Below are 97,436 nucleotides of genomic sequence, written 5' to 3'. Positions count from 1 at the left end.
TTCATCCTGAGCCAGGATCAAACTCTTCATCGTATATTTTAATATTATATAATCGATGCTCTTTCTATCGGTTCTTTTCGAATCTTGCGATTCTACTGCTCTTATTCTTTTTGCTCTAACATCTCTGTTAGAACGGCTGTCAATTCAATATGTCTACGAACGTAATTTTCTGTCTTTCGCTTATCTCTCAAAGCGGGTGCAAAACTAAAACTTCTTTTTGTTTCCTGCAAGAAAAATTTAAAGTTTTTTTTTTGAGATTTTTTCAATCCCGTTTTCTCCAATTTTCCTCCCAATCTCTCAATGAACTTTCCGTGTTTTGCGGGGTGCAAATGTAGAAAGCATTTTCAAATCTCGCAAGCTTTTTCGAATCTTTTTTTTGAAAATTTCTTTTCGTCTGATTCTCATTTCCTGCCAGTATTTCGATGAACGCCTTCGCTGTTGCGGGTGCAAAAGTAGAACCTTTTTCCAGTTAAACAAGGCTTTTTGCAAACTATTTTCAATATTTTTTATAAGTCACTGGTTATGCGTTTTTTACAAACCAAAGTTTTTTGGGCTGTTTTATAGATATTTCTGTTTTCGGGCGATTTTGTCCTACTCTGCTTTATTTTGCCGTAAAGGCACTAAGATATAAAGTTTGGTTTTCTGTGGGTATTTTTCGAATCTCGCCAAGGCGCAGAGGCACAAAGTTTCTTTTTGGCACTGGTTTTTCTTCGGGGACCATCCATCTTCTCTGTTTTTTTCTTCTGGAAACCGGTGCCCTAGCCCCGATAGAAGTGGAAATCCTTTTGTGCCGGGGTTCGGCACAAAAGATTGGAGCGGATAGCGGGATAAGCTCCTTAATAAATTCCAAAGTTCAATTTTTTAAAATCTCAAATTCCAAATACTGCCGCTAAAAGGGCTTCGACTTCGCTCAGCCTGACAATAGATCTTAAAAGCTGATTTTAGATTTACTCCGTTTTACTCTTATATATTATAGTAGAACTTTCTGCTTATATATATAACAAAAACAAACCCGACAGGTTTTAGAAACCTGTCGGGTTATGAGAATGAAATCTACTCTTATGTATAGTATACTTATATATGTATACTATCGTTTAGGCTGTCGATTGCTTCTTTGGTGATTTGAATGCTTTTTAATTTTGCCTGATGATCGAAGATTGGGCTGGTTACCATTAGTTCGTCTATTCTGGCGTAGTCAATGAACTTTTTCAAATCGGTTATTAATTGTTCTTTGTTTCCTGTGAAGGTTCCGGCCGTCATTTGATTGACATGGAAACGTTCCTGCTCGTTCATGATGTCGTCTAATGACGGAACTGGCGGTTGTAGGCCTTTGCGGTCGTTTCTAATTAGGTTCAGGAACATTTGATACAAACTTGTAGACAATAATTCTGCTTCTTCGTTTGTGTCTGCTGCAATGATATTCACACAAGCCATTGTTTTTGGTTTATCTAAATATTCTGAAGGCTGGAAATTTTCTCTATAAAATTCAAATGCCTGAATCATCAGTTTTGGCGCAAAGTGTCCAGCAAAAGCATAAGGCAATCCGTAAGCTGCTGCCAAAGCCGCGCTGTCCATGCTTGATCCTAGAATCCAGATTGGCACTTTTAGACCTTCGGCTGGAAATGCACGCACTTTTCCTGTTGCATTTTCACTTGAAAAGTACTCTTGAAGTTTGCTTACGTTTTGCGGAAAACGCTGTGCCTGCTCAAAAAAGTCTTTTCGAATTGCTTCGGCGGTTGGCTGATCTGTTCCCGGCGCTCTTCCTAAACCTAAATCGATTCGGTTTGGATAAAGAGTTTCTAGGGTTCCAAATTGTTCTGCAACTACCAAAGGAGAATGATTTGGAAGCATGATGCCGCCAGAACCTACTCGGATATTTTTGGTCTGACTTGCTACATACCCAATTAAAACCACTGTTGCCGTACTTGCAACGTGGGCCATATTGTGATGTTCTGCAAGCCAAAATCGCTTGTATCCTAAAGTATCTGCTAATTGCGCTATGTCTTTTGTTTTTTGAAATGTTTCTGTGGCATTGCTATCCTGAGTGATGATAGCGAGCTCTAATAATGAGACTGAAATTGGGTTTTTCATATAAAAAAATGCTAATATGCAAAATTAAGCCTTTTATATGGATGCCTTTTGTTTTCTAATGTTAATAGATTTATAATATTTCTAAAAATACCTAAAAGTTTCTTTTCCAATAATTAATTATTGTTTTACAATAATTAATTATACATTTGCAATATCTAACTTTTCATTATATGAAGACAACTCATATTGTATCTAGAATATTATTTTACTTTACCCGATTTTTGTCTGTGATTTATTTCTTTTTGGCCGGATATTCTGTTTTTACTTTGGTAACGGGATTGTTTTTGACTTTTAAGGACAACGGAAAGTATTTTCAGGTTTGTTATCCTTTTACTTCTCATCCTTTAATGTTAGGTGATTACAACTTGCCGTATATTCTTTTTGATTTTTTGGCTCCGCTGAGTTTATATGGACTTTTCTTTTTATTGAGCAGCAATGTTTTTAAAGTATTTTTTCAGCCTAAATTATTTACGCAAAACGGAATTTCTCATTTAAGGCGTTTCTATTTATCCAATTTATTAATTCCGGGTATTGTAATATTTGTAGCTTTCTTTTTTGTGCCACTGGATAATGAAGTTTCGCTTTTTATATTATTACACGGAATGCTGGGTGTTTTCGCTTACTTTTTAGCCGCCATTTTTAAACAAGGTTTAAACCTTCAGAACGAACAAGACTTATTTATATAACTATGCCAATAATTGTAAATGTTGATGTAATGCTTGCCAAACGCAAGATGCAGAGTAAAGAGTTGGCAGAAAAACTAGATATTACGCCTGCTAATTTATCGATTCTAAAAACTGGAAAAGCAAAAGGAATTCGGTTTGATACTCTCGAAGCTATTTGTAAAATATTGGATTGCCAGCCCGGAGATATTTTAGAATACGTGGCAGAATAGCTTTCTTTTAAATCTTATTTCACTCTTAATAAATCAGTTTTTAAAGCCGACAGGTACTCTATTGCCTAAATTTTTCAAATCATAGTTTAATTCAATCATCTAAATCAATCAAAAAATGAACAGTTTATCAATCCAAAATCTCAGCAAAACGTATGAGAACGGCACAAAAGCGATTGACCAATTATCGCTTGAAATTACAAACGGAATGTTTGGTTTGCTCGGGCCAAACGGCGCCGGAAAATCGACTTTAATGCGGACTATTACCGCTTTGCAGGAACCCACTTCGGGAAGTATTGAGTTTAACGGAATTAATATTCTGGAAAATCCAATGTTTATCAGGCAAAATCTGGGTTATCTGCCTCAGGAATTTGGCGTTTATCCTAAAATTTCTGCTTATCGCCTGCTCGATCATTTGGCGGTTTTAAAAGGAATCGTCGAAAAAAAAGAACGTCACGATCAAATTTTGTATTTATTACAGCAGACGAATTTATTACAACACAAAGACAAAGCGGTTCATTCTTTTTCTGGCGGAATGCGTCAGCGATTTGGAATTGCTCAGGCTTTATTAGGAAATCCGAAGATTATTATTGTAGATGAACCTACTGCGGGACTTGATCCGGAGGAAAGAAACCGATTTAATAATTTGCTAAGCGAAATTGGCGAAAACATTATTGTAGTTCTATCGACTCATATTGTGGAAGATGTTCGTGATTTATGTCCAAAAATGGCCATTATCTCTAACGGAAAATTGATTTTGGAAGGAAAACCAAACGAAGCAATCGATTCTTTAAAAGATAAAATCTGGATGAAAGCCATTCCGAAAACAGAACTTAAGGACTATCAATCTAATTTTAATATCATTTCGTCCAACTTAAATTCAGGGAAAATCAATATTCATGTTTTCTCCCATCAACGTCCAGATTCTGGGTTCGAATTGATATCGCCAGATTTAAGCGATGTTTATTTTAGTGTTTTAGCTCAAAATCAACTTAAAAATTAGTGTTATGCTTTCTAAATTAATTCAATTTGAATGGCATAACAACACCAGAAGCTGGACTTTTTATGCCACGTTTATTATTTATTTGGTTTTAGGATTTTTTGTGAGTGCTTTTGCGAACTTTTCTTTTTCGGGCGCTTACAAAAATAGTCCGTATGTATTGACTTATGCGATTGGTCTGATTTCGCTAATGACGATATTTTCGATTACACTTCAGGTTGCACAGAGTTTTTTAAAGGAATATGAAACGAAATTCGATTCGATTATCTTCTCCTCTCCTATTTCTAAGTTTCATTATTTAGCTCCAAAATTTATTACCGCATTTATAATCGCTGTAATTTCTTTTGGAATGTTTATCGTTGGAATGATCGTTGGACATCAAATGTCGTGGCTTTCAAAAAGCGAAATAGGTCCTTTTGAAATTATAAATTATCTCTGGCCGTATTTTGTAATTGTGATTCCGAATATTTTCCTGTGTCTTTCTATATTGACGGCTTTGGCCTGGCTTACGCGAAGTAAACTTTTCATTTATGTTGGGGGACTATTAATTTACATTTTATATATAGCGGGTTCTATTTTTTCTAATTCGCCCATCTTTGCAAATGCTTCTCCATCTTCGGCGAAAGCCATGTCTTTGGCAGCAAAAATAGATCCGTTTGGTTTGGCGGCTTTTTTAGAACAAACGAGATATTGGACTTCGATTGAAAAAAATACCGAACTGGTTTCGCTTTCGGGGAACTTTTTATTTAATCGATTGTTGTGGATTTCGGTTTCACTGCTTTTACTTTTTGTTTCGTATCGATTATTTTCCTTCCGAAAAACAAAAACTAAAAAGATAAAAACACCTAAAGTCATTTCAAAAGAAGAAAAAATCTTTTCTTCGAAAATTCCAAAAAACATCGAGTTCAAAACTTTCAGACATAATTTTGCTGTTTTTAAAAGCAATATCAAGCTTGATATCTTTTTAGTTTTAAAAGGAATTCCGTTTTTATTGATTGTTCTTTTATTTTCGGGATTGTTGGCAATCGAAATTTCGGATGAAATTGACGGGGGAATTCGATTAGCGGAAAAAATTACGGATACGGCTTTAATGATTTCCACCATAATGGATCGTCTGCCTTTTATTCTGATCTTGATTCTGCTTTTTTACAGCAGTGAATTATTAAACCGAAGTGAAAATTCGAGATTTGAAATGCTCGAAAATACCGCACCATATTCTCAGTTTGTGGTTTTATTGGCCAAACTGACGGCACTTTTTATCATTCCGTTACTCATTATCAGCATTAGTATTTTGATTGGATGCGCTTTTCAGATTGCGAATGCCAATGCTCCAATCGAAATGGGTCTTTATCTTTCCTTGTTTTATTATCTCGGATTTCCGTTGCTGCTGATTTCGATTTTGATAATCTCAATTCAGACTTTTATTAAAAATAAATACATCGGACTTTCGGTTGCTGCTTTTGTCTGCATTTTGTTTTGTACAGGAATTGGAGAACAATTGGGAATTTCGCATCCTTTACTGCGGTTTGGAAATGCTTTTAAAAGAGAATATTTTGATTTAAATGGTTTCGGAAAATACACTTTTCCGTTTCATATTTCGATGCTGTACAATTTCGGATTGGCTTTACTGCTTCTTACTTTGACTGGAATTTTATGGAAAAGAAATGCTTCAGTTGCAAAAACCTTTCGAAGAAATTCATTTAATGGCATTCAGAAAGTAACTTTCTCTTTAGGAATTATTCTTTTTATTGGTTTTGGGAGTTATCTTTTTTACAAAACCAATATCGAATATCCGTATTTGACCGAAGAAGATCAAAACAACTGGAGCGAAAAATATGAAACTCAATTTAAAAAATATACCAATCTTGCTCAGCCTACGATTGTTTCTGTAAAAAGTAAAGTTGATTTATTTCCTGAGGAAAATCGCTATGAAGTAGAAGGCACTTATGAATTGATCAATAATACTGAAAAACCTATTGATAGTTTACTCCTATATATAGATCGAAATTCAAAGTTGACTTCTGTTGAAATTCCGAATTCGAAAAACCTAAATGATATTTCGGCATTTCATCATTATTGGTATCGATTGGAAAAACCTTTGCAACCAAAGCAGAAAATGAAAATGAATTTTTCTTTTGAGTCTTCGTGGTCACCATTTAAAGGACATACTGCCTTTAATTCTATAATCGAAAATGGGTCATTTATGCGGATAAGCCGTTACTTTCCACTTTTCGGTTATCAGGAATCGAATGAAATCAGCAGTAAAAAAGAACGGGTAAAAAGACATTTGAAACCGCAGACGCCTCTTAAAAAGCTGGAAGACAAGTCGGAAATTAAATATGATTTTATTGATTATGATGCTGTAGTTTCAACTTCTAAAAATCAGACGGCGATTGGCGTTGGAGATTTAATTGGGAATTGGAGAAAAGACAACCGTAATTATTTTCATTATAAATCTAACGGTAAGATTCCGTTTCGATTTGCTTTTTCTTCTGCTGAATATGAAATTAAAAAAACGAATTATAAAGGCATTTCGATTGAAGTTTATTATGATAAAAGACATTCGAGAAATATCAAAAAACTAATTCAGGATGTAAAAAATACTTTAGATTACTGCCAGAATAATTTTGGTAAATATCCATACAAAACAATTCGTTATGCCGAAGTTTCAGCTTTCGCCGATGGATTTGCTGCGACTTCTTATCCGTCGACGGTTTTTATGAAAGAGAATTTCGGATTTTACAGTAACCTCAACAATAAGGATAAAGAAGATGTAATTAATCAATTAACGGCTCATGAATTATCGCATGAGTGGTGGGGAAATTCACAAATAAGCCCGGAACAAAAAGAAGGAAGCTGGATTTTGACTGAAACTCTGGCGCAATACACCGAACTCATGTTGTATGAAAAAGAACATGGCTTGGAAAAAGCGCTCGAAACTTTAAAAATTCATCTGGATTTATATTTGAGTAGTCGAAGTTATGATCCTGAAACGCCTTTGTATAAAACGAATTACGATACACCACATTTACCTTATGATAAAGGAATGTTGGTAATGCATCAGCTTCGGGTTTTAATTGGTGAAGAAAAAGTAAATCTGGCTTTGAAAAATTTCCTGAATCATTATAAATATCCAAATCCGTTTCCTGATTCTGAGGCTTTATTAAAAGAAATTTATGAGGTAACGAATCAAAAACTGCATCCTAAATTAGATGAAATGTTTAAGCAGATTATTACCTATTCGTCAAAAATAGAATCTGTTTCAAGTATTCAAAAAAATGGCTTTTATGAAGTTTCTTTTAAAGCTGATTCTGAAAAATTCAGAGAAAATGCAACCGGAGAACGAAAACAAATTCCAAACGATGCTTCAATAGATATTGGGATTTATGATGAAAACGGAAAATTATTTCTTTATCCTTTTGCCATCAAAAACAATAAAATTGAAGGGAAATTAAAACTCAAAACAAAACCTCAGCGAATTGTGATTGATCCGTATTTAATGAATATTGATACTTTTATAAAGGACAACGAGAAAGAGATTGATTAGAAGTTTTTCGTTGAGAATAATTTTTAAACACATAGAAACATAGTTTTTTTCTTTTACTCATAAAGAAAATCGAAAGAAACTAGTTTCTAACACATAGCTAGCTATGTGAATTTATGCAAGTGAAACGCCTTTTCTACATTCCAAAAAACTATGTTTCTATGTGTTTAAATTTTTATGAAACATTTTTATTTCAATTGAATGAAAATCTGTTTATGAGTTGATTTTCCGTCATCTTTAATTTTCAAATCTTTTTTGGATTCGATTTCAAATTTTGAAGAAGTATCTATTACTAAAGAAATATCACGATTCCTAAAAGTTCCTGGAATTTCCGGAAGTTTAATTGTAACTATTACTTCTTTATTTTTCTGCTGAAAATCGACTTTAATTCTGTCTCTTAACCAAATGTATTCGTAAACTTCCTGCCACGGCGCCATCCAGATTGAATCGTTTCCTTTTGTACCATATTTATTCGCAAGCGCTGTCATATAATATTTAAAATCGGGAAAACGCATGCTTAGGTTCCACAGATTTGTATTTCCTGTTCCGTGTGTGAAATCGTTAAACCAAACCGGTTCTGGCTGTTTTACAATTGAATCTATGGTTTTTAAATAACGATCCATTGTTTTAAAAGTGATTGTATCTTTTGAACTTTGGACAAAAGTTCGAGCAGAAATCATTTTATCTAAATCGACTTTTGAATCTACTTTAAAAACTGGTCCAACACCATAATAAGACGCTACCGAAAAATGTCCGTTATTAAGTGCCTCTTTTTCATATTCTAAATAATATTTCTCATCACCTTCTCCGCCAGGAACCACAAAATGTGACATAGTAAAATCCAGATTTTGTTTTATCGAAGTGATGTTTTCCGTCACTTCTGTAAAATAATTTGTTCCGTGTTTTGTAGCGTGATGAAAACTATGATTCAAAATATCCCAGCCAGCATTGTACATTTCTTTAATTTCAGCCCAAGAAAGATGTCCGCGATTTTCAGGCAAATAACGAATTGAACCTCCATTGATCGCTAAAGCCAATTTAAACGGAATTTTATTTCCCATTCCGTCCGAATAAAAAAGCCCTTCTGAAACTGTTCCATCTCCACCTTGATCAATTTTCCATTCGTTAATGGATGAATTACTGATTTTTCCTCCATTCAATAATGGAAAAGCGGTTAAATAAGCAGATCTGTAGCCATCGTCAAGCGTAAAACTATACGCTAAATGTTTGTTATATTTTAATGGAGAAACTACAATTTTTATTTTATCTGTCGATTTCAGTTTTATTTTGAATGAAATAGTTTTCGGTTCTGAAGAATCTTTTTCGATAATTCCTTTTGAAAAACTATTAAAGCTTCCGAAGATTACAATAACTATTATAATGAGAATTCGTTTTGACATAAATTTTAGGGATTCATTTTCGACTTAAAAGTACATTTCTTTTTCAAAAAAAATATTTTAAAACTGATTCTACTGCTTAAAATAATTTCTGTCGATTCAAAAAAGTGAACAGATTTTAAACCTAACTTTGTAGATCAAATATCAAAATTTGATTTAGCATCTCTGCAAATGACACACAAAATTTTAATTATAGACGACGAAGAAAAACTGAGAAGTCTGCTGGTTCGTATTATAAAATCGGAAGGATTTGAAGTTTTTGAAGCCAAAGATTTAAAATCAGGTTTTAAGAAACTAGAACAAACCGAAATTGATGTCGTTTTATGTGATGTAAAACTGCCTGACGGAAATGGCGTTGACTTTCTTCAAAACATAAAAGGAAGTTTTCCTTTAACAGAAGTTATTCTTTTAACTGCTTTTGGGAATATTCCAGATGGCGTTCAGGCAATGAAAAATGGTGCTTTTGATTATATCGTAAAAGGCGACGATAACGACAAAATTATTCCGCTTCTTTATAAAGCAGTTGAAAAAGTGCATTTGCAAAAAAAAGTACAACAGCTTGAAAAACGCATAAACGATAAATATTCTTTCAGTACTATTATTGGAAAATCGAAAGGAATTGAACAGGTTATTGATCTCGCACAAAAAGTAGCAAAAACAGATTCGACTGTTTTACTTACTGGCGAAACAGGAACTGGTAAAGAAGTTTTTGCACAGGCGATTCACGAAAACAGTAATCGCGTTGGCAAATCTTTCGTAGCCTTGAATTGCAGTACTTTCACAAAAGAAATTTTAGAAAGCGAACTTTTCGGTCATAAACAAGGCGCTTTTACGGGAGCTGTAAAAGATAAAAAGGGTTTTATTGAAGAAGCGAACGGCGGTACTTTATTTCTGGATGAAATTGGAGAAATGCCAATTGATCTTCAAGCCAAATTATTGCGTGTTTTAGAAACTTCAGAATATATTCCGGTTGGCGATACCACTCCTAAAAAATCAAATTTCAGATTAATTGCCGCTACAAATAGAGATTTAAAAACAGAAAGTGATGAACATCGCTTCCGTTCTGATTTGTATTTCCGTTTAAATATCTTCGAAATAAAACTGCCTTCTTTACGAGAAAGAATCAAAGATATATCGGTATTGACGCATCATTTTGTGAAACAATTTTCTGAAAAAACGAATAAAAAAACATTACATATCTCTGATGAATTTCTACAGAAATTAGAAAATTATTCCTGGCCTGGAAATATCCGCGAACTTAAAAACATCATCGAAAGATCGGTTATTTTGAGTAACGGCGATACTTTAACCTCGGATGTTCTGCCTTACGAAATGCAGCATCAAGCCGAAAATAATTCAAAACCAATGTCGGCTTTCTCGATGCAGAGTGTTGAAAAACTGCACATACAAAAGGTTTTAAATTATACTAAAGGGAATAAAGCAGAAACGGCTCGATTATTAGAAATTGGAATTGCGACTTTGTATAGAAAGCTGGAAGAATATGGGATTGAAAATTCCAAAATTTAAAAAATTCCAAATTCCAATATTAAAGGCAAATTTCAATATCAATTTTTAAAGCTTCGGAGAAGCGCAATATTTATAGATTATTTATTTCCAATGATAAAAAAAGCTCCAGCGGAGCGACACCTACAATCCAAAAATATGCCGCCCCGCTGGGGCTCTGATAAATGTGGATTCAGCATTTCTATAAATATTTAGCTCCTCCGGAGCTTGACAATAACATATCAAAACGAGAAAAGCTTATCAAAATGATAGGCTTTTTTTATGCCTAATTTTTGGCATAAAACTACATTCCTTTTATTGACAGCACTTTAGCTGTAACTCCACTTTTTCGGAACATATTTTGGCATAAGGAGGGAGAACATTAAAATTCATTCCAAATGAAAACTCAAGTTACCTCAATCTACAAACAAGCTGAACGCTTTGCCGAAATCACCAAAAAATCGATTATTTCAGGCAATATTGTGAGAGCGAAGAAATGTCTGGCTCTTGCCGAACGTTTGTTTATAACTGGAAGCATCGAAACTAAAAATGCCATTTCTAATGTGTATGTTTTTTCGGTTTCTTCTTTTATGGAAGTGCGTCACTGCAATATTTCTCATTTATTTCCGCAGACACTTAAAGCGGAATATATCAAGCAGGTTAATGCCTCTGGTGTTTAATCGTTTAAACGGTTAACTGTTTAATCGAAAATCTAAAGTCTAAAGTCTACAATCTTAAATCTAAAATCCAAAATAAATCCTATGATCACATTTCTTTTACTCGCATTGGCCGTGGTGCTATTTGCAATTTGTTTTATGTCAGTCGAATTTTTTGAAAAAATCTAAATCATGACCGCACTATTTATTATTTCAATCGCCGTTTTCGTGTATTTGATATATGTATTAATCAAACCCGAAAAATTTTAAATCATGTAAAAAAGTGAAATCCTGAATGTGAAATGTAAACGTAAATTTTATTCATCAACCCTTTTTACAAAATCATCTCTCATTTTTCACTAAAAAATATAAAAATTATGAACACAGAATTATTAGGCGTCATTGGTATTTTTCTCCTCACCATTGTTTTGGCTATTCCTTTAGGAAAATATATTGCTAAAGTTTATTTAGGAGATAAAACACTTCTTGATCCGATTTTCAATCCAATTGAAAAATTTATTTTTAAAATCAGCGGTATTAATTCGGCTGAAGAAATGAACTGGAAACAACACTTAAAAGCACTTTTAAGTATCAATATGGTTTGGTTCTTTCTTTGCTTTTTTGTCTTATTGTTTCAGGGTTCTTTACCTCTTAACCCGGATAACAATCCATCAATGACGCCGGATCTGGCATTTAATACTGCTATTTCATTTTTAGTCAATTGTAACTTACAACATTATTCAGGCGAAAGCGGGGTTTCTTACCTTTCGCAAATCGTATTAATGTTTCTTCAATTTGTTTCTGCCGGTATCGGAATGGCTGCTGCCGCTATGATTTTTACAGCAATGAAAGAAAGAACGACAGAACAATTGGGTAATTTTTATAATTATTTCATTAAAAGCTGTACTCGTATTTTATTACCCCTTTCTGCAATTGTAGCTATCGCATTAGTTTTCAGCGGTACTCCTATGACATTTGAAGGTAAAGATGCTATTACAACGCTTCAAGGCGATCATGTAGAAGTTTCTCGCGGACCCGCTGCAGCTTTTATTGCTATTAAACATATTGGTACAAACGGTGGTGGTTTTTTTGGAGCCAATTCAGCTCATCCATTAGAAAATCCAACTTATTTTACTAACCAAGTTGAACTTTGGGCGCAGATGATTATTCCGTTTGCGATGATTTTTGCTCTTGGATTTTTCCTAAACAAAAGAAAATTAGCGAATATTATTTTTGGTGTAATGACGGTTGGTTTCTTACTCTTGGTTGTTCCAACAGTTATGAGTGAAATCAACGGAAATCCTGCTATCGAAAAAATGGGAATTGCACAGGCAACCGGAGCGATGGAAGGAAAAGAAGTTCGGTTTGGTCCGGCAATTTCAGGTTTCTGGAGTATTGCTACAACGGTAATTTCTACAGGTTCTGTAAACAGTATGCACGATAGTTCTATGCCTATTTCTGGTGCGATGCAACTATTATCTATGATGGTAAATGCTTTTTACGGCGGATGCGGTGTTGGTATTCTAAACTACTATGTTTTCATTATTCTGGCTGTATTTATCTCCGGATTAATGGTTGGCCGAACTCCCGAATTTTTAGGAAAGAAAATCGAAGCGCGGGAGGTTAAAATTGCTGCTTTTATCGCTATTCTTCACCCTTTATTAATATTAGCCGGAACTGCTTTAGCCTCTTATTTTGCTGCGCATGATACTGCAATGGGTTATTGGTTTAGCGGCAATGCAACAGGCTGGTTAAACAATTCTGGCAATCACGGATTCTCAGAAATGTTATACGAATATACTTCAAGTGCTGCCAATAATGGTTCTGGTTTTGAAGGATTGGGAGATAATAATCCGTTCTGGAATATCACTACAGGAATTGTATTACTGTTAAGCCGTTTTATTCCAATAATTGGTCCATTGGCAATTGCAGGTTTACTGGCAGGTAAAAAATACATTCCAGAGAGTGCAGGAACTTTAAAAACCGACACCTCAATTTTCGGAATCATGACTTTTGCCGTAATCGCAATTATCGCTGCTTTATCATTCTTCCCAGCATTGGCTTTAGGTCCATTGGCAGAATTCTTTACTTTAAAATAATATAAAAAATGACAACTAATAAATCCACATCATTGTTTGAAAGTAAACAGGTAAAAGAAGCCTTAGCGCAGTCTTTTGTGAAGCTTAATCCAAAAATGATGATCAAAAATCCGGTAATGTTTACCGTAGAAATTGGAACAGCCATTATGTTTGCTGTCTGCATTTCAATATTAATGGGTGCAAATGATCAGGGAAGTTTTACTTATAACCTAATTGTATTTTTAATTTTACTGGCAACGCTTTTATTTGCCAATTTCGCCGAGGCAATTGCCGAAGCAAGAGGAAAAGCACAAGCCGACAGTTTAAGAAAAACAAGAGAAGAAACTCCTGCAAAACAAATTTTACCTAACGGAGAAATTAGAAACATTAGTTCTTCGGCATTAAAAAAAGACGATATTTTCGTTTGTGAAGCTGGCGATTTAATTGCTGCCGATGGAGAAATTATCGAAGGTTTGGCTACAATCGACGAAAGTGCCATTACTGGAGAAAGTGCTCCTGTTATTCGGGAAGCTGGCGGAGATAAATCTTCGGTTACCGGAGGGACAAAAGTTTTATCTGATAAAATTAAAGTAAAAGTTACTTCTGAACCCGGCGAAAGCTTTTTAGATAAAATGATTGCTTTGGTTGAAGGTGCAAGCCGTCAGAAAACACCAAACGAAATCGCCTTAACCATTTTATTAGCCGCATTTACTTTAATCTTCGTGATTGTGTGCGTTACGCTAAAACCGTTTGCCGACTATGCCAACGCACCCATCACGATTGCGGCTTTCATTGCTTTGTTTGTTTGTTTAATTCCAACTACAATTGGAGGTTTACTTTCTGCGATTGGTATTGCGGGAATGGACAGAGCGTTGCGCGCTAACGTAATTACAAAATCTGGTAAAGCGGTTGAAACTGCGGGAGATATTGATGTATTGCTTTTGGATAAAACCGGAACCATTACCATTGGAAACAGAAAAGCAACCAATTTTTATCCCACAAAAGGAATTTCTTTTGATGATTTCGTTAAATCGGCGGTTTTGAGTTCGCTTGCAGATGATACTCCAGAAGGGAAAAGTATTCTCGAGCTCGGTAAAATGTTAGATGTGAATAGTAAAATGCAGTCAGACATTTCACTTCTTACAGAAAACATCTCACACAGTATAAAATTTACTGCTGAAACCAGAACTTCTGGAGTCGTATTAAAAGACGGGACTAATATTCGAAAAGGCGCACAAGACGCTGCAAAAAACATTGCGCAGCAAGCCGGAAATTCTTTTCCTGAAGATACTGCACAACAAGTTATCACGATTTCATCGAACGGAGGAACTCCATTAGTAGTAATCAAAAACAATGAAGTTCAAGGTGTAATCGAACTTCAGGATATTATCAAAACCGGAATGAAAGAACGTTTTGAGCGCTTACGCAGAATGGGAATCAAAACGGTTATGGTTACGGGTGATAATCCGCTTACGGCTAAATTTATTGCCGAAGCTGCTGGTGTTGATGATTTTATTGCCGAAGCTAAACCTGAGGATAAAATGAACTACATTAGAAAAGAACAAGCCGAAGGACGACTAGTAGCGATGATGGGTGACGGAACAAATGATGCTCCGGCTTTGGCTCAAGCCAATGTTGGTGTTGCTATGAACAGCGGAACTCAAGCTGCAAAAGAAGCCGGAAACATGGTCGATCTTGACAATGACCCAACGAAACTAATTGAGATTGTTGAAATTGGAAAACAGCTTTTAATGACTCGAGGTACTTTAACTACTTTTTCTATTGCAAATGACGTTGCGAAATATTTTGCTATTGTTCCTGCTCTTTTTATTACTGCGATTCCTGCGTTACAAGGTTTAAATATCATGCATTTGCACAGTCCGGAAAGCGCGATTTTATCGGCTGTAATTTTCAACGCGGTTATTATTCCAATTTTGATTCCGCTTGCGCTGAAAGGGGTTGATTATCGACCAATTGGAGCAAGTGCCATCCTAAAAAGAAACCTTTTGATTTATGGTTTGGGCGGTTTGATTGTTCCTTTTATCGGTATTAAAGTTATTGATTTACTAGTAGCTCTATTCATGTAAGGTTCTAAGATGCTAAGATTCTAAGGGACTAAGGTTTTCTCTTAGAATTGCAAATACAGGAATCTTTAAAAACTCAAATTAAAAACATGACTTCGATTTGCTAAGCTTCTGAAAAAAAACTTAGAACCTTAGCAACTTAGTCCCTTAGAATCTCAAAAAAATGAAAAATCTATTTTCTATAATAAAACTTACCGTATTTACTTTGATTTTATTTGCGGTTATTTATCCTCTTGCGATTTATGGAATCGCACAAATTGCTCCAAATCAAGGAAAAGGAGAAACGATTTCGGTTAACGGAAAAGTGGTTGGTTATCAAAAAATTGGTCAGAAATTCGATAAGTCGAATTATTTCTGGGGAAGACCATCTGCTGTTGATTATAACGCGGCGGGAAGTGCTGGAAGCAACAAAGGCCCAAGCAACGCCGATTATCTTGCTTTGGTTCAAAAAAGAATTGATACGCTTTTACTGGTTCATCCTTACTTGAAAAAGTCTGAAATTCCGGCTGATATGGTTACGGCTTCAGGAAGCGGTTTAGATCCAAATATTTCTCCACAAGGCGCTTTGATTCAGGTAAAACGAATTGCTAAAGAAAGAAAACTGGATGAAACTAAAGTGAAATCTTTGGTGGAATCTAAAATTAATTCAGCTGTTGTTGGTCCTGAAACGGTTAATGTTTTGGAATTGAATGTTGCGCTGGATCAGCTTCGCTAAAACAAGGTTCTGAGGTTCTGAGTCGCTAAGGTTCTAAGGTTTTTATCCTAACAGGTTTCCAAAACCTATTAGATATTATAAACAGAGTAACCACACAGTTTGTCATCCTGAGGAACGAAGGATCACACTCGAAACTCCGTCCCTATAATCGCCAATCTTTGTCGAGCTCCTTGTGTGATCCTTCGTTCCTCAGGATAACAAAAAATGGCGAGAATTGGAATCTAAAAAACTAAACTTACAATAATACCTAACAGGTTTTGGAAACCTGTTAGGATATGAAAATATTATAATACAAAAATGCCTTTTTTACCCCAAATGCCCTAGCCCCGATAGTAGTGGAAATCCTTTTTCTGGCTTCTTTAGCCAGGAAAAGATTGAAACGGATAGCGGGATTAGCTCCTAAAAAATCTACTAATAAATAATAGAATACCACAAAAATGAAAAAAATAATACTTACTGCTCTAATCGCTTTTGGTTATAGCAATTTACATGCACAAGAAGAATCAAAAAGTCCGCTGACGTTTTCGGGATATGTAGAAACCTATTACAGCTATGATTTTGGAAAACCTGAAAATCATACTCGGCCAAGCTTTTTTTATAACTTTAATAAAAGTAATGAAGTAAACATCAATTTAGGTCTTGCAAAAGTAAATTATACCAAAGAAAATGTTCGGGGAAATTTTGCCTTAATGGCGGGAACTTATGCCGAATATAATATGTCTGCTGAACAAGGTTTGTTGAAAAATGTTTACGAGGTAAATGTGGGTGTGAAAATTTCGAAAAGCCATAATTTATGGATTGATGCAGGGATTATGCCAGCTCACATTGGTTTTGAAAGTGCCATTGGAAAAGACTGTCAAACTTTATCAAGAAGTATTCTGGCTGAGAATTCGCCTTATTATGAAGCAGGAGTCAAAATTGGTTATACCTCTGAATCAGGAGAATGGTATTTGGCGGGTATGTACTTGAATGGCTGGCAAAGAATTGAAAAAGTAGAAGGCAATCAAACACCTGCTTTTGGAACTCAAATTACTTACAAACCATCTGATAAAGTTGTTTTAAACTGGAGTACTTATGTTGGAAATGAGCAACCAGATATTGATAAAAAATGGCGTTATTTCAACAACTTTTACGGACAATTTAAAGTAACGGAAAAGACAAATATTACAGCTGGTTTTGATATTGGATCACAGCAATCGGCTAAAAATAGTAACAAATATGATACTTGGTTTTCGCCCGTTTTGATTCTGCAATACAAACCAATTGATAAGATTCAGCTTGCCGTGCGAGGTGAATATTATAGTGATGAAAAAGGTGTAATTATCGCAACTGAAACACCAAACGGGTTTAAAACTTACGGATTTTCAGCTAACTTTGATTACTTAGTTACTGATAATGTTATGTTTAGAATTGAAGCCAGAAATCTTTCAAGTAAAGACGAAATCTTCACAAATAAAGACAATCTCTCAACGGATACGAATACGTTTGTAACGACTTCGCTGGCGATTTCATTTTAGTCTAGTGAAATGTTTTTTGTAAAATGTAAGATGTACTAAACATTACGCAGGACATTTTACATTTTACAGATAACATCTTATCTCATAAAATATGGAAAACGAAAATAATAACGCACAGCACTTTCTCGATTTAATTCAGAAATCACGAAAAGGAAAGTTTAAAATCTACATTGGAATGAGCGCCGGTGTGGGCAAAACTTTTCGTATGCTTCAAGAAGCGCATTCGTTATTGAAAAACGGAATCGATGTAAAAATTGGCTACATTGAAACACACATGCGGAAGGAAACGCATGAATTACTTGCCGGTCTTCCGATTATTCCGAGGCGGACTATTTTTTATAAAGGAAAAGAACTCGAAGAACTCGACGTTCAGGCTATCATCAACCTTAGACCAGAAGTGGTTATTGTTGATGAATTGGCACATACAAACGTTGAAGGAAGCAAAAACGAAAAACGCTGGCAGGATGTTTTAGAAATTCTGGAAGCTGGAATAAATGTAATTTCAGCTGTTAATATTCAGCATATTGAGAGTTTAAACGAAGACGTAAAACGAATTACGAATATTGATGTTCAGGAACGAATTCCTGATAATGTTTTGCGTCTGGCCGATGAGGTCGTGAATATCGATTTGACTTCGGAAGATTTGATTGCGCGTTTAAAGGAAGGTAAAATTTATACGGCAGATAAAATTCCGACTGCTTTAGCGAACTTTTTTAAATCGGAACAGATTTTACAACTTCGGGAATTGGCTTTGAAAGAAGTAGCGAGTCAGGTCGTTCGAAAAGTTGAAAATGAAGTTCCGAATCTGCATGCTTTACGACATGAAAAATTGTTGGCCTGCATTAGCAGTAATGATAAAACGGCTAAAATTGTGATCAGAAAAGCAGCTCGATTGGCAAGCTATTATAACGGAAGCTGGTATGTTTTGTATGTCGAAACTCCACAGGAAAGCAGTACAAGAATTGCACTTGATAAACAAAGACATTTAATTAATAACTTTAAACTTGCCGTGCAATTAGGAGCCGAAGTTATTAAACTCGAAAATTCGAATATTGCCAATGCAATTTTGACAACCGTAGAAGAAAAACAAATTACAACTGTGTGCATCGGAAAACCGCATTTGAATTTATTTAAAGTAATTTTGTCTACAACAATTTTCAGACGTTTGCTAAACAAGCTGTCTTTATCAAATGTTGATCTTGTTATTCTGTCTTAAAAGTTTTTAAACCATATAAGTTATATAAGTTCATTTAAATTCGGGGCGTTGAAGTTTAACCGCAAAGTTCGCAAGGTTTTTACGCAAAGTTCGCTAGAATTATTTTGCTCGCAAAGACGCAAAGCTTTTAATCTAACCTTTGCGTGCTTTGCGAAACCTTAGCGCTCTTTGCGGTTAAATTTTAAGCACAGTTTTTAAATGAACTTATATAACTTATATGGTTCAAAAAAAATTAAATGTTTTATAAAATGAGAATTAAAACCAAATTGAATCTGGGTGTTGGATTGTTATTTTTAATGATTATCATTCTCTCGTTAGTGAGTGCTTATTCTGTTTTTTTGATTAAGCAAGACACCGAGAATATTCTGAAATCCAATTATAATACTTTGGAATATTCCCGAAATATGATTTTTGCCTTGGACGGAATAAAGTCGGATTCAAAAGAAACAATTCAGAGTTTTGAGGAAAATCTTGAAAAGCAGACTCAAAATATTACAGAACCAGGCGAAAAACAAGCTACTGAAAAGCTGAAAGCTAGTTTTGCCCTTTTAGACAAAAACAATGCAGATGAAGCTGTAAAAGTGCAGATCCGCCAAGACATTTTTACGATTATGAAACTGAATCTGGACGCCATAAAACAGAAAAGCGATATCGCCAAACACTCGGCTGAAACGGCTAATTTGTCGATTGCCATTGTGGGAACTTTATGCTTTCTGATTGCTTTTAATCTATTGGTTAATCTGCCTAATAATATTGCCAATCCGATTAGAGAATTAACGCAGAGTATTAAGGAAATTGCCAATAAAAACTATTCAGAACGTGTTCATTTTACAAGTCACAGCGAATTTGGAGATCTCGCGAAATCATTCAATACCATGGCGCAAAAGCTGGAAGAATATCATGACAGTAATGTTTACAAACTTCTTTTTGAAAAGAAACGGCTGGAAACGCTGATCAATAATATGAACGATCCTATTATTGGTTTGGATAACGAAGGAATTGTTTTGTTTGTAAATGATGAAGCGCTGAAAATTATCGGTCTAAAATCGGAAGATATTATTGGAAAACCTGCATCTGAATTAGCGGTTTCTAATGATTTAATTCGTTCTTTAATTCTGAAAGAAACTGAAACTCCTAAAAAACAGGCTCTCAAAATTTTTGCTCACGGAAAGGAAAGTTATTTCGAAAAAGAAATCCACAATATCACGATAACACCAACAGGCGAAGAAAAAGAAATCAATATTGGTGATGTCATTATTCTTCGAAATATTACACTTTTTAAAGAATTAGATTTTGCTAAAACGAATTTTATTGCGACCGTTTCGCACGAATTAAAAACACCAATTGCTTCTATAAAATTAAGTCTTCAATTGCTTGAAAATGCTAAAACGGGCAATATGAACGACGACCAAAAACAATTGGTTGAAAGTATAAAAGATGATAGTCAGCGTTTATTGAAAATTACAGGGGAATTACTGAATTTATCGCAATTGGAGACTGGAAATATTCAGCTAAATATTGGAAAAAGCAATCCACAGGAAATTGTGAAATATGCCGTAGAAGCTGTAAAAGTTCAGGCAGATCAAAAACAGATTCTGTTAGTTGTTGATGCCAATGAAAATCTCAAAAACGTAAAAGCAGATGCTGAAAAAACAGGCTGGGTTTTAATTAATTATTTATCGAATGCCATTAGATATTCGTCTGAAAAAAGCACGATTCTTATTAAATTAAAAGAAGAAAATAATCAAATGTTTTTTCAGGTTATTGATACTGGAAAAGGAATTGATGCAAGATATAAAGACAAAGTTTTCGATAAATATTTTCAAGTTCCTGGAAGTCAAAAATCTGGAACAGGATTGGGTTTAGCGATAAGCAAAGAATTTATTGAAGCCCAAAACGGAAGTGTTGGGGTCGAGAGTAATTTAGGATTGGGAAGCACATTTTGGTTTTCGTTGAAAGTTTAGATTTTTTTGCCACAAAGACACTAAGTCGCAAAGTTTTTTTAAGCCACAAATTGCACAGATTAAAAGGATTTTTAATGGCTTTGTATCAATTTTATTACGTCTGTCAGTCTGAGCGAAGTCGAAGACCTTTTGTACTGTAAAGCCCTTCGACTTCGCTCAGGGTGACACTCAGAATAATAAAAAATAAGCCAATCTTAATTCAATTACCTCATTTAAAACCAACAAATTAAAGTTCGCTTAAGGTTCAATTAAGCCCAAAATACCTGCGTCGAACATTCGTTAATTTTGTACAATATAACGACTAAGAAAATGTTCCACAAAACGATTTCCCTACTATTTCTATTCGGATTATTTTCTGTAAATGCGCAGCAAAACGATTCGATTACAAAAATTGACAGTACTTCACATCAGCTAAAATTCAATTATAAACAATTGATTATTCCTAGTGTATTAATTGGGTATGGTGTTATTGGACTTGAAAGCGATCAGCTGTTAAGCTTCAATTCGCAAATAAAAAAAGAAGTTACTGAAGACATTGACGAGAAAGTTACAATTGATGATTTTTCTCAGTATGCGCCTGCTGCATCGGTGTATGCGTTGAATGCTTTTGGCGTAAAAGGCAAAAACAATATGCGTGACCGCTCTGTGATATTGGTGACTTCGTATGCAATTATGGCTACAACGGTTTTAGGTTTAAAATCAATTTCACATGTAGAAAGGCCCGACGGAAGTTCAAACAACTCCTTCCCTTCCGGACATACTGCAACTGCGTTTATGGGTGCCGAATTTTTATATCAAGAATACAAAGACAAATCAATTTGGTACGGAATTGCAGGTTACGCCGTTGCAACTGGAACTGGCCTTTTCAGAATTTACAACAACCGCCATTGGCTAACAGACGTGGCTGCTGGAGCTGGAATCGGGATTTTGAGTACCAAAATTGCCTATTGGATTAATCCGTATATCACTAAAAAATTGTTCAAATCATCAGCCGAAAATAAATCTACTTCTATGATATTGCCCTTTTATAATGGACAGCAATATGGTTTGGGATTTGCGAAGGTTTTTTAATTTATAATTTGTCATAAAATGCTATTATTCTTTATTTAATATTTTAAGTTTGTTAGAAAAACAAATCAAAAATTAAATGAGTTATATAGTTGTAGACATAGAATCAGACGGACCAATTCCTGGAGATTATTCCATGATATGCTTTGGTGCTGTGCTTGTAAATGAAAAGTTAGATAAAACTTTTTATGGAAAATTAAAACCTATTTCCGATAAGTTTGATCCGCAAGCTTTAGCAATTTCAGGTTTCAACAGAGAAACAACTTTAGAATTTGATGATCCAAAAGAGGTAATGCTAAATTTTGAAGAATGGATAAAAGAAAATTCAAAAGGAAGGCCAATATTTATTAGCGATAATAATGGTTTTGACTGGATGTTCATTTGCTGGTATTTTCATCATTTTTTGAATAGAAATCCTTTTGGATATTCATCAAGAAGAATAGGTGATTTATACTGTGGTTTAGTAAATGATACTTTTGCTCAATGGAAACATCTTCGAAAAACGGAACATACGCATAATCCCGTTGATGATGCTATGGGAAATGCTGAAGCATTATTGCATATGAAAAATGAAATGCAACTGAAAATTGATTTAAAATAAACTCCAGAATTATAGATTCATTTCCATAATCGGCATGAATCTATTTTTTATGGAAGTTTCAAATTCACCGATTTTTGTAAATCCGATTTTCTGGTAAAATTGTTCGGCATTTGGTTCTGAATCTAAAATGATTTTTTGACATTTTTCATTTCGCATTCTTTCCAAAAAATCATTCATTAGAAAAAAACCAAATCCTTTTCCTATATATTCAGGTAAAATAAATAAGTTATCCAATTTTACCTGATTGTTTTCTAATTTTAAATAAGAATAATAACCAACAATCTGATTCTCATCAACCAAATTAAAAACAGGATTTGTTTTGATATAATCTATGGTGATGGTTAGATTATTACTCCATTTCTTCATTTGCTCATCCGAATATCCCCAATACGGCTTTGACTTTTTGGTGATTTCCGTTAAACAGATATGATCTTCGATTTTGGCTTTTTGGATATTCATAAAGTAGTCGGTTTAAAGTAATTTCCTATTTTCGGCAATTGCTTTTTCATATTCGATTGAATTCATTTTCTGCAAATTATCAATCAAATAATCTATTTGTGCTAAACCAATTTCTTTATATTTTTTGATATCCTCTTCGCTTAATTTAATTTCTCTTTGGACATCTGCTATTCCGCCTAAAAAGCACCAAAGAAAATATTCTTCATTAAACACTCGAAATATAAAATTCCAATCTTCAAAATACAAAATCTGTCCTTCTATAGCTGTAAAATCTAAATAATTTTCAGCATATTTAAAACCTTCAAAAGTTTTGTTTGTAATTCTAATACTGACAAAACTCTTTTTACTGATTATTTCATTAATCTCTTCAACAGTCTTATCATCAACACGATATGAAAATCGAAGTTCGTCCAGAAATTCTTCATCACTAATAAAACCAATAACTCTTAGAAACTTGTGAAATCGTTTATCCCATTCTGCAAGTGTTAATTCTGTTCTTGTTATAAAACTCACTGTGCCTGTATAAACAATAAATATCATTACTCTTAATTTCTATAGTTAATGAACCTCTAGGTATTCGAAGTATTATTCTTAATCTCTCGAACTTCACGTTTCAATTCTAAAAGCAAATCTTTCATTGCTCCGGTTTCTGTCATTTCTTGTTTTTTATCCGAACGGCCAATATTACATTCATATTCCCAAATCTCCAAAATATCAGAAGCTTTCACTTCATAATTCGGATAAAAACTGTTATCGGATTCTAAAACCAAAGAGTTCTTTTTGTTTTTATTGAGACGTTTGTACACCATTCCTTCATTTTTAGTAATCAGAATATAGGTTTTACCGTCCATCACCTCTCCTAGTTTTTCTACATAACGACCAATAATGATAGAACCGTCTTCGTGTGGAGGCATTGAATCGCCTTCAACGGGAAATCCGCGATGTTTTCCAGGTCCTAAAAACGGAAGTGTAATTTGCTGTAAACTTTCAATATATTCAGGATCAGCATATCCGTTCAAATATCCTGCTTTTGCTTTTTGAGATACAATTTCAATAAAATTTTCTCCAAAACTATCCACTTGAATGGGTAAAATAAGTCGGTTGCCTTCTAGTTTTATCAAATTTTGCACATCAATTTTACGTATATCGACAGATAATATCAAGTCAATACTCATGTGAAAATATAACGCAATCTTCTTTAAAATATCATACGGTGCTTCCGAAGTTCCATCTTCGTATTTCACGTATCTTCCTCTTGTAATACTAAGGTTTTCAGCTAATTTCTCCTGTGATATTTTATGCTTAACCCTTAACGCTCTGATGTTGTCTGAAAATAAGGACATAATAAATTTGTTATAATTTGGAACAGCAAATATACAAAAAAATGTTACCACCTGTACTAATTTTGTTTCATACAAAAACAATAAGGAAAAATGGCACGGGCAATTGTACATATGGATTTGGATACCTTTTTTGTATCCTGCGAACGACTCACCAATTCTGAACTTAATGATATTCCGCTTATTATTGGCGGAGGCGATCGTGGCGTTGTAGCTTCTTGTTCGTATGAAGCCCGCAAATTTGGTGTGCGTTCTGCAATGCCTATCGCAATGGCAATGAAACTTTGCCCGCAGGCGAAAGTCATGAAAGGAGATATGGAATTGTATTCGCGACTATCTCACGATGTTACTGAGATTCTCCAAGAAAAAGCACCTGTTTTAGAAAAAGCAAGTGTCGACGAATTTTATCTGGATATTACAGGAATGGATAAATTTCATGGAAGTTATAAATGGACAGATGAATTGGCACAAAAAGTAATTAAAGAAACTGGACTTCCGATTAGTTTTTCGTTATCGATCAACAAAACCGTTTCTAAAATCGCTACAGGCGAAGGCAAACCAGTAGGAAATCTTGAAATTCCAGAACATAAGGTACAGACTTTTTTGAATCCGCTTTCGATTCAGAAAATACCAATGGTCGGAACCGTAACTTTTCAACTCTTGTCTCGAATTGGTGTTCGTAAAATTCAAACTTTAGCCGAAATGCCTGCTGAGGTTTTACAGCAAATGATTGGAAAAAACGGCCTTGATATTTGGAAAAAAGCGAACGGAATCGATCATACACCTGTAGAACCATATAGCGAAAGAAAATCTATTTCTACAGAACATACTTTTTCTCAAGATACCATTGATATTGCGAAACTCAAAAGAGTGCTTTTGGGAATGGTCGAAAAACTAGCTTTTCAATTGCGTTCAGAACAATGGCTGACTTCAACAGTTACGGTTAAAATTCGTTACGCCAATTTTGATACCGAAACCAAACAATGTCGAGTTGTTTATACTTCTGCCGATCATGTTTTGACTAAAAATGTAATGGAACTTTTTGAAAAAGTGTATCAGCGTCGTATGCGTCTGCGCTTGATTGGTGTTCGCTTTAGCGGATTGGTGCGCGGAACCTATCAAATTGATCTTTTTGAAGATACTCAGGAAATGCTTTCACTTTATGAAGCGATGGATAAAATGAAAAGCCGTTACGGTTTTGATGCCGTAATGCGCTGTGCCGGAGCTCATTTTAAACCGAATACTAAAGACGAAATTTTAAAACGCAAGAAATAATGTATCTTAATTGTCATTCCTATCATTCCTTACGTTACGGCACGATTCCGCTAAAAGATCTTGTTGGTCTGGCTGTTTCTTGTGGCGTAAAAGCAATGGCCTTGACAGATATTAATACTGTAACTGGAATTTATGATTTTATAAGAGATTGCGAGAAAAACGAAATCAAGCCTTTGGTTGGAATGGAATTTCGCTGTCATCATCAATTCCGATATATTGGTTTAGCTAAAAATGCCAAAGGATTAGCTGAAATGAATCGTTTTTTAACTGAGTATAATTTCAGCGGAGAAACTTTACCTTTACGAGCTCCTGAATTTAAGGAGGCTTTTGTAATTTATACTTTAGAAAATGCTCCCGAAACGCTTCATAAAAATGAATTTATTGGAGTGCGTACCGAAGAAGTTTCTGGTCTTTTAACCTCTAAACATAAAAATAAAATTGCCAAAATGGTGATTTTACAGCCCGTAACTTTTAGCAGTAAAAAAGAATATAATCTGCATAAAGTACTACGTGCAGTTGATACGAATATTATTCTGTCAAAACTTACTGAAGCGGATTATTGCAAAACTTCTGATTTTATAAAACCATTGGAAGCACTTTTGCCTTTCTATGAAAAATATCCTGAAATCATTTCAAACACACAACGCATCATTGACGAATGTAATTTTCAATATGAATTTGGTGTTTCACAAAACAAAAAATTCTTTACCAAAAGCCGTGAAGAAGATATAAAAATGCTTACTGGCTTGGCGTTGGAGGGTTTTGAACGTCGTTATGGAAAAGAAAATACAATAGCAAAAGCACGTGTCGAAAAAGAACTGAAAGTTATTGACGAATTAAAATTTAGTGCCTATTTCTTAATTACTTGGGATATAATTCAATACAGCAATAGTCAAGGATTTATGCATATTGGTCGCGGAAGCGGTGCCAACAGCATAATAGCTTATTGCCTCGGAATTACTGATATCTGTCCTATAGAACTCGATTTGTATTTTGAACGTTTTTTAAATCTTAACCGGAAAACTCCACCCGATTTTGACATTGACTGGAGCTGGCAGGAACGCAATGAAATTTTAGAATATATATTCGGAAAATACGGCCGAGATCATGTTGCTTTCTGCGGAACCAATGTGGAGTTTAAATACCGTTCTATCTTCAGAGAAGTTGGAAAAGTTTTTGGTCTTCCGAAAGAAGAATTAGATGTATTGGCAAAAAATCCAGAAGAACTTCATCCTACAAATAAGATTGTGAAATTGGTTCAAGAATATGGTTTTATGATGCAGAAATATCCCAACCAGCGCAGTATGCATGCCTGTGGAATTATTATTTCTGAAGAACCAATTACCAATTACACACCTTTGGAAATGCCTCCAAAAGGTTTTCCAATTGTGCTTTTTGATATGCATATTGCCGAAGAAATTGGTTTTGACAAATTCGATATTCTAAGCCAGCGTGGTATCGGACATATTGATGATAGTGTAAAATTGATTGAAAAAAATAGAGGTATAAAAGTAGACATTCGCAATACTTCTATTTCTAAAGATGAAGCGGTTTGCAATTCTTATTTAGCAAAAGGAGACACAATTGGCTGTTTTTATATCGAAAGTCCCGCGATGCGCGGGTTATTACGCCGATTGAATTGTGATAATTATAAAATTCTGGTGGCGGCTTCATCTATTATTCGTCCTGGAGTTGCACAATCTGGAATGATGAAAGAGTATATTTTTCGTCATAATAATCCAAATCAGTTTGAATATTTTCATGAGGTTTTTAGAGAACATCTTGGCGAAACATATGGCATTATGGTGTATCAGGAAGATGTGATAAAAATTGCCCAACATTACGGCGGACTTCCCGCTCCTGATGGAGATATTCTTCGTCGTGCCATGTCAGGAAAAGGAAGATCGTTGGAAGCTTTACAAAAAGTAAAAGATAATTTCTTTGCAAGCTGCGCGCAAAAAGGGCATCCAGAAGTTTTGAGTCAGGAAATTTACCGTCAGATTGAATCTTTTGCGGGCTATTCTTTCTGCAAGGCGCACTCGGCTTCTTATGCCGTTGAGAGCTATCAGAGTTTGTACCTGAAAGTTAATTATCCTGTAGAATTTATGACAGCGGTAATCAATAACCAAGGCGGATTTTATAGAACCGAAGTTTATGTGCACGAAGCCAGAATGTCGGGCGGAACCGTTCATAATCCGTGTGTGAATAAAAGCGAATATCAAACGACTTTGTACGGAACCGATATTTATTTAGGTTTTATGCATTTGCAGAGTTTAGAATCTAAAATTGCACATTTAATAGAATCAGAAAGGGAGAAAAACGGCGATTATCTTTCTCTAGAAAATTTCATCAATCGCATTCCAATTGGAATTGAAGGCGTTAAAGTTCTCATTTTTATTGGTGCTTTTCGCTTTACAGGAAAAACAAAAAATCAGCTTTTGATTAGTGCGAGTTTGCTTTTAAACAATTTTAAACCCGAAAATCGAAATTTGATGCTTTTGCAAGAACCGGTAAAAGAATTCAAATTACCTGTTCTGGAACGTTCTGTTTTTGAAGATGCTTTTGATGAAATCGAATTGTTGAGGTTTCCTGTTTCTTGTACGGTTTTCGATCTTTTACAAACCAAACATAGAGGTGATATTATGGCAAAAGATTTAGTAAAATACCATAAAAGACAAGTTAGAATGCTTGCCTATCTCATTTCCAGAAAACATGTCCCGACCAAAAAAGGTTCGATGTATTTTGGAACTTGGATCGATCATGAAGGCACTTATTTTGATACGGCACATTTTCCAGATAGTCTTGCAAAACATCCTTTTCAGGGTGGAGGCTGTTATCTTTTGTTAGGGAATGTTGAGGTCGACTATCATTTTCCGACCATTACGATTCTCAAAATGTCCAAAATGCCTTTTATACCAGATCCACGATATATGGATGCTAAAGATCAATACAGAACACAAAATCAGATAAAGGAAGATGTTAGTTTGACGCATCGAGCGCCTTATCCGCAAGGACATGAAATTAATCTTCCGAGACACCGAATGAAGTTTTAGTGTTCAGTGTTCAGTAGAAGTATTCAGAGTATTGACCATTGAGACTGAAAACTGAGACCGAAAACTCAAAAAATAACTAAAGAACAACTTACGTTATACACAAATGAAGAAGCAAGAATATGCCATAGTCGATATTGAAACCACAGGCGGAAATGCCAGTGGAAGCCGTATTACAGAAATTGCCATTATTATTCATGACGGTACAAATGTATTGGATCGTTATGAAACACTTGTAAATCCTGAACAGGACATACCTCCTTCTATTTTTGGATTGACAGGAATTAACAACGAAATGGTAGCCAATGCGCCCATTTTTGATGATATTTCAGAGAAAGTTTTGGAAATGCTTACCGATCGTATTTTTGTTGCCCACAACGTGAACTTTGATTATTCATTCGTTCATCATCAACTGGAGCAAGCGGGTTTTAAATGGTCGGCAAAAAAGCTTTGTACAGTTCGTGCAGCTCGAAAAATCAAACCTGGATTGGGTTCTTATAGTTTAGGAAATCTGTGCAATTCTTTAAATATATCTTTAGAAAATAGACACCGTGCCGGCGGAGATGCCGATGCTACTGCTCTTTTATTTTCGCTTTTATTGGAATGGGACGATGCTGGAGAAATAGATAAAATGATCAAGAAAACAGCGCAAGATCAGCGCTTGCCACCCAATTTACCACAAGAAGATTTTAATAATTTACCTGACAAACCAGGAGTCTATTATTTTTATAATCAGGCAAAAAAAGTGATTTATGTTGGAAAAGCAATCAACTTAAAAAAGCGTGTCACTTCTCATTTTACAGGAAACAATATCAAACCGCAAAGACAGCATTTTTTAAGAGATATTCATGGAATATCTTTTGAAGTCTGCGCGACCGAACTCATGGCGCTTCTTTTAGAATGTACGGAAATCAAAAAACTTTGGCCCACTTATAATAGAGCCTTAAAACGTTTTGAAGCCAAATTTGGCATTTATCAATACGAAGCTCGAAACGGCTATAAATATTTGGCAGTTGGTAAATTGAGTAAATTTCAGACTTGTATTCATGAGTTTAATAGCCAATACGATGGCATCAATTTATTGCGAACTCTAGCCGAGCATTTTGAAATCGATCATCGTTTTTGCAAATATACAAGACCAGAAGAAGGCGAATTTTTCCAAAATAATGATACAAGAGATTTGCCAGACGTTTCATTTCATAACGAACAAGTTGACAATGCTATTGAATTTTTATTGAATAACAGACCAAGTTTTGCCATTATAGACAAAGGACGTTCTAGAGACGAAAGAAGCTGTATTTGGATCGAAAATGGTCATTTTCATGGAATGGGATACATTCCGAGAGATGTTGCCATCAACGATTCTGATGAAGTAAAAAATTATGTTACGCCTTATAAAAGCAATCAATATATTGAACAGTTAATTTTTGCTTACGCAGAAAAACATCCGAGAAAAATATTCTTTAACAAACAACTTTTCATTTCCTAAACCAATAAAAAAATAGAGCTGTAAAACTAAAATCTGAATTATGACACTATTTAGCGATACCGAATTATTTACCACAGGTTTGGAAGGAAAAAAAATATTTGACATTCCAGATTCTGAGTTAATTTTAATCGATAATTTTTTTACCAAAGAAGAATCTGATGCTTTTTACGAGAGAATACTTCGCAAAACCAAATGGAGAGAGTATGAAATGGAAATTTACGATAAAACTTATACCGTTCCGCGAATGATTTCTTGGTATGAAGATAAAGATAATCCTGGCGCAGATCCAAACGGACCAGATTGGACTTATGAATTGTTAAAAATTAGAGGCCGTGTAGAAAAAGAAACACAGCTTGATTTTAATACCGTATTATTGAATTTATACCGAGACGGAAATGATGGCGTAGGTTGGCATAGCGATAAAGAACATAATACAGGGCCAAATCCTATTATTGCTTCCGTCACTTTTGGAGAAACGAGAATGTTTAAACTTCGCCATAAATTCAGAAAAGAAATTCCGCCAATTGAGATTCCGCTTCATCATGGATCTTTTTTATTGATGGCTGGAACTACTAATAGTTTTTGGCAACATCAAGTTCCAAAAACGGCTCGCGATGTTTTGCCAAGGATCAATCTTACCTTTAGAAGAACCAATCGAAATCTTTGATTTTTATAGCATTGAATCTTTAAAAAGAAGTAATTTTTACTCAAAACAACGTAAGATATTCCTTCTTTAAAAAGTTAAAACATGCACTATATGAACCTTTTACTAGGCAAAACCTATCTTTTTTACTATTTTTGCAACCTTTTTTAAAATACAATACCGTAATGGCTTATTCGAACAATGATTTAGCGCGTTTCTTAGACGCACAGAACAAACTTTATCTTACCGCTCTTTCTGAAATCAGTAAAGGGAAAAAAGAAACACACTGGATGTGGTTCATTTTCCCGCAAATAAAAGGCTTAGGAAAAAGCGATACTGCAAATCTTTATGCCATTAATGATTTAAAAGAAGCTACAGATTATTTGGAGCATCCAATTTTGGGAAAACATTTAATTGAAATTTCAGAGTTGCTTTTGACCTTTAAAATGAAATCGGCTGATGGAATTTTGGGAGATTTAGATGCTCGAAAATTGCGTTCATGCATGACTTTGTTTTCTTTGGTTGAAAATGCAAATCCGATATTTCAGGAAATTTTGGACGCTTTCTTCTCTGGAGAAACCGATCCGCTTACTTTGTCTATTATTAATTCAACTATAAAATCTGTTGATGAACCAGTTACCATATAACTAGAGTTTTCGACGATTATTTACATTTAAAAGACACTATTTATAGTGTCTTTTTTTTGTTTGCAAACTTAGCAGTTTAGTAAAACCCAAACATAAATCATTGATTTAAAAAGAATTAATCTTAAATTGCATGATCAACCTCAAATCTAAACCAAATTATGACCGAAAAAATCAAAGCTTTACAAATTATCCATCTTGGCATTTGCGCAGGAACCATTATCGCTTATTTTATTGTGGGCGATATTTCGCTAGAAACACTACAAGTTCCTAATGTTGATTCTGCTTCCATAATATATCTTGCAATTCCTGTTCTAGCCTTTGTTTTGAGTAGTATATTATTTAAAGCGCAATTAAAACAGATTGACCCAAAGCTAAAACTTGAAGATAAATTGCCTATCTATCAAACAGCTTCAATTATGCGATGGGCAGTTTTGGAAGGCGCAGCTTTTATTATTTTATTTCTTAAACCTGATTTTATACTATTCGGATTTCTTCTCATTATTTACCTTCTTTTTCTAAGACCAACAGAAGAAAAAATTAATAACGATTTATCCAATTAGTAAACCGCGCATACCTTAAATAAAAAAGCATCTTGAAATAGATCAAGATGCTTTTTTATTTAGATAGTTTTTCAACTTCAAATAGAAAATATTATTCGCTTGGCTTTGTTAAATAGTAAACTGGAATTCCGGTTAACATAATTAATACTCCCCAGCCACAGGTTGAAAATTTTGTAATTAATAACGAAACGCAAATTGCTGATGCTACAATAATATATACCATTGGCAAAAACGGATATCCAAAAGCTTTATAAGGTCTTTCTACATCTGGCATTTTTTTTCTTAGAATAAAAATTCCGTAAATAGTCAAAATGTAAAAAATCAGTACAATGATAATTACGAAATCTAATAAATCGCCATATTTCCCTGTTAGACATAAAGCCGAAGCCCAAACACATTGCGCCCAAAGTGCCCAAGCAGGAACACTCGAACTATTTAAAACAGCTGCTTTTTTGAAAAACAAACCATCTTTTGCCATTGTATAATATACTCTTGCGCCAGCCATAATTAATCCGTTGTTGCAGGCAAAAGTCGAAATCATGATCATAATTGCGATAATCAAAGCTCCGATATTTCCAAAAATATAGTCTGAAGCCACAACTGCAACACGATCAAACTTTGCTGTTGCAATTTCGTCAAACGGAATTACAGCCAAATACATCAGATTTGTCACAACATAAAGAGAAGTAACAATAAAAGTTCCTAGAAACAAGCTAAGCCCAACATTTCGTTTCGGATTTTTAATTTCACCAGCGATAAAAGTCACACCGTTCCACGCATCGCTAGAAAACAATGATCCAACCATTGCTGCAGATATTCCAGAAATTAAAGCCGTTCCGCTAATTGGAAGCCATGAACCGCTTTCTTTGTCAAATGTTCTTGTGCTCCATCCGTCTGCCCAATTTGCATCCCAAACAGAAGCTTTCGCAGCAAGCGTTAATCCAAAAATGACTAAACCAAGAAGCGATAAAATTTTAATTATGGTTAAAACGGTTTGTAGAATTTTTCCGTTTTTCACTCCACGACTATTAATAAAAGTCAGAATGATAATGGTTAAAATCGAAACTAGCTGCGCTGCATTTAGTTTAAAAGCGCCTAATTCGTAAAGAATATTTTCATCACTTAACGGCTCATACAAATAAGCTGCAAATTTTGAAAAAGCCACTCCTACTGCCGCGATAGTTCCAGTCTGAATAACCGCAAAAAAACTCCAGCCGTATAAAAAGGCAATCAGCTTGTTATAAGCTTCTTTTAGGTAAACATATTGTCCTCCTGCTTTTGGGAACATCGCACTCAATTCGCCGTAACTAACTGCTGCGACAACAGTAATAAATCCAGACAAAAGCCAGATCAATGTAAGCCATCCCGCCGAACCCACTTGTCGGGCTATATCGGCGCTTACAATAAATATCCCGGATCCGATCATAGAGCCAACCACAAGCATGGTTCCGTCTAAGAGGCCGAGTTCTCTTTTAAAATGTTCTTGGTCGTTTTCTTGCATTTTTATTGGTTTAGGTTGGCTAAAGATATACTTTTTTTGGAAATCATAATCTTTAATTTATAAAATCTATAAATTCTTAAAAAAGATCATATTTAGCAAGATTTACCCCTAATCTTTATCAAAAATAATTTGGACGTATCCCTTCGGGTCGGGCTATTCACTGTATCTTTTATGGTGAACCCCACCATAAAAGGATGCCGTTCCTATCCCTTACGCAAACAACGACTACAAGACAAAAATCTTTTTTTATATTTGGCAGTTAAAACCAATTAATATGAACCAAAAAATAGTTTTCAGATTATTAATTTTTATTACTCTTTTCTTCATCATTTATCTATTACAGAATAACTTCAAGCAACATAAAATTCAAAAAACTAACAAAGCTATTGAGGAATTTTATACTCAATTAGACGAACGTTATATTGGTGATTATATGCAAATCCAAAGAGATTTACAGCAAATATTTTTAAATAATGAATTAACTGAGAGCCAAAAGAAAAGACTCTTATTTACTCAAGACAGCTTGAGAATAGAATTTGGAAAGTCAATTCAAAAGAAATAAGAATTGAAAGATATAGAAATGCTTATTAACAAAATTGCTCAAGATAAAATAGATTTTCATCTGGGGTTGCATATTTTGCTGGAAGAAGATTATAGTTTTAAAGAAATTTTTAATACTCTACATAATTATATTATTAATTCTATTCCAAACAAAACAGATTATAATTCAGAAGCGTATCAAAGAGCAATAAATAGTATCCCACTAAAACCAACTTTCACGCCAATTATAATCTTAAAAAGTTTCTCCACTAAAATTGCTTTCAATAAATTGGCTTCACTGCCAGAAAATGAACATAAAAAAGTAATAACCTCTTTACTTTGGATTTTTAAAATTACAGATACAGAAAGAAGAAATACAGAATGCAAAAACGGCTGTGGTCATTTTTGGCATGAATTAGAATAACTTTAAATGAGTTTTTCAATTTTAAATTGAAAAACAACAGAACAATCTTTTTTCCCTGTTTTTGAAGCGTTAGAAATTTTCCTTAATTTTAAATAAAAACAGCATCATGACTTGGGATCCAAAAAAATACAACGAATTTAAAGAAGAACGTTCTAAACCTTTTCATGATCTTACAAGTCATATTATTGACAAACCCAATCTGAAAGTTATAGACCTCGGGTGCGGAACGGGTGAACTTACCCAAAAATTATATCAAAAACTTACCAATCCATTTGTTTTGGGTATTGATAATTCTGCTGAAATGTTGGCAAAAGCTCCAACACAAGAAAATCTTGAGTTTAAAGACAAAACCATTTTAGAACAGATTGCTGACGAAACCAAATGGGATTTGATTTTTTCAAACGCCGCATTACAATGGATTGATAATCATTACGAGCTTTTCCCAAAAATTATATCGCGCATTAATTCAGGCGGACAGCTGGCTGTTCAGATGCCGCAGCAAAATGAAAATATCCTCAATAAAATACTTTTTCAATTGGTGCAGGAAGAGCCCTTTGCATCGTATCTTAAAAATTGGACACGTCCTTCACCAGTATTGACTTTAGATGAATATGCTAAAATCGTTTTCGAAAATGGCGGTACCGATTTGGTTCTGTATGAGAAAGTTTATCCAATTATTTCTACTAAAAAAGATGACTTTTTTGAGTTCATTTCGGGTTCTGCCTTAACTGTATATCAAGAAAGATTGAATGATCAGGAATTTACTGCTTTAACAACAGAGTTTAAGAAAAGAATAGATGCTTATTTTCCTTCAGTTCCTTCAATCTATGCATTTAGACGATTGATTATTTACGCTAAATTTTAAAGAGACGATTCACTGAATCCAGCCTTTAATCTTTAAACAAAAACAATTCTTGTTTTTGTTTATTTTAATGCCTCATAAATTCCTTTTTCACTTCAAAATTGAAATCAAAAGTTGCTTTTTTTCAACAATATTCCAATAAAAAAGCCCTCAAAAAAGCACAATAAATTAACTACCAAATACTTAAACAAAATTATTTAGAATGGAAATATTTTTGCTCCGTATCTATTTTTTTTCTTAAAACCATAAGATAAATTTTACTATATTTGAGATAATCATTATAAAAGCATTTACAAAGAGCGAAATATCTTAACAAGTGTTTAATGTTTAATATAGATTAATTTCCCCCAAATAATTATTTATTCATACTGACAAAAAACGCAAAAGGCACTTTTTCATTAACCTACTAATTTTAAAATTATGTCTAAACTGCAAGCTTTAAAAAACTTTCGTTTCCCAAATGTTTTCATCCTTATTTTAATCGTTTTTATTTCGTGTGCATTGCTAATCTGCATCAATTTTTTTACAATTAAAATCTTATCTGCCAATAGAGCTTATGTAAACGGGGAATCTCATTATTCGAAAGGACAAAAAGATGCATCAAGACATTTAATTACCTATTTATTCACCAAAAACCATACACAATGGAAATTGTTTCTTGAAGAATTAAAGGTGCCACAAGGAGATGGTATTGCAAGAATCACACTTTTGAAAGCTGGAGACAATAAAGTTGCTAGAAAGGGATTTTTAATTGGTCGAAATCACGAAGATGATCTAGATGATCTTATCTGGCTATTCGAAAATTTTAAAAATGTCAGCTTTTTATCTAAAGCCATAAAAGAATGGGGAGAAGGAGATAAATTAATCTTTGATTTATTTGTTATTGGCCAGCAGATTAATGCAAAAATCGAACATAATATTTTAACCTCAACAGATCAGAAAAAACACTTAAAGCAAATTAGCTCAATAAGTGACCAATTAACCATTAACCAACGCAATTTTTCTAATACCCTTGGTGAAGGAACCCGAAAAATAAAGGACTTATTGATTATTACAAACATCTTTTTCATTCTGGTTATAATCTGCAGCGTTTGCCTTTATTACTCGATAATGGTCAAAAGACTACTGATTTCGAAGAAAGAAACGGAAGTGAAAAATGAAAATCTGATTATTGTAAATCGCGAATTGGACCGATTTGTTTACAGCGCCTCTCACGACTTGAGATCTCCAATTACTTCTTTAAAAGGTCTTATCGAAATAACAGCATTGGAGGACGATGCACAACAGGTTCGAAATTATTTAGAAATGATGCACCAAAGTCTTGAAAGGCAGGATCAATTTATTAGCGACATTATTGATTATTCTAAAAACAAAAGAAAAGAAATAATCCTGGAACCAGTAAGCCTAAAAGAGTTGTGCAATGAAGCCATCCTTCAATTAATGCATATTGAAAATGCAAACAGAATTAAATTCACGCAAGAACTTTTAGTAGATCAGATTGAAAGTGACGGTCTTCGTTTAAAAATAATCATCAATAACCTACTCTCTAATGCTATAAAGTATGCAGATTGCAGCAAACAAGAAATGTTTATTACAATAAGAACCTATTTTAGCGACGGCTTAAATAAAATTGAAGTAACAGATAACGGAATTGGAATTCATGACGATCATAAAGCCAATATTTTTGACATGTATTTTGGAACAAACAAAAATAAAGGTTCAGGATTAGGCCTCTATATTGTAAAAGAAGCTGTTGAAAATATTAAAGGAGATATTTCTGTATTTTCAGAAAGCAGTGTTGGAAGTAAATTTATAGTAACAATACCAAGTTCATATGCCGTATAGATCTCAATTTATAATTATAGAAGACAATTTGATTGATCAATTTGTCACTAAAAAATTACTTAAAAAAGGGCTCGACATTAATCCTATCTACATAGCTAATAACGGACGAGAAGGAATTAATTGGATACTAAAGCATCAGCCACAAAACCCTTTGATTATTCTTTTAGACATTCAGATGCCTATTATGAATGGTTTTGAATTTTTGGAAGAATTTGACAGATTACCAGAAGATTTAAAAGAAAGAACCGAAATTTTCGTGCTTTCTTCGACTTTAGATATTGATGAAATTAAAAAAGTAAAAGAAAACAAATATGTGTCCGACTTTTGGACCAAACCTTTTAGATTAGAAATATTGAAAAATGCTTTTCTAGAAGTTTAATTCAGAACGCGATTTACTTGAGAAAAAGCTCTTGTATAATATGGTTCTTTTGTAGAAGAAATCATAACACCGCCATGAGTTGATGAATGTACAAATTTAATCTCCCCATCAACATTTTCAACAACCATACCTACATGATTTATATGACGTCTGCCATTGGTTCTAAAGAAAATTAAATCGCCTTTTTGAGCCTCCTCCGACGCTACTTTTGTTCCTATTCGAGATTGTTCTATTGAACTTCTCGGCAGTTTAATATCAAAATTTCCAAAAGTACAGAACATTAATCCTGAACAGTCGAAACCTGCTTTTGTTGTTCCGCCCGATCTATACCTGATCCCTATATTTTCAGTTGCACTTGCTATTATCTGATCAATTAATCCAGAATAATCTCCTGTCCTTACAACAGTTGAATCTTTTTTTATTTCGGGAGCAGTTCCTGCTATTTGAACAGAAGAAGTATCTATTTGCGAATTATTGTCTTGTAACGCTTTTGCAGACTGGATTGCATCTGCTTTTTCTTTCGGAACGCGAATCTTCAATAGATACCCAACAGGAACTTTTCCTTTAATTGATGGATTCTGACGTTCTAATTCTGCAACTGTAATACCATATTCCTTAGAAATTCCGTATTTTGTTTCTTTAGGCTTAACTTCTCTTATAAGCTCAACATCTGTTGAAACCACTTCTGAAGTAATTGGAGTTTCACTTGGCGAACTAATATTCGACGCTACGTTATTTGAAGGAATATTTATTTGTTGTCCTATTTTTAAGCCTTCGGTTTCCAGAGATGGATTTGCTTTCTTAAGATCATCAACAGAAACATTATATTTTTTAGAAATTCCCCACAGTGTTTCTTTTGAGGCTACTTCGTGAGTTCCAGAAGTATTAAGAGGAGTATCGTTTACTGCAATTTCTTCATTTTTTGACTTTGTCTTTGCAGTACTTTTGTTTTTATTCGGAATTAAAAGTGTTGAGTTTAGTTTTAATACCTTGGGAGCATTCGGGTTTGCATCTGCAATATCTTTTACTTTTACTCCGTATTTTTTAGCAATAACAGAAAGATTTTCTCCTTTTGAGATCTTGTGCTTAATAAAATTATCCTGCGCAAAAGCTCCAACACTGAAAAAAAACAATACTATTATTAACCGATAAACCATACTCTTTTGATAAAGTTTTTACACTTTTTTAAATTACACATTAATTTCAACTCAAAAAAAGCAAATATATTGCCTAAAAAGCGAATTTAACTTTTTAAAGTAGAAAATTTGGTATTTTTAACAATTATTTTACCTCAAATTAACAGCCTCGGCATAAAAATTGAGCCAACTTTTTGAAACGCAGTTTTTTATAAAAAGTTGCATTTTAAAAAATTTTCGAACCAAACTAAAACCTAATATTGTGAAAAAACTACTCTACATTGTCATTTTACTGCCTTTTATTACAAATGCGCAAACAATAAGCGGAATTGTTAAATCTGAAACTACCAATTTACCAATTGAAGATGCAAACATATATGCACTACGAGCTCAAATAGGAACCATAACCAATAACATTGGAGAGTTTTCTTTAAGCAAAGCAAAAGCAAACGACACACTTCAGGTATCACATATTGGCTACATCTCGACAAAAATTGCAATTGCCGATTTTAAAAAGTCAAACTTTATCATTTCACTTAAAGAAGATATCGAAACTCTTAATAATGTAGAGATCACCAATCGTCAGGCGAAATTAAAATCTAAACTTGACTTTACTAAGCTTGAATCTTTAAATAATGTTCTGTATTCTTTTGGTTCGACAGTTGTAAATGGCAAGATTTATATTGTAGGCGGTGATATCAGCGAAGAAGAGAATGTACTAAAGATTTTAAAGGAAAGAAGCATAAGCTATGACAACGATCCTAACTTCCAAAAAAAATATCTACAATTACTTCAAATGCAAGTAGCCAAAAAATTTTACAGGGAAGACTTGCTTATTTACGATCCTAAAACAGATGTATGGGAGAAATCAAATACAAAATTCAAGAGAAGAGCTTATCATAACGTAAATTGCTACAACAATACACTTTATGTTTTAGGAGGTAAAAGAATGTCTACAAACCAAAGATTTGAATATTTAGAAAACGAAATTGAAGTTTTTGACATTAATAAAAACTCGATTACCATTGACAAAACCAATCCTCAGATGGCTGCAGACTTTGCTTCTTTTGTCTATAAAGACAATATTATTGTTATGGGCGGCTCTACAAAAAAGACCGAAAAAGGAGAAAAAACTTTTACAGACAAAGTGCACATGTACAACATCACTTCTGGATTATGGTATGAGCTAGAAAAAATGCCGGTTGCCAAAGAAGTAAAAGGAGTTTTGATTGGAGATAAAATTTTTACCGTTGGAAATAATGACAACAAAAGCTTATCTGAGATTCAGAGTTTTGATTTAACAAATGAAACTTGGAAAAATGAAGCAACTTTAATTTCTCATTTAGAAAATCCAGCAATTGCTTACAATGTTGATGATATTTACCTTTTTGAAGATGGGAAGCTTTCAATCTACAATACAAAATCAAAACAGATTAAAGAATACTTTGTCGATCTTCAATTAAGAGATGCCACGATGCATTTTATAAATAACAAATTGTATATTCTTGGAGGCTATTCATTTGGTTCGTTCATGAAGATTCCTTCATCAAAAGTGTACAGTATTTCTATTGACGAATTTGACACTACCGCACCAAACCGCATTAGAATTTTGTCTCAAAATAATGTTGCTCAAAGAAACTAACTCATGATAAAAATGCTCTGCAAAAAACAGGGCATTTTTTTATGTCTTATTTTAAAAATAGAATAAACTTTGATTTTTAACTGAAAGTCTATTTTATTTCATTGGAACTCAAAAAAATTAATACTAAATTTACTTCAAATAAGCCACTATAATCCTCAGTTTTAAGAGACTTTTTAAAGAATTTAATCCAAGACAAAACTTATTTACCGTGAAAAAACTACTGTATATTATCGTTTTACTACCTTTTATTACAAATGCGCAAACAGTAAGTGGAATTGTTAAATCTCAAGCTACAAACTTACCGATAGAAGACACCAATATCTATTTATTGCGTACTCATATTGGAACTTTAACCAATGGAAAAGGAGAATTTTCATTGAATAATAAAATAAATCCAAATGACACTCTTCAGGTTTCTCATATCGGATATATCACAACAAAAATTGCGATTACAGATTTAAAAAAGTCAAATTATGTTATCTCTCTTGAAGAAGATGTTGAAACTTTAAAAAATGTAACTGTAAATGATAATAGGTGGTCTAAATTAAAATCGAAACTTAACTTCACCAAACTGTCACCTTTAGAGTACGGCATTTATTCTTTTGGCTCTGTGGTAGCAAATGGCAAAATTTATGTTGTTGGAGGTGATAATAGTGAACAATGGAATGTTTTAACTACTATAAAATCAAAAGACATTGGCGGCGGTGATCCCACTAGATTTAACGATCCTCTTTTTTTGAACAAATACCTTCAAGAGATTGGAGGCGATCAAGGTAAAGTTTTTTACAAGGGAGATCTACTTACTTATGATCCAAAAACAGATGTATGGGAGAAATCAAATCAAAAATTAAAAAAACGAGCCTACCATAGTATAAATTTTTACAATAACACACTTTATGTTTTGGGAGGAAAAAGAGGACCTCTAGGCAATAAAAAACATGAATTTCTAGATAATGAAATTGAAGTTTTTGACCTTAACACAAATCAAATTGCAATTGACAAAACAAATCCACATAAAGCCGTAAACTTTGCTTCTTTTACCTACAAGGATAACATTATTGTTATGGGCGGATCAATAAAATCAACTGTAAGAGGTGCAAAAATTTTTACAGATAAAGTACATCTGTACAATTTAACTTCTGGCCTATGGTATGAATTAGCAAAAATGCCTGTAGCCCAAGAAGTAAGCGGAGTTTTAATTGAGGACAAAATTTTTACAATTGGCAATTCCGACAATAGAAGTTTTTCTGATATTCAGAGTTTCGATTTAACAAATGAAAGCTGGAAAAAGGAAGCAACTTTACTTTGCCGACTCGAAAATCCTGCAGTTACATACAATGAAGACACTATTTATATATTTGAAGACGGAAAACTGTTTGTTTACAATACAAAATCAAAACTAATTAAAGAATTTTATATTAATCTTGAGCTAAAATGTACTGCAATGCACTTTATTAATGATAAATTATATATCATTGGAGGATACGATTTTAGCAATTACTACACATCTCCTTCGTCTAAAACATATAGCATTTCTATAGACGAATTTGAGACCACAAGACCTTACCGAATTAGAGTTCTATCACAAGATAGTTTAGCAAACAAAAACTAATCACATCAACATATTGCTGATAAAAATAAAAGCCCTCTTTTCACAGGGCTTTTATTTTATATAAAATTTAAATATTAAGCTTTTCCGGCTGCAATTAAATTTAATGCAGAACCTGCAACAAACCATCCAATTTGACCTGCGTTGTAAGTATGGTTTGCCAAGATAATATCTTTTGTACCATCTGCATGAACAAATTCTAATGTTAATGGTTTGCCCGGAGCAAATTCTGTTAAATCTAAGAAGTTAATGGTGTCATCTTCTTGGATTTTATCGTAATCTGCTTCGTTTGCAAATGTCAATCCTAAAAGACCTTGTTTTTTAAGGTTTGTTTCGTGAATACGAGCGAAAGATTTCACCAACACCGCTTTAACTCCTAAGAAACGTGGTTCCATAGCCGCATGCTCACGAGAAGAACCTTCTCCGTAGTTATGATCTCCCACTACGATAGATGGAACTCCAGCTGCTTTGTATGAACGAGCTACAGCAGGAACAGCATCATATTCGCCAGTCAATTGGTTTTTAACCGAATTTGTTTTTTGATTGTAAGCATTTACCGCTCCAATCAACATATTGTTTGAAATATTATCTAAGTGTCCACGGAAACGCAACCAAGGTCCAGCCATAGAAATGTGGTCTGTAGTACATTTTCCGAATGCTTTAATTAACAATTTAGCACCAGTAATATTTTTACCATCCCAAGCATCAAATGGAGCTAATAATTGTAAACGCTCTGAAGCTGGATTAACCACTACTTGAACACTTGAACCATCTTCCGCTGGAGCTTGAAAACCTGGATCTTCAGCATAGAAGCCTTTAGCAGGAAGTTCGTCTCCTGTTGGCTCGTCAAGCATTACCTCTTCTCCATCTTCGTTGATTAATTTATCTGTCAATGGATTGAAACTTAAATCACCTGCAATAGCCAAAGCTGTTACCAATTCTGGCGATCCTACAAAGGCCAAAGTATTTGGGTTACCATCTGCACGTTTTGAAAAGTTACGATTGAAAGAGTGCACAATGGTGTTTCTTTCTTCTTTTTCTGCTCCTTCTCTATCCCACATACCAATACATGGTCCGCAGGCATTTGCAAAAACTGTTGCCCCTATTTTATGGAAAGTATCAATAAACCCATCTCTTTCGATTGTAGAACGAACTACTTCAGAACCTGGAGTGATTGTAAACTGTGATTTTGTTTTTAAATTTTTATCAGCAACCTGTCTCGCCAATGAAGCTGCACGAGAAATATCTTCGTAAGAAGAGTTTGTGCAAGAACCTATTAGACCAACTTGAATTTGTAATGGCCAATTATTTTTAACCGCTTCTTCTTTCATTTTAGAAATTGGAGTAGCTAAATCCGGAGTAAAAGGACCATTTAAATGCGGTTCTAATGTAGATAAGTTTATTTCGATAACTTGATCAAAATATTTTTCTGGATCTGCATATACCTCTGGATCTCCAGTTAAGTAAGAAGCAATTTTATCTGCAGCATCAGCCACTTCTGCTCTATTTGTCGAACGTAAGTAACGGCTCATTGAATCATCGTAACCAAAAGTTGAAGTTGTAGCTCCAATCTCAGCTCCCATATTACAAATTGTTCCTTTACCTGTACAAGACATAGCTGTTGCACCTTCACCAAAATACTCTACAATAGCTCCAGTACCACCTTTTACAGTAAGAATCCCTGCCACTTTAAGAATAACATCTTTTGGAGCCGTCCATCCCGATAATTTACCAGTTAATTTAACTCCGATTAATTTAGGAAATTTAAGTTCCCAAGCCATTCCAGACATAACATCTACAGCATCTGCTCCACCAACACCAATTGCGACCATTCCTAAACCACCTGCATTTACAGTATGAGAATCGGTACCAATCATCATTCCGCCTGGAAATGCATAATTTTCAAGTACAACTTGGTGAATAATTCCAGCTCCTGGCTTCCAGAAACCAATTCCGTATTTATTAGAAACAGAAGATAAGAAGTCGAAAACTTCATTACTCTGTGTTTTTGCTCTTGCCAAATCGGTTACAGCATCTACTTTTGCCTGAATTAAGTGATCACAATGAACCGTTGTTGGAACTGCCACTTTAGATTTACCAGCATGCATAAATTGTAATAATGCCATTTGTGCAGTTGCATCTTGACAAGCTACGCGATCGGGTGCAAAATCAACGTAATCAATTCCTCTTCCAAACGCCTTAGTAGGATTTCCATCCCAAAGGTGATTGTATAAAATTTTCTCTGTTAAAGTAAGCGGACGACCAACAATCTCGCGCGCTTTATTAACGCGACTTGGCATGTTTTCGTACACTTTTTTAATCATTTCGATATCAAAAGCCATAGATTTTTTGTTTTTATTATTCTTTTTTGAACATGACAAGTTACAAAAAATAGAACAATTATTACTAAAAAAGCCCGAGTTTTACGACTCGGGCTTTCAATATATTATTAAATAATCTTTCGATTACATAACTAATTGTTTGTTAGAAGGTGCGAACTTAGTTAAGTTAATACCATCTACCGCTGCAGTATATTCTTCCATTGTTGGAGTTCTACCTAAGATTGTAGAAAGAACCACAACCGGAGTAGAAGAAAGTAATGATTCTCCTTTTTTACCTTCTTTATCTTCTACAACTCTTCCTTGGAATAAACGAGTAGATGTCGCCATTACTGTATCTCCTTTAGCTGCTTTTTCTTGGTTACCCATACAAAGGTTACATCCTGGACGTTCTAAGTATAACATGTTTTCGTATTCTGTACGAGCTGCACCTTTAGGAGCGTTATCGTCAAATTCGAAACCAGAGTATTTTTGTAAAACTTCCCAGTCACCTTCTGCTTTTAACTCATCAACGATGTTGTAAGTAGGAGGAGCAACTACAAGAGGAGCATTAAATTCAACTTTTCCTGTTTGTGCTTCAACATTTTTCAACATCTGAGCAAGGATTTTCATATCTCCTTTGTGAACCATACAAGAACCAATAAATCCAAGATCTACTTTTTTCTCTCCACCATAGAAAGATAATGGTCTGATAGTATCGTGAGTATAACGTTTAGAAACGTCTTTATTATTAACATCTGGGTCAGCAATCATTGGCTCTGCAATTAGATCCAAATCAACTACAACTTCAGCATAATATTTAGCATTTGCATCTGGAGTTAAAGCTGGTTTTTCGCCAGATTTAATTTCAGTGATTCTCTTATCTGCTTTGTTGATTAAACCTTGAAGAACTTGTCTATCGTTATCCATTCCTTTATCGATCATGATCTGGATTCTGCCTTTAGCAATATCCAATGATTCGATCAAAGTATCGTCTTCTGAAATACAGATCGAAGCTTTTGCTTTCATCTCTGCAGTCCAGTCTGTAAATGTAAACGCTTGGTCAGCAGTAAGAGTTCCGATGTGAACCTCAATGATTCTTCCTTGGAATACGTTCTCACCGTTGAATTGCTTAAGCATTTGAGCTTGTGTAGCGTGAACCACATCACGGAAATCCATATAACCTTTCATGTCTCCTTTGAAAGTTACTTTTACAGATTCTGGAATTGGCATAGAAGCCTCTCCCGTAGCCAATGCAAGAGCAACAGTTCCTGAGTCAGCACCAAAAGCAACACCTTTAGACATTCTCGTGTGAGAGTCACCACCGATAATGATTGCCCATTCGTCGATAGTAATATCGTTAAGCACTTTGTGGATTACGTCTGTCATTGAATGATAAACACCTTTTGGGTCACGAGCCGTGATCAAACCAAAATTGTTCATAAACTTCATTAATTTAGGAATGTTAGCCTGAGCTTTTTTATCCCAAACTGATGCAGTATGACAACCAGATTGGTAAGCACCGTCAACAATTGGAGAAATAACTGTAGCAGCCATAGACTCTAATTCTTGAGCCGTCATAAGACCTGTAGTATCTTGAGAACCTACGATGTTTACTTCTACACGAACATCAGATCCGGCGTGTAAAACTTTTCCTGGAGCAATACCTACAGCATTTTTGTTGAAGATTTTTTCAACTGCAGTTAAACCTTGTCCTTCGTTAGAAATTTCTTTAGATGGAGCAAATACTGCAGGAGCTTCGATATCCAATAATTTAGCAGCAAAAGTTTGAAGTTTTTTACCAAATACAATTGCGTACGATCCTCCAGCTCTAATGAACTCTTTTTTCTGAGGAGTAAATGATCTAGAAATATCAATTAATTCTTGATCTCCGTTGTATAATTTTTTAGTTTGAGTATTAATAGTAAGAACAGTTCCTGTAGCAACAGAATATGTTTGCTCAAGAATTGGTTCATTATTTTCGTTCAATACTGGTTTTCCGTCTGCATCTAATTTTTTAACCCAGTTTTTAAGGTCAATTCCAATACCACCAGTTACGTCAACTGTAGTAAGGAAAATTGGAGAAATACCGTTTGTACCCCCAACAATTGGAGCAATATTTACAAATGGAACATATTCACTTGCTTGTTTTCCTGTCCAAAGTGCCACGTTGTTTACACCTGACATTCTAGAAGAACCAACTCCCATTGTACCTTTTTCAGCAATTAGCATTACGCTTGCATCTGGGTGTTTTGCTTGTAATGCCTGAATTTCCTTTTGTGCTTCAGGCGTAATCATACATTTACCATGAAGTTCACGGTCTGAACGAGAGTGAGCTTGGTTTCCTGGAGAAAGTAAATCTGTAGAGATATCCCCTTCACCAGCAATATATGTAACAACTTTGATTTCTTCAGCTATTTCTGGAAGTTTAGTGAAGAATTCAGCTTTTGCATAACTTTCGATAATTTCTTTAGCGAATGCATTATCATTTTTGAACGCTTCTCTTAAACGGTCAGTATCTGCATCATAAAGGAAAACTTGAGTTTTAAGAACGTCTGCTGCTTGTTGAGCAATTGCAGTATCATTTCCTAAAGCTAGATCTAATAACACTTCAATTGAAGGTCCACCCTTCATGTGTGATAATAATTCAAAAGCAAAAGCAGGTGTAATCTCTTTTACTAAAGATTCACCTAAAATAATTTCTTTTAAAAACTTTGCTTTTTCACCTGCGGCACTTGTAGTACCAGGTAAAGTATTGTAAATAAAAAACTTAAGAGAGTCTTCGCGATTTGCGTTATCAACATCTTTAATTTGAGCAATGATTTCGCTTAATAAGTCAGCTCCATCGATTGGTTTAGGGTGTAACCCTTGATTTTTTCTTTCTTCAATTTCTTGAATGTAATCCTGATAAATATTCATAATAAAAGCGGATTTATTTTTTTGAGGCAAATTTAAGCATTAAAGACGATAATTAAAAAAAATTTAATAGAACAAGCCTTTTCAAAAATTATTATTGCTAAAAAACGATTTTCACTGCTTGTTTTTGACAAAAACTCAATTTTACATCAAAATAATAAATTATTAACATTTAAAGATCTTTTCTTTAACAAAGTCGAAATTTGATGTTAGAAAACAAGTAAGTTTTTACCCCTATTTTCAAGAAGAATCTTTCTAAATAAGCAATTATAACGTTATAGTTGAGATTTTAAACGTCTTTTGAGAAGAGTTTTTGACTTGCTAAAAACAAAAAATCCTGATAATAAATTATCAGGATTCTATTAATGTAAATTTTAAATTTTACATTAATTTTTTAATAATAACTTCTTCTGTTATACCTTCAGCATCAGCTTTATAGTTTTTAATAATTCTGTGTCTCAAGATACCTGTCGCAACAGCTTGAACATCCTCAATATCTGGTGAAAATTTCCCATTAAAAGCCGCATGCGCTTTTGCTGCTAGAATTAAGTTTTGCGAAGCTCTTGGTCCTGCTCCCCAATCTAAATAGTTTTTCACAAAATCGTTAGTTAAACTATTATCTGGACGAGTTTTGCTTACTAGAGTTACCGCATATTCTATAACATTATCTGCAACAGGAATTCTACGAATTAGGTGCTGAAAATCGATAATTTCTTGAGCCGTAAATAATGGATTAATTTCTGTTTTAACATCAGAAGTTGTTCTTTTTACAACTTGAACTTCTTCTTCAAAAGTTGGATATTCCAATTTAATAGCAAACATAAAACGGTCTAATTGCGCTTCTGGCAAAGGATAAGTTCCTTCTTGTTCAATAGGGTTTTGAGTCGCTAAAACAAAATATGGCAAATCTAATTTATGATGTTGTCCTGCAATTGTCACCGATCTTTCTTGCATTGCTTCCAGCAAAGCTGCTTGTGTTTTTGGTGGTGTTCTGTTTATCTCATCAGCCAAAATAATATTAGAAAAAATGGGCCCTTTAATGAATTTGAAATTCCTATTTTCATCTAAAATTTCGCTTCCTAAAATATCAGAAGGCATCAAATCTGGCGTAAACTGAATTCTTTTAAAATCCAGACCTAAAGCCTGAGACAAAGTATTAATCATTAAGGTTTTTGCTAAACCAGGAACTCCAATTAAAAGTGCGTGTCCTCCAGAAAATATACACAGTAAAATTTGATCTACAACGGCGTCTTGCCCTACAATGATTTTCGCTATTTCTTTTTTTAATTCATTTCTTTTTTGAACTAAATTGTGAATTGCTGTTACGTCAGACATTTATGAATGTATTTAAAATTAAAAAGAGTTAATTCTATGAATTCATAAAACTAACTCTTTTTATTTATTTATTAAAACTTATTTTTTCAACCAATTGTTTGCAAAAGAACAGTCTTTATACTCGCCGATAATTTTGATGTAAGTGTCTTTAATTTTAGCATCAAACCATTTTGCAATGGCATTAATCTGCTTTTCTTTTAATGCTAATTCTTTGATCTTAGTATAATCTTTAGCATAATCTGCAGTATGATCTTCAATTCTGTTGGTAACTGTAATTAACTTATATGTTTTTTTACCTTTATCATCAGTATTTAAAAGTGGTTGAGAAATTTCATCTCCTTTCAAATTTGAAACCTGACTGTATAAAGTCGGATCCATTTTTGTCAACTCAAATCGAGTATCTTGTGTGGTTGGATTTACCAATGTTCCTCCGTTTGCTCTAGTTTCCTTTTCATCAGATTCTGTTCTTGCCGCGTCAGCAAAAGTCAGCTCTTTATTGATGATTTTATTTCTAATATTTGTAATTCTTTCTTTTGCTTCTTTTAAAGCTGCTTCAGAAACAGTTGGAGCAATCAAAATATGACGAAGCTCTACCTCTTGCCCTTTGATTTTTTCTACCATAATAATATGGTATCCAAAAGTAGTTTCAAATGGTTGAGAGATCTCACCCGCTTGCAAACTAAATGCAACATCTTTAAATTCTTTGACAAAAGGAGTTTTTCTTGTCATTTTATAATAGCCACCGTTTGGTGCAGATCCTGGATCTTGAGAATACAACACTGCTTTTGTTGCAAAACTAGAACCTTCTAGAACGTCTTGTCGAATTGCATTTAATCTATCGATAACTTTTTGCTTGTCTTCTTTAGAAATTTTAGGCTCCACAACAATCTGCGCTACTTCCATTTCAGCTCCAAAAGTTGGCAATTCATCTTTTGGGATTTTCTTAAAGAAATTACGAACTTCTTCTGGAGTGATTTCAACATCTTTAACGATTTTATCTCTCATTTCTGATGCTAATTTTTGCTCCTTTAAGATATCAGCAAAATAAGTTTTAAACTCTTCTACCGAGCTTTTTTTATAGTATTCAACAACTTTATTGATATCTCCTACCTGTTGCGTCATGTAATTAAGACGATCTTCCATCATTCCTCTTACCTCCGCATCACTTACGATAATACTATCCTGAATTGCTTGGTGAGCATATAATTTATCTTCTAAAAGTTTACCAAGCATCTGGCATCTTGTAATATCTTTTACAGATCCGCCTTGCGCAGTAATTTCTAAAAATCCTTTATCGATATCAGAATCTAAAACGATATAATCTCCTACTGTCGCAATAATTCCGTCGATTTTCAATTTCCCACCAGAAGGAACTTCAATTGGTTTTTGGGCCACAACATCAGGAATAATTTCTTGCGCTGAGATAATTGGAGTAAAAAAAAGAAAAAAACAAATTGTTAGTGCAAACTTGTAATCAATTGTTTTTAGCTGTAATTTTTTTAATAGCATTATTTTAATTTTTATTTGAATGTAAGCCTGTTTTAGATAATCCCTCTGAAACTATGTATGTTCATCAAACATAAATAATTAAAGTATAGTTCTTTCGTAACTTATAACGAACAAAAATAACAATTCAATTACATAATCCAACTATCCGATATAGTATTAACAAAAAATTATAGGATAGTTCTCTTTCAACGTACGAAATCATTTCTTCCAATTTTTCTAATTCAATGAAAGACAGTTTCTAATTGCTTCTTAAATTTAGTTTTAAACATCAAATAAATACCTAATTATAAGCACCATAAAAAAAAGTTCTCAACACTACAACGTTTTCGTTAACCTCTATTTTATTGCAAATTAAAATTAAATCAAAAAAACTTTACTTTAGATGCGTAATTAATAATTTACAAGGTAAAAAAATAGCAATATCTGCGTTTTTAAACCTTATAATTAAACAATTATAAAGCTCACTATTTAACTTAACCACATCTATTATGAAAAAACCTATTTTAAAATTATGCCTTATTACGGCATTTAGCGCACTTCTGTATTCGTGTTCTGAAAATGAAATCAACGCATCGGACGCAAAAGCTGAAAGTCAAAAATTTAAAATCATTGATGTTACGCATCACGATGGTAAACCTTTCAGCACAGGGGTTTCAAGCAATTCTACAACAGGAAAATATGTTGATAATCCTGGCGGAGGTGTTATGATGCAAGCTTTCTACTGGGATGTTCCCGCTGGAGGAAATTGGTGGAATACAGTAAGCAGTAAAGTAACGGCTTGGGGAAATGCTGGAATTGGCTCAATTTGGCTTCCGCCTGCTTCAAAAGCGCAAAATGGAGCTTTTTCTATGGGATATGACCCAACGGATTATTTTGATTTTGGAGATTATAACCAGAATGGAACAACGGAAACAAGATTCGGATCAAAAACCGAATTAGTCAATTTAATTACAGCAGCTCACACAGAAAACATCAAGGTTTATGCGGATATTGTAATTAACCATAACAGTGGCGGACAATCTGAAGCGAATCCTTTTACTGGAACAAATACTTGGACTAATTTTAATGGAATAGCGTCTGGAAAATTCAAACGTACTTATGCTAATTTCTACAAAAACAGCTATGGCAATAATGATGAAGGCTCGTTTGGAGGATTTCCTGACTTATGCCATGCCGATCCTTATGTAAAAGACTGGTTGTGGATTAGAGCTGATGGAGTTGGTAAATACTATAAAAATACCATGAAATTTGATGGCTGGAGATTCGACTACGTAAAAGGTTTTGGTGCTTGGGTTGTAAATGCTTGGAATGCCAATGTAGGCGGATTTTCTGTTGGAGAATTATGGGATTCAAATGTAAATGTTTTAAATGACTGGGCAAACGCAGCTAATAGTTCTGTTTTTGACTTTGCTTGCTATTACAAAATGAATGATGCTTTTGATGGAAATAATCTTGCATTGCTGAATGATGATATGATGTGGAAACGTAATCCATACAAAGCGGTAACTTTTGTAACTAATCATGATACTGATGAAATTTGGAGCAAAATGCTTGCGTACTCCTATATATTAACTCACGAAGGTTATCCAACTATTTTTTATAGAGATTATGAAGAATGGCTAGATAAAAACAAATTAAACAATCTAATCTGGATCCACAACAACAAAGCAACAGGAACAACTTCTATTTTATATTCTGATAATGACGAATATGTTGCACGAAGAAATGGATACAACGGAAATCCAGGATTGGTAGTTTACATTAATAACTCTGACGTTTGGCAAGAAAGATGGATTCAGACCAATTGGGCTAATACTCAAATTAAAGATTTTACAGGAAACTCAACTTGGTACCCAACTACTCAGGCAGACAAATGGGTAAAAATACAATGTCCTCCAAAAGGATATTCAATTTGGTCAATTAATCAGTAATTTTAAAAATGACTATTTTAAGGCTGTTGCAAAACAGCCTTATTTTTTTGTTTAAAAATCCCGTTAGAAGTAAAGACTACCAAATTTAGGAACTGAATATTTTTATAAAGCCGTAATTTAATAGTACTTTTGCAACCTATTTATACGAAATATGAGCTTTTTAAAAGAAATACAACGCAGAAGAACATTTGGAATTATATCGCATCCCGATGCCGGTAAAACGACATTAACAGAGAAATTACTTTTATTTGGAGGTGCAATTCAAGAAGCAGGAGCTGTAAAGAATAACAAAATTAAAAAAGGAGCAACGAGTGACTTTATGGAAATCGAACGCCAAAGAGGTATCTCGGTTTCGACTTCTGTGCTTGCTTTTAATTATAAAGATAAAAAAATCAATATCCTTGATACTCCTGGACACAAGGATTTTGCTGAAGATACATTTAGAACTTTAACTGCCGTAGACAGCGTAATTGTTGTAATTGACGTTGCTAAAGGGGTTGAGGAACAAACAGAAAAATTAGTGGCTGTTTGTAGAATGCGTAATATTCCTATGATTGTTTTCATCAACAAATTAGATCGTGAAGGTAAAGATGCTTTCGATTTGATGGATGAAGTAGAACAAAAATTAGGTTTAAAAGTTACACCGTTAAGTTTCCCAATCGGAATGGGTTACGATTTCCAAGGAATTTATAATTTATGGGAACAAAACATTAACCTTTTCAGCGGAGACAGTCGTAAAAATATCGAGGAAACAATCGCTTTTTCTGATGTACAGAATAATCCAGAATTAGATAAAATTGTAGGTGAAAAAGCAGCGAACAAACTTCGTGAAGAATTAGAGTTAATCGATGAGGTTTATCCTAAATTTGAGCGTCAAGATTACTTGGACGGAAAAATCCAGCCAGTATTCTTTGGTTCAGCCTTAAATAATTTTGGAGTTCGTGAATTGTTAGATTGTTTCATTACAATTGCACCATCTCCAAGACCGAAAGATTCTGAGACTCGTACAGTTGAACCTACAGAGGAGAAAATGACGGGATTTGTTTTTAAAATCCACGCCAATATGGATCCAAAACACCGTGACCGTTTAGCCTTTATCAAAATTGTTTCTGGAACTTTCGAAAGAAATAAGCCTTATTACCACGTTCGTCAGAAGAAAAATTTAAAATTCTCAAGTCCAAATGCCTTTTTCGCTGAGAAAAAAGAAATTGTAGACATTTCTTATCCTGGTGATATTGTTGGTTTGCATGACACAGGAAACTTTAAAATTGGAGATACTTTAACAGAAGGTGAAATTATGAGCTTTAAAGGAATTCCAAGTTTCTCTCCAGAGCACTTTAGATATATCAACAACGCCGACCCGATGAAAGCTAAGCAATTAGAAAAAGGAGTTGATCAGTTAATGGATGAAGGTGTAGCGCAGTTGTTTACTTTAGAGATGAATAATCGTAAAGTTATCGGAACTGTTGGAGCGTTACAATATGAGGTAATTCAATATCGTTTAGAGCACGAATATGGTGCTAAATGTACTTACGAGAACTTCCCTGTTCATAAAGCGTGCTGGGTAAAACCTGATGATGCTAAAAACGAAGAATTCAAAGAATTTAAACGTATCAAACAAAAATTCCTTGCTCACGATAAATACGGGCAATTGGTATTTTTAGCCGATTCTGATTTTACAATTCAAATGACGCAGAGTAAATATCCTAGTGTAAAATTATTTTTCACATCGGAGTTTGATTAAATCTAAACTTTAAATAAATTATAAAAGGCTGTTTAAAATTTTAAACAGCCTTTTATAATTTGCATAAAAAAAGCGCTAATTCTAAAATCAGCGCTTTTTTTAAATTTGAATTAAATTAACCTTACTAAGTCATTATATTTCAAAATTCAATCTTTTTTAGGTTATACCAAATTAAGACATAACACGATTAAAAAGAAATTTAGTCGACTAAAGTAAATTAAATCAGACCAACTGCATCTTTGCTTTATTACAAAAAAAAGCCCCTTAAAAAAGGGGCTTTATAATTTATGCTTGTCCAGTTGGACCAAAATTAAGCGGAATTGGCGCTTGTTCCGTTTCTTTGATTTCGCCATGAGCTGCCTCAAATCTATGGATATTTTCACCTATTGCTTTTAATAATCTTTTAGCATGTTGTGGTGTCAAGACAATTCTTGATTTTACCTTGGCTTTAGGAATACCTGGCATAATACTCACAAAATCTAAAACAAACTCAGATGATGAGTGATTGATAATTGCAAGATTAGAATAAATTCCTTCTGCAATAGTTTCGTCCAACTCAATATTAATTTGCTCTTGTTGTTGTTTCGGATTACTCATAGTTTCCTAATTAATAAATGTATTCTTCTTTATTAGCCATCATTTCGTTGTAATCGTCTTTAGATCCTACGATAGTGTTATCGTACTCTCTCATACCAGTTCCCGCAGGAATTCTGTGTCCAACAATTACATTTTCTTTTAATCCTTCTAGATCATCTACTTTACCAGCTACTGCAGCTTCGTTAAGTACTTTCGTTGTCTCCTGGAATGAAGCCGCAGAAATGAATGATTTAGTTTGTAACGAAGCTCTTGTAATACCTTGAAGAACTGGCGTTGCAGTTGCAGTGATTACATCTCTTGCTACAACAAGATTTTTATCTGTACGTTTCAATAATGAATTTTCATCACGTAATTCACGAGGTGTAATGATCTGACCTGGTTTCAATACTGAAGAATCTCCAGCATCTTCAACCACTTTCATACCGTACAATTTATCGTTTTGAACGATGAAATCTTTAGTATGGATTAATTGGTCTTCTAAGAATAAAGTATCACCTGGATCCTGAACTCTTACTTTACGCATCATTTGACGAATAACTACCTCAAAGTGCTTATCATTAATTTTTACCCCTTGTAAACGGTAAACCTCTTGAATTTCATTTACCAAGTACTGTTGAACAGCAGCCGGACCTTGAATTCTTAAGATATCATCTGGTGTAATCGCACCATCAGACAATGGAACTCCCGCTCTTACGAAGTCATTCTCTTGTACTAAGATTTGGCTTGAAAGTTTAACTAAATACTTTTTAATCTCACCAAATTTAGATTCGATAACGATCTCACGGTTACCTCTTTTGATTTTTCCAAAAGAAACAACACCATCAATTTCAGATACAACTGCTGGGTTAGAAGGGTTACGAGCCTCAAGAAGCTCAGTAATTCTTGGTAAACCTCCCGTGATATCGCCCGCTTTAGAAGAACGACGTGGGATTTTTACTAATACTTTACCTGCTTTAATTTTCTCACCGTTTTCAACCATTAAGTGTGCACCTACTGGTAAGTTGTAAGAACGAATCAATTCACCTTCTTTACCATAAACTAATAAAGTTGGGATTAATTTTTTGTTTCTAGCTTCAGAAATTACTTTTTCTTGGAAACCAGTCTGCTCATCGATCTCAACCATGAACGATTGTCCTTGCTCTAAATCTTCGTAAGCAATCTTACCAGTAAACTCAGAAACAATTACACCGTTATATGGATCCCATTTACAGATTACAGTTCCTTTAGCTACAGTTTCTCCATCTCCAACAAAGATACTAGAACCGTAAGGAATGTTATGTGTATTTAAAACAATTCCAGTTTTCTCGTCAACTAATTTTAATTCAGTTGAACGTGAAACTACGATATCAACAGAGTTACCTTCTCCGTCTTCTCCTTTAACTGTTTTTAAATCTTCAATTTCAAGTCTACCTGCGAATCTTGTAACAATACTAGACTCTTCAGAGATACCTCCAGCAACCCCTCCAACGTGGAACGTACGAAGTGTCAACTGTGTACCTGGCTCTCCAATAGACTGAGCTGCAATAACTCCGACAGCTTCACCTCTTTGTGTCATTTTACCAGTAGCTAAGTTTCTACCGTAACATTTAGCACAAATACCTTTTAAAGCTTCACAAGTTAATGGAGATCTAACCTCTACTTTTTCAATTGGAGAAGCTTCGATAGTTCTCATAATTGCTTCAGTAATTTGCTCTCCAGATTTAACCATTACTTCATTAGTAAGAGGATTAATAACGTCTTGCAATGCAACACGTCCTAAAATTCTCTCTCCTAAAGACTCAACGATTTCCTCATTTTTCTTCAATGCAGCAACTTCAACACCTCTTAAAGTTCCACAATCTTCGATGTTTACAATAACATCTTGAGAAACGTCATGAAGCCTTCTTGTTAAGTAACCAGCATCGGCCGTTTTAAGAGCCGTATCCGCAAGACCTTTACGAGCACCGTGAGTAGAAATAAAGTACTCAAGGATCGAAAGACCTTCCTTAAAGTTAGAAAGAATCGGGTTTTCAATAATCTCACCACCACCAGCAGTAGATTTTTTAGGCTTAGCCATCAAACCACGCATACCAGTTAACTGACGAATCTGTTCCTTAGAACCCCTCGCCCCAGAGTCAAGCATCATATATACAGAGTTGAAACCTTGTTGGTCTTCTCTAATATTTTTCATTGCTAACTCTGTTAACTGAGCATTTGCTGAAGTCCATACGTCAATAACTTGGTTGTAACGCTCGTTATTTGTAATAAGACCCATGTTATAGTTAGTTGAGATACCTTCAACTTGCTCTCTAGCATCTGCAATTAACTTCGTTTTTTGTTCTGGAATTCTAATATCACCTAAAGAGAATGATAAACCTCCTCTAAATGCAAATTTATAACCCATATCTTTCATATTATCCAAGAAAGCTGCCGTTGTAGGTACATCAGTCACGCTTAAAATGTGTCCGATAATATCTCTAAGGTTTTTCTTAGTCAATACGTCGTTGATATATCCAGCTGCTTCAGGTACTACTTCGTTAAATAATACACGTCCTGCAGTTGTTTGAATAATTTGATACACTAATTCTCCAGCGTCATTAAAATCTTTTGCTCTAATTTTCACACGAGCATTCAATTCTAATCTTCCTTCGTTTAATGCAATGTTTACTTCTTCAGCAGAATAGAAAGTTAAATCCTGACCAATAATTTTGTGGTCTTCTGTAGAAATACGCTCTTTGGTCATATAGTATAGACCCAAGACCATGTCCTGAGAAGGTACAGTAATTGGAGCACCATTTGCAGGGTTCAAGATATTGTGAGAAGCCAACATTAATAATTGTGCCTCTAAAATAGCTTCTGGCCCTAATGGTAAGTGAACCGCCATCTGATCACCATCGAAATCGGCGTTGAATGCCGTACATACTAATGGGTGTAATTGAATCGCTTTTCCTTCAATTAATTTTGGCTGGAAAGCTTGAATACCAAGTCTGTGCAAAGTAGGAGCACGGTTAAGTAATACTGGGTGTCCTTTAATTACGTTTTCAAGGATATCCCAAACTACAGGCTCTTTCTTATCAATGATTTTCTTAGCAGATTTTACTGTTTTTACAATACCTCTTTCGATCAATTTACGGATAACGAATGGTTTGTATAATTCAGAAGCCATATCTTTTGGCAATCCACACTCATATAATTTTAACTCTGGACCAACGACAATTACCGAACGAGCAGAATAATCCACACGTTTTCCTAAAAGGTTTTGACGGAAACGTCCTTGCTTACCTTTTAATGAGTCAGATAATGATTTTAATGGTCTGTTAGATTCTGTTTTAACAGCAGAAGCTTTACGTGTGTTATCGAATAATGAATCTACAGATTCTTGCAACATACGTTTTTCGTTTCTTAAGATAACTTCTGGAGCTTTAATCTCCATTAATCTTTTCAAACGATTGTTACGGATGATTACACGACGATATAAATCGTTCAAATCTGAAGTTGCAAAACGACCTCCATCAAGTGGCACAAGCGGACGTAATTCTGGCGGGATAACTGGAACCACTTTCATAATCATCCATTCTGGACGGTTTTCGCGGTTTTCGTTAGACTCACGGAAAGATTCAACAACTTGTAATCTTTTTAAAGCTTCAGTTTTTCTTTGTTTAGATGTTTCGTTGTTAGCGCTGTGTCTTAATTCATAAGATAAAGCATCTAAGTCAATACGAGCTAATAAATCCATAATACACTCTGCTCCCATTTTGGCAACAAATTTATTAGGATCTAAATCATCTAAATATTGATTTTCTTGTGGAAGAGTATCTAAAATATTTAAATATTCTTCTTCAGTTAAGAAATCTAATCTTTGTAAAGATTCTCCATCTGCATTTTTAGCAATACCAGCTTGGATTACTACGTATCTTTCGTAGTAGATGATCATATCTAATTTCTTAGATGGAAGACCAAGGATATAACCAATTTTGTTTGGAAGAGAACGGAAGTACCAGATGTGAGCAATTGGCACAACAAGGTTGATGTGTCCTACTCTATCACGACGTACTTTTTTCTCAGTAACTTCAACACCACAACGGTCACAGATGATACCTTTGTAACGAATTCTTTTATACTTACCACAAGCACATTCAAAATCTTTTACTGGTCCGAAGATTCTTTCGCAGAAAAGTCCGTCACGCTCTGGTTTGTGAGTTCTATAGTTAATTGTTTCTGGCTTTAAAACCTCTCCTCTTGATTCTTTCAAGATAGATTCTGGTGAAGCCAATCCAATAGAAATTTTGTTAAATCTTTTTACTGGATTTTTTTCTTTATTGTTTCTGTTATTCATCATAGTTTTTACTATTGATTTATTTTGCAATTAAAAAATTGAATTTAGATTTATAATTTACTCTTAATAAATAAGAGTTAATCATTCAGCTACTACCTCGGGTTACTTCTCTAAACCTCAAATTCTTATTTGAAGCGCTAGTTATAAAATGCCTTGCATTGTTATAAAAAATCGGAACGGTTTACGGGTATAAATCTTTAAAAACTTCTAACATTTAGTAAACAGTCTCAGTCCCAGTTTTCAGTGCTAAACTGAATACTGAGACTGTGACTAGAAACTTTTATTTATTCTTCCAAACGAAGATCTAATCCTAGACCTTTCAATTCGTGCATTAATACATTGAATGATTCTGGTAAACCTGGTTCTGGCATAGTTTCACCCTTAACGATAGCTTCGTAAGTTTTAGCTCTACCAATAACGTCATCAGACTTAACAGTTAAGATTTCACGTAAAGTACTAGAAGCTCCATAAGCCTCAAGTGCCCAAACCTCCATCTCTCCAAAACGCTGACCTCCAAATTGAGCTTTACCTCCAAGTGGCTGTTGCGTAATCAATGAGTATGGTCCGATAGAACGTGCGTGCATCTTATCATCAACCATGTGTCCTAATTTAAGCATGTAAATTACACCCACAGTTGCTTTTTGTGCAAAACGCTCTCCTGTTCCACCATCGTAAAGATAAGTATGTCCGAAACGTGGTACATTAGCCTCATCAGTCAAAGCATTGATTTCATCTAGAGAAGCACCGTCGAAGATTGGAGTAGCAAATTTTCTACCCAAGTTCATACCAGCCCATCCAAGAACAGTCTCATAAATCTGACCAATGTTCATACGTGAAGGTACCCCAAGTGGATTCAATACAATATCTACCGGTGTTCCGTCTTCTAAGAAAGGCATATCTTCATGACGAACGATTCTTGCAACAATACCTTTGTTACCGTGACGTCCTGCCATTTTATCACCAACTTTTAACTTACGTTTTTTAGCGATATAGATTTTAGCCAATTTCAAGATTCCAGATGGTAATTCATCTCCAACTGTAATAGTGAATTTCTCTCTTCTTAAAGCTCCTTGTAAGTCGTTCAGCTTAATTTTATAGTTATGAATTAAATCATTAACCATTTTATTTGTAGCGTCATCAGCAACCCACTGACCTTTGCTTAAGTGAGCAAAATCTTCTACTGCGTAAAGCATTTTTTGAGTATATTTTTTACCTTTTGGTAAAACTTCTTCACCCAAATCATTCATTACACCTTGAGATGTTTTTCCGTTAACGATCAAGAATAATTTCTCAACTAATCTGTCTTTTAATTCAACAAATTTAGTTTCGAATTCCATTTCTAAAGCGCCTAAAGCATCTTTATCTTGAGTACGTTTACGTTTATCTTTTACGGCTCTTGCAAATAATTTTTTGTCAAGAACTACACCATGTAAAGATGGAGAAGCTTTTAATGAAGCATCTTTCACATCACCTGCTTTATCTCCGAAGATCGCACGAAGCAATTTCTCCTCTGGAGTAGGATCTGATTCTCCTTTTGGTGTAATTTTACCAATCAAAATGTCGCCAGGCTTAACCTCTGCTCCAATTCTGATCATACCGTTTTCATCTAAATCTTTAGTAGCTTCTTCAGAAACGTTAGGAATATCGTTTGTTAACTCTTCATTTCCTAACTTAGTATCTCTAACCTCTAATGAATAATCATCAACGTGGATAGATGTAAAAATATCATCACGAACTACTTTCTCAGAAATTACAATCGCATCCTCGAAGTTGTACCCTTTCCATGGCATGAACGCAACTTTTAAGTTTCTACCTAAAGCTAATTCTCCATTTTGAGTAGCATAACCTTCAGACAATACTTGTCCAGGAACAACTCTATCACCTCTTCTTACGATAGGCTTCAAGTTGATACTTGTACCTTGATTGGTTTTTCTAAATTTAATTAAGTTGTACGTTTTCTCATCAGCATCAAAACTTACCATTCTCTCGTCTTCTGTACGATCGTATTTAATAGTAATGATGTTAGCATCTACGTATTCAACAGTACCATGCCCTTCAGCATTGATTAATACTCTTGAATCTGAAGCTACCTGACGCTCTAAACCTGTACCAACAATCGGTGCTTCAGGACGGATCAAAGGAACAGCCTGACGCATCATGTTTGATCCCATCAACGCACGGTTCGCATCATCATGCTCCAAGAAAGGAATCAAAGATGCAGAAATCGAAGCGATCTGGTTAGGAGCAACGTCTGTATAATGTACTACAGATGGTTCAACAACTGGGAAGTCACCTTCCTCACGAGCAATAACATTGCTAGCTGTAATTTTACCTGTAGCGTCCATTTCAATGTTCGCCTGAGCAATCATTTTACCTTCTTCTTCTTCAGCACTTAAGTAAACTGGAGTACTTTCTAAATCAACTACACCATTAGTTACTTTACGGTATGGAGTTTCGATGAATCCCATTCCGTTTACTTTTGCATAAACACCAAGAGATGAAATCAAACCAATGTTTGGTCCCTCAGGAGTTTCAATCGGACATAAACGACCATAGTGAGTATAGTGAACGTCACGAACCTCGAAACCAGCTCTCTCTCTCGAAAGTCCACCTGGTCCAAGTGCAGAAAGTCTTCTTTTGTGTGTAATCTCAGCTAATGGATTCGTTTGGTCCATAAATTGAGATAACTGGTTAGTACCAAAGAAAGAGTTGATAACTGATGATAATGTTTTAGCATTAATCAAATCAATTGGTGTAAACACCTCGTTATCTCTAACGTTCATTCTCTCACGAATAGTTCTAGCCATACGTGCTAAACCAACACCGAATTGTTGAGACAATTGTTCTCCAACTGTTCTAACACGACGGTTTGATAAGTGATCAATATCATCAATCTCCGCTTTAGAGTTGATCAATTCAATCAAATATTTTACAATGGTAATGATATCTTCTTTGGTAAGCACTTGCTTATCCATAGGGATATCTAAAGCCAATTTTTTGTTCATTCTATAACGACCAACTTCACCTAAGTTGTAACGTTGATCAGAGAAGAATAATTTATCTATAATACCACGAGCAGTTTCCTCATCAGGCGGTTCAGCGTTACGCAACTGACGGTAAATGTGCTCTACAGCTTCTTTTTCAGAGTTTGTTGGATCTTTTTGTAACGTGTTGTGGATAATAGCATAATCTGCTTGGTTGTTATCCTCTTTGTGCAACAAAATAGATTTTACGTTAGAATCGATGATCTCTTCAACATTATCTTTGTCGATAATAGTATCACGATCAAGGATGATTTCGTTACGCTCGATAGAAACTACCTCTCCGGTATCCTCATCTACGAAATCCTCGTGCCATGTGTTCAAAACACGCGCAGCAAGTCTTCTTCCAATATATTTCTTAATTCCTGTTTTAGAAACTTTAATTTCTTCTGCTAAGTCGAAAATTTCAAGGATATCCTTATCCCTTTCGAAACCGATAGCACGGAATAAAGTTGTTACAGGTAATTTTTTCTTTCTATCGATATACGCGTACATTACGCTGTTAATATCAGTAGAGAATTCTATCCAAGAACCTTTAAAAGGAATTACTCTTGCAGAATAAAGTTTAGTTCCATTTGCGTGGAATGACTGTCCAAAGAAAACCCCTGGAGAACGGTGTAATTGAGATACTACAACACGCTCGGCACCATTAATAACAAAAGTACCACTAGGAGTCATGTAAGGAATTGTTCCAAGATAAACATCTTGTACAATAGTTTCAAAATCTTCGTGTTCTGGATCTGTACAATATAGTTTTAACCTAGCTTTTAAAGGCACACTATACGTAAGACCTCTCTCTATACATTCTTGAATTGTATAACGTGGAGGATCAACAAAATAATCTAGGAATTCCAATACAAAGTTATTTCTTGTATCTGTAATTGGGAAGTTTTCCATGAAGGTATTGTATAACCCTTCGTTGCCTCTTTCGTCAGATTTCGTTTCTAATTGAAAGAAATCTTTAAAAGATTTAACCTGAACATCTAGAAAATCTGGATAGTCAGGGATATTTTTTGTAGAGGCAAAATTCAATCTTTCAGTCTGATTTGTTATCATCAATGGACAAAATTTTGATTAAAAAAAAGTAATTTTTTTTGTGTAAGACACACTGTTTAATCTATACTTTCTTATTATAATCAATACATCTTTAAAAATAAACCGTAAAGGAAGTTCAATTTTTTTTCTTCGTATTGATCAAAAACTTTTTCGTATTTTAAACTATTTGATAATAAAACTTGATATATTTTATTATACGAAAAATGGTTTAGACCCTTGGATGGTTACATCCAAGGTCTAAACCTAGTTCTAAACTGTGTTTTGTTATTTTAACTCAACAACAGCTCCAGCTTCTTCTAATGATTTTTTAAGACCTTCAGCCTCTTCTTTAGAAACACCTTCTTTAACAGTACTTGGAGCACCATCAACTACATCTTTAGCTTCTTTAAGACCTAAACCTGTAAGTTCTTTAACTAATTTTACAACTGCTAATTTAGAAGCACCAGCTTCTTTTAGTACAACTGTAAATTCAGTTTGTGCTTCTTCAGCAGCACCTTCTCCACCACCAGCAGCAACTACTACAGCTGCAGCAGCAGGCTCGATACCATACTCGTCTTTTAATATTGTTGCTAATTCGTTAACTTCTTTAACTGTTAAGTTAACTAATTGTTCTGCGAATTGTTTCAAATCTGCCATTTTTTCTATCGTTTAAAATGATTTGTAAAAATATAATTTAATTATTGTGCGCTAATTAAGCAACAAGGAAGCAAGCTTCCCTGCTTTGATTATTATGCTTCAGTTTCTTCTTCGCTACCTGCGAATTTGTTTTGTAAAGCAGAAATAATTCTTTGAGCTGGAGATTGTAATAATCCAATAAGTTCTCCAAGTAACTCTTCTTTAGATTTAATAGTTGCTAATGCATCTAATTGGTTGTCTCCAATATATACTTCAGAATTGATGTAAGCTCCTTTTAAAACTGGTTTATCAGATTTCTTACGGAAATCTTTGATAATTTTTCCAGGTGCGTTAGCAACATCAGAAATAAAGATAGCACTGTTACCTGACAAAACTGTAGGTAAATCACCATAATCATTAGCAGAAGCTTCCATTGCTTTTGCAAGCAAAGTGTTCTTTACAACTTCTAATTTAATACCTGCTTTAAAACAAGCTCTACGTAAGTTTGAAGTTGTCTCTGCGTTTAAACCAGAAATATCAGATATGTAAATGATATTTGTACCAGCTAACTGCGCAGTTAAATTTTCAATCGCGATTGATTTTTCTTCTCTAGTCATACTAAAAATTTTTAACTACCAATTATACTGCCTTTGGGTCTAATGCGATAGCAGGACTCATAGTGCTTGTAAGGTGAATACCTTTAATGTATGTACCTTTAGCAGCAGTTGGTTTAAGTTTTATTAATGTTTGAATAATTTCGTGTGCGTTGTCAACAATCTGCTCAGCTCCAAAAGAAACTTTACCGATTCCTGCGTGTACGATACCAGTTTTATCAACTTTAAAGTCAATTTTACCAGCTTTAACCTCTGCAACAGCTTTTGCAACATCCATAGTTACAGTACCTGTTTTAGGGTTTGGCATTAAACCTCTAGGTCCTAAAATACGACCTAATGGACCTAATTTACCCATAACAGCTGGCATAGTGATGATAACATCAACATCTGTCCAACCATCTTTAATTTTTTGTAAATAGTCGTCAAGACCTACATAGTCTGCACCAGCTTCTTTAGCTTCCGCCTCTTTATCTGGAGTAACTAATGCTAATACTTTAACATCTTTACCAGTTCCATGAGGTAATGTAACTACACCTCTTACCATTTGATTCGCTTTTCTTGGATCAACACCCAAACGAACTGCGATATCAACAGACTCATCAAATTTTGCAGAAGCAACAACTTTCAATAATGCCGCAGCATCTTTTAGAGAGTATAATTTGTTCTTTTCAATTTTTGAAGCAGCCTCTTTTTGCTTTTTTGTTAATTTTGCCATTTCTTTTTCTTAATTAAAAAGGAGCATCTCCTGATACAGTTATACCCATAGATCTAGCTGTTCCAGCAACCATACTCATAGCTTTCTCAATTGTGAAAGCGTTTAAGTCTGGCATTTTGTCTTCAGCAATAGTTCTAATTTGTTCCCAAGTAACGCTAGCTACTTTTTTACGATTAGGCTCACCAGAACCAGATTTTAGCTTTGCAGCTTCCATTAACTGAACTGCTGCTGGAGGAGTCTTAACAACAAAATCAAATGATTTGTCTTTGTACACAGTGATTTGCACTGGACAAATTTTGCCAGGTTTATCCTGAGTTCTAGCATTAAATTGCTTACAAAACTCCATGATATTAACCCCAGCAGCTCCTAAAGCAGGTCCAACCGGTGGCGACGGGTTCGCAGCACCTCCCTTAACTTGTAGTTTAACTACCTTACTAATTTCTTTAGCCATTTTTAAAAAATTTATCACTGTAATCAATGGAAGCGATTACAATGGTTTATTATAGTGTAACAAAAAATTATACTTTTTCAACTTGCATAAAGCTCAATTCCAATGGTGTCTTTCTTCCGAAAATCTTAACCATTACCTCAAGTTTACGCTTTTCTTCATTGATTTTCTCAACAGATCCATTAAATCCATTGAAAGGTCCATCAATAACCTTAACTGTTTCACCAACACTAAATGGAATAGAACGAGTATCTGTATTTACAGCCAACTCATCTACTTTACCTAACATACGGTTTACTTCAGAAAGTCTTAAAGGAACAGGTTCTCCACCTTTAGTTTCTCCTAAAAACCCAATAACACTAGTAATTGACTTAATAATATGAGGGATTTCACCAACTAAGTTAGCTTCAATCATAACATATCCAGGAAAGTAAACTTTATCCTTAGATGATTTTTTCCCATCTTTTACAGTAACTACTTTTTCAGTAGGAACCAAAACCTGAGAAACATAATCCTCCATACCTAATCTCGCAATCTCAGTCTCGATATAAGCTTTCACTTTATTCTCTTGACCACTAACTGCTCTAACTACGTACCATTTTTTCACATTATTATCTGCCATCACAAAAAAATTATCCTTTTAACCAGTTAAAAAATCCAGCCAAAGCTTTTGCAAAAAATTCGTCTACTCCCCAAGTTGCCAAAGCGAATAAGATCGAAAATACAGCCACAACAATTGTCAATTTCTGTACTTCAGCCCAAGCTGGCCAAGTAACATTTGACTTTAACTCTTCGAAAGCCTCTGATAAATAATTAGTAACTTTTGTCATTTGATATATTTTTTATTGCACGGGCGGAGGGATTCGAACCCCCATCAACGGTTTTGGAGACCGCTATTCTACCCTTGAACTACGCCCGTAATTAAAGCCAGTGATTAAAAAATAATCACTGGCTTTTTTATTTATTTTATAGAATTACTCTACAATTTCAGTAACCTGACCAGCTCCAACTGTTCTACCACCTTCACGGATAGCAAAACGTAAACCTACGTTCATAGCGATTGGGCTTAATAAAGCAACATTGATTGTTAAGTTATCTCCTGGCATTACCATCTCTACTCCTTCTGGTAAAGTAATAACTCCTGTTACGTCAGTTGTACGTACGTAGAACTGTGGACGGTAGTTATTGTGGAATGGAGTGTGACGTCCACCTTCTTCTTTTTTCAAGATATAAACCTCAGCTTTGAATTTAGCGTGTGGTTTTACTGAACCTGGCTTAATAATAACCATACCTCTTTTGATATCAGCTTTATCAATACCTCTTAACAATAAACCTACGTTATCTCCAGCTTCACCTCTGTCAAGGATTTTACGGAACATCTCAACTCCTGTAATAGTAGAAGTTAATTTTTCAGCTCCCATACCAATGATTTCAACAGGATCTCCAGTGTTAGCAACTCCAGTTTCGATACGACCTGTAGCAACAGTTCCACGACCTGTAATTGTAAATACGTCCTCAACTGGCATCAAGAATGGTTTAGCAACGTCACGTACTGGCTCTTCGATCCAAGCATCAACAGCTTCCATTAATTCAATAATTTTAGGAACCCAGTTAGGATCATTGTTCAATCCACCTAAAGCAGAACCTTGAACAACAGGACCATTATCTCCATCATATTCGTAGAAAGATAATAAATCTCTAATTTCCATTTCAACAAGTTCTAATAACTCAGCATCATCAACCATATCCACTTTGTTCATGAAAACAACGATTCTTGGAATACCAACCTGACGACCTAAAAGGATGTGCTCACGAGTTTGTGGCATTGGACCATCTGTAGCAGCAACTACTAAGATAGCTCCGTCCATTTGAGCAGCACCAGTAACCATGTTTTTTACGTAATCCGCGTGACCTGGACAGTCAACGTGAGCGTAGTGACGGTTAGCAGTTTCGTACTCTACGTGTGATGTATTAATAGTAATACCTCTTTCTTTCTCCTCTGGAGCGTTATCGATTTGATCAAACGATTTTGCTTGACAGTAACCAGCATCTGACAATACTTTTGTAATTGCAGCAGTTAATGTAGTTTTTCCGTGATCTACGTGTCCAATTGTACCTATGTTTAAGTGCGGTTTGGAACGATTAAAATTCTCCTTTGCCATTTTACTTAATTTTTAATCTTAGTTATATATTAATTTTCAATTTCCTACTTACTTGAGCCAATGTCGGGATTTGAACCCGAGACCTCTTCCTTACCAAGGAAGCACTCTACCCCTGAGCTACACCGGCAGAGAGTTCTGAGTTTAGAATTCAAATTTTAAATTTCAGACTTTATTAATCTAAAACTTACAATATAAAACTCCAACTTCTTTTTAGTGGGGAGAGCAGGATTCGAACCTGCGAAGTTCACACAGCAGATTTACAGTCTGCCCTCGTTGGCCGCTTGAGTATCTCCCCATAGTTTTAAAATTCCATCATTTTAAAGAACCAATTTCAAATCGCATTTGAAATTTATTGAGCCGATAGAGGGACTCGAACCCACGACCTGCTGATTACAAATCAGCTGCTCTAGCCAGCTGAGCTACATCGGCGAATACATTAAAAAAGTCCGCTATTTCTAACGGACTGCAAATGTAGGTATTTTATCTTTTAATCAAAACATTTTTTGAAAAAAATTTCAATTAAATGTGTGCTCTAATTTTTTCCTTCCTTTTTACAAGTAAACGTTCTAGCGATTCTGCCGAAAGCTCAACAGCTTCTTCAAATGTTTTACACTGTTTTTTCACCAAAAAATCATCACCAGGAACATTAATCTTTATTTCCACCACTTTATTCTCTTTATCACTCGTTCTTTCAACTTTTAAAAAAACATCTGATGAAACCACTCGATCGTAGTATTTCTCTAGCTTACCCATTCTTTCTTGGATAAAATCGACTAATTTTCTGTCGACAGTAAAATTAACTGCATGAACATCTACCTTCATAATAAAAATTTTAGGGTTAACATTTAGAACCACTATTTATTTCTAGGATGCGCATCTTTATACACTTTTTTAAGTTCCGCCAAACTATTATGAGTATAAACCTGTGTAGACGCCAAACTAGAATGCCCTAGCAATTCTTTAACTGAATTCAAATCTGCCCCATTGTTCAATAAGTGAGTTGCAAAAGTATGACGAAGCACATGCGGACTTTTTTTCACCTTTTCTGAGACCCTACTAAAGTATGAATTTATTAAACGATAAACAAAAGATTCGCTCAATTTTAACCCTTTTTTTGAAACGAAAAAATAGTCACAATCCATCAAACTTTCCAAACTATCTCTTTCCTTCACATACGAATCGATTTGATCCGCAATAATCGGCAAAATTGGAATAATGCGCTCTTTATTTCTTTTCCCTAAAACCTTAATCGTGTTATTTGAGCGATCGACATTTTTAATCATCAAATGAATTAACTCCCCCCGACGCATTCCTGTCACATAAAACATTTCCACAATAAGCTTATCCCGAATTCCTTCAAAATCAACCGGAACCTCTATTGTAGCAAGTAAATCCTTCAGCTCTTTTTCCGAGAAAGGAACCTGAACCACTTTCGGAGTCTTTAAAGACTTATGCTTTAGCATCGGATTAACTTCTATCTGCTTCGTCTTTAAAAGAAACTTATAAAAAGCTTTTAAAGAAGCCATTTTTCTATTAACCGAAACATTAGAAATATTATGATCAACCAAAAAGACAATCCAACTTCTGACCTGACTATAATTCACCACATCAATACTTTCTTGATCAAAAGATTCTTTTACAAAAGCTTCAAAAGAAACCATATCATTCAAGTAAGCCTCAACTGTATGCAAAGAATATTTTTTCTCCAGCAAAAGATAATCCGAGAAAGCTTCTCTATTCGTTTTCATAAATCTAAAAATTAAGCATAAAAAAACCGTTAGCATCAAAATTAAAACATTTTGACCACTAACGGTAATTATTTTCTAAAAGCTGATATTAACTTTCTAAACTATCTTTCAAGCCTTGAATGTAAGCCGCTTTTTGGATTTGAGCTCTTTTGATAACAGAAGGCTTAATAAAAGCAGTACGTGCTCTTAATTGACGAACAGTTCCTGTTTTATCAAATTTTCTTTTATAGCGCTTTAATGCTCTATCGATATTTTCTCCGTCTTTAATTGGTATAATTAACATAATATAGACACCTCCTCTCGTTAAGGCTGCAAATGTATATATTAATTATGAATTATGAATTATAAATTGTGAATTATTTTTAAAAAAGAGAAAAGAGTATAGAGAAGAGATATATAGATATAATTCTTTATTCTTTATTCTTTATTCTTTATTCTTTATTCTTTATTCTTTATTCTTTATTCTTTATTCTTTATTCTTTCAACAAATTCCTAGAAATAACAACCTTTTGAATCTCAGTTGTTCCCTCTCCTATAGTACACAATTTGGAGTCTCTGTAGAATTTTTCTACCGGAAAATCTTTAGTGTAACCGTAACCGCCATGAATTTGAACTGCATCATTTGCGATTTTAACACACGCTTCTGAAGCATACATCTTTGCCATAGCTCCTGATGTTGTTACTGGTTTATGCTTTTGTTTCAAGAAAGCCGCTTTATGCAATAGTAATTCTGAAGCTTCAATTTCTGTTGCCATATCCGCCAATTTAAAAGAGATTCCCTGAAAACTACTGATTGGTTGCCCAAACTGATGTCTTTCTTTCGAATATTTCAATGCAGCTTCGTAAGCTCCTTTTGCAATTCCTAGAGACAAAGCTCCGATAGAGATTCTCCCGCCATCCAGAATTTTCATTGCCTGAACAAAACCTTCTCCAATTTCTCCTAATCTATTTTCATCTGGAACGCGACAATTATCAAAAACCAGCTCAGCGGTCTCACTGGCTCTCATTCCTAATTTATTTTCTTTTTTACCTGATGAAAAACCTTTCATTCCTTTTTCAAAAACAAAAGCTGTCATTCCTTTAGAATCTCCTTTTTCACCAGTTCGCACTACCACTACTGCAACATCTCCTGAAATAGCATGTGTAATAAAGTTTTTTGCACCGTTTACGATCCAATGATTTCCATCTTTAACAGCCGTCGTATTCATTCCTCCAGCATCAGAGCCTGTGTTATGCTCTGTTAGACCCCAGGCGCCTATAAATTCGGCCGTAGCCAATTTTGGAAGCCATTTTTTCTTTTGTTCTTCGTTTCCAAAAGTCAAAATATGATTAGTGCATAAAGAATTGTGTGCCGCGACAGATAATCCGATTGAAGGATCTACTTTTGAAATCTCTTCTATTACGGTAATATACTCGTGATAACCTAAACCTGAACCGCCATATTCTTCCGGAACCAAAACGCCCATGAAGCCCATCTCGCCAAGTTGCTTAAACAACGGAATCGGAAAAATTTGCGCTTCATCCCATTCCATTATATAAGGTCTAATATTTTTTTCTGCAAAGTCTTTTATAGACTGTGCGATCATTAGTTGTGTTTCGTTGTAATCAAAGTTCATGAGTTAGTTTCTTTTAGAACTCCAAATATAAACTAATTATTTTTGCTTTTTCAACAGGAAAATCTTTAATTTTTGACAAATCCTCAATATTATTAAAATTTCCATTCATACTTCTATAGGTTACAATTTGTTTTGCTAGTCCATATTTGAAGTATGAAAATTGAGCCAATTCTTTTAATGAAGCGTCATTTACATTTATTTTCTTCAAGCTTGAAGGAATCACAACTTTAAAATGAGCATTTAGTTCATTTATAACTTCAGGCGAAAGTCCCCAAATCTCTTTCATCTGCTCCATCGATACAAATGATCCAACGATTTCTTTCTGCTTCAAGATTCTCGAGGACAACCCTTCTCCTATCCCGTAGATTTTCATCAAATCTTCTTGCGTTGCCTCATTTATATTTATTATTTCTAACTTTTCTTTTTTCGGAAAGTTTTTTACAATGAATTCTTTTTTCTCGACACTATAGTTCTTTTTATTCTGTTTCCAATCTGGAAATTTAAACAAAGGAGAAATTTCCTTTAATAGAGAATCCGAGACTCCAGTGACAGCCTGAAACTCTTCTGCCGAGTTTACATATTTATTCTCTTTGCGAAATGCCATTAAACGATCAATCTCTTCGACAGACATTCCGAGTTTGTATCCTTTATAATCTGAAATAAAATTAGGATTAAAAAGATAGACAGTTGGTTTTACATCTTTTTCAGTTAATTTCTGTTGATCAATTTCTGACTGAAGCGCAAGCCACTCCTCTTTTTCAGAGTTTTTCGCCTCTGAAATATTGAAATCAGATAAAAAATAAAATAATTGCAGTCCTATCATAATAAGAAAAAGCATAAAAACACCTATCCGTTGCTGTTTTGTAAAATGAAAATACTGGTTTAAAGACTTAAAATTCATGATTAAAATTACTTTTGAAGAACAACTTAAGAAAAATCCTTCAAATTTATCAAGAAAATTAGTAAGAAAAGTAACTTTTAAAAAATTATCGAATCTCTTATAAAAGTCCAATTAATTTAATGAATATCAATACTTACAGAATCTTTCTTACGAGTACCGTAAAAAAAACAAAGATTTTATAACTTAAAACATGATAATTGTTTTTATTTTTTCCAAAAAACAATACATTTGGCACTTAATAACAAATAAACCAATAAAATAATATGTCAATTTGGAGAGTTAAACCTATATCAGCCTTTGAGGCCGATATGAAAAAAAGTGATTTAAAGAGAGTCCTAGGAAAATGGAGCCTTACTGCCATTGGTGTTGGTGCCATTATCGGTGGGGGAATTTTTGTACTTACAGGTACTGGGGCTTATTATCATGCAGGACCAGCATTAGCTATTTCGTTTATAATCGCAGGTATTGCTTGTGTTTTTGCAGCACTTTGCTATTCTGAATTTGCTTCCATTTTACCTGTTGAGGGATCTGCTTACGCATATGCCTACGGTACTATTGGAGAAGTTTTTGCTTGGATAATTGGATGGGGACTAATTCTCGAGTATGCAATGGGATCGATGACTGTAGCGGTTTCCTGGTCCGGATACTTTAATAAATTGCTCAAAATATTTCACATTCACCTTCCTGATTGGTTAACTACAGATCCTGCAAGCTACACAGGAGAAGGTTTTTCTATGAATCTTCCAGCTTTCTTAATCGTTCTTTTAGTTATTTCATTGCTTATTAAAGGAACAAAAAGCGCTGCTAAAGCAAACAACGCAATTGTTATTCTTAAAGTATCTGCTGTAATCTTTGTAATTATTGCTGGTCTTTTCTTTATTAATACAGCAAACTGGAGCCCGTTTATTCCTGAAGCAACTCAGATTATTGAAAAAGAAACTACGCACAATGCTTACGGAATTGGAGGTATTATCTCTGGAGCTGCAGCTATTTTCTTTGCTTATGTTGGTTTCGATGCTGTTTCTACACAAGCTGGAGAAGCTATTAATCCTAAAAAAGATGTTCCTTTTGCAATTATTGCTTCTTTATTAATTTGTACTACTTTATATATCCTTGTTTCTTTAGTACTAACAGGAATGATGAATTACCAAGACTTTAATCCACTAGGAAAATATCCTGAAGCTATCAAAGCTCCTGTTGCTTATGCATTTGATATTGCAGGACAAGGCTGGGCTGGTTCTATTATTACTGTTGCTGCAACTATTGGTTTGGTTTCAGTATTAATGGTAATGATCATGGGACAATCTAGAATTTTCCTTGGAATGTCTAAAGATGGTTTAATTCCATCTGTGTTCTCTAAAGTAAACCCAATTTCTGGAACTCCAAAAACAAACTTAATGATTCTTGGAATTATTATCGCAACTGTTGCTGCTTTTACACCGATCAACAAATTGGCTGACATGACTAGTTTTGGTACTTTGTTTGCCTTTACAATGGTTTGTATTGCTGTTTGGATTTTAAGAGTAAAACAGCCAGGATTAACTAGAACATTTAAAGTACCTGCTTTACCAATTATTGCGGTATTAGGAATTGCAATCAATTCTTATTTAATTTTTAATTTAAGTAAAGATGCACAGTTATTATCTTTTGGATGGCTTATTATTGGTATAATTGTATACTTTGGATATAGCAAGAAAAGATCTAAACTTAACAATCCTACTGAAGAATAATAAATACAACTTCATAAAAAAGCTCCAAATCTAGATTTGGAGCTTTTTTTTATAAATCAAATACCGATGTTCTTTTTGATCGAATTAAATCTTTCAACCTAATCCAGAAAGCGAGAGTCAAATAGACTCCAAACCCTAAACCCGCTGTAACAAAAGAAATGTAGATAAAAAACAATCGCACACTTGTTACGCGCATTCCGAGTTTATCTGCTAATCTTGAAGAAACATGGAAACCATATTTTTCAAAAAAAAATTTAAGTTTTAAAATTGCTGACATTTCTATATTTTAGATTTAAGACTTTAGATTTTTAGATTCCTGACTGCTCAGGATTACAAAAGTACAAATTATCTAAGTATTTTTAAGCAACTCTAATCCGATAGCACATTTTAGACAAGACTTGCGCTCGCAATATTCATTTTTAAGTTCTAATAATGTCTGACTTTCAAATGCAGTTTTTGATTGAATACCAAAGGAATTAAACTTGTCTATAATAACATTCTTCTCCGAAGCAACTTCATTCATAAAATCAATTAAATCTTCCGAAATGGATTCGCCCATAATATTCGAATAAGTAAATTGAAGCGGAATAATGGTATTTATAACCAGGAGATCTATAAATGACTTAGAAAGCGTTTTAGACTTCTTCGGGCTCTCTTTGTCAAATTGATAATGATTTTGCCAATACAAGCTTGCAGACACGCTTAGTAAACGATATACAGCATCTACTGATTTTAATTCGATAATCTTAGAAAACAAATTTTGATGTTTATGGTATAAAGCTACCAATTGAGAAAGTCTGATTGTTGGAAAATTATCGGGACGAAGTTTAAAAAACTGGAGAGGTTCTGTGTACGTCTTTTCTATTTGATACTTATGCAATAAATAAAAATAGCGAAACTTTAAATCTTTATAATACACATCTTCTTTCTCGACCTCCAATAAACCAGCAGTGCCAAAAAGGAGCGCTTCTAGATTTTCAATTTCAAAACTTTCTTTTCTGATTACTGAAAACGGAATTGCCATCGAGATTTGCAGAAAGGAATTTCCATTCGTATTTAGTCCAAAATTCTTTGCTAGAAGGCAAAATAAGACCGCTTCCCAATCTTGATTGGTTTCTTCCAATAAATGAGCAATAAATTTAGATTTACGCTCTAATCGCTCAAAAAACAATCTTTCCTGCCAGTTTTTAAAAACAAATCTGTCTATGTCTTTTAATTGCCTTTCGCAGTAAATCCAAGTCTTTGGAGAAACTAATGCCTTATAATTTTCGATTATTTCTTTTGAAACATAATCTTTAAGAACTAAAACAGGAATTTCGGTATTGTTTTCTCTAAAAATAGCGGTGTCGTTTTCCCAAACAACATGAAGAATAACATTTTTATAAGCCGGATCTTTCTCGTGATTATGCAAATACCAATCTGAAGATTTCAAATGAATCTCTACATTGCCTGCCCATTTTTGACTTCCGATTTCTATGTGAGCATTAAAAAAATCTGGCCCAGCAAGCTCTAGATAATCGCCAGTTTTAAGAATTGTTATCAATTCGCCTTGAACCGATTTTAAATTCAAAGAATCAAACTTCTTGAATTTCCAGATATAATGAAGAAAGTCTTCTTTCATTTTTAGATTTTATAGTAGAATTACAAAATCTAAAAGTAATTAATTTTTAATATTATTCTTACAAAATTAAAATTTTTAACGAAGCATATATAATTTAGCACAAGCTCTAGCATCTGACAAAGCTTCATGGTGATTCAATTGGATATTCATTTCTCGACAGCAATCACTTAATTTTGTTGGTTTTATGCCTTTTGCTTTGTAGATTTTAACCGTGCATTCCCACTTTGTGGCAATATTTAAATCGTCATAATTTAAGCCATGCAGAAGCATTGTTTTCATTAAGACATTTCGATCAAAACTTTCGTTATGTGCTACTACAACTTTATTTTTTAGCCTCTTTTCAATCTCTGGATAGATCTGAAAGAACGATTTTGCATTTATAGTATCTTTAGGATAAATTCCATGAACACGAATCGTAAAAGGATTATATTCGTTATTTGGCGGTTTAATTAAAGTCACATATTCGTCCACAATAATTCCGTTTTCGACAGTCACAATACCTACAGAGCACGGATGATATCCTGTCGCAGTTTCAAAATCTATAGCTGTAAAATTCATTTTCTAATTTTAAAAGACAAATCCATAAATCTAATTGTTTAACAACAAGATTTATGGATTATTTATATTTATAAGAGGCTTATTTTATTGCGCCAATAATATCATATTTAGTAATAATGTGATGGTGTCCGTTTCCTAAATCAACCAAAACAGCATCATTTTCTTTGCTAAAAAGCTTTGAAACCTCTTCGATCGGTGTTCCTAGTTTCACAATTGGGAAAGGTTTGCCCATTACTTCTTTAATTGGTTTTTCGGCAACATTTTTATCTGCAACATAGCTTCTAAATAAGTCTGTTTCATCAACAGAACCGACAAATCCATTGATATCAACAACTGGAATTTGCGAAATCTTATATTTACGCATACGCTCAATTGCATGCGAAACTAATTCTTCAGTACGAACAACGATTAATTCTTTATCAATATGATCTTTAATAACGTCTTCTGCCTTAGTTACGTTTTCTTCTAAGAATCCGCGCTCGCGCATCCAGTCATCGTTAAACATTTTACCTACATAACGGCTTCCAGAATCGTGAAATAACACCACAACAACATCTTCTGGTTTAAAATGTTCTTTTAGCTGCAACAGACCTTTTATACAAGCTCCTGCAGAATTTCCAACAAAAATCCCCTCTTCAAGCGCAATCTTTCTAGTGTAGACTGCAGCATCTTTATCGGTTACTTTTGTAAAACCATCAATTAGAGAAAAGTCAACATTCTTAGGCAAAATATCTTCTCCAATACCTTCTGTTATATACGAGTAGATTTCGTTCTCGTCGAAAATTCCAGTTTCGTGGTATTTCTTGAACACAGAACCATAGGTGTCAATTCCCCAGATTTTAATATTTGGATTTTGTTCTTTCAAATATTTTCCAACTCCAGAAATAGTTCCTCCTGTTCCAACTCCCACAACAAAATGTGTAATTTTTCCTTCCGTCTGTTTCCAAATTTCAGGTCCAGTTTGCTCATAATGCGCCAACGAATTTGACATGTTATCGTACTGATTGACATACCAAGAATTTGGTGTTTCTTCTGCTAAACGCTTTGAAACCGAATAATAGGAACGTGGATCTGTAGGCTCAACATCTGTAGGACAAACAACAACTTTTGCTCCAACAGCACGAAGAATATCCATTTTTTCTTTAGACTGTTTGTCTGAGATCACACAAATTAGTTTGTAGCCTTTTACAATTGCCACAAGTGCAAGTCCCATTCCCGTATTTCCTGAAGTTCCTTCAATAATAGTTCCTCCAGGTTTAAGTCGGCCATCTGCCTCTGCATCTCCAATCATTTTTACAGCCATTCTGTCTTTTACAGAATTACCCGGATTAAAGGTTTCGACTTTTGCCAATACTAACGCATCAATTTCAGCAACAATTTTGTTGAGTTTTACCAATGGTGTATTACCAATTGTTTCTAAAATATTATTTGAAAAGTCCATTTTTATTTAAGTTTATTTAGTGGTTCGAAATAAAAAAAGCCAGTTTTTATTGGAAGAAATTCCAAACCAGACCAAAACGCAGTACAAAATCACGATACGGATTATGAGGCGCTGAATAATAATTACTTTGCGAAAACAAAGCATTAAAATGTTCCGCTTTTAAATAAAAACGTGTCTGGCGTATTCTGGCATTCACAAAGAAATCGAATGTTGCAAAACCACCGATTTTCTTGTCTTGCTGTACAAAAAATTCTGCAATAACAGGATTATAATCATCTCCATAATATTTCGTTAGATAATTAAAGACAAGACCTGTTTGCATGAATAATGCTTTTTTAAAGAAATGATTCGAATAATAGAATGTATTTCTAGTTACAAAATCTGGTACATTTAAAACTAAATCTGACTGATCTACTTTTTGATACAAAAGTGTATTATCTAATGCAAAAGGTCCAAATTTGAATTCTCTACTAGCCTTTATCTCTAAATAATTAATCACATTTCCGTACTGCATTGGATTAACGATCTGTATATTAGCCGCTTTTTGTGCATCGGTCGCTACATCTGTAAAGTACAAATGATCTTTTAATACCGTATATTGAACTTGTCCTGTTAGCCACGGAGTTGTAATTTCTGCACTTAACGAATTAATTTTTTCGTTTTTAAAATCATTTGACCAATTGTACGAAATCCAACTACTTTGGTATAAGTTATAATTGTTATTAGGCAGTTTATTGATGTTGCGATATCTAAAATCAAACTTAATTTCATCGCTCATATCATAACGTAATTTAGCATCTAAATCGGAAAGCGATTCATTAGTGATTGATCTTGAATATAAAAATCGACCATTCCATTTGTTTTTCTGATATTCGTACTGAGCACCAAAATTGTTAAACTGTAAATACAAATTGTCTGGAACGGCGTTTCCAGCTGCATCAACAATAATTCTGTTATACCTATAATTAGATCTATAATCGTCAACAAAAAATATAAATTTACCTAACAGCGAATTTTCGTAAGCTGCTCCAACTTTATTATAAAGTCTTTCATATTTAGTTTGATCGTTAATATTGCTTGCCGCATACGACTCACCAAATCTTTGCACTCGACTAGTTGTTCCATCATTTGCAGTTACTGTAGAAATTACAGTTGGCTGCTTGTATTCGTAATCTTTATACTCATAATTAAATTGATGTGTAAGGTATAAATTATTACTTCCATCAGTTGGATTCACTCTAAAAGCATGATCAAAAAACAATCTTCTTCCTTTTAAGAACGATTCTGCATCGGTTAAATAAACCTGTAATCTTTGCCTGTTTTTATAGTCATCATTATCGCTTTCAAAATCAGCATCGTTTGTTATACCGCCATTTTCCTCATTCAAAATATCCTGATTTGTAAAATGTGCATTTATCGCATATCGTTTGCTAGTTGTGGCATAACTGGTTGTAATTCTTAAATTACCGGCACTAACCAATTGATTATTATAATCTCCTTCAGATCTTAAACCTTTATATGCAATCGAGAAATTAAGATTTTTAGAGACATTTAATGTGATAAAAGAATCTACATTCTGTCCTTTTTTTATTGTAGTATTAAAAAACAATTCTGTAAAAGGCGTTGCAACAGAATAATATCTAATTTGATCTGCTTGCATATAGTTAGAATGCTTTCCGCTAAAACCAATTTCAGGATACGGAGAAAAACTTGTCAAACTGTATTGAAGTGTATTTAAAGGCTGTCCGATATTAGAAAACTCCATAAGACCAAAAAGATCTTTTCTTAAATGATTTTGTCTATAAGCACTTTTAAGAGTTAGCGACGTATCTGCATAAATAGTATCATGTTCTAAAGTGACAATTTTATACTGATCTATGGTTGCAATCTTTTGTTTTTTCTTTTTTACGGTATCAGTGACACTTGAATATTCTGTATTCATATCTAAATTATTTTTAGAAGCAGTTTTTTTTTCTTGCGAAAACAATAAAGTTGGAACAACTAATAGATATAAAAAAATGAATATTCTCATTTGATGGCTTTGTATAAATTTATTTTGACAAAATTTGCTAAGCAAAGGTAATATAAAAAGGTATAAACGAAAAAACATAATATATAATATGAAGCTAGGATCGTTTTGGAATTTTGAAAACGAAAACCCCGTATACAAAAGTATACGGGGCTCTCAAAAAAAATCAAAATATTTATTATTCTTATTCCCAAACTGGGTATAATTTAATTGATATAGATTATATTCTAAAGATTAGAATTTATCCCAGAACAATTTAGTATTTAATAAATCTCCTCCAATATCAGCAGATGCTTTAATATAATTTGTTTTATTAATACTTGCTTCTACACCTGGATAAGTATATCTAACAGGAACAGTAAAAATAAGTTTGTTAATAGCTGCTTGAGGCGCTTTTAACACAGGGAAATCCAATCTTCTGTAAGATGTCCATGCTTCGTATCCTCTGTTATAAAGAGCAAACCATGCTTGAGTACCAATTTTTTCTTTATATGTTGCTCCACTCAAAGCATTGTTGTAATCTACTTTTGGGCTTGCAATATAAGCGTCAATGGCTGTAGCACTAGTTACTCCCCAGTCTGCCATAGAAGCTTTAATACCTGCATCATAGTATACTTTTGCCTGAGCAGAACCACCTGGGATTAAGCTTTTCTCGGCAGCTTCTGCTAATAAGAAATTCAACTCAGCAAAATCAAAGATAGTTCCTGGAAAAACTGGATTGTTTAATGTAGATGTAATTTGCGAATAAGCTGTGTAAACATTTGCCGAACCATAAGTACCACCAGTAAATGTTCTTCCTGCAGGAATAACTGGAGCTGGAGCAGTCAAGTTAGTAAAATATTTAGGCATCCTTGGGTCACCACCAGGAACAATAGCATCCATAGCAGAAACAAAAGGCTCAGCAGGAATAAAATCAAATCTCTGACTAGTTACCAAATCAGCATACAATGGATTTTGATTTCCTGATGTAGTTAAATAAGTCAATTTTGTATTGTCAGCATTACTAGCTAAAGCACCAGAAGCAAGAGCTGCCTGAACTTGAGTAGTTGCATAAGCTGGATCAATATCAGACATATTAACTGCCATTCTAATGATTAATGAGTTAGCAAATTTTGCCCATTTTGCATTACTTGCCGCATTACCAGAATAGATAATATCTGCAGCACCAAAGTTAGCCACTGTACTATTTGCTTTCAAAACTGCAGCAGATGCACTTAATCTTTTAATAAGATCTTGGTAAATCGTTTTTGCATCATCATAAGCTGGTAAAGGATATTTTTGAATATCAATTGCTTGTGAATAAGGAACGTTTCCAAAAGTATCTACCAATACACTATAAGCATAAGCTTCTAAAATATCGATAAGTGCTAATTTATTTTGTTTGATCGCTTCATCAGCAGGAGTTGCAGGAGTTGTTGCTGCAATCATAACTCTTGAATCATGAAAATCTGCTAAGACATCTCTGTACAAAACCAAAAAGTGCGTATCTGGAATTTTTCTGTTTGTAATGTTATACTGGCTCTCATCTGGATAAGTTGTCTCTGTCCATTGCTGTGCAAATAATCTAAAAACGTTATTATTCACACTAGTACTAACCATTTGATCGACTAATTTCTTCTCAGCATTGGTAAACAAAAATTCCGCTTTGGTTGTTGTTGGTCTTTTCGGATCAACATTCATATCTGTAATGTCCTGGCTGCACGAAACCATCATACCTACCACAGACATTAATAAAAGTACTTTTTTCATGATTTAAAATTTTAATGTTAGGTTACAACCAATATTTCTTGTTGTCGGAAGTGAACCTCCTGAATAACCTGATGATAAGTTACCTGAACTTATACCACTTTCTGGATCTGCATCTGGAAGATTTTTACTGATGATCCATAAGTTAGAACCTACTAAAGAAAGACGTAAATCATTCAAACCTGCTTTAGCTATAAATTGTTTAGGGAAACTATAAGTAATGCTTACCTCTCTTAATTTCACATAACTTGCATCGTAAACAAATGCTTTTTGTGGATTAGTATTGTAACCATAGATACTTCCAGCTACTTCAGGACTTGGTGTTCTTGTAGCATTAGGAGTTCCATCTTCATTTACTCCAGGCAAGATAACACCTCCACCATTAGCAAGTGTATTTCTTACAGGGTTTCCAAGTTCGTTGTTTCCTGCTGTAGAAGTAAATAAACCAGAGCTTTGTCCATAATATTGATCAAGAGAGAAAATATCTCCACCTTTTTGAACATCAATTAAGAAACCTAAAGAGATTTGTTTGTAAGTAAATTTGTTACGAACACCGCCAATCCAATCTGGAGTAACGTTACCAATTACATTATTAGTAGTTGCTGTTTGTAAATACACTCCGTTTTTAGTTACTTTTTGTCCGTCTGCACTGTAGATGAAATCTTTTCCAAGAATATCTCCGTAAGCATGTCCTTTAGTACCAACGATACTAACTCCTCCTTGGAACGTACCAATTGTTAAAACATCAACACCTGGTGTTAAATCTACAACTGTATTCTCATTTTTAGACCAGTTTACGTTAATATCCCATTGGAAATCATTTGTTTTTACAGGAGTTACATTGAAGATTACCTCAACACCTTTATTTTCTACAGATCCCGCGTTTACGTATCTAGAAGAGTTACCAGTTGCAGTAGAATAATCTACTGGAAAGATTTGGTCTTCACTTAAACTTTTGTAAACACTCACATCAAAACCAATTCTTCTGTCAAGGAATTGCATCTCTAAACCAAGTTCTTGAGATTTAGTTTTAACAGGGTGCAATTCTGGATTATTAGCAATGTTTGGTCTTGAATAAAGTTGGTTTGATCCAAATGGGTTGAATTTAGTAAATACATCTTGCAATGCATAAGAATCGATACTTCCTTGTGGGTTTTCAGCATAACTCGCTCTTAATTTACCGAAACTTAACCATGGAGCATTAATATGTTTTGTGAAAACATAACTTCCAGAAACAGAGAATGTATTAACATCATTGTCGTCTTGTGGCAACTGAGAGAAAGCATCATTACGTACAGTTCCTTCTAAGTAAAGGAAATCTCTAAATCCTACCGAAGCAGATGCGTAAACACTATTTACAGCTGTATTGTCTTCAACCTCGATTGGGAATGGAGAAGCATTTACTGAATTTGATAATGCATAGATTCCAGGAATAATAAGTCCTCCATCTGTAGAAGCTAATGTAGATGTACGTCTAGTTCTTAAAGCATTATAACCAACTAAACCTGTTAATGAGAAATCATCATTAAGTTTTTTATTGAAGTTTAATGTAAACTGATAGTTTTGCTCAGAGAACATACCTGTATATTTTTGGTATCCTGAACCAACAGCCAAACGGTTAATTCCAAATGTTCCAGCCAAAGATCCTACAGCTTTTCTCTCTTCACGTAGTTCTGAATAAGAATCTGTACTAATTTTTCCTGTAGCGTTTAACCAATCTGTAAATTTATAATCTAACTGACCATAACCAATGAAACGATTTCTTTCATCTGTTTGGTAGTTTTTATATCTTGTAAAATATGGGTTATCCCAATATTTAGGGCTTGTATTTCCATTAGCAGGATCTGCCATGTTCCAAGAAATATTTTGTCCTCCTGAATTTTGGAAAACTTCTTTTTGAGATTGAATATCCACGTTAGTTCCCCACCATTGACGGAATAAACCTGCAACGTTATCACCACCGTAACCAGTAGTATTTCTACCTTGCGTAGTTTGTGCTAAATAATTGGCAAAAACACTTGCAGATAATTTATCTGTTAATTTGTGGTTGAATTTAATACTTGCGTTATTTTTTCTCAATTCACTATTTGGCAAAATACCATTCTCTTTATAGTTGTTGTAGTTGATAACAAAATTGCTTTTATCTGAACCACCTTCAAAAGAGATTGAGTTATTGAATGTTTGAGCTGTTTCAAAAAATGTAATTGGACCATTTTTAGCAGCAACCCATGGAGATTTTTGTCCGTATTTTGAAGAATATGGAGTATAAGACTCCCAAGTAAGAACAGAAAGATTTGGATCAAACGCAACACCGTAAGAAGCATCATCTGTAGTACTTACTACTTGGTTGCCATTTTTATCCATAACAAAAAACGCTCCTGTTGGTCCAACTGGAATTCCATTAGGAGTTCCATCAGTCTTATAAGTTGGTCCGTAACCTTGTCCATATTTGTTTTGGTAAACAGGGAAAGTATTTTTATCAACTGAACCAACACCAAACTCACTTGAAATAGTAACTCCCATACCTTTTTGAGCTTTTCCTTTTTTAGTAGTAATCATGATTACACCATTACCAGCTTGAAACCCGTATAAAGCAGATGCTGCAGCACCTTTAAGAATATTTAATGTTTCGATATCATCTGGATTAATATCCATACCAGCGTTACCGTAATCATAAGTATTACGCGCTCCAGCTGTTTGTGATCCATTGCTTGAATTCACATTCGAGTTGTTAATTGGCATACCATCAATAACAATAAGCATTTGGTTATTTCCTGTAAGGTTTTTAACACCTCTTGAAACTACGTTTGTAGATCCTCCAAAGTTTGTATTTTTTCTAATATATACCCCTGCAGATTTACCAGAAAGATCGTTAAGGAAGTTTGCGCCAGTAGTACCACCAACTAAATCTTCTCCTTTTAATTCCTGAGTAGAATATCCAAGAGCTTTTTTCTCTCTCTTAATACCTAATGCAGTAACAACAACACTTTCTAATTCTGTAGTATTACTAGTTAATTTTACACTTAATGTTGTAGAACTAGCTGCAACTTCTTGCGTTTTCATTCCGATGTACGTAAAAACCAAGACTTCGCTTGATGTTGCTTTGATAGAGAATTTTCCATCAAAATCTGTTTGCGTTCCGCTTTTAGTTCCCTTAACTAATACACTCACACCTGGAAGAGGCATTCCTGCATTATCGGAAACTATACCCGAAACAGTTCTTTCTTGCGCAAAGGTTAGTTGCGTAATCAGCGCCACCAAAAGCACTAAGAATCCATTTAACTTTAGTTTCATTTTTAAAAATTTTGAATTAGTATGTCGCAAACATCTTAATATTTTCTTAAAAGAACAATGCAACTCACGGTCTTTCTCTAACATTTTTTTAATATTTCTTTAACATATACTTGTTAATGAATAGTTAATTAACGCAAAAACAACTCAATACATAATTTTAAGCATAAAATACTGCAATTTTTTCAATCAATAAATTAACATTTATTTAACATTTAAGATGGCGCTTTTCTTAAAAAAACAGACGAAAAAACAAAATAAAACAAAGTATAATCTTACAAGAAAGTCGATTAAATAAAACATTCTTGACTGAAAATGTTGTATTTGACAAATTTTTAATTTGCTTTTCGTTCCCAAATCGTAATAAATTGTAAATCAATTCTTCCAAGTTGCAAAAAACCGTGATTTTATCTTTTTCGAAGCCATTTTTAGAAAATCACCAATTATCCATTTCATAAAAAAAATCATAAAAATCAAGTATTTTCACGGGTTTTTAACCAATATCGCAGACTTATAGTCAATTTGAAAAATAGCGTAATTTCTAACCGTATTACTCCTTGATAGGATCACTCTAAAAAAGCAACTATAGATTGTATTCCTTTGGATCTATTTAATGCTTTTTAGAAAAAAAAGTACAATATTTGCCTTTTTAAAACCTAAAAAAATGCTCGAAAAAAATTTCTCAGGATTTGTTTTAGAAACTGGAACTGATGAAGCCGGAAGAGGATGTCTAGCTGGCCCAGTTACTGCCGCTGCCATAATTTTACCCGAAAATTTTGAAAATAAAATTCTGAATGACAGTAAGCAGCTTTCTGAAAAAACAAGAGCGCTTTTAAGACCTATTATAGAAAAAGAAGCCCTATGTTTTGCCGTTACGCATTTGTTTCCAGACGAAATTGATGAAATAAACATTTTAAATGCTTCGATGAAGGGAATGCAGGAATGTATTTTAAAACTAAAACAAGTTCCCGAATTTATTATTGTTGACGGAAACCGTTCTTTGAATGCTAAACTCGGTCTTAAAAATAATTTTGGAAAACAGTTTTCTAACGATGAAATTGCTCTTTTAAAATCGATTCCGAATCAAAGCATTATAAAAGGTGATGGGAAATACTTAAGCATTGCCGCTGCGTCTGTTTTGGCAAAAACGTATCGTGACGAATACATGGATCAAATTCACGAAGAATTTCCAATGTACAACTGGAAACAGAACAAAGGATATCCAACCAAAGAACATCGTGAAGCCATCAAAGAATTTGGAACCACAAAATATCACAGAATGAGTTTTAGGCTTTTACCCGAGCAATTAGAACTCGATTTATTTCCATAAAAAAACGACCTATTAAATAGGTCGTTTTCTTTTATTTTTTACTTTTTAAGAATTCTGCAAATGTTTTTGTATCGTAATAAAAAGGCCTAACGGCAGTAATTTTACCATCCTTCAGGTCAAAATGTTCTGAAATCGGAACCGACATTGTTTTGCCTGATTTCTTAGATCTACAGTTTATCGTAAAATAAATGATTACTTCATTTTTAGAAGCGTCACTAAAATAAACGGGTTCTTTTTCTATTTGCAAATCAAAAAACTCAGTCGATTTTGTAAACATTTTAGTCCATTCACTAAAACCAATATACGTTCCTCCATAAGGCAAACCTACAGCTTGATTATAAACGGCTCCGTCTGCAATTAAAGTTCCTAGTGCATCAAAGTCTCTTGTTTTAAAAAGACTTTCGTAATATTTTGCTATTACTTTCAAATTATCAGCTTCCAGATTTTTCAAAACATCCGCTTCAGACGGAGCTGCTCCTTTATCCCAAAAACCAATAATTTTACTTACTTGACCTTTTCCATTCAAACGCGCAAAGTCGCGGCCAGCCATGATAAGGTTATTTTTAGAATCGAAAATTTTCCATTCCCAGGTTACATAATTATCTTTTATAATTTTGGCTCCCGAAGTTAAAACGGCATCTGGGTTTTTCTTGTAAAATTCGTTGATAACATTATTAAACGCTACAGTTCCTTTTATAGAAGCCGAAGGGTCTTCAAAAGTACTATCTTCCAACCAGATTGATTTAATCATCTTTAATCTGGTATCGCTGTTTTTTTCCTGCCACACTTTTTCATAAACTGCAACTGGATATAATTTATCTTTCTTTTGGGCAAAAAGACCATTAAGCACAAAAAGGAAACAGAATAAGTAGATTTTTCTCATAAGCAATCAGTTAGAATGAAATTTAAATTTAATAGTACAAAACCAAATTTAGCATAAATAGCTAAGAGAACTACAAGAAGTATAGAATTTGCCATCCCTTCAAAATCTTAACTTTTGCGAAATGGTTTTTCCGTTTTTTGAATATAAATTTAAGAAAAAAACTGCTTTCTATTAAAAAAACATACCTGATTTACTATTCCATTCATCACTCAAAATAAAAAACCCGTTTCAAAATCGACGCTTGAAACGGGTTCCTTTTTATTGGCCATTCTTTTTTAAACAAATTCGGCTTCGAACAGCTCAGTTAAATGTTTGATGATTTTAGCTTTTACTTCTTCTTCATCTACTTTTTCTACGCCAAGTTCAACGTTTAAAGAAGTAACGCCTTTTCCTCGAATTCCGCACGGAATAATATTGTCAAAATATCCTAAGTCGACATTTACGTTTAAAGCAAATCCGTGCATGGTAACCCATCTTGAAGCGCGAACGCCCATTGCACAGATCTTACGCGCAAACGGAGTTCCTACACCAAGCCAAACTCCAGTTTCGCCTTCACTCCTGCCCGATTCTAATCCGTATTCTGCCAAAGTCAGAATTATGGATTCTTCTAATAAACGTAAGTATTTATGAATATCGGTAAAGAAGTTTTCTAAATCTAAAATCGGATAACCTACAATTTGTCCAGGTCCGTGATAGGTAATATCTCCACCTCGGTTGATTTTATAAAAAGTCGCCCCTTTGGCTTCGAGCTGTTTTTCGTTTAATAGTAAATTTTCAAGATCACCGCTTTTTCCTAAAGTATAAACATGCGGATGCTCAACAAAAAGTAAATAATTTGGCGTTGGCAGATCTAGTTCTTCTCTTCTGTTCTTGATTTTTAAATCTACTATATCCTTAAAGATTTCTTCTTGATATTCCCAAGTCGATTTATAATCTTTATTGCCCAGATCCTGAAGTTGGATTTTTTTGTTCATTTTAATTATTTTTCAAACTCAACATCAAAGTTCAGTTTGTCGGGATTCTCCATATAATCCGTAAAAGAGTATTGAATTGTAATAGATTTTCGATCGTCGCTAAACAAAGCTGTTGGGTTAGAGACTTTCTTAATTTTTTTTGGAAAGTGATACTTTACAATATAGCTAGACGAAGCAAACATCATTTTAGACATATCTCCAGCCGAATCTTTTGTCTTTGCTGCTTTTTTCTGCTCATCGACTACTGCTTTTCTTGTAAATTTCTTTCCGTCATAAGTATAACTTAATTTACTGCCATTATCTCCGAAACCTCTTCCCATAGGATTTGCGCCTCCTTCTAATTTTTGCAGTGTACCTAATGTTTGCAAAATATCCTGAAGTTCGTTTACATTTTTAAAATCAGTCGACATGTTCATTAAAAACTGTTTTTTCTCCGAACTTATTTTCGTTGATACAATATAACTCTCCAGTTTTTTAAGTTCTTTTTGTGTTTCTGGCGACAACTTGGCAATACTGTCCTTTTTCTCTTCAAACACTTTTTTGAAAGTAAAAGTAGTATCAATATCTTTTTTATTATCTCCCATTTGTCCAGCAATCTGATCACCAGCCATTTCCATTAAAGCAGAACCATCCATATCTACAGAGAATTTCCCAGTTCCGTTATCGTTTATGTAAATATTCTCAGTGAAAGTACAGCTAGTTAAAGTCGCTAGTAAAAAAGAAAAACTAAGTAGTTTATATAGTTTCATTAATGTTCTATTTTTTATCAAAGATACAAAGACTATTTTTAAAAATACATTTTATCGAAAACCTCGAATTATTGCTCAAATTCTACTTTAAAACCAAAATCTACACTACTCTCCTGCATATTATCTAGAGGAACTTCTACAGTAAAACCTTTTCTGTCTTTTGTTAGTACTGCATTTTTAAGCGAAACTGTTTTAATCTTTTTCGGAAATTGATACTCAGCGGTATATTTACATTCTTTCATCATTTCTTCCATTTTTTTAGAGAACGGATCGTCGCTTTTATCTTTCTTGTTTTCTTTTTTCTTTTTAACTTTTTTATCGTCTTTAGAAGGAGTAACCGTTTTAATGAAAACCTTACCGTCATAAAAAATGGTGGTATTAGACTTTTCTTCTGGCTTTGGCGCGGCACTTAAAGCTCCTAATCGTTTTTTGTCTGTCGCAGCCAGCGCTTCTAAACTTTCGGCAGGTGTTGCAATAGTTTTAAAATCTGTTCCACTAGGAAAATCAATTGACATAGTATATTCAAATTGCTGTTTTTCGTCGTTTACTTTCATGCTAACTTTAAAATTCTCCAAAATTTTAAGTTTCTCTTTTTCTTTCTCCAGCATCTCGATTTTCTCTTTATCTGCATCTGGTAATTTAGAAATACTGTCGCTTAACTTGTTAAGCATATCTTTGAAGGTAAAAGTAGTGTCAACGACTTTATTAACTTTAGACGAATCACTTTTTTTCACTCCCATTTTATACATCGGAGACATATCAAAACCGTAAGAAAAAGTTCCAGAACCATCTTCGTTCATAGTCATCTTTTCTTTAAGGATACAGCTAGTAAAACAAAATGCAATAAAAAAGCAAAGTAGAATTTTTTTCATAATTGAGGTTTAAGTTATTCAAGCGAAGATACTTTCTTTTAAGAATTATTTTAGTTGCATTTTAAAACAACTTCAAATTTGTCATTTAAGGCTTTATCCAAACCCTGTAAATGAATAACTTGGTATTAGAGCATATTTTACATTTGTTAGAAACAAGTCTATTCCAACAGCTATCAGTGTCGACTAAAGATGATTGAAACCCAATAATTTGATGTCACAAAAAATCTAAAATCTGCATTAAAAAATCTACATTCTTTTCTTTATCTTTGCACACTTAAAAAAATAAAGCAAAAATGGCATTATCAGAACAAGAAATCATCAGAAGAGAAAAACTTCAAAACTTACGCAACTTAGGAATCAATCCTTATCCAGCTAATCTTTTTCCTGTAAATCATACATCTAAGCAGATAAAGGAGTCATTTGAAGAGGGTAAGAAGGTTATCGTTGCGGGTCGTTTGATGAGTGTTCGTGATCAAGGTAAAGCTTGTTTTGCTGAGTTGCAAGATAGCGAAGGACGTATTCAATTGTACGTAAATCGTGATGTTTTGTGTGAAGGTGACGATAAAACTTTATACAACCAAGTATTCAAAAAATTAACTGATTTAGGGGATTTTATTGGTATTGAAGGTGAATTGTTTACTACACAAGTTGGTGCAAAATGTATTCGTGTTTCTGGTTTTACTTTCTTGAGTAAAACTTTGCGTCCGCTTCCGTTGCCAAAAGTTGACGAAGAAGGAAATGTTCACGACGCATTTAATGATGCTGAGTTACGTTACAGAATGCGTTATGTAGATTTAACAGTAAACCCACAAGTTAAAGAAACGTTCATCAAACGTACTAAATTATTCAGTGCGATGCGTGGTTATTTTAACGATGCAGGATATTTGGAAGTTGACACTCCAGTTTTACAATCAATTCCTGGTGGTGCTTCGGCGAGACCATTTATTACGCACCATAACTCGCTTGATATTCCGCTTTACATGCGTATTGCAAATGAGTTATACTTAAAAAGATTAATTGTTGGTGGATTTGAAGGTGTTTATGAGTTCTCTAGAAACTTTCGTAACGAAGGTATGGACAGAACGCATAACCCTGAGTTTACTGCAATGGAAATATATGTAGCTTACAAAGACTACAACTGGATGATGGAGTTTGCTGAAGGTTTATTAGAGCATTGTGCGGTTGCTGTAAATGGTACAAGCGAAGTTACTTTTGGCGAGCACAAAATAAACTTTAAAGCCCCTTATGCACGCGTTACCATGACAGATTCTATCAAACATTTTACAGGTTTTGATATCTCTGGAAAAACAGAACAAGAATTGTTTGAAGCAGCACGCGGAATGGGAATCGAGGTTGACGAAACAATGGGTAAAGGAAAATTAATTGATGAGATTTTTGGAGCTAAATGTGAAGGAAATTATATTCAGCCAACTTTCATTACTGATTATCCAAAAGAAATGTCTCCGCTTTGTAAAGAGCACCGCGATAATCCAGATTTGACGGAGCGTTTTGAATTAATGGTTTGCGGAAAAGAAATTGCAAATGCATATTCTGAATTAAATGACCCAATTGATCAAAGAGAGCGTTTTGAAGATCAAATGCGTTTGGCTGCAAAAGGTGATGATGAAGCAAACGGAATTATCGATGAAGATTTCTTAAGAGCTCTTGAGTACGGTATGCCTCCTACTTCTGGAATGGGAATTGGAATGGATCGTTTGATTATGTATTTAACAAATAATGCTTCTATTCAGGAAGTTTTATTGTTCCCACAAATGCGTCCTGAGAAAAAACAACTAATTGAACTTTCTGATGAAGAAAAATTCATTGTAGATTTATTGAAAGGAAATGAAAATAAAATGGATCTGCAGCAATTAAAAATTACTGCAAATTTAAGCGGTAAAAAATGGGATGCTTCTATGAAAAACTTATCTAAACATGGTTTGACTAAAGTCGCTGTTGAAGGTGAGTTTAAATTTGTGGAATTGGTGGAGTAGATTCCTTTATAATATTACATAATTTAAAAAGGAGCTTTTATTGAAGCTCCTTTTTCTTATATAAAAATTTTCCTTAATTTTGAAAACATGGAAAGAGCAAAACTTATTGTTAAAAATTTCGGACCTCTAAAAGATATTGAAATCGAAGTTAGAGAAATGGTTACTTTTATTGGAGCTCAGGCTTCTGGGAAGAGTACTTTGGCTAAATTGATTTCTATACTGGAAGATGAGGAATTTAGAAAAGATGATTCAATTTCTTTTGAAGAAGAATTAAAAAAATATAATATTCATTCTTTTTTAAACAATAAAAGTCATATAAACTATTGCAGAGAAGCAAAGGGAGTATTTTACGAGTTTACCCTTGAAAATAATACCTCGAAAAAGGTAGATTATAGAGAAAATTTAATAAAAAACCTTTCAGGTATTGTTACCAAAGAAAAGGGAGAAATATTAGATTCACTTCTCGACACAGATCTTGATAATATAAGATTTAAAAACATTAAAGAAAGTAAGTTATTTGTCAAAGAATTAAAAGAAATTATCAGCGACGCTTATTCAAAAAATGACACAACTAAGGTTTATGACTTTTTTATTGAAAAATATGATCAACTAATTTCAAAATATGGTGCTTATCTAAAATTTGACTCTATTTACATACCAACCGAAAGAAACATTTTACATATAATTTCAACAAACGCTTTAGGTCTTATTAATAATAACATTCAAATTCCAAAGCATCTTTTGAATAGTGGACAAGATTATGAAAAAGCTATTAATACAATAAAAGAATTACCATTAAATATAATTGATAAAAAAATAAAATATAAACGAGAAGGAAAAACATCCTACATATATCACAATGAAAATGAAAAAGTTGATTTATTAGAATCAGCTTCTGGTTTACAATCAGTAATTCCTATTTTACTTTTAGTGGAATATTCAAAATCATTAAAAGAAAACTATAATTTCAATTTTGTTGTCGAAGAGCCAGAATTGAACTTATATCCAAAAGCTCAACATGAATTAATTAAATACTTAATTAAAAATTGTTTATTTGACAGGAAGAATTTAATTCTTACCACTCATAGTCCTTTTGTTTTGGCTTCAATAAATAATTTATTATTAGCCTATAGTAAGGGTAAAAAAAGTCCAACAGAAGTAAATAAAATTATAAAAAAAGAGTCTTGGCTAAATCCTAAAAACTTTATTGCTTATGAATTGAAAAATGGAAAAGCGAAATTAATAATGGATGATAAATTAGGTCAAATAGCAGAAAACATGATTGATGGTGTTTCTGATACTTTTGCTGATGAATTTGATAAACTTTTAGATCTATGAGTTTTGAAGAAATATTAGCTCATTTTCCTGATTTAAAAAAAGATGTTTGTTACAAAACATTAAACGACTCACTTTACTTCTTTGAAGAAATTAAAGATTCTATAGTTGTGTTTAAATCTGAAGAAGAATATTGGAATCTTTGCTTGGAAAATGAAAGTTTAAAAGAAATTTTGTTTCTAGAAAATGAGTATTCAGTCATGAAAAATGAAAATTCAAAAAAGTGTGATTGGGTCATTTATGAGAATAAAAAAATTTTCTTTGTTGAATCAAAAGATGTAAAACCAAGAAATAGAAGTAAAGAAAGAAAAGATGCTATAGAACAATTAATTACAACAATTGAGTTTTATAATTCTAAGATTAATTTAAACTCTCTTTCGATTTTTTCTCAAATTTGTTTTCAATCTAAATCAAGAGTTATTAAAGCTGGAGATCAAGCACGTAAAGTTTTATTTAAACAATATAACTCTGAATTTTCAGAAGGTAATTTTATAAAGTTCTAGCTAATACAAACCCGACAGGTTTTAAAAACCTGTCGGGTTTCTTTTTTTAAAACGAATAATTCTTCCTATCACCATTTAAAACAAAAATCAAAACTTATTTTTAAAAAACTGAAAAACAATACTTTACTTTTTCTAAATTGTTTTACAAGAAAATACTTTCACAAGCCTAGCCATAACATTAAAAAACAAAACAAAATTCGGTTGGCATTGTATATTTAATTGATTCTGTTTTTGCTTTTTTTTAGCAAACAAATTACTACATTTGAAGAAAAAATAGACTTTATGTAAAGTCTATTTTTTTTTAACCCAAACCCATTCAATTAACATTTTTCAACCAATCCTTTAAATGAAAATTAGAAAAATCGCCCCAAACGAAGACTTAGAAACAACAGTCAACAAAAAAAGAAATCGTTACAAAATTGCTATCATCGCTGTTATCTTTATTTCGGCTGCTGGCTTTTTAGGATTTAAATATTTTACTCCTAAAAAAGAAGCTGTTTGTTTAGGCACAGATACCAAAATCTACGATACCTACAAAAACGCCGTTGTACTTGTAAAGCATAAATATGGCTATTTTGCTAAAATTAATGGAAAAGAAATTCCGCTTAATGTTGAGGATGCTAAGGAAGAAACCATTTACGGAACAGGATTTTTTGTAGATACAGAAGGAGACATGATAACCAATAGACATGTTTTACAGCCATGGAATTCAACTGAAGAAGAAAGTGAAAAAGTAAATACTACTATTCGAAATCTGCGAATGAAGATTGCTTCTATCCTTACTACCGATGTTTCTGAAGATGACTATGAAAGTTTTATTAGCAACAATTGGTCACATGCTTCTGTCTCGTATGATGAAGGTGAAGGAGAGGGAGAATATGAAGAATCGAGCGAAGAAACTAGTGAGTCAGCGGGTGAAGAATTTGTTAGTTCTAATGAAACAGAAACAGATACATCGCAAGTATCAACTGATATAGCAGCATCTATTCCGGTAAAAGAATATGTTTCTGCAGAAAATATTGAAGTATATGTAAAAACGGTAGACATTCAAGTTGCACTTCATAATTCTGATAGCGAATGGATTAATTGTGAAATGAAAAAAGTTTCAGATGACAGTAATATTGATTTAGGTATTTTGCAAGTATCTGATCATAAAACCCCTCAAACCGTTACCAACATTATAAGTCTTGATAATATTGTTGACAATGATACTTCTCTAGCTCCAGGGCAAAAAGCGATAATGGTGGGCTATCCGATGGGAATAGATTTGGCACAGACCAATTCTGGCATAAAAGTGCAGCTTTACAATGGTCAAATAAGTAAAGAATCTGATGGCAACAAAATTCAATACAGTATAACTTCTACACATGGTGCTAGTGGTTCACCTGTTTTTAATGAATGTGGCCAACTGATTGCAGTTAATTTCAGTGGATTCGATCAGGTTCAGGGTTTCAACTTTGGAATTGTAGCTAAGCATATTCAAGCGCTCTAATTTTAAAAAACAAATAAAAGACGCTTTAATCTAATCGGGTTTTCACATTTCCAATCAAATAAAAAATCGACTTAATCAATTATGAATAAATTTTTTAGCATCTGTGCACTACTGTTCTGTGGTGCCGCTTTTTCACAGATTCCAACTCTGGATGTCGAAAATCAGAAAAAAAATTCGGTAGTCTTACAGGAGGTAAAAATTGAAACCAAAATTCTAGGAAATTTTGCCTCAACTACAGCTACTTACACATTTTACAATCCTGGCGACAGAATTTTAGAAGGAAATTTTACCCTTCCGTTACCAGAAGGAGTAAGCGTGAGTGGTTATGCTTTGGACATTAATGGAAGCTTAAGAGATGCCGTTCCTGTTCCAAAAGAACGAGCTAAAGAAGTGTTTGAAAGTATTGAAAAAAGAAATGTAGATCCAGGTATTATTGAAAAAGTAGCTGGAAACAATTTTAGAACTAGAATCTATCCCATTACAGCTAGAGGCAGTAGATTTATTAGAATTACGTACAATCAGGAATTGAAAAATTCGGCTACGGATTATCAGTATTTTTTAAGTTTTGCCAATGCAGTTAATATCCCAAAATTCAATCTGAAAGTATTAGTTAATGAAAGTCTAACCACTCCTAAAATTACGGAAAATCCAGATGGAAGTTTTACTTTTCAAAAAAAAGGGAATCAATGGATTGCTGAAATTAATAAAGTAAATTTTACGCCAAATGAAAGCCTTAAAATAGCTATTCCTAAAGTAAACGAGTCGTCTAATGTGATGCTTCAAAAAGCTTCTGACGATAAATCTTATTTTGCGGCAAGTGTTGCGATGAATTTCCCTGTAAAGGAAAAAACAAAATCTCAAAAAATTGCTATTATTTGGGATAATTCATTTAGCGGATCAAAGAGAGATCGTCAAAAAGAACTGGACTTTCTTAATGCGTATTTTTCAGACAACAAGAATGTTGCAGTCTCTTTTGTCCTTTTAAACAATATCCTTGAAAAAACAGAAGAATTTACTGTTTCTGGAGGAAACTGGAATGCCTTAAAAGACAGAATTCTTAATCTGAAATATGATGGCGGAACCGACTTTAGTGCTTTAAAAGAAATTTCATCTATAGACGAATATCTTTTATTTTCTGACGGAATTTCAAATTTTGGAGATTTAACTTTAAAATTCAAAAAACCGGTCAACACTGTAACGAGCACACCAACTTCTGATTTTAATCTGCTGAAACTTTTAGCATCACAATCTGGAGGAAATTTTATCAATCTTAACGAATTAGATACGCAATCTGCTCTAAAAACATATAAAAGGCTTCCTATTGTATTTTTAGGCTTTAAAGAAACCAATACGCTTCAAGAATTGTTTCCAAATGTTGGAACCGCAGTAAACGAACCAGTGAATATTTTTGGAATTTCATCTTCAAACTTGAGTAAACTTACTGCGGTTTTTTCAGTAGGAGATAAAAAATTTGAAGTGCCTGTAGATTTTAATAACGCTGTACAAGTAGATAATTGGCCTCTTGCACAATTTTGGGCACAACGAAAAATTAATGATCTTGAACTTAACTCAACACAAAACAGCGATGAAATTAGAAATCTGAGCGAACAGTTTGGGGTTGTAAGCAAGAACACTAGTCTTATCGTATTGGAAGATGTTAATGATTATGTGCGTTTTGGCATCACACCTCCACAGGAATTATTGCCAGAATACAACAAAATCGTTTCGCAAAACAAAAAACAAATATTAGAAAAAAGAAGAAATCTTCTATCTAAAGCTTTTGATAAAACACGAGAATTGACAACTTGGTGGAATAGCGAATTTAAACCTACAGAAAAAAAACAGTATCCTACCATTTCTAAGCAGTCACAAAAATTGTCGTCGGCAGAAGAAAGTGTTGTTAGCGATAATGCTGTATATTCTGCAGAAAGTAGAGCAGGCGATAAAAAAACTTCTACAGGTAAAATAACTTTGGTAGATGTAGAAAGTACTCAAGAGTATATGAAAGATTTTCAGTCTTTACAATCACCTGAATTGATCTATCAGAAATATCTTGAAAATCGTCCGAAATACGAGAAACAGGTAACGTATTATTTTGATGTATCTAAATTGCTTTTCAAAAAAGGAGACAAAGCTCTTTCTTTAAAAGTTTTAAGCACACTGGCAGAACTTGATTTGGAAAATGAAGAATTGTACAAAACGATTTCATACTTATTGAAACAAAGAGGCAATTATGAAAAAGAATTGTGGATTACCCAAAAGATTCTAGAATGGAGACCATTTGATCCTCAAAGTCATAGAGATTATGCATTGGCTTTGGTAGACAATAAAAAACCTCAAGAAGCTCTTAATATCTATAAAGGTATGCTGTATCAAGAATATACTGATGAGATCTCTGTGAGGGATAATGGTATTGAAGAAATCTTGATTATGGAAATCAATAATATTTTGAGCCAAAACAAAAATGTTGATGCAAGCAAATTAGATGATCGTCTAAAAGCAAATCTTCCAGTCGACATTCGTATTGTTATTAACTGGAATAAAGACAATACAGACATAGATCTTTGGGTAACAGACCCAAGAGGAGAAGATTGTTCGTACTCGCATAGATCTACAGAAATTGGAGGAAGATTAAGCAACGATTTCACTCAAGGTTTTGGTCCTGAACAGTTTTTACTTAAAAAAGCAATTAAAGGGAAATATAAAATCAAAACGAATTTCTTCGGTGAGAGACAGAATATTCTTTCTGGACCAACCACTGTAATGGCAGAAGTTTATCTTTACTATTCTGATGGCAGACAGGAACGAAAAATTGCTGTTTTCCAGAGTCAAAAAGAAAACAAACGTGAAAGTGATAGTAAAATTTTAATTGGAGAATTTGAGTTTTAGAAAAATATAAAAATTCCAAACTCCAAAATTAGGATTTATAATATTTCAAACCCGACAGATTTTGAAATCTGTCGGGTTTTTTATTTTAAAATGAATACTTCTCCAATTTTTTCCCTTGAATATCCAAAACCTTTGTGCTTTCTTTTGGAACATCCCCTTTTATAACTTCTTGAACTGAAGGATTAGATGGATATTTTCCACCTTTCATTTTTAAAAGATGAAATTTTCCTCCGCTTTCAAATATCAAATCATAAAATTTTTCTGTTGCTGAAGTGGTTACATAAATTGGAAAATCGGTTACAGAGAAACGATTAATCACAGTTCCGTCATTCTTTAAAATATATCCTGAACAGCCTCCGCTTCCGCAGAAATAAGAATTAGAGAAACCAACAAAATATTCCTCTTTCTTATCGTTATTTAAATCGAAAGCTTCATAATAGAAAGATCTGTCTTCTTTTGTCATTGCGGGTAAATCTTTCTCCAATAAAATCAGCAATTGTTTTCGAATTAATTCTACTTCTTTATTATTTTTTTCGGAAACTTCACTTAAATCGGCCGTTCCGCCAAGAGTTTTAGACAAGGTATCTTGAACAATTGTTTTTACAATATTTTTTGAATTGTCTTTGTTTTGGCAAGATGATAATGCCAAAATTATAATTAAAATCAGAAATCTATTTTTCATAATCTGATG

75 protein-coding genes and 4 tRNA genes are annotated in these 97,436 nt (G+C 33.8%); 37 read left to right on the top strand and 42 right to left on the bottom strand.

The window, feature by feature from the left end; translation table 11 throughout:
• Positions 1–1,074: 1,074 nt before the first annotated feature.
• Positions 1,075–2,091: an LLM class flavin-dependent oxidoreductase gene (locus SOM12_RS07680; protein ID WP_320492959.1), complete on the bottom strand. Its 1,017-nt coding sequence runs from the start codon at positions 2,089–2,091 to the stop codon at positions 1,075–1,077.
• Between the two features lie 170 nt (positions 2,092–2,261).
• Here SOM12_RS07680 and SOM12_RS07675 point away from each other — a divergent pair, with 170 nt between their 5' ends.
• The 4 genes from SOM12_RS07675 to SOM12_RS07660 all read left to right on the top strand — a co-directional run bounded on the left by SOM12_RS07675 (position 2,262) and on the right by SOM12_RS07660 (position 7,530).
• Entirely contained in the window at positions 2,262–2,777 is a 516-nt protein-coding gene (locus tag SOM12_RS07675) for a DUF2975 domain-containing protein (RefSeq protein ID WP_320492958.1), read from the top strand.
• Positions 2,778–2,779: 2 nt separating this feature from the next.
• On the top strand, positions 2,780–2,986 hold the full coding sequence (locus tag SOM12_RS07670) for a helix-turn-helix domain-containing protein (RefSeq protein WP_012024053.1): 207 nt from the start codon (positions 2,780–2,782) through the stop codon (positions 2,984–2,986).
• A 115-nt stretch (positions 2,987–3,101) separates the two neighbouring features.
• Entirely contained in the window at positions 3,102–3,986 is an 885-nt protein-coding gene (locus tag SOM12_RS07665; protein WP_095928800.1) for an ABC transporter ATP-binding protein, read from the top strand.
• Between the two features lie 4 nt (positions 3,987–3,990).
• A complete protein-coding gene (locus tag SOM12_RS07660) occupies positions 3,991–7,530 on the top strand; it encodes an ABC transporter permease/M1 family aminopeptidase (RefSeq protein WP_320492957.1) in 3,540 nt (1,179 codons plus the stop codon).
• A gap of 185 nt (positions 7,531–7,715) precedes the next feature.
• On the opposite strand, the gene SOM12_RS07655 is transcribed toward SOM12_RS07660, so the two are convergent.
• Positions 7,716–8,927 (bottom strand): polysaccharide deacetylase family protein, encoded by a 1,212-nt coding sequence (locus SOM12_RS07655; RefSeq protein WP_320492956.1) that lies wholly within the window; start codon positions 8,925–8,927, stop codon positions 7,716–7,718.
• A gap of 168 nt (positions 8,928–9,095) precedes the next feature.
• On the opposite strand from SOM12_RS07655, the gene SOM12_RS07650 reads away from it, so the two are divergent.
• The 11 genes from SOM12_RS07650 (at position 9,096) to SOM12_RS07600 (ending at position 22,326) form a co-directional block, all read left to right on the top strand.
• Positions 9,096–10,451, top strand: a complete 1,356-nt coding sequence (locus tag SOM12_RS07650; protein WP_095928796.1) for a sigma-54-dependent transcriptional regulator — start codon at positions 9,096–9,098, stop codon at positions 10,449–10,451.
• Between the two features lie 374 nt (positions 10,452–10,825).
• Positions 10,826–11,107 carry a DUF7674 family protein gene (locus SOM12_RS07645; protein WP_071636641.1) on the top strand — a complete coding sequence of 94 codons (282 nt, stop codon included), beginning with the start codon at positions 10,826–10,828 and terminating at the stop codon, positions 11,105–11,107.
• A 168-nt stretch (positions 11,108–11,275) separates the two neighbouring features.
• Positions 11,276–11,353: a K(+)-transporting ATPase subunit F gene (gene kdpF / locus SOM12_RS07640; RefSeq protein WP_073099479.1), complete on the top strand. Its 78-nt coding sequence runs from the start codon at positions 11,276–11,278 to the stop codon at positions 11,351–11,353.
• 107 nt (positions 11,354–11,460) lie between these two features.
• Positions 11,461–13,182 (top strand): potassium-transporting ATPase subunit KdpA, encoded by a 1,722-nt coding sequence (gene kdpA / locus SOM12_RS07635; protein WP_320492955.1) that lies wholly within the window; start codon positions 11,461–11,463, stop codon positions 13,180–13,182.
• An 8-nt stretch (positions 13,183–13,190) separates the two neighbouring features.
• Positions 13,191–15,248 (top strand): potassium-transporting ATPase subunit KdpB, encoded by a 2,058-nt coding sequence (gene kdpB, locus SOM12_RS07630; protein ID WP_320492954.1) that lies wholly within the window; start codon positions 13,191–13,193, stop codon positions 15,246–15,248.
• 160 nt (positions 15,249–15,408) lie between these two features.
• On the top strand, positions 15,409–15,960 hold the full coding sequence (locus SOM12_RS07625) for a K(+)-transporting ATPase subunit C (protein WP_095928792.1): 552 nt from the start codon (positions 15,409–15,411) through the stop codon (positions 15,958–15,960).
• A 437-nt stretch (positions 15,961–16,397) separates the two neighbouring features.
• A complete protein-coding gene (locus SOM12_RS07620; protein ID WP_320492953.1) occupies positions 16,398–17,477 on the top strand; it encodes a porin in 1,080 nt (359 codons plus the stop codon).
• 91 nt (positions 17,478–17,568) lie between these two features.
• The gene (locus tag SOM12_RS07615) at positions 17,569–18,693 is read left to right on the top strand and encodes a sensor protein KdpD (RefSeq protein ID WP_095928790.1); all 1,125 of its coding nucleotides are present in this window, start codon (positions 17,569–17,571) and stop codon (positions 18,691–18,693) included.
• A 248-nt stretch (positions 18,694–18,941) separates the two neighbouring features.
• Positions 18,942–20,657, top strand: a complete 1,716-nt coding sequence (locus SOM12_RS07610) for a sensor histidine kinase (protein ID WP_320492952.1) — start codon at positions 18,942–18,944, stop codon at positions 20,655–20,657.
• A gap of 309 nt (positions 20,658–20,966) precedes the next feature.
• Entirely contained in the window at positions 20,967–21,728 is a 762-nt protein-coding gene (locus SOM12_RS07605; protein ID WP_095928788.1) for a phosphatase PAP2 family protein, read from the top strand.
• A 76-nt stretch (positions 21,729–21,804) separates the two neighbouring features.
• Entirely contained in the window at positions 21,805–22,326 is a 522-nt protein-coding gene (locus SOM12_RS07600; RefSeq protein WP_320492951.1) for an exonuclease, read from the top strand.
• A 9-nt stretch (positions 22,327–22,335) separates the two neighbouring features.
• On the opposite strand, the gene SOM12_RS07595 is transcribed toward SOM12_RS07600, so the two are convergent.
• From SOM12_RS07595 to SOM12_RS07585, 3 genes are read right to left on the bottom strand one after another with little or no spacing between them, the layout of a single operon-like run.
• Entirely contained in the window at positions 22,336–22,785 is a 450-nt protein-coding gene (locus tag SOM12_RS07595; RefSeq protein WP_320492950.1) for a GNAT family N-acetyltransferase, read from the bottom strand.
• A 12-nt stretch (positions 22,786–22,797) separates the two neighbouring features.
• The gene (locus tag SOM12_RS07590; protein WP_320492949.1) at positions 22,798–23,325 is read right to left on the bottom strand and encodes a hypothetical protein; all 528 of its coding nucleotides are present in this window, start codon (positions 23,323–23,325) and stop codon (positions 22,798–22,800) included.
• A 29-nt stretch (positions 23,326–23,354) separates the two neighbouring features.
• Entirely contained in the window at positions 23,355–24,128 is a 774-nt protein-coding gene (locus SOM12_RS07585) for an XRE family transcriptional regulator (protein ID WP_095928784.1), read from the bottom strand.
• A 90-nt stretch (positions 24,129–24,218) separates the two neighbouring features.
• On the opposite strand from SOM12_RS07585, the gene dinB reads away from it, so the two are divergent.
• From dinB to SOM12_RS07555, 6 genes are all read left to right on the top strand, one after another.
• On the top strand, positions 24,219–25,400 hold the full coding sequence (dinB, locus tag SOM12_RS07580; protein ID WP_320492948.1) for a DNA polymerase IV: 1,182 nt from the start codon (positions 24,219–24,221) through the stop codon (positions 25,398–25,400).
• The gene (locus SOM12_RS07575; protein WP_320492947.1) at positions 25,400–28,453 is read left to right on the top strand and encodes a DNA polymerase III subunit alpha; all 3,054 of its coding nucleotides are present in this window, start codon (positions 25,400–25,402) and stop codon (positions 28,451–28,453) included. The genes dinB and SOM12_RS07575 overlap by 1 nt, the downstream gene beginning before the upstream one ends.
• Before the next feature lie 103 nt (positions 28,454–28,556).
• Entirely contained in the window at positions 28,557–29,939 is a 1,383-nt protein-coding gene (locus SOM12_RS07570) for an exonuclease domain-containing protein (RefSeq protein ID WP_320492946.1), read from the top strand.
• 40 nt (positions 29,940–29,979) lie between these two features.
• Positions 29,980–30,606, top strand: a complete 627-nt coding sequence (locus SOM12_RS07565) for an alpha-ketoglutarate-dependent dioxygenase AlkB family protein (RefSeq protein WP_095928781.1) — start codon at positions 29,980–29,982, stop codon at positions 30,604–30,606.
• 161 nt (positions 30,607–30,767) lie between these two features.
• Entirely contained in the window at positions 30,768–31,229 is a 462-nt protein-coding gene (locus tag SOM12_RS07560; protein ID WP_095928780.1) for a DUF1810 domain-containing protein, read from the top strand.
• Positions 31,230–31,387: 158 nt separating this feature from the next.
• Positions 31,388–31,789 carry an MFS transporter gene (locus SOM12_RS07555; RefSeq protein ID WP_320492944.1) on the top strand — a complete coding sequence of 134 codons (402 nt, stop codon included), beginning with the start codon at positions 31,388–31,390 and terminating at the stop codon, positions 31,787–31,789.
• A 91-nt stretch (positions 31,790–31,880) separates the two neighbouring features.
• On the opposite strand, the gene SOM12_RS07550 is transcribed toward SOM12_RS07555, so the two are convergent.
• Positions 31,881–33,290 carry an APC family permease gene (locus SOM12_RS07550; RefSeq protein ID WP_095928778.1) on the bottom strand — a complete coding sequence of 470 codons (1,410 nt, stop codon included), beginning with the start codon at positions 33,288–33,290 and terminating at the stop codon, positions 31,881–31,883.
• A 274-nt stretch (positions 33,291–33,564) separates the two neighbouring features.
• On the opposite strand from SOM12_RS07550, the gene SOM12_RS07545 reads away from it, so the two are divergent.
• The 5 genes from SOM12_RS07545 (at position 33,565) to SOM12_RS07525 (ending at position 37,340) form a co-directional block, all read left to right on the top strand.
• On the top strand, positions 33,565–33,852 hold the full coding sequence (locus SOM12_RS07545; RefSeq protein WP_320492943.1) for a hypothetical protein: 288 nt from the start codon (positions 33,565–33,567) through the stop codon (positions 33,850–33,852).
• 3 nt (positions 33,853–33,855) lie between these two features.
• The gene (locus SOM12_RS07540) at positions 33,856–34,254 is read left to right on the top strand and encodes a DUF5958 family protein (RefSeq protein WP_320492942.1); all 399 of its coding nucleotides are present in this window, start codon (positions 33,856–33,858) and stop codon (positions 34,252–34,254) included.
• 106 nt (positions 34,255–34,360) lie between these two features.
• Positions 34,361–35,119, top strand: coding sequence for a methyltransferase domain-containing protein (locus SOM12_RS07535; RefSeq protein WP_095928775.1), 759 nt, complete (start codon positions 34,361–34,363; stop codon positions 35,117–35,119).
• Positions 35,120–35,536: 417 nt separating this feature from the next.
• A complete protein-coding gene (locus SOM12_RS07530) occupies positions 35,537–36,961 on the top strand; it encodes a HAMP domain-containing sensor histidine kinase (RefSeq protein ID WP_320492941.1) in 1,425 nt (474 codons plus the stop codon).
• Positions 36,951–37,340 carry a response regulator gene (locus tag SOM12_RS07525; protein ID WP_095928773.1) on the top strand — a complete coding sequence of 130 codons (390 nt, stop codon included), beginning with the start codon at positions 36,951–36,953 and terminating at the stop codon, positions 37,338–37,340. The genes SOM12_RS07530 and SOM12_RS07525 overlap by 11 nt, the downstream gene beginning before the upstream one ends.
• Here the strand turns inward: SOM12_RS07525 and SOM12_RS07520 are convergent.
• Positions 37,337–38,497 (bottom strand): LysM peptidoglycan-binding domain-containing protein, encoded by a 1,161-nt coding sequence (locus tag SOM12_RS07520; RefSeq protein ID WP_320492940.1) that lies wholly within the window; start codon positions 38,495–38,497, stop codon positions 37,337–37,339. The genes SOM12_RS07525 and SOM12_RS07520 overlap by 4 nt on opposite strands.
• A 241-nt stretch (positions 38,498–38,738) precedes the next feature.
• Between SOM12_RS07520 and SOM12_RS07515 the strand changes: the two genes are divergently transcribed.
• Both SOM12_RS07515 and SOM12_RS07510 read left to right on the top strand, forming a co-directional pair.
• The gene (locus SOM12_RS07515; RefSeq protein ID WP_320492939.1) at positions 38,739–40,118 is read left to right on the top strand and encodes a Kelch repeat-containing protein; all 1,380 of its coding nucleotides are present in this window, start codon (positions 38,739–38,741) and stop codon (positions 40,116–40,118) included.
• 208 nt (positions 40,119–40,326) lie between these two features.
• Positions 40,327–41,730: a Kelch repeat-containing protein gene (locus SOM12_RS07510; RefSeq protein WP_320492938.1), complete on the top strand. Its 1,404-nt coding sequence runs from the start codon at positions 40,327–40,329 to the stop codon at positions 41,728–41,730.
• Between the two features lie 74 nt (positions 41,731–41,804).
• On the opposite strand, the gene SOM12_RS07505 is transcribed toward SOM12_RS07510, so the two are convergent.
• The 4 genes from SOM12_RS07505 to SOM12_RS07490 all read right to left on the bottom strand — a co-directional run bounded on the left by SOM12_RS07505 (position 41,805) and on the right by SOM12_RS07490 (position 49,805).
• Complete coding sequence (locus tag SOM12_RS07505) at positions 41,805–44,069, bottom strand: aconitate hydratase (RefSeq protein WP_320492937.1); 2,265 nt, start codon at positions 44,067–44,069, stop codon at positions 41,805–41,807.
• Between the two features lie 123 nt (positions 44,070–44,192).
• Positions 44,193–46,964: a bifunctional aconitate hydratase 2/2-methylisocitrate dehydratase gene (locus SOM12_RS07500; RefSeq protein ID WP_320492936.1), complete on the bottom strand. Its 2,772-nt coding sequence runs from the start codon at positions 46,962–46,964 to the stop codon at positions 44,193–44,195.
• A gap of 378 nt (positions 46,965–47,342) precedes the next feature.
• A complete protein-coding gene (locus SOM12_RS07495) occupies positions 47,343–48,296 on the bottom strand; it encodes an AAA family ATPase (RefSeq protein WP_095928768.1) in 954 nt (317 codons plus the stop codon).
• A 78-nt stretch (positions 48,297–48,374) separates the two neighbouring features.
• On the bottom strand, positions 48,375–49,805 hold the full coding sequence (locus SOM12_RS07490; protein WP_095928767.1) for a peptidylprolyl isomerase: 1,431 nt from the start codon (positions 49,803–49,805) through the stop codon (positions 48,375–48,377).
• Between the two features lie 488 nt (positions 49,806–50,293).
• Here SOM12_RS07490 and SOM12_RS07485 point away from each other — a divergent pair, with 488 nt between their 5' ends.
• Positions 50,294–51,736, top strand: a complete 1,443-nt coding sequence (locus SOM12_RS07485; RefSeq protein ID WP_095928766.1) for an alpha-amylase — start codon at positions 50,294–50,296, stop codon at positions 51,734–51,736.
• A gap of 151 nt (positions 51,737–51,887) precedes the next feature.
• Entirely contained in the window at positions 51,888–53,480 is a 1,593-nt protein-coding gene (locus SOM12_RS07480) for a peptide chain release factor 3 (RefSeq protein ID WP_320492934.1), read from the top strand.
• 285 nt (positions 53,481–53,765) lie between these two features.
• Here the strand turns inward: SOM12_RS07480 and SOM12_RS07475 are convergent, their stop codons facing one another.
• The 19 genes from SOM12_RS07475 to SOM12_RS07385 form a co-directional block, all read right to left on the bottom strand.
• The gene (locus SOM12_RS07475) at positions 53,766–54,077 is read right to left on the bottom strand and encodes a DUF3467 domain-containing protein (protein WP_055094614.1); all 312 of its coding nucleotides are present in this window, start codon (positions 54,075–54,077) and stop codon (positions 53,766–53,768) included.
• Between the two features lie 10 nt (positions 54,078–54,087).
• On the bottom strand, positions 54,088–58,395 hold the full coding sequence (gene rpoC / locus SOM12_RS07470; protein WP_095928763.1) for a DNA-directed RNA polymerase subunit beta': 4,308 nt from the start codon (positions 58,393–58,395) through the stop codon (positions 54,088–54,090).
• Positions 58,396–58,676: 281 nt separating this feature from the next.
• Positions 58,677–62,489, bottom strand: a complete 3,813-nt coding sequence (gene rpoB, locus SOM12_RS07465; RefSeq protein WP_095928762.1) for a DNA-directed RNA polymerase subunit beta — start codon at positions 62,487–62,489, stop codon at positions 58,677–58,679.
• A gap of 264 nt (positions 62,490–62,753) precedes the next feature.
• Entirely contained in the window at positions 62,754–63,125 is a 372-nt protein-coding gene (rplL, locus tag SOM12_RS07460; protein WP_025572412.1) for a 50S ribosomal protein L7/L12, read from the bottom strand.
• A gap of 92 nt (positions 63,126–63,217) precedes the next feature.
• Positions 63,218–63,721 carry a 50S ribosomal protein L10 gene (gene rplJ, locus SOM12_RS07455; protein WP_095928761.1) on the bottom strand — a complete coding sequence of 168 codons (504 nt, stop codon included), beginning with the start codon at positions 63,719–63,721 and terminating at the stop codon, positions 63,218–63,220.
• A gap of 22 nt (positions 63,722–63,743) precedes the next feature.
• Positions 63,744–64,433 (bottom strand): 50S ribosomal protein L1, encoded by a 690-nt coding sequence (gene rplA / locus SOM12_RS07450; RefSeq protein WP_017496725.1) that lies wholly within the window; start codon positions 64,431–64,433, stop codon positions 63,744–63,746.
• A 13-nt stretch (positions 64,434–64,446) separates the two neighbouring features.
• Positions 64,447–64,884: a 50S ribosomal protein L11 gene (rplK, locus tag SOM12_RS07445; protein ID WP_008466923.1), complete on the bottom strand. Its 438-nt coding sequence runs from the start codon at positions 64,882–64,884 to the stop codon at positions 64,447–64,449.
• 67 nt (positions 64,885–64,951) lie between these two features.
• Positions 64,952–65,503: a transcription termination/antitermination protein NusG gene (gene nusG, locus SOM12_RS07440; protein ID WP_008466925.1), complete on the bottom strand. Its 552-nt coding sequence runs from the start codon at positions 65,501–65,503 to the stop codon at positions 64,952–64,954.
• Between the two features lie 10 nt (positions 65,504–65,513).
• Positions 65,514–65,711 (bottom strand): preprotein translocase subunit SecE, encoded by a 198-nt coding sequence (secE, locus tag SOM12_RS07435; RefSeq protein WP_008466927.1) that lies wholly within the window; start codon positions 65,709–65,711, stop codon positions 65,514–65,516.
• 18 nt (positions 65,712–65,729) lie between these two features.
• A tRNA-Trp gene (locus SOM12_RS07430) sits at positions 65,730–65,800 on the bottom strand.
• A gap of 55 nt (positions 65,801–65,855) precedes the next feature.
• Positions 65,856–67,043, bottom strand: coding sequence for an elongation factor Tu (gene tuf / locus SOM12_RS07425; RefSeq protein ID WP_095928760.1), 1,188 nt, complete (start codon positions 67,041–67,043; stop codon positions 65,856–65,858).
• Between the two features lie 55 nt (positions 67,044–67,098).
• Positions 67,099–67,170 (bottom strand) — tRNA-Thr (locus SOM12_RS07420).
• An 87-nt stretch (positions 67,171–67,257) separates the two neighbouring features.
• Positions 67,258–67,338, bottom strand: a tRNA-Tyr gene (locus tag SOM12_RS07415).
• Positions 67,339–67,398: 60 nt separating this feature from the next.
• Positions 67,399–67,472 (bottom strand) — tRNA-Thr (locus tag SOM12_RS07410).
• 90 nt (positions 67,473–67,562) lie between these two features.
• The gene (gene hpf / locus SOM12_RS07405) at positions 67,563–67,865 is read right to left on the bottom strand and encodes a ribosome hibernation-promoting factor, HPF/YfiA family (protein ID WP_008466930.1); all 303 of its coding nucleotides are present in this window, start codon (positions 67,863–67,865) and stop codon (positions 67,563–67,565) included.
• Positions 67,866–67,897: 32 nt separating this feature from the next.
• On the bottom strand, positions 67,898–68,791 hold the full coding sequence (locus SOM12_RS07400; protein WP_320492932.1) for a tyrosine-type recombinase/integrase: 894 nt from the start codon (positions 68,789–68,791) through the stop codon (positions 67,898–67,900).
• A gap of 88 nt (positions 68,792–68,879) precedes the next feature.
• Positions 68,880–69,074 carry a 30S ribosomal protein S21 gene (gene rpsU, locus SOM12_RS07395; protein ID WP_026730435.1) on the bottom strand — a complete coding sequence of 65 codons (195 nt, stop codon included), beginning with the start codon at positions 69,072–69,074 and terminating at the stop codon, positions 68,880–68,882.
• A 190-nt stretch (positions 69,075–69,264) separates the two neighbouring features.
• Positions 69,265–70,407: an acyl-CoA dehydrogenase family protein gene (locus tag SOM12_RS07390; RefSeq protein ID WP_320492931.1), complete on the bottom strand. Its 1,143-nt coding sequence runs from the start codon at positions 70,405–70,407 to the stop codon at positions 69,265–69,267.
• Positions 70,408–70,420: 13 nt separating this feature from the next.
• Positions 70,421–71,308 (bottom strand): helix-hairpin-helix domain-containing protein, encoded by an 888-nt coding sequence (locus tag SOM12_RS07385; protein WP_320492930.1) that lies wholly within the window; start codon positions 71,306–71,308, stop codon positions 70,421–70,423.
• Positions 71,309–71,571: 263 nt separating this feature from the next.
• On the opposite strand from SOM12_RS07385, the gene SOM12_RS07380 reads away from it, so the two are divergent.
• A complete protein-coding gene (locus SOM12_RS07380; protein ID WP_095928756.1) occupies positions 71,572–73,038 on the top strand; it encodes an APC family permease in 1,467 nt (488 codons plus the stop codon).
• Between the two features lie 49 nt (positions 73,039–73,087).
• Here SOM12_RS07380 and SOM12_RS07375 read toward each other — a convergent pair whose 3' ends face one another.
• From SOM12_RS07375 to SOM12_RS07345, 7 genes are all read right to left on the bottom strand, one after another.
• On the bottom strand, positions 73,088–73,315 hold the full coding sequence (locus tag SOM12_RS07375) for a PspC family transcriptional regulator (protein WP_008466940.1): 228 nt from the start codon (positions 73,313–73,315) through the stop codon (positions 73,088–73,090).
• A 72-nt stretch (positions 73,316–73,387) separates the two neighbouring features.
• Complete coding sequence (locus SOM12_RS07370; protein WP_320492929.1) at positions 73,388–74,659, bottom strand: DUF2851 family protein; 1,272 nt, start codon at positions 74,657–74,659, stop codon at positions 73,388–73,390.
• Positions 74,660–74,734: 75 nt separating this feature from the next.
• Positions 74,735–75,217, bottom strand: a complete 483-nt coding sequence (locus tag SOM12_RS07365) for a 3'-5' exonuclease (protein WP_320492928.1) — start codon at positions 75,215–75,217, stop codon at positions 74,735–74,737.
• 79 nt (positions 75,218–75,296) lie between these two features.
• Positions 75,297–76,658 carry a pyridoxal-phosphate dependent enzyme gene (locus SOM12_RS07360; RefSeq protein WP_320492927.1) on the bottom strand — a complete coding sequence of 454 codons (1,362 nt, stop codon included), beginning with the start codon at positions 76,656–76,658 and terminating at the stop codon, positions 75,297–75,299.
• A gap of 46 nt (positions 76,659–76,704) precedes the next feature.
• The gene (locus tag SOM12_RS07355) at positions 76,705–78,690 is read right to left on the bottom strand and encodes a putative porin (RefSeq protein WP_320492926.1); all 1,986 of its coding nucleotides are present in this window, start codon (positions 78,688–78,690) and stop codon (positions 76,705–76,707) included.
• Positions 78,691–78,921: 231 nt separating this feature from the next.
• Positions 78,922–80,436 carry a SusD/RagB family nutrient-binding outer membrane lipoprotein gene (locus SOM12_RS07350; protein WP_320492925.1) on the bottom strand — a complete coding sequence of 505 codons (1,515 nt, stop codon included), beginning with the start codon at positions 80,434–80,436 and terminating at the stop codon, positions 78,922–78,924.
• A 3-nt stretch (positions 80,437–80,439) separates the two neighbouring features.
• On the bottom strand, positions 80,440–83,727 hold the full coding sequence (locus SOM12_RS07345) for a SusC/RagA family TonB-linked outer membrane protein (protein WP_095928750.1): 3,288 nt from the start codon (positions 83,725–83,727) through the stop codon (positions 80,440–80,442).
• Positions 83,728–84,388: 661 nt separating this feature from the next.
• On the opposite strand from SOM12_RS07345, the gene SOM12_RS07340 reads away from it, so the two are divergent.
• Positions 84,389–85,054, top strand: a complete 666-nt coding sequence (locus SOM12_RS07340; RefSeq protein WP_320492924.1) for a ribonuclease HII — start codon at positions 84,389–84,391, stop codon at positions 85,052–85,054.
• Positions 85,055–85,085: 31 nt separating this feature from the next.
• Here SOM12_RS07340 and SOM12_RS07335 read toward each other — a convergent pair whose 3' ends face one another.
• From SOM12_RS07335 to SOM12_RS07320, 4 genes are all read right to left on the bottom strand, one after another.
• Positions 85,086–85,937 carry a nuclear transport factor 2 family protein gene (locus tag SOM12_RS07335; RefSeq protein ID WP_320492923.1) on the bottom strand — a complete coding sequence of 284 codons (852 nt, stop codon included), beginning with the start codon at positions 85,935–85,937 and terminating at the stop codon, positions 85,086–85,088.
• A 275-nt stretch (positions 85,938–86,212) separates the two neighbouring features.
• Complete coding sequence (gene lipB, locus SOM12_RS07330) at positions 86,213–86,911, bottom strand: lipoyl(octanoyl) transferase LipB (RefSeq protein WP_320492922.1); 699 nt, start codon at positions 86,909–86,911, stop codon at positions 86,213–86,215.
• Positions 86,912–86,916: 5 nt separating this feature from the next.
• On the bottom strand, positions 86,917–87,660 hold the full coding sequence (locus SOM12_RS07325) for a hypothetical protein (RefSeq protein WP_320492921.1): 744 nt from the start codon (positions 87,658–87,660) through the stop codon (positions 86,917–86,919).
• A gap of 68 nt (positions 87,661–87,728) precedes the next feature.
• The gene (locus SOM12_RS07320) at positions 87,729–88,532 is read right to left on the bottom strand and encodes a hypothetical protein (RefSeq protein ID WP_320492920.1); all 804 of its coding nucleotides are present in this window, start codon (positions 88,530–88,532) and stop codon (positions 87,729–87,731) included.
• Positions 88,533–88,825: 293 nt separating this feature from the next.
• Between SOM12_RS07320 and lysS the strand changes: the two genes are divergently transcribed.
• From lysS to SOM12_RS07295, 5 genes are all read left to right on the top strand, one after another.
• Positions 88,826–90,526, top strand: a complete 1,701-nt coding sequence (gene lysS, locus SOM12_RS07315) for a lysine--tRNA ligase (protein ID WP_320492919.1) — start codon at positions 88,826–88,828, stop codon at positions 90,524–90,526.
• Positions 90,527–90,613: 87 nt separating this feature from the next.
• Positions 90,614–91,864, top strand: a complete 1,251-nt coding sequence (locus SOM12_RS07310) for an AAA family ATPase (protein ID WP_320492918.1) — start codon at positions 90,614–90,616, stop codon at positions 91,862–91,864.
• Positions 91,861–92,364, top strand: coding sequence for a hypothetical protein (locus SOM12_RS07305; protein WP_320492917.1), 504 nt, complete (start codon positions 91,861–91,863; stop codon positions 92,362–92,364). The genes SOM12_RS07310 and SOM12_RS07305 overlap by 4 nt, the downstream gene beginning before the upstream one ends.
• Before the next feature lie 346 nt (positions 92,365–92,710).
• Positions 92,711–93,856, top strand: coding sequence for a S1 family peptidase (locus SOM12_RS07300; protein ID WP_320492916.1), 1,146 nt, complete (start codon positions 92,711–92,713; stop codon positions 93,854–93,856).
• Positions 93,857–93,937: 81 nt separating this feature from the next.
• Complete coding sequence (locus tag SOM12_RS07295) at positions 93,938–96,745, top strand: VIT domain-containing protein (RefSeq protein ID WP_320492915.1); 2,808 nt, start codon at positions 93,938–93,940, stop codon at positions 96,743–96,745.
• An 85-nt stretch (positions 96,746–96,830) separates the two neighbouring features.
• Here SOM12_RS07295 and SOM12_RS07290 read toward each other — a convergent pair whose 3' ends face one another.
• Positions 96,831–97,427, bottom strand: a complete 597-nt coding sequence (locus tag SOM12_RS07290; protein ID WP_320492914.1) for a hypothetical protein — start codon at positions 97,425–97,427, stop codon at positions 96,831–96,833.
• Positions 97,428–97,436: the final 9 nt, after the last annotated feature.

The sequence above is a fragment of the Flavobacterium sp. CFBP9031 genome (genome assembly GCF_034044945.1).
In the GTDB taxonomy this organism is placed as follows: Bacteria; Bacteroidota; Bacteroidia; order Flavobacteriales; family Flavobacteriaceae; genus Flavobacterium.
This window is presented reverse-complemented; position numbering and strand designations above follow the sequence as displayed.

What these genes read in the sequence shown, in the direction of transcription:
- SOM12_RS07290 (WP_320492914.1), bottom strand. Translation starts at nt 97,427, where the DNA reads ATGAAAAATAGATTTCTGATTTTAATTATAATTTTGGCATTATCATCT.
- SOM12_RS07675 (WP_320492958.1), top strand. Translation starts at nt 2,262, where the DNA reads ATGAAGACAACTCATATTGTATCTAGAATATTATTTTACTTTACCCGA.
- SOM12_RS07375 (WP_008466940.1), bottom strand. Translation starts at nt 73,315, where the DNA reads ATGTCAGCAATTTTAAAACTTAAATTTTTTTTTGAAAAATATGGTTTC.
- SOM12_RS07295 (WP_320492915.1), top strand. Translation starts at nt 93,938, where the DNA reads ATGAATAAATTTTTTAGCATCTGTGCACTACTGTTCTGTGGTGCCGCT.
- SOM12_RS07370 (WP_320492929.1), bottom strand. Translation starts at nt 74,659, where the DNA reads ATGAAAGAAGACTTTCTTCATTATATCTGGAAATTCAAGAAGTTTGAT.
- rpoB (WP_095928762.1), bottom strand. Translation starts at nt 62,489, where the DNA reads ATGATAACAAATCAGACTGAAAGATTGAATTTTGCCTCTACAAAAAAT.
- SOM12_RS07585 (WP_095928784.1), bottom strand. Translation starts at nt 24,128, where the DNA reads ATGTCCTTATTTTCAGACAACATCAGAGCGTTAAGGGTTAAGCATAAA.
- SOM12_RS07365 (WP_320492928.1), bottom strand. Translation starts at nt 75,217, where the DNA reads ATGAATTTTACAGCTATAGATTTTGAAACTGCGACAGGATATCATCCG.
- SOM12_RS07390 (WP_320492931.1), bottom strand. Translation starts at nt 70,407, where the DNA reads ATGAACTTTGATTACAACGAAACACAACTAATGATCGCACAGTCTATA.
- SOM12_RS07655 (WP_320492956.1), bottom strand. Translation starts at nt 8,927, where the DNA reads ATGTCAAAACGAATTCTCATTATAATAGTTATTGTAATCTTCGGAAGC.
- rplK (WP_008466923.1), bottom strand. Translation starts at nt 64,884, where the DNA reads ATGGCTAAAGAAATTAGTAAGGTAGTTAAACTACAAGTTAAGGGAGGT.
- SOM12_RS07565 (WP_095928781.1), top strand. Translation starts at nt 29,980, where the DNA reads ATGACACTATTTAGCGATACCGAATTATTTACCACAGGTTTGGAAGGA.
- SOM12_RS07560 (WP_095928780.1), top strand. Translation starts at nt 30,768, where the DNA reads ATGGCTTATTCGAACAATGATTTAGCGCGTTTCTTAGACGCACAGAAC.
- SOM12_RS07490 (WP_095928767.1), bottom strand. Translation starts at nt 49,805, where the DNA reads ATGCTATTAAAAAAATTACAGCTAAAAACAATTGATTACAAGTTTGCA.
- kdpA (WP_320492955.1), top strand. Translation starts at nt 11,461, where the DNA reads ATGAACACAGAATTATTAGGCGTCATTGGTATTTTTCTCCTCACCATT.
- rpsU (WP_026730435.1), bottom strand. Translation starts at nt 69,074, where the DNA reads ATGTTAATTATACCAATTAAAGACGGAGAAAATATCGATAGAGCATTA.
- nusG (WP_008466925.1), bottom strand. Translation starts at nt 65,503, where the DNA reads ATGGCAGATAATAATGTGAAAAAATGGTACGTAGTTAGAGCAGTTAGT.
- SOM12_RS07665 (WP_095928800.1), top strand. Translation starts at nt 3,102, where the DNA reads ATGAACAGTTTATCAATCCAAAATCTCAGCAAAACGTATGAGAACGGC.
- SOM12_RS07645 (WP_071636641.1), top strand. Translation starts at nt 10,826, where the DNA reads ATGAAAACTCAAGTTACCTCAATCTACAAACAAGCTGAACGCTTTGCC.
- SOM12_RS07530 (WP_320492941.1), top strand. Translation starts at nt 35,537, where the DNA reads ATGTCTAAACTGCAAGCTTTAAAAAACTTTCGTTTCCCAAATGTTTTC.
- SOM12_RS07360 (WP_320492927.1), bottom strand. Translation starts at nt 76,658, where the DNA reads ATGGACTTTTCAAATAATATTTTAGAAACAATTGGTAATACACCATTG.
- SOM12_RS07595 (WP_320492950.1), bottom strand. Translation starts at nt 22,785, where the DNA reads ATGAATATCCAAAAAGCCAAAATCGAAGATCATATCTGTTTAACGGAA.
- rplJ (WP_095928761.1), bottom strand. Translation starts at nt 63,721, where the DNA reads ATGACTAGAGAAGAAAAATCAATCGCGATTGAAAATTTAACTGCGCAG.
- SOM12_RS07350 (WP_320492925.1), bottom strand. Translation starts at nt 80,436, where the DNA reads ATGAAAAAAGTACTTTTATTAATGTCTGTGGTAGGTATGATGGTTTCG.
- SOM12_RS07680 (WP_320492959.1), bottom strand. Translation starts at nt 2,091, where the DNA reads ATGAAAAACCCAATTTCAGTCTCATTATTAGAGCTCGCTATCATCACT.
- kdpB (WP_320492954.1), top strand. Translation starts at nt 13,191, where the DNA reads ATGACAACTAATAAATCCACATCATTGTTTGAAAGTAAACAGGTAAAA.
- SOM12_RS07485 (WP_095928766.1), top strand. Translation starts at nt 50,294, where the DNA reads ATGAAAAAACCTATTTTAAAATTATGCCTTATTACGGCATTTAGCGCA.
- tuf (WP_095928760.1), bottom strand. Translation starts at nt 67,043, where the DNA reads ATGGCAAAGGAGAATTTTAATCGTTCCAAACCGCACTTAAACATAGGT.
- secE (WP_008466927.1), bottom strand. Translation starts at nt 65,711, where the DNA reads ATGACAAAAGTTACTAATTATTTATCAGAGGCTTTCGAAGAGTTAAAG.
- SOM12_RS07505 (WP_320492937.1), bottom strand. Translation starts at nt 44,069, where the DNA reads ATGGCTTTTGATATCGAAATGATTAAAAAAGTGTACGAAAACATGCCA.
- SOM12_RS07570 (WP_320492946.1), top strand. Translation starts at nt 28,557, where the DNA reads ATGAAGAAGCAAGAATATGCCATAGTCGATATTGAAACCACAGGCGGA.
- SOM12_RS07550 (WP_095928778.1), bottom strand. Translation starts at nt 33,290, where the DNA reads ATGCAAGAAAACGACCAAGAACATTTTAAAAGAGAACTCGGCCTCTTA.
- SOM12_RS07535 (WP_095928775.1), top strand. Translation starts at nt 34,361, where the DNA reads ATGACTTGGGATCCAAAAAAATACAACGAATTTAAAGAAGAACGTTCT.
- SOM12_RS07310 (WP_320492918.1), top strand. Translation starts at nt 90,614, where the DNA reads ATGGAAAGAGCAAAACTTATTGTTAAAAATTTCGGACCTCTAAAAGAT.
- SOM12_RS07660 (WP_320492957.1), top strand. Translation starts at nt 3,991, where the DNA reads ATGCTTTCTAAATTAATTCAATTTGAATGGCATAACAACACCAGAAGC.
- SOM12_RS07305 (WP_320492917.1), top strand. Translation starts at nt 91,861, where the DNA reads ATGAGTTTTGAAGAAATATTAGCTCATTTTCCTGATTTAAAAAAAGAT.
- SOM12_RS07575 (WP_320492947.1), top strand. Translation starts at nt 25,400, where the DNA reads ATGTATCTTAATTGTCATTCCTATCATTCCTTACGTTACGGCACGATT.
- SOM12_RS07525 (WP_095928773.1), top strand. Translation starts at nt 36,951, where the DNA reads ATGCCGTATAGATCTCAATTTATAATTATAGAAGACAATTTGATTGAT.
- SOM12_RS07495 (WP_095928768.1), bottom strand. Translation starts at nt 48,296, where the DNA reads ATGTCTGACGTAACAGCAATTCACAATTTAGTTCAAAAAAGAAATGAA.
- SOM12_RS07475 (WP_055094614.1), bottom strand. Translation starts at nt 54,077, where the DNA reads ATGAGTAATCCGAAACAACAACAAGAGCAAATTAATATTGAGTTGGAC.
- rplA (WP_017496725.1), bottom strand. Translation starts at nt 64,433, where the DNA reads ATGGCAAAATTAACAAAAAAGCAAAAAGAGGCTGCTTCAAAAATTGAA.
- SOM12_RS07545 (WP_320492943.1), top strand. Translation starts at nt 33,565, where the DNA reads ATGAACCAAAAAATAGTTTTCAGATTATTAATTTTTATTACTCTTTTC.
- SOM12_RS07500 (WP_320492936.1), bottom strand. Translation starts at nt 46,964, where the DNA reads ATGAATATTTATCAGGATTACATTCAAGAAATTGAAGAAAGAAAAAAT.
- lipB (WP_320492922.1), bottom strand. Translation starts at nt 86,911, where the DNA reads ATGAACAAAAAAATCCAACTTCAGGATCTGGGCAATAAAGATTATAAA.
- SOM12_RS07380 (WP_095928756.1), top strand. Translation starts at nt 71,572, where the DNA reads ATGTCAATTTGGAGAGTTAAACCTATATCAGCCTTTGAGGCCGATATG.
- SOM12_RS07400 (WP_320492932.1), bottom strand. Translation starts at nt 68,791, where the DNA reads ATGAAAACGAATAGAGAAGCTTTCTCGGATTATCTTTTGCTGGAGAAA.
- SOM12_RS07355 (WP_320492926.1), bottom strand. Translation starts at nt 78,690, where the DNA reads ATGAGAATATTCATTTTTTTATATCTATTAGTTGTTCCAACTTTATTG.
- SOM12_RS07650 (WP_095928796.1), top strand. Translation starts at nt 9,096, where the DNA reads ATGACACACAAAATTTTAATTATAGACGACGAAGAAAAACTGAGAAGT.
- SOM12_RS07600 (WP_320492951.1), top strand. Translation starts at nt 21,805, where the DNA reads ATGAGTTATATAGTTGTAGACATAGAATCAGACGGACCAATTCCTGGA.
- SOM12_RS07615 (WP_095928790.1), top strand. Translation starts at nt 17,569, where the DNA reads ATGGAAAACGAAAATAATAACGCACAGCACTTTCTCGATTTAATTCAG.
- SOM12_RS07385 (WP_320492930.1), bottom strand. Translation starts at nt 71,308, where the DNA reads ATGAATTTTAAGTCTTTAAACCAGTATTTTCATTTTACAAAACAGCAA.
- SOM12_RS07480 (WP_320492934.1), top strand. Translation starts at nt 51,888, where the DNA reads ATGAGCTTTTTAAAAGAAATACAACGCAGAAGAACATTTGGAATTATA.
- rpoC (WP_095928763.1), bottom strand. Translation starts at nt 58,395, where the DNA reads ATGATGAATAACAGAAACAATAAAGAAAAAAATCCAGTAAAAAGATTT.
- SOM12_RS07335 (WP_320492923.1), bottom strand. Translation starts at nt 85,937, where the DNA reads ATGAGAAAAATCTACTTATTCTGTTTCCTTTTTGTGCTTAATGGTCTT.
- SOM12_RS07340 (WP_320492924.1), top strand. Translation starts at nt 84,389, where the DNA reads ATGCTCGAAAAAAATTTCTCAGGATTTGTTTTAGAAACTGGAACTGAT.
- rplL (WP_025572412.1), bottom strand. Translation starts at nt 63,125, where the DNA reads ATGGCAGATTTGAAACAATTCGCAGAACAATTAGTTAACTTAACAGTT.
- SOM12_RS07345 (WP_095928750.1), bottom strand. Translation starts at nt 83,727, where the DNA reads ATGAAACTAAAGTTAAATGGATTCTTAGTGCTTTTGGTGGCGCTGATT.
- SOM12_RS07520 (WP_320492940.1), bottom strand. Translation starts at nt 38,497, where the DNA reads ATGGTTTATCGGTTAATAATAGTATTGTTTTTTTTCAGTGTTGGAGCT.
- SOM12_RS07325 (WP_320492921.1), bottom strand. Translation starts at nt 87,660, where the DNA reads ATGAAACTATATAAACTACTTAGTTTTTCTTTTTTACTAGCGACTTTA.
- SOM12_RS07670 (WP_012024053.1), top strand. Translation starts at nt 2,780, where the DNA reads ATGCCAATAATTGTAAATGTTGATGTAATGCTTGCCAAACGCAAGATG.
- hpf (WP_008466930.1), bottom strand. Translation starts at nt 67,865, where the DNA reads ATGAAGGTAGATGTTCATGCAGTTAATTTTACTGTCGACAGAAAATTA.
- SOM12_RS07590 (WP_320492949.1), bottom strand. Translation starts at nt 23,325, where the DNA reads ATGATATTTATTGTTTATACAGGCACAGTGAGTTTTATAACAAGAACA.
- dinB (WP_320492948.1), top strand. Translation starts at nt 24,219, where the DNA reads ATGGCACGGGCAATTGTACATATGGATTTGGATACCTTTTTTGTATCC.
- SOM12_RS07300 (WP_320492916.1), top strand. Translation starts at nt 92,711, where the DNA reads ATGAAAATTAGAAAAATCGCCCCAAACGAAGACTTAGAAACAACAGTC.
- SOM12_RS07625 (WP_095928792.1), top strand. Translation starts at nt 15,409, where the DNA reads ATGAAAAATCTATTTTCTATAATAAAACTTACCGTATTTACTTTGATT.
- SOM12_RS07605 (WP_095928788.1), top strand. Translation starts at nt 20,967, where the DNA reads ATGTTCCACAAAACGATTTCCCTACTATTTCTATTCGGATTATTTTCT.
- SOM12_RS07610 (WP_320492952.1), top strand. Translation starts at nt 18,942, where the DNA reads ATGAGAATTAAAACCAAATTGAATCTGGGTGTTGGATTGTTATTTTTA.
- SOM12_RS07320 (WP_320492920.1), bottom strand. Translation starts at nt 88,532, where the DNA reads ATGAAAAAAATTCTACTTTGCTTTTTTATTGCATTTTGTTTTACTAGC.
- SOM12_RS07620 (WP_320492953.1), top strand. Translation starts at nt 16,398, where the DNA reads ATGAAAAAAATAATACTTACTGCTCTAATCGCTTTTGGTTATAGCAAT.
- SOM12_RS07555 (WP_320492944.1), top strand. Translation starts at nt 31,388, where the DNA reads ATGACCGAAAAAATCAAAGCTTTACAAATTATCCATCTTGGCATTTGC.
- lysS (WP_320492919.1), top strand. Translation starts at nt 88,826, where the DNA reads ATGGCATTATCAGAACAAGAAATCATCAGAAGAGAAAAACTTCAAAAC.
- kdpF (WP_073099479.1), top strand. Translation starts at nt 11,276, where the DNA reads ATGACCGCACTATTTATTATTTCAATCGCCGTTTTCGTGTATTTGATA.